At 69.6% G+C, this 115,343-nt stretch carries 79 protein-coding genes, 1 tRNA gene and 1 pseudogene (1 of these 81 only partly in view); 49 read left to right on the top strand and 32 right to left on the bottom strand.

What is annotated here, in order from left to right:
• Together G4D86_RS42845 and G4D86_RS42840 are read right to left on the bottom strand one after the other, a co-directional pair.
• Positions 1 to 230, bottom strand: the 5' end (the start) of a protein-coding gene (locus G4D86_RS42845) for a pirin family protein (protein WP_164000452.1). 466 nt of this gene lie to the left of the window's left edge; 230 of the gene's 696 nt are visible here — the first part of the coding sequence; the start codon lies at positions 228 to 230; its stop codon lies off the left edge, out of view.
• A gap of 141 nt (positions 231 to 371) precedes the next feature.
• The gene (locus G4D86_RS42840) at positions 372 to 1,259 is read right to left on the bottom strand and encodes a LysR family transcriptional regulator (RefSeq protein ID WP_164000450.1); all 888 of its coding nucleotides are present in this window, start codon (positions 1,257 to 1,259) and stop codon (positions 372 to 374) included.
• A 107-nt stretch (positions 1,260 to 1,366) separates the two neighbouring features.
• Between G4D86_RS42840 and folP the strand changes: the two genes are divergently transcribed.
• From folP to G4D86_RS42805, 7 genes are all read left to right on the top strand, one after another.
• Positions 1,367 to 2,590 carry a dihydropteroate synthase gene (gene folP / locus G4D86_RS42835; protein ID WP_164000448.1) on the top strand — a complete coding sequence of 408 codons (1,224 nt, stop codon included), beginning with the start codon at positions 1,367 to 1,369 and terminating at the stop codon, positions 2,588 to 2,590.
• A 297-nt stretch (positions 2,591 to 2,887) separates the two neighbouring features.
• Positions 2,888 to 4,282, top strand: coding sequence for a phosphoglucosamine mutase (gene glmM / locus G4D86_RS42830; RefSeq protein WP_164000446.1), 1,395 nt, complete (start codon positions 2,888 to 2,890; stop codon positions 4,280 to 4,282).
• 166 nt (positions 4,283 to 4,448) lie between these two features.
• A complete protein-coding gene (locus tag G4D86_RS42825) occupies positions 4,449 to 5,174 on the top strand; it encodes a pyridoxine 5'-phosphate synthase (RefSeq protein WP_164000444.1) in 726 nt (241 codons plus the stop codon).
• A gap of 6 nt (positions 5,175 to 5,180) precedes the next feature.
• Positions 5,181 to 5,561 carry a holo-ACP synthase gene (locus tag G4D86_RS42820; protein WP_164000442.1) on the top strand — a complete coding sequence of 127 codons (381 nt, stop codon included), beginning with the start codon at positions 5,181 to 5,183 and terminating at the stop codon, positions 5,559 to 5,561.
• A 3-nt stretch (positions 5,562 to 5,564) separates the two neighbouring features.
• A complete protein-coding gene (locus G4D86_RS42815; RefSeq protein WP_164000440.1) occupies positions 5,565 to 7,100 on the top strand; it encodes an NAD(P)H-hydrate dehydratase in 1,536 nt (511 codons plus the stop codon).
• Positions 7,097 to 7,585, top strand: a complete 489-nt coding sequence (tsaE, locus tag G4D86_RS42810; protein ID WP_205520295.1) for a tRNA (adenosine(37)-N6)-threonylcarbamoyltransferase complex ATPase subunit type 1 TsaE — start codon at positions 7,097 to 7,099, stop codon at positions 7,583 to 7,585. Before G4D86_RS42815 ends, tsaE begins: the two co-directional genes overlap by 4 nt.
• A 227-nt stretch (positions 7,586 to 7,812) precedes the next feature.
• Entirely contained in the window at positions 7,813 to 9,015 is a 1,203-nt protein-coding gene (locus tag G4D86_RS42805) for a nucleotide-binding protein (RefSeq protein WP_164000438.1), read from the top strand.
• 194 nt (positions 9,016 to 9,209) lie between these two features.
• Here G4D86_RS42805 and G4D86_RS42800 read toward each other — a convergent pair whose 3' ends face one another.
• From G4D86_RS42800 to G4D86_RS54030, 6 genes are all read right to left on the bottom strand, one after another.
• On the bottom strand, positions 9,210 to 10,418 hold the full coding sequence (locus G4D86_RS42800; protein WP_164000436.1) for a pentapeptide repeat-containing protein: 1,209 nt from the start codon (positions 10,416 to 10,418) through the stop codon (positions 9,210 to 9,212).
• A complete protein-coding gene (locus tag G4D86_RS42795; RefSeq protein ID WP_164000434.1) occupies positions 10,415 to 11,281 on the bottom strand; it encodes a class II glutamine amidotransferase in 867 nt (288 codons plus the stop codon). The genes G4D86_RS42800 and G4D86_RS42795 overlap by 4 nt, the downstream gene beginning before the upstream one ends.
• An 88-nt stretch (positions 11,282 to 11,369) precedes the next feature.
• Positions 11,370 to 12,635 carry an imidazolonepropionase gene (gene hutI, locus G4D86_RS42790; RefSeq protein WP_164000432.1) on the bottom strand — a complete coding sequence of 422 codons (1,266 nt, stop codon included), beginning with the start codon at positions 12,633 to 12,635 and terminating at the stop codon, positions 11,370 to 11,372.
• A 3-nt stretch (positions 12,636 to 12,638) separates the two neighbouring features.
• Positions 12,639 to 13,367 carry a hypothetical protein gene (locus tag G4D86_RS42785; protein ID WP_338050647.1) on the bottom strand — a complete coding sequence of 243 codons (729 nt, stop codon included), beginning with the start codon at positions 13,365 to 13,367 and terminating at the stop codon, positions 12,639 to 12,641.
• 23 nt (positions 13,368 to 13,390) lie between these two features.
• Positions 13,391 to 15,046 carry a urocanate hydratase gene (hutU, locus tag G4D86_RS42780; RefSeq protein WP_164000430.1) on the bottom strand — a complete coding sequence of 552 codons (1,656 nt, stop codon included), beginning with the start codon at positions 15,044 to 15,046 and terminating at the stop codon, positions 13,391 to 13,393.
• 165 nt (positions 15,047 to 15,211) lie between these two features.
• Entirely contained in the window at positions 15,212 to 16,519 is a 1,308-nt protein-coding gene (locus G4D86_RS54030; RefSeq protein ID WP_164000428.1) for a BON domain-containing protein, read from the bottom strand.
• Positions 16,520 to 16,820: 301 nt separating this feature from the next.
• Here G4D86_RS54030 and G4D86_RS42770 point away from each other — a divergent pair, with 301 nt between their 5' ends.
• Together G4D86_RS42770 and G4D86_RS42765 are read left to right on the top strand one after the other, a co-directional pair.
• On the top strand, positions 16,821 to 19,184 hold the full coding sequence (locus G4D86_RS42770; RefSeq protein ID WP_164000426.1) for an FdhF/YdeP family oxidoreductase: 2,364 nt from the start codon (positions 16,821 to 16,823) through the stop codon (positions 19,182 to 19,184).
• Between the two features lie 9 nt (positions 19,185 to 19,193).
• Complete coding sequence (locus G4D86_RS42765; protein WP_164000479.1) at positions 19,194 to 21,644, top strand: hypothetical protein; 2,451 nt, start codon at positions 19,194 to 19,196, stop codon at positions 21,642 to 21,644.
• Positions 21,645 to 21,686: 42 nt separating this feature from the next.
• Here the strand turns inward: G4D86_RS42765 and G4D86_RS42760 are convergent, their stop codons facing one another.
• Positions 21,687 to 22,592, bottom strand: a complete 906-nt coding sequence (locus G4D86_RS42760; RefSeq protein ID WP_164000424.1) for a LysR family transcriptional regulator — start codon at positions 22,590 to 22,592, stop codon at positions 21,687 to 21,689.
• A gap of 336 nt (positions 22,593 to 22,928) precedes the next feature.
• Between G4D86_RS42760 and G4D86_RS42755 the strand changes: the two genes are divergently transcribed.
• Entirely contained in the window at positions 22,929 to 23,279 is a 351-nt protein-coding gene (locus tag G4D86_RS42755; protein WP_164000422.1) for a cyclophilin-like fold protein, read from the top strand.
• A 127-nt stretch (positions 23,280 to 23,406) separates the two neighbouring features.
• Here G4D86_RS42755 and G4D86_RS42750 read toward each other — a convergent pair whose 3' ends face one another.
• A complete protein-coding gene (locus tag G4D86_RS42750) occupies positions 23,407 to 24,507 on the bottom strand; it encodes an alpha/beta hydrolase (RefSeq protein ID WP_240360798.1) in 1,101 nt (366 codons plus the stop codon).
• 129 nt (positions 24,508 to 24,636) lie between these two features.
• On the opposite strand from G4D86_RS42750, the gene G4D86_RS42745 reads away from it, so the two are divergent.
• Positions 24,637 to 26,037, top strand: coding sequence for an MFS transporter (locus G4D86_RS42745; RefSeq protein ID WP_240360797.1), 1,401 nt, complete (start codon positions 24,637 to 24,639; stop codon positions 26,035 to 26,037).
• A 28-nt stretch (positions 26,038 to 26,065) separates the two neighbouring features.
• On the opposite strand, the gene G4D86_RS54025 is transcribed toward G4D86_RS42745, so the two are convergent.
• Both G4D86_RS54025 and G4D86_RS42735 read right to left on the bottom strand, forming a co-directional pair.
• The gene (locus G4D86_RS54025; protein WP_164000418.1) at positions 26,066 to 26,980 is read right to left on the bottom strand and encodes a peptidoglycan-binding protein; all 915 of its coding nucleotides are present in this window, start codon (positions 26,978 to 26,980) and stop codon (positions 26,066 to 26,068) included.
• 113 nt (positions 26,981 to 27,093) lie between these two features.
• Complete coding sequence (locus tag G4D86_RS42735; RefSeq protein ID WP_164000416.1) at positions 27,094 to 28,809, bottom strand: SH3 domain-containing protein; 1,716 nt, start codon at positions 28,807 to 28,809, stop codon at positions 27,094 to 27,096.
• Positions 28,810 to 29,048: 239 nt separating this feature from the next.
• On the opposite strand from G4D86_RS42735, the gene G4D86_RS42730 reads away from it, so the two are divergent.
• Positions 29,049 to 29,777, top strand: a complete 729-nt coding sequence (locus G4D86_RS42730) for a BON domain-containing protein (protein ID WP_205520278.1) — start codon at positions 29,049 to 29,051, stop codon at positions 29,775 to 29,777.
• On the opposite strand, the gene G4D86_RS42725 is transcribed toward G4D86_RS42730, so the two are convergent.
• The 3 genes from G4D86_RS42725 to G4D86_RS42715 form a co-directional block, all read right to left on the bottom strand.
• Complete coding sequence (locus G4D86_RS42725) at positions 29,771 to 30,280, bottom strand: hypothetical protein (RefSeq protein WP_240360796.1); 510 nt, start codon at positions 30,278 to 30,280, stop codon at positions 29,771 to 29,773. The genes G4D86_RS42730 and G4D86_RS42725 overlap by 7 nt on opposite strands.
• A gap of 814 nt (positions 30,281 to 31,094) precedes the next feature.
• Entirely contained in the window at positions 31,095 to 34,829 is a 3,735-nt protein-coding gene (gene ileS, locus G4D86_RS42720) for an isoleucine--tRNA ligase (RefSeq protein ID WP_164000413.1), read from the bottom strand.
• A gap of 34 nt (positions 34,830 to 34,863) precedes the next feature.
• Entirely contained in the window at positions 34,864 to 36,255 is a 1,392-nt protein-coding gene (locus tag G4D86_RS42715) for an MBL fold metallo-hydrolase RNA specificity domain-containing protein (RefSeq protein ID WP_164000411.1), read from the bottom strand.
• Positions 36,256 to 36,288: 33 nt separating this feature from the next.
• Between G4D86_RS42715 and G4D86_RS42710 the strand changes: the two genes are divergently transcribed.
• Positions 36,289 to 37,668, top strand: a complete 1,380-nt coding sequence (locus tag G4D86_RS42710; RefSeq protein WP_164000408.1) for a sigma 54-interacting transcriptional regulator — start codon at positions 36,289 to 36,291, stop codon at positions 37,666 to 37,668.
• 18 nt (positions 37,669 to 37,686) lie between these two features.
• On the opposite strand, the gene G4D86_RS42705 is transcribed toward G4D86_RS42710, so the two are convergent.
• Entirely contained in the window at positions 37,687 to 38,700 is a 1,014-nt protein-coding gene (locus G4D86_RS42705; protein WP_164000406.1) for a zinc-binding alcohol dehydrogenase family protein, read from the bottom strand.
• Positions 38,701 to 38,817: 117 nt separating this feature from the next.
• Here G4D86_RS42705 and G4D86_RS42700 point away from each other — a divergent pair, with 117 nt between their 5' ends.
• Positions 38,818 to 39,702, top strand: coding sequence for a LysR substrate-binding domain-containing protein (locus tag G4D86_RS42700; protein WP_240360795.1), 885 nt, complete (start codon positions 38,818 to 38,820; stop codon positions 39,700 to 39,702).
• A gap of 44 nt (positions 39,703 to 39,746) precedes the next feature.
• Here G4D86_RS42700 and G4D86_RS42695 read toward each other — a convergent pair whose 3' ends face one another.
• The 4 genes from G4D86_RS42695 to G4D86_RS42680 all read right to left on the bottom strand — a co-directional run bounded on the left by G4D86_RS42695 (position 39,747) and on the right by G4D86_RS42680 (position 46,576).
• Positions 39,747 to 40,763: an alcohol dehydrogenase gene (locus G4D86_RS42695; protein ID WP_164000404.1), complete on the bottom strand. Its 1,017-nt coding sequence runs from the start codon at positions 40,761 to 40,763 to the stop codon at positions 39,747 to 39,749.
• Positions 40,764 to 40,921: 158 nt separating this feature from the next.
• On the bottom strand, positions 40,922 to 42,268 hold the full coding sequence (locus G4D86_RS42690) for a serine/threonine-protein kinase (RefSeq protein WP_164000402.1): 1,347 nt from the start codon (positions 42,266 to 42,268) through the stop codon (positions 40,922 to 40,924).
• A 51-nt stretch (positions 42,269 to 42,319) separates the two neighbouring features.
• Complete coding sequence (locus tag G4D86_RS42685) at positions 42,320 to 46,078, bottom strand: serine/threonine-protein kinase (RefSeq protein ID WP_240360794.1); 3,759 nt, start codon at positions 46,076 to 46,078, stop codon at positions 42,320 to 42,322.
• A gap of 225 nt (positions 46,079 to 46,303) precedes the next feature.
• A complete protein-coding gene (locus tag G4D86_RS42680) occupies positions 46,304 to 46,576 on the bottom strand; it encodes a helix-turn-helix domain-containing protein (RefSeq protein WP_240360793.1) in 273 nt (90 codons plus the stop codon).
• 236 nt (positions 46,577 to 46,812) lie between these two features.
• On the opposite strand from G4D86_RS42680, the gene G4D86_RS42675 reads away from it, so the two are divergent.
• From G4D86_RS42675 to G4D86_RS42650, 6 genes are all read left to right on the top strand, one after another.
• Positions 46,813 to 47,220, top strand: a complete 408-nt coding sequence (locus tag G4D86_RS42675; RefSeq protein WP_164000398.1) for a (deoxy)nucleoside triphosphate pyrophosphohydrolase — start codon at positions 46,813 to 46,815, stop codon at positions 47,218 to 47,220.
• A 25-nt stretch (positions 47,221 to 47,245) separates the two neighbouring features.
• Positions 47,246 to 48,157 (top strand): hypothetical protein, encoded by a 912-nt coding sequence (locus tag G4D86_RS42670; RefSeq protein ID WP_164000469.1) that lies wholly within the window; start codon positions 47,246 to 47,248, stop codon positions 48,155 to 48,157.
• 173 nt (positions 48,158 to 48,330) lie between these two features.
• On the top strand, positions 48,331 to 50,361 hold the full coding sequence (gene ftsH / locus G4D86_RS42665; RefSeq protein WP_164000396.1) for an ATP-dependent zinc metalloprotease FtsH: 2,031 nt from the start codon (positions 48,331 to 48,333) through the stop codon (positions 50,359 to 50,361).
• A 109-nt stretch (positions 50,362 to 50,470) separates the two neighbouring features.
• The gene (locus G4D86_RS42660; protein ID WP_164000393.1) at positions 50,471 to 50,716 is read left to right on the top strand and encodes an RNA polymerase sigma factor region1.1 domain-containing protein; all 246 of its coding nucleotides are present in this window, start codon (positions 50,471 to 50,473) and stop codon (positions 50,714 to 50,716) included.
• 101 nt (positions 50,717 to 50,817) lie between these two features.
• Positions 50,818 to 51,438, top strand: a complete 621-nt coding sequence (locus G4D86_RS42655; RefSeq protein ID WP_164000392.1) for a nucleotide exchange factor GrpE — start codon at positions 50,818 to 50,820, stop codon at positions 51,436 to 51,438.
• 61 nt (positions 51,439 to 51,499) lie between these two features.
• Positions 51,500 to 52,951, top strand: a complete 1,452-nt coding sequence (locus G4D86_RS42650; RefSeq protein WP_164000390.1) for a trypsin-like peptidase domain-containing protein — start codon at positions 51,500 to 51,502, stop codon at positions 52,949 to 52,951.
• 27 nt (positions 52,952 to 52,978) lie between these two features.
• On the opposite strand, the gene G4D86_RS42645 is transcribed toward G4D86_RS42650, so the two are convergent.
• A complete protein-coding gene (locus G4D86_RS42645) occupies positions 52,979 to 53,617 on the bottom strand; it encodes a DUF6066 family protein (RefSeq protein WP_164000388.1) in 639 nt (212 codons plus the stop codon).
• 185 nt (positions 53,618 to 53,802) lie between these two features.
• On the opposite strand from G4D86_RS42645, the gene G4D86_RS42640 reads away from it, so the two are divergent.
• Entirely contained in the window at positions 53,803 to 54,162 is a 360-nt protein-coding gene (locus G4D86_RS42640) for a PilZ domain-containing protein (protein WP_164000386.1), read from the top strand.
• A 152-nt stretch (positions 54,163 to 54,314) separates the two neighbouring features.
• On the opposite strand, the gene G4D86_RS42635 is transcribed toward G4D86_RS42640, so the two are convergent.
• A complete protein-coding gene (locus G4D86_RS42635; RefSeq protein WP_164000384.1) occupies positions 54,315 to 55,865 on the bottom strand; it encodes a Glu/Leu/Phe/Val family dehydrogenase in 1,551 nt (516 codons plus the stop codon).
• A gap of 318 nt (positions 55,866 to 56,183) precedes the next feature.
• Here G4D86_RS42635 and G4D86_RS42630 point away from each other — a divergent pair.
• Positions 56,184 to 56,259, top strand: a tRNA-Thr gene (locus G4D86_RS42630).
• 124 nt (positions 56,260 to 56,383) lie between these two features.
• Here G4D86_RS42630 and G4D86_RS42625 read toward each other — a convergent pair.
• The 3 genes from G4D86_RS42625 to G4D86_RS42615 all read right to left on the bottom strand — a co-directional run bounded on the left by G4D86_RS42625 (position 56,384) and on the right by G4D86_RS42615 (position 59,579).
• The gene (locus G4D86_RS42625) at positions 56,384 to 57,607 is read right to left on the bottom strand and encodes a hypothetical protein (RefSeq protein WP_164000382.1); all 1,224 of its coding nucleotides are present in this window, start codon (positions 57,605 to 57,607) and stop codon (positions 56,384 to 56,386) included.
• A 207-nt stretch (positions 57,608 to 57,814) separates the two neighbouring features.
• Positions 57,815 to 58,675, bottom strand: a complete 861-nt coding sequence (locus G4D86_RS42620) for an SDR family oxidoreductase (protein WP_164000380.1) — start codon at positions 58,673 to 58,675, stop codon at positions 57,815 to 57,817.
• A 4-nt stretch (positions 58,676 to 58,679) separates the two neighbouring features.
• The gene (locus G4D86_RS42615; protein WP_164000378.1) at positions 58,680 to 59,579 is read right to left on the bottom strand and encodes a LysR family transcriptional regulator; all 900 of its coding nucleotides are present in this window, start codon (positions 59,577 to 59,579) and stop codon (positions 58,680 to 58,682) included.
• A 142-nt stretch (positions 59,580 to 59,721) separates the two neighbouring features.
• Here G4D86_RS42615 and G4D86_RS42610 point away from each other — a divergent pair, with 142 nt between their 5' ends.
• From G4D86_RS42610 to G4D86_RS42505, 22 genes are all read left to right on the top strand, one after another.
• Entirely contained in the window at positions 59,722 to 60,558 is an 837-nt protein-coding gene (locus tag G4D86_RS42610; RefSeq protein WP_164000377.1) for an SDR family NAD(P)-dependent oxidoreductase, read from the top strand.
• A gap of 213 nt (positions 60,559 to 60,771) precedes the next feature.
• Positions 60,772 to 61,755, top strand: coding sequence for an aldo/keto reductase (locus G4D86_RS42605; protein WP_164000467.1), 984 nt, complete (start codon positions 60,772 to 60,774; stop codon positions 61,753 to 61,755).
• A 183-nt stretch (positions 61,756 to 61,938) separates the two neighbouring features.
• Complete coding sequence (locus G4D86_RS42600; RefSeq protein WP_164000375.1) at positions 61,939 to 63,873, top strand: phage tail sheath C-terminal domain-containing protein; 1,935 nt, start codon at positions 61,939 to 61,941, stop codon at positions 63,871 to 63,873.
• A 12-nt stretch (positions 63,874 to 63,885) separates the two neighbouring features.
• Positions 63,886 to 64,386 carry a hypothetical protein gene (locus G4D86_RS42595; RefSeq protein WP_164000372.1) on the top strand — a complete coding sequence of 167 codons (501 nt, stop codon included), beginning with the start codon at positions 63,886 to 63,888 and terminating at the stop codon, positions 64,384 to 64,386.
• Positions 64,387 to 64,424: 38 nt separating this feature from the next.
• Complete coding sequence (locus G4D86_RS42590) at positions 64,425 to 64,985, top strand: hypothetical protein (RefSeq protein ID WP_205520275.1); 561 nt, start codon at positions 64,425 to 64,427, stop codon at positions 64,983 to 64,985.
• 599 nt (positions 64,986 to 65,584) lie between these two features.
• Positions 65,585 to 66,130: a hypothetical protein gene (locus tag G4D86_RS42585; RefSeq protein ID WP_164000370.1), complete on the top strand. Its 546-nt coding sequence runs from the start codon at positions 65,585 to 65,587 to the stop codon at positions 66,128 to 66,130.
• Positions 66,130 to 66,726 carry a DNA circularization N-terminal domain-containing protein gene (locus G4D86_RS42580; protein ID WP_164000368.1) on the top strand — a complete coding sequence of 199 codons (597 nt, stop codon included), beginning with the start codon at positions 66,130 to 66,132 and terminating at the stop codon, positions 66,724 to 66,726. The genes G4D86_RS42585 and G4D86_RS42580 overlap by 1 nt, the downstream gene beginning before the upstream one ends.
• A 24-nt stretch (positions 66,727 to 66,750) precedes the next feature.
• Positions 66,751 to 70,167: a coiled-coil domain-containing protein gene (locus tag G4D86_RS42575; RefSeq protein WP_164000366.1), complete on the top strand. Its 3,417-nt coding sequence runs from the start codon at positions 66,751 to 66,753 to the stop codon at positions 70,165 to 70,167.
• A gap of 8 nt (positions 70,168 to 70,175) precedes the next feature.
• On the top strand, positions 70,176 to 72,398 hold the full coding sequence (locus G4D86_RS42570; protein WP_164000364.1) for a hypothetical protein: 2,223 nt from the start codon (positions 70,176 to 70,178) through the stop codon (positions 72,396 to 72,398).
• Positions 72,398 to 73,453: a hypothetical protein gene (locus G4D86_RS42565; RefSeq protein WP_164000362.1), complete on the top strand. Its 1,056-nt coding sequence runs from the start codon at positions 72,398 to 72,400 to the stop codon at positions 73,451 to 73,453. Before G4D86_RS42570 ends, G4D86_RS42565 begins: the two co-directional genes overlap by 1 nt.
• On the top strand, positions 73,450 to 74,142 hold the full coding sequence (locus G4D86_RS42560) for a hypothetical protein (protein ID WP_164000360.1): 693 nt from the start codon (positions 73,450 to 73,452) through the stop codon (positions 74,140 to 74,142). The genes G4D86_RS42565 and G4D86_RS42560 overlap by 4 nt, the downstream gene beginning before the upstream one ends.
• On the top strand, positions 74,142 to 74,576 hold the full coding sequence (locus G4D86_RS42555; RefSeq protein ID WP_164000358.1) for a hypothetical protein: 435 nt from the start codon (positions 74,142 to 74,144) through the stop codon (positions 74,574 to 74,576). The genes G4D86_RS42560 and G4D86_RS42555 overlap by 1 nt, the downstream gene beginning before the upstream one ends.
• Positions 74,576 to 75,325, top strand: coding sequence for a hypothetical protein (locus G4D86_RS42550; protein ID WP_164000356.1), 750 nt, complete (start codon positions 74,576 to 74,578; stop codon positions 75,323 to 75,325). The genes G4D86_RS42555 and G4D86_RS42550 overlap by 1 nt, the downstream gene beginning before the upstream one ends.
• A gap of 8 nt (positions 75,326 to 75,333) precedes the next feature.
• A complete protein-coding gene (locus G4D86_RS42545; RefSeq protein WP_164000353.1) occupies positions 75,334 to 75,774 on the top strand; it encodes a GPW/gp25 family protein in 441 nt (146 codons plus the stop codon).
• On the top strand, positions 75,771 to 77,744 hold the full coding sequence (locus G4D86_RS42540; RefSeq protein WP_164000351.1) for a baseplate J/gp47 family protein: 1,974 nt from the start codon (positions 75,771 to 75,773) through the stop codon (positions 77,742 to 77,744). The genes G4D86_RS42545 and G4D86_RS42540 overlap by 4 nt, the downstream gene beginning before the upstream one ends.
• 10 nt (positions 77,745 to 77,754) lie before the next feature.
• Entirely contained in the window at positions 77,755 to 79,053 is a 1,299-nt protein-coding gene (locus G4D86_RS42535; RefSeq protein WP_164000350.1) for a baseplate J/gp47 family protein, read from the top strand.
• A gap of 51 nt (positions 79,054 to 79,104) precedes the next feature.
• Positions 79,105 to 79,566, top strand: a complete 462-nt coding sequence (locus tag G4D86_RS42530; protein ID WP_164000348.1) for a hypothetical protein — start codon at positions 79,105 to 79,107, stop codon at positions 79,564 to 79,566.
• Positions 79,567 to 79,609: 43 nt separating this feature from the next.
• A complete protein-coding gene (locus G4D86_RS42525) occupies positions 79,610 to 80,782 on the top strand; it encodes a hypothetical protein (RefSeq protein ID WP_164000346.1) in 1,173 nt (390 codons plus the stop codon).
• Positions 80,783 to 80,797: 15 nt separating this feature from the next.
• The gene (locus G4D86_RS42520) at positions 80,798 to 81,325 is read left to right on the top strand and encodes a hypothetical protein (RefSeq protein WP_164000344.1); all 528 of its coding nucleotides are present in this window, start codon (positions 80,798 to 80,800) and stop codon (positions 81,323 to 81,325) included.
• On the top strand, positions 81,322 to 81,573 hold the full coding sequence (locus G4D86_RS42515; protein ID WP_205520272.1) for a hypothetical protein: 252 nt from the start codon (positions 81,322 to 81,324) through the stop codon (positions 81,571 to 81,573). The genes G4D86_RS42520 and G4D86_RS42515 overlap by 4 nt, the downstream gene beginning before the upstream one ends.
• A 9-nt stretch (positions 81,574 to 81,582) precedes the next feature.
• Positions 81,583 to 82,359: a hypothetical protein gene (locus G4D86_RS42510; protein ID WP_164000342.1), complete on the top strand. Its 777-nt coding sequence runs from the start codon at positions 81,583 to 81,585 to the stop codon at positions 82,357 to 82,359.
• A gap of 13 nt (positions 82,360 to 82,372) precedes the next feature.
• A complete protein-coding gene (locus tag G4D86_RS42505; RefSeq protein ID WP_164000340.1) occupies positions 82,373 to 87,424 on the top strand; it encodes a S8 family serine peptidase in 5,052 nt (1,683 codons plus the stop codon).
• 225 nt (positions 87,425 to 87,649) lie between these two features.
• On the opposite strand, the gene G4D86_RS42500 is transcribed toward G4D86_RS42505, so the two are convergent.
• From G4D86_RS42500 to G4D86_RS42485, 5 genes and pseudogenes are all read right to left on the bottom strand, one after another.
• The gene (locus G4D86_RS42500; protein ID WP_164000338.1) at positions 87,650 to 88,405 is read right to left on the bottom strand and encodes a DUF5953 family protein; all 756 of its coding nucleotides are present in this window, start codon (positions 88,403 to 88,405) and stop codon (positions 87,650 to 87,652) included.
• On the bottom strand, positions 88,402 to 89,013 hold the full coding sequence (locus tag G4D86_RS42495; RefSeq protein ID WP_338050646.1) for a DUF6310 domain-containing protein: 612 nt from the start codon (positions 89,011 to 89,013) through the stop codon (positions 88,402 to 88,404). Before G4D86_RS42495 ends, G4D86_RS42500 begins: the two co-directional genes overlap by 4 nt.
• Positions 89,014 to 89,608: 595 nt before the next feature.
• Positions 89,609 to 90,364: a hypothetical protein gene (locus G4D86_RS42490; RefSeq protein WP_164000335.1), complete on the bottom strand. Its 756-nt coding sequence runs from the start codon at positions 90,362 to 90,364 to the stop codon at positions 89,609 to 89,611.
• Between the two features lie 234 nt (positions 90,365 to 90,598).
• A pseudogene (locus tag G4D86_RS54020) lies at positions 90,599 to 90,748 on the bottom strand (DUF5953 family protein); the annotation flags it as partial.
• Between the two features lie 287 nt (positions 90,749 to 91,035).
• Positions 91,036 to 91,557 (bottom strand): hypothetical protein, encoded by a 522-nt coding sequence (locus tag G4D86_RS42485; RefSeq protein ID WP_164000333.1) that lies wholly within the window; start codon positions 91,555 to 91,557, stop codon positions 91,036 to 91,038.
• Positions 91,558 to 91,684: 127 nt separating this feature from the next.
• On the opposite strand from G4D86_RS42485, the gene G4D86_RS42480 reads away from it, so the two are divergent.
• From G4D86_RS42480 to G4D86_RS42460, 5 genes are all read left to right on the top strand, one after another.
• Complete coding sequence (locus G4D86_RS42480; protein ID WP_164000332.1) at positions 91,685 to 92,110, top strand: hypothetical protein; 426 nt, start codon at positions 91,685 to 91,687, stop codon at positions 92,108 to 92,110.
• 146 nt (positions 92,111 to 92,256) lie between these two features.
• Positions 92,257 to 93,609 (top strand): SitA5 family polymorphic toxin, encoded by a 1,353-nt coding sequence (gene sitA5 / locus G4D86_RS42475; protein WP_164000329.1) that lies wholly within the window; start codon positions 92,257 to 92,259, stop codon positions 93,607 to 93,609.
• Positions 93,606 to 93,959: a DUF2019 domain-containing protein gene (locus G4D86_RS42470; protein ID WP_164000327.1), complete on the top strand. Its 354-nt coding sequence runs from the start codon at positions 93,606 to 93,608 to the stop codon at positions 93,957 to 93,959. Before sitA5 ends, G4D86_RS42470 begins: the two co-directional genes overlap by 4 nt.
• A gap of 33 nt (positions 93,960 to 93,992) precedes the next feature.
• The gene (locus G4D86_RS42465) at positions 93,993 to 94,343 is read left to right on the top strand and encodes a DUF2019 domain-containing protein (protein ID WP_164000325.1); all 351 of its coding nucleotides are present in this window, start codon (positions 93,993 to 93,995) and stop codon (positions 94,341 to 94,343) included.
• Between the two features lie 81 nt (positions 94,344 to 94,424).
• Entirely contained in the window at positions 94,425 to 98,159 is a 3,735-nt protein-coding gene (locus G4D86_RS42460; protein ID WP_164000323.1) for a type I polyketide synthase, read from the top strand.
• A gap of 6 nt (positions 98,160 to 98,165) precedes the next feature.
• On the opposite strand, the gene G4D86_RS42455 is transcribed toward G4D86_RS42460, so the two are convergent.
• Both G4D86_RS42455 and G4D86_RS42450 read right to left on the bottom strand, forming a co-directional pair.
• A complete protein-coding gene (locus G4D86_RS42455) occupies positions 98,166 to 111,044 on the bottom strand; it encodes a non-ribosomal peptide synthetase (protein ID WP_164000322.1) in 12,879 nt (4,292 codons plus the stop codon).
• 66 nt (positions 111,045 to 111,110) lie between these two features.
• Positions 111,111 to 115,343 (bottom strand): amino acid adenylation domain-containing protein (locus G4D86_RS42450; RefSeq protein ID WP_164000320.1); only part of this gene is annotated, 4,233 nt, incomplete at its 5' end.

Genomic DNA, 115,343 nt, shown 5'->3' with positions numbered 1-115,343 from the left:
TCACGGTGGGCAATGGCCCCGCTGAGGGGGTAGGTGATGATTTCCATGTCGCGGTGGGGGTGCGTGTCGAAGCCCTCGCCGGAGGTGACACGGTCCTCGTTGATGACGCGCAGGGCGCGGAAGCCCATGTTGTTGGGGTCGTAGTAGCCGCCGAACGAGAAGGTGTGGTGGGAGTCCAGCCAACCGTGGTTCGCATGGCCGCGGGCTTCAGAAGGTCGAATGGTCATCATGGTGTGCTCCTTGTCTGCGGAAGGCGTTGGCCACCAGGGCCCGTCCGTCTTCGAGAAGGAAGATGCGACAGCGTCCCCCTCCCCACCAGACGAGGAGTTGGGAACCATCGTTCCACCTATTGGACGAACGTGGAGTTCGTCTCAAGCCACCGGGCGGACGGGCCAGCGCTCCCGCAGGAAGTCCACGAAGGCCGTCACCTTGGGCGAGTCGTGGCGGCTGCTCGGGTAGACGGCGTGCACCGGCACCGTGGCCGAGCTCCAGTCGGGGAGGATGCGCTTCAGGCGCCCGCTGGCAAGGTCCTCCGCGTAGTTGAGGTTGGGCAGGAGCGCGATGCCGCCGCCCGCCAGCGTCACCGCGCGCAGCATGTCGGGCTCATTCACCGCGAGCCGCGCCCGCACGGGCACTTCCACCGTCTTGCCGCCCGAGGATAGCGCCCAGGCGTTCCGCTCCAGCGCCGTGCCGAAGAGGATGCAGTCGTGCTTCTCCAGCTCCTTCGGGGCCTTGGGCGTGCCGCGTTGCTTCAGGTAGCCGGGGGCGGCGACGACGATGTTCTCGATGTTGCCGAGCCTGCGCGCGATGAGTGACGAGTCGGCGAGGCGTCCCGCGCGCACGGCCAGGTCGAAGCCCTCTTCCATCAGGTCCACCGCGCGCTCCGTGCACACCAGCTCGAGCTGCACCTGGGGGTGGCGCTGGAGGAACTCCGAGACGAGCGGCCCCAGGCAGCCGAAAGTGAGCGGCGTGGTGACGCGGAGCAGGCCGTGCGGCGCGGTCTGCAGGCGCGTGACGGCCAGCTCCGCCTGTTCGACTTCGGCGACGATGCGGGCGGCGTGCTCGTAGTAGGCCTGCCCCGCGTCGGTGAGGCGCAGCTTGCGCGACGTGCGGTGCAGCAATTGCGCGCCGATGCGCTCCTCCAAATCCGACACCTTCCGGCTGACGGTGGACTTGGGCATCCGCAGCAGGCGCGCCGCCGAGGTGAAGCTGCCGGCCTGCACCACCCGCGCGAAGACGAGGAGCTCGTTGAGGTCCATGGCTCCGCATCTAATGCCCGGCAGCCGTCGCTTCGGCGAGAAGTTCGGCGCCGGAGTCGCGGCGTGGGGGGTAGGGTGGAGCCCGTGCATTCAGGAGCCCGCTCCCGATGATTCGTGCCCGTCCGATTGCCGTCGAAAGCCCCGAGGACCTGCGGCTGGCCTTCCGGCGGATGGGGCTGCTCACGGCCGCCCATGAGAAGCTGCTGGCGAAGCTGCCCCACGTGCAGCTGCTGCTCACCGGGCTGACGGAGGACGCGGCCCGCTTCCTCCAGTCGCGCTCCGAGGCCACCACGAACTACCCCGCCTGGATACCTGGCGACGCCCAGGCGCGTCCGGGGACGGGCCTGCTCTCGGGGCGCAGGGAGCAGCTGGAGCGGCTGGTGGCGGCGGCGCGCGCGAGGGCGGCGGCCCTGCCGGAGCTGGCCTCCGCGCTGGAGCGCGCCCTGGAGGCGGACAGGCCCCCGGCGGCGCTGGAGCTGGGCGGGCGCACCTTCGCGTGGGGCTCGCGCACCTACGTCATGGGCGTCGTGAATGTGACGCCGGACAGCTTCTCCGACGGCGGCCGCTTCTTCGACCCGGAGGCCGCCATCGCCCACGGCGTGGCGCTGGCGGAGGCGGGTGCGGATCTGCTCGATGTGGGTGGAGAGTCCACCCGCCCGGGCGCCCAGGCGGTGGGCGCGGAGGAGGAGGTGGCGCGGGTGCTGCCCGTCATCCAGGGCCTGCGCGCGCGGACGTCGGTGCCCCTGTCGGTGGACACCACCAAGGCCGCGGTGGCGCGCGAGGCGCTGAAGGCGGGGGCGCACCTCATCAACGACATCACCGGCTTCCGCTCGGACCCGGAACTGCCCCGCGTGGTGGCCGAGGCGGGGGCGGCCTGCTGCCTCATGCACATCCAGGGCACTCCGGCCACCATGCAGCAGGCGCCGCGCTACGACGACCTGGTGGACGAGGTGCTGGCCTTCCTGGAGGCCGCGGTGGCGCGGGCGGTGGCGGCGGGCGTACCGCGCGGGCGCATCCTCCTGGACCCGGGCATCGGCTTCGGGAAGACGTTCGACCACAACCTCTTCCTGCTCCGCCGCCTGGGGGAGCTGCGCGTGCTGGGGCTGCCGCTGCTGGTGGGCACCAGCCGGAAGGCCTTCCTGGGGAAGCTTACGGGGGGCAAGCCGGCCGCCGAGCGGCTGGCGGCGACGCTGGGCTCCGTGGCCACGGTGGCTGCGCTGGGCGGCGCGGACGTGGTGCGGGTGCACGACGTGGCGGAGGCCCGGGACGCCCTGACGGTGGTGGACGCCATCCGGCAAGGAATGGAGGGCGGCCTGCTCTACAGCCGGTAATTTGGTGTGGCTTTCAGTCCTCGGGGTGTGGACTTCCGGGCACCACCGGACAGCAGTCAGGGAGGCACTGTACGGCGAACATCGCTCTCATGGGACTCGCGCCGTGAGGCATCCGGAACCCCACGATGGCGTTGGTACTGATTTCGCAACCTCCTTGAGGCTGATAAGCCTGCATGCCTGGGTGGTTGCCCAGGGAGCACCGGGTCCGTAGCTTCGGGCTCGTACAGAGGGCGGGGTATAAGCCCCGACGTCGAGAGGCCGGCGCAGGCCCGGCGTGGGAAAGGTGGAGCGGCACACATGGCGTACAGGATGAATATGCCTCCCAAGGAGGAGCGGGCGTCGCAGAAGCTGTTCGGTACGGACGGCGTGCGCGGCAAGGCGAACGTCTACCCGATGACGGCCGAGGTCGCGATGCAGCTCGGGCGTGCGCTCGCGTACCTCATCCGCAACGGGCCGCACCGGCACCGCGTCATCATCGGCAAGGACACGCGGCTGTCGGGCTACATGCTCGAGCAGGCGCTCGCCGCCGGCCTCATCTCCATGGGCGTGGACGTGGAGCTCGTGGGCCCGCTGCCGACGCCGGGCATCTCCAACCTCACCACCTCCATGCGGGCGGACGCGGGCGCGGTCATCTCCGCTTCCCACAACCCGTACGAGGACAACGGCATCAAGTTCTTCTGGCGCGACGGCTTCAAGCTGCCGGACGAGACCGAAGGCAAGATTGAAGACCTGGTGTCGAGCGGCTCCATCGACTCCATCCGCCCCACGGCCACGAAGATTGGCCGGGCGTTCCGCATGGAGGACGCGCGCGGCCGCTACATCGTCTACCTGAAGGCCACCTTCCCGCGTGAGCTCACCCTGGAGGGGATGACCATCGTCGTCGACTGCGCGAACGGCGCGGCCTACAAGACGGCGCCCGCGGTGCTCGAGGAGCTGGGCGCCAAGGTGATTACGCTCGGCGTGTCGCCGGACGGCAAGAACATCAACCACAAGTGCGGCGCGCTCTACCCGGAGAGCATGTCGCGCGCGGTGGTGAAGCACGGCGCCCACCTGGGCATCGCCCTGGACGGTGACGCCGACCGCCTCATCGTCGTGGACGAGAAGGGCAAGGTGGTGGACGGCGACGCCATCATGGCCATCTGCACGGGTGAGCTGGTGGCGCGCAAGCAGCTCAAGAAGAAGACGCTGGTGTCCACGGTGATGAGCAACATCGGCCTGGAGCGCGCGGTGGCGCGCTGGGGCGTGAAGGTGGCCCGCACCCGCGTGGGCGACCGCTACGTCGTCGATGAGATGCGCCGCAACGGCTACAACCTGGGCGGCGAGCAGAGCGGCCACCTCATCTTCCTGGACCACACCACCACCGGCGACGGCACCCTCGCGGCGCTGCAGCTGCTGGCCGTCATGTGCCGCCAGGGCAAGCCGCTGAGCGAGCTGGCCTCCATCTTCGAGCCCGTTCCCCAGACGCTGGTGAACGTGGTGGTGAAGCAGAAGAAGGAACTGGGCGAGCTGCCGGAGGTGATGAAGGCCATCAAGAGCGTGGAGCAGCGGCTGGGCAACGCCGGCCGCGTGCTGGTGCGCTTCTCCGGCACGGAGCCCAAGGTGCGCGTGCTCATCGAGGGCGAGGACGCCGCCCGCAACGAGGCGTACGCCAAGGAGATCGCCCAGGCGCTCTCCAAGTCACTCAACGGCTGAAGCCGCGACTCCGAGCCATTCCGGCTGAGCCGGAACTCCGAGCCATTCCGGCTGAGCCGGAATTCTGAGCGGTTGACTTCGGGACGCCGGCCGCGAAATGAAGGGCCGGCGCGCGTACCGGGGCCATCGACAATCCCGTGACCGCGCGCCAAGCGAGGTGCGGTCGATGGGACAGCGACTGGGTGTCAACGTGGACCACGTGGCGACGCTGCGTCAGGCGCGGCGCACCACGTACCCGGATCCGGTGACGGCGGCGGCCATGGCCGAGCTGGCCGGCGCGCAGCAGATCACCATCCACCTGCGCGAGGACCGGCGGCACATCCAGGACCGCGACCTGCGCATCCTCCGCGAGACGGTGCAGACGCTGCTCAATCTGGAGATGGCGGCCACCGCGGAGATGGTGAAGATCGCCTACGAGCACAAGCCGGACGTGGTGACGTTGGTGCCCGAGCGGCGCGAGGAGCTCACCACCGAGGGCGGCCTGGAAGTCGCGGGCCAGCGCGAGCACGTCGCGAAGATCATCAAGAACCTCAAGGACGGGGAGATTGTCGTCTCGCTGTTCATCGACCCGGACCTGGACCAGGTGCGCGCGTCGCACAAGGTGAACGCGGACCGCATCGAGCTGCACACGGGCCGCTACTGCGAGGCGCGCAACGAGAAGGAGCGCGCGCGGGAATTGGCGCGCATCGTGGACGCGGCCAAGGCGGGCACGAAGCTGGGCATGGGCGTGGCCGCGGGCCACGGGCTCAACTACGACAACGTGCAGGCCATTGCCCGCATCGCCGAAATCGACGAACTGAACATCGGCCACGCGATTGTCGCGCGCGCGGTGCTGGTGGGCTTCGAGCGGGCGGTGCGGGAGATGTTGGACCTGATGCGCAACCCGGGATAGCGCGGCATGGGAATCGTCGGCCTCGGTCTCGACATCTGCTCCATCTCCCGCATCCAGCGCATCATGGAGGGCCCGCGCGCGGAGGCCTTCCTGAACCGCGTGTACACGGAAGCCGAGCGGGCGCTGTGCGGCGGTCGGCACGACGCGGCCAGCGCGTACGCGGCGCGGTGGGCCGCGAAGGAAGCGCTGGTGAAGGCGCTGGGCGCGCCGCCGGGCATCCGATGGAAGGACATGGAGGTGCGGAGGGACGGCGGGCCGCCGTACTTCGCCCTCTCCGGCGTGGCGCGCGAGGTGATGGAGGCGCGGGGGCTGGAGGCCTTCCTCGCGCTGTCGCATGACGCCGGCGTGGCCGCGGCCACGGTGGTGCTCCAGAAGAAAGGGGAGTGAGCCATGTTGCGCGTCCTCACCGCAGCCCAGATGCGTGAAGCCGAGCAGGCCGCCGAAGCGCGTCACGGGATGCCCTCCGCGCTGCTGATGGAGAACGCGGGGCGCGGGCTCGCGGAGGTGGCCCGGAGCGTGGCCGGCCCGGACGGGCGCTTCACGGTGCTGTGCGGCCCGGGGAACAACGGCGGAGACGGGCTGGTGGCGGCGCGCTTCCTCCAGGAGGGTGGGGCTCGCGTCTCCGTGGCGCTGGTGGGCGACGCGGCGAAGCTGACGCCCGAGGCGAAGCGGAACCTGGAGGCGCTGAAGGGCTTCGGGGTGGTGCCTCGCGCGCTGGCGTCGCTGGCGGAGTCGGGGCACGGCGATGTGGTGGTGGACGCGCTGTTCGGCACGGGGCTGAGCCGTGCGCCGGCGGGGGAGTTCTCGGCGGCAATTGGCGCGATTGCGCGCTGGCGGCACGCGGGGGCGAAGGTGGTGGCGGCGGACGTGCCCTCGGGGTTGCAGAGCGACACGGGCGAGCCCTTCTCGCCGTGCGTGGAGGCGGATGTCACGGTGGCCTTCGGCTTCCTCAAGCCGGGGCAGGTGCTGGAGCCCGGGGCCTCGCTGTGCGGGCGCGTGCAGCGGGTGGACATCGGCATGGGCGGCGAGGCCGCGAAGGACCTGTCCGGCCCGAGGCTCTTCGTGGTGGAGGAGGCGGACGCGCGCGGCACGCTGCCGGTGCGCCGCGCGGACTCGCACAAGGGCACCTACGGGCACGTGCTGGTGGTGGCGGGGAGCCGGGGCAAGTCGGGCGCGGCGGCGCTGGTGGCGAAGGCGGCACTGCGCTCGGGCGCGGGGCTCGTCACGGTGGCGGCGCGCGGGGATGCGCTGGACACGATTCAGTCGCACTCGGCGGAAATCATGGGCACGCCCCTGGACGGCTCGGGGCCGCTGGGGATGAGTGACCTGGACGCGCTGCTGGCCGCGGCCGAGGGCAAGGATGCGCTCGTCATCGGGCCCGGCATTCCGCGCGGGCCGGAGACGGGGACGCTGATTGGCGAGCTGCTGTCACGGCTGGAGTTGCCCGCGGTGCTGGACGCGGATGCGCTCAACGCGGTGGCCACGGACTTGTCCGTGCTGCGGCGGGCGAAGGCGCCGGTGGTGCTCACGCCGCACCCGGGCGAGATGGCACGGCTGACGGGGAAGTCGACGAAGGAAGTCCAGTCGCGTCGGCTGGAGGTGGTGAAGCAACTGGCCACGGCGCTCGGGGTGACGGTGGTGCTGAAGGGCGACCGGACGCTGACGGCCCATCCGGATGGACGCGTGTTCATCAACACCACGGGGAACCCGGGCATGGCCACGGGCGGCTCGGGGGATGTGCTGTCAGGCATCACGGGTGCGCTGCTGGCGCAGGGCTTCCCGGTGCCGGAGGTGGTGTGGACGGCGGTGTACGCGCACGGGCTCGCGGGCGACCTGGTGGCGGCGCGGCGGGGGCAGCTCGGGTTGATTGCCGGAGACCTGGTGGAGCAGGGGCTCTGTGATTTGTGGGTCCGGTGGGGGCGATGAGCACCGCAACGCGTGTGAAGTCAGTGCGGATGTCGTCACCGGAGGAGACGCATGCCCTGGGCGTGCGGCTGGGCGGGCTGCTGCGGCCGGGGGACTTCGTGGGGTTGATTGGCGACCTGGGCGCGGGGAAGACGCACCTGGTGCGCGGCGTGGCCGAGGGCGCGGAGGTGCCTCGCTCGGAGGTGGCCAGCCCCACGTTTGCGATTGTGTATCCGTACTCGGGAAGGATTCCGCTGTACCACGCGGACCTGTACCGGCTGACGAGCTACGACGACCTGTACTCCACCGGCTTCCTGGACATGGTGGAGACCGGGGACGGTGCCTCGCTGGTGGAGTGGCTGGACCGGATTCCGGCCGCCGCGCCTCGTGAGCACCTGCGCGTGACGCTGAAGCATGGGAGCGGAGACGTGCGCGAGCTCACGGCGGAGGCGTTCGGTGAGCGGCCCGCGGAGCTGCTTGAGGCGTGGTTACTACCCAAATGCTAGCTCGTTCCTATCAACAGGATCACTGGGCTGATACTTCTAGTGGACGAACTAGATGAGAGTCGGCGGTATTTTTAGAGGAGGTGAGGCAATGCTGGCTTGCGATGCTTCGGAATGAAACGCTATCGGCCCGGTGCGATACTGATTGCAGATAGCTAGATGAGAAGCGGATCAAGGCAGGACTGATGCGCCCCTCGACCGAACTTACTGACACGTATTAGGCTAGGGCCATGGATGCCCCTGAGCCGAAACTGGACCTACTCAAGGCCGCTGAGCGCGCCCTCAATGAACTCGACCCTATTGTTGAGAGAATTCTCATTGACAGCCCTTGGTTCAAGCCCTTTGCGCCGCACGCTATAACTCCCGACTCGATCGGTGCCCACTTTTTGGACGTAGACGAAGCGTCGATCACCAAGGCCATTGATTCTCTCCTAAAGTCCGGATTGGTCTTGCCGAGCACCAACTCGATCATCAAGGCGGAGTACCGAGCATCGCCCTTAGGCCTGATTCTTCGTGAGCAGTTGATGCGAAAGCGCAAGCTTCGGCATCCTGCTCTTATTCATCAAAAGGACCATTCTCTCGAATCTCTTGTTGTTGCACTGTTGATGGTGCCGCTGATACGAAATCAAGTGATCAGTGGCGGCTTTCTGGCCGAATCCAATACAAAGACAGACTCGTACCTCTGCTTTTACCTTGATGCATTTTCAGCCGCCGACGTGCGCTCCGCTTGTAGTGGCTTATTGGCAAAAGGCCTCCTTGCCTGGGAAACAGGGCGGCCCTACATAAATGGAGAGCCGGTAACGGGGCGTGAGATTTCGCCACGGGGTCAGCGCGAGTACTACAATCGAATCGCGCGCGAACTTCAGCTTGAGCCGGGAAGATCGATCTTGGATAGGGTTGCAGATCAGCGCGAGCATCGCGAGCATATTGCCCTGTTTTGGATTTGGCAGGCGGACTACCCAATGTCGCGCAAACAAATAAATAAGGCACTGGAAGATGTTGCTCGCATTCTCAATGAAACGCTAGCGCTGAAGGCGCCGTTCATTGTGGCCTCTGCTGTTGATCCGGGGGGTGGTGCCGTTAGGATTGATAGTCAACTTTTCGAGAAGATTCGCGCAGCAGACTTCGTCATTGCGGATTTGACGCCGGTCGGCCGCCTCCATGGCCGACTGTTGCCCAATCCGAACGTCTTAATCGAGGTCGGATTTGCATTGGCGGCAAAAGATCCGGATCAGGTGATTCTCGTTGCTGCAAATCGAGATAAAAACGCCCTTCCCGGTGGCGAGGATGTCGCACACGAATACCCATTTGATATTGCGAATGTTCATCGAATTAACTACGAAAAGCCGGCAGACCTGAAGCGGCGATTAGTTGAGGAGTTTCGTGTCGCTTTGGGTAGACGAGGCCTGCTGGAGGAGCAGGGCAGTAATTGATTTGAACGTGGCCATGCTGGGGTGCGCCATCAAAAACAAGCCCCGCATTTGTGGTTCGCAACAATCCACATGCGTGGAATAGCCAGCGGGAGAGCTGAGCGGACGCTAGCTAATGGCGCTGGCGCATTTGACGCGGCGACTCTTCGCAACGTGCCGTTCGTGGGCGCCCTATGGAGTTGTTTACATCGCCGTTGTTATCGGCGGGCCATGACGACGCCATCACTTACACAGGGGCGGGACGTGAAGTGCCAGCCCACCTGGATGCGGGGGGCCACCAACTCGTGCAGACGCAGCAGCCAGCGATGGGCGTCTTCCACCGACCCTCGCCCGCCCACCGTGGGCAAGCAGGTGGCGGTGGTCCGCAGGTGGTGACCCCACACGAGGCAGGCTCGCACCTCGCTCATATGAGGGCTGCCGGACTCCAGTCGGGTCGGGCTGGCAGCCCTCATCCGGTCTCGCACATGTGACTCGAAGTCCGGGTCCCGCAGGAGCAGAGCCACCGTGAGCTGCGCAAGGACCGGGCTCCACACGTCCAGGCGGTTCCACAGCGCGGTCAGGGGGCTCGCGCCCGCTCCACCAAGCACCATGGCCACCGCCGCCAGCAGGTGAAGCCGCCAGTCCGACGCCTTCAACATCGCGCACAGCTCCGCATCCAGGTCGGAGCTGGCGTCCACGCCCGCCTCGATGTGCAGCAGGTCCTCCTGCGTCCTGAGCCCGAGCAGCGCCATGCTCCGACCGCGCATGCCACAAACGAGAATGAACGGCTCGATGAAGGACGGATAGCCCTGCCGCCGCGCCTCCGAGGCGAAGTCCCGGTAGCCGTAGGGATACACACGCGGCGGATCGAACCGGGCGCACGTGAGGAGCGCTTCCTCCAAGTCACACAGGAACAGGCTCGCATCCCGCAGGTCCGCGTTGCGCGAGTCCGCCTTGAACAGCGTCGCCCTGTCGAGTCGCGCATCGCGCAGGTGCGCGCGACGGAAGGAGCCTCGCGCCAGGTTGGAGGCCGTGAGCACCGCGCCCTCCAGGAACGCGTCGTTCCAGCACGTCTCCAGGGCCACGCATGCGGACAGATTCGCTCGCTCCAGCCGGGCCTGTCGCAGCGAGGCCCCCGACAGCGTCGCCAGCTCCAGCCGCGCGTCCTGAAGACCGCAGTCCTCCAGTTGAGCGCCGTCCAGCCGCGCCCTCACGAGGTCCGCTCCAGGGAACTCCTCTTGCGTCAGGTCGATGCCGCGCAGGTCGCCCAGGTTGTCACCCAGTGCCTCCGTGCCGGGGAACCCGGCCAGCACCTCGCGCCACGGGCCTCGCAGGCCCGACTCGATGAGCTGCTCGCGCCGGCGCTGACCGTCAGGGGTCTTCCAGCGCGCGGCAAGTGCCTCCGCGCGCGGGGATGCGTGACTCACGCCGCGTTGAGCGGAGCGCCCGGATTCACGGGCGGGAACAAGTCGCCCCCGGCCAGCTCCTGCACGCGCCAGCGGTGGAAGACGAGGCGCGCGTCCACGCCGATGACGTCATCCTCCTCCACCTGCGCCCAGTACGGCCCGCCGCACAGCGACTCGCTCGCGACGATGAACTGCGGCACCTGCGTGCCCACCTGCGGCAGCGTCGCCGTCCCCCCGCACGTCGGCCCCGTGGACACGAGGAGCGTGCGGTTGCGGCGCGAGGCCACCATCACCTCGCCATTGGTGACGAGGAAGTTCATCGCCGAGGGCCCACCCTCCACTCCGGGCCGGTCCGTGAGCGCCGCCACCAGCGACATCGTCTCCGCCACCGCGCGGGCCACGCCCTCCACGGGAGCCGAGTGCTCGAGCGAGTGCCGGGCCGCCAGGCGGGTGAGGAAGAGGTAGAAGCAGCGCTCGCTGTCCGTGGTGCCCTTGATGTGGCCGCGCAGGCTCGGGCTGATGAGCGCTTCCACGGCCGACCGGTGCTTCGCGAACTCGCGCAGCGTCCCGTTGTGGCCGAAGGACCAGCGGCCATGGTGGAAGGGGTGCGAGTTGCGCAGCTCCACCGCGCCCACCGACGCGAGGCGGATGTGCGCCACCACCGTGTGAGACGACACACGGCTGCTCACCCGCTCGAAGTCAGGGTCGCTGTGCGCGGGCCCCACACCGTGGGCCACCAGCGGCAGCGGCTCCGCGCCGTAGGCGGCGATGCCCCACCCATCCTTGTGCTCGCGCGACTGGATGAGGAGCGAGTTCTTCTCCGTCACCAGGGCGGGGTGGACTGCAGCGGGCGTCGATGAACGAAATCCAAAGAGTCGGCACATGGCTAGCGGCAGGTATTTATACAGCCCGGCCCCGACGAGAAGTTCTCGTGTCTCACCGGAATACGTCGCCTGTCATAGCGACGCCAATTCACGCGCAGGAATTCATCTCCTGCCGGACGACGACGCGCCCGGTTTTCACCACCACACGCGCGTGCCCTACCCCTAGATGGTAGGGCAGATGACGGTACGAGGCACAGTTGAAGACCACCAGGTCGCCTGGATCTCCCACTGCCAACCGTCCATGTGTTTGCAGCCCCAAGGAATGCGCGGCCCCGCGGGTGGCTGCCCAGTACGCCTCCGCGGCGCTCAGCCCGTTTTCGAGACACGCCAGGCCCAGCACCAAGGCCACGTTTTCACTCATGGCCGAGCCAGGATTTACGTTTGAACCCAAAGCAACGTTGATACCTGCGTCACGCAACCTGCGCCCGGGGGCATAGGGGCGCATGCGCAGGAACAGCGTGGAGGTGGGCACGAGTACGGCGGAGACATTCGCCTCGGCGAGCGCGCGCAGGCCCGAGTCCGTCACCTGTTCCAGGTGGTCGGCCGTCGCGGCTCCCAGCTCCGCCGCGAGCTCCGAGGCGCCACAGGCGGTGAGCTGGTCCGCGTGCAGGCGGGGCACCATGCCCAGCGCGCGGGCGGCGGTGAGGATGCGGCGGGCCTCGTCCACGGTGAAGGCGCTCTCCTCCGCGAACACGTCGCAGAAGCGCGCCAGCCCCTCGCTCGCCACGGCGGGGATGATTTCGTCGATGCACAGCCGGACGTAGTCCTCGCGCCGGCCGCGGTACTCCTCCGGAATCGCGTGCGCGCACAGCAGCGTGGGCACCAGCTCCACCGGCGTCAGCCCCGCCAGCCGGCGCACCACGCGCAGCATCTTCAGCTCGTTCTCCAGGTCGAGCCCGTAGCCGCTCTTCACCTCCGCCACCGTCACGCCGTGCGCCATCAGCCGGTGCAGGCGGGGCAGGGCGAGCTTCACCAGTTCGTCCTCGCTGGCGGCGCGCGTGGCGCGCACCGTGCTGACGATGCCGCCACCCGCCTTGGCGATCTCCAGGTACGTGGCGCCCTGGTTGCGCAGGTCGAACTCCGCGGAGCGCTCTCCGGCGAAGACGAGGTGCGTGTGCGGGTCCACGAAGCCGGGCCCCACGAAGCCGCCGCGTGCGTCCACGACTTCGGTGCCGCCATCCACCGCGCCCTCGGGCAGCTCGGACTCCGGCCCCACGTAGGCGACGCGGCCCGCGCGCAGGCCCACGCAGGCGCCGGGGCGTGGGGTGAGGGCCGTCTCGGCCTTCTCGCGGTGGGTGCCCTCCAGCGTGAGCACCTCGGAGGTGTTGCGGACCAGCAGCTCCAACGGACCCATGTGTCAGCGACCTCCGCGCACGCCCATGATGGGGACGTTCCAGCTCGCCCCCTCGTGAATCTTCGCCCGGCCGAAGCCGCCGGACAGCTCCACGTTGTCCAGCCAGCCCCAGGTGAAGCGCGCCGCCACCACGCCGCCGTAATACACGGCCGTGTCCGTCTGCCCGTGCGAGGCCATCCCCTGCCACGAGAAGAAGGGCACCAGCCCCAGCGACACGCCCTTCTCCGGCTGGAGCGTGAAGGCGCACGACGCCTCCGCGCCAAAGATGCTCCCGGGGCCGCCTCGCGTGTTGAGCCCGAAGTCCGTGGCCCCGCGCAGCGCCACCGCGGGAGCCAGGCCCAGCTGCTCCGAGCCCACGTAGTACGAGGCCCCCGCGTACAGGCCGTAGCCCGGAATGGGCAGCGGCAGGAAGAACTCGCCCTGGAGGCCGGTGTGCAGGTGCAGCCGCTCCGTCAGGGGCCACGTAATCGCCGCATCCAGCGCCATGCCCCACTGCTGCGTGGAGAAGCTGGCGTCGTCCCCACGGAACCGGTCCGACTCGTTGATGAACTGCTGAGAGCCGGCGGTGGGCGCGCTCAGCCGGGGGCCGGTGCGCACCCCCAATTGGGCGAGGTTCTTGTCCGGCGACCCGGGCCCCAGGCGCATCACCATGGGGCCCATCGCAGTGGGGGCACAACCCGCCAGCGCACCGAGCGCGGTGGCCAGCAGCAGGAGGAGGGACCTCGAGTGCATCCGGTGCATGGCGGGCTCCTGGCTCAGGTGGTGATGCCGGGAATTTTCACGCCGCGCTCTTTCGCCACCTCGATGGCCTCCGGGTAGCCCGCGTCCGCGTGGCGCAGCACGCCCATGCCGGGGTCGCTCGTCAGCACGCGCTCGATGCGGCGCGCGGCCTCGGGCGTGCCGTCCGCGACGATGACCTGGCCGGCGTGCAGCGAGTAGCCCATGCCCACGCCGCCGCCGTGGTGGAAGGACACCCACGAGGCGCCATTCACGGCGTTCACCAGCGCGTTGAGGATGGGCCAGTCCGCCACCGCGTCCGTGCCGTCCTTCATCGCCTCCGTCTCGCGGTTGGGCGACGCCACCGAGCCGCAGTCCAGATGGTCTCTGCCGATGACGATGGGGGCCTTCACCTCGCCCTTGCGCACCATCTCGTTGAAGGCGAGGCCCGCCTTCGCGCGCTCGCCGTAGCCGAGCCAGCAGATGCGCGCCGGCAGGCCCTGGAACGCGATGCGCTCGCCCGCCATGTCCAGCCAGCGCTGCAGCGAGGCCTTCTGGGGGAACAGCTCGCGCACCACGCGGTCCGTGCGGCGGATGTCCTCCGGGTCTCCGGAGAGCGCCACCCAGCGGAACGGGCCCATGCCCTCGCAGAAGAGCGGGCGGATGTACGCGGGGACGAAGCCGGGGAACTCGAAGGCGTTCGCCATGCCGCCCAGCTGCGCCTGGCCGCGCAGGTTGTTGCCGTAGTCGAACACATGACTGCCGGCGCGCTGGAAGTCGTTCATCGCCTCCACGTGCATGATCATCGACTCGCGGGCGCGGCGGACGTAGCCCTCCGGGTCTCTCTTGCGCAGCTCGGCGGCGGCCTCCAGGGACAGGTCCGTGGGGATGTAGCCGTTGAGCGGGTCATGCGCGCTCGTCTGGTCGGTGACGAGGTCCGGTTTGATTCCGCGGCGGTACAGCTCGCGGAACACCGAGGCCGCGTTGCCGATGACGGCGATGGAGCGGCCGATGCGCTTCTGCTGCGCGTCCTTCGCCAGCGCGAGCGCCTCGTCCAGGTCCTTGGCGACGACGTCCAGGTAGCGCGTCTCCACGCGGCGCTGGGCGCGGGTGGGGTCGATCTCCACGCCGAGGAACACGGCGTTGTTCATGGTGGCGGCCAGCGGCTGCGCGCCGCCCATTCCGCCCAGACCGCCGGAGAGCACGAGGCGCCCGGCCAGGTCCTCGCTGCCGAAGTGGAAGCGGCCGGCGGCGGCGAACGTCTCGTAGGTGCCCTGGAGGATGCCCTGCGTGCCGATGTAGATCCACGAGCCCGCGGTCATCTGGCCGTACATCATCAGGCCCTTCTTCTCCAGCTCGTTGAAGTGCTCCCAGTTGGCCCAGTGGCCCACGAGGTTGGAGTTGGCGATGAGCACGCGCGGCGCGTCCGGATGCGTGCGCATGACGCCCACGGGCTTGCCGGACTGGACGAGCAGCGTCTCCTCGTCACCCAGGCTCTGGAGGCTGGAGACGATGCGGTCGAAGGAAGGCCAGTCGCGGGCGGCCTTGCCGGTGCCGCCGTAGACGACGAGGTCCTCGGGACGCTCGGCGACGTCCGGGTCGAGGTTGTTCATCAACATCCGGAGCGCCGCCTCCTGGACCCAGCCCTTGCACGAGAGGGTGGAACCACGGGCGGCACGGATGACGCGGGACATGTACGAACTCCTGGGGTGTGGCTGACGGAAAGGCCCGGCACACTACCCGAACCCGCGCGGCGGGGGCACAGCGCGGTGAGGCCTCGTTGCCGGAGGTCTTCACCCACTCGGAACCACCCCGTCCCAGGAGGGGCGTCCTCCCGGGATGGTGCGCGGTGCGTCACCTCAGGAGTGCAGCTCGCGGTCGTCGCCCGTGTCGGCCCCGGGTTGCTGCACGGGCTCCTGCGAGGCCTGGCGGTGCAGGGCGCCCTCGGCCCGGTTGATGCGGATGTTGTTGGTGACCTCCTTCACGCCGAGTACCTCCTCGGCCAGGTCCTCGATGGCGCGCTTCTCGTCGCGGCTGCGCACCGTGCCGGACAGCGTCACGAGGCCGTCCTTCACCTTCACGTCCACGTCCTCGGCATCAATCCACCCCTGCATCAGCCGGTCGCAGAGGTCCGCGCGGATGCGGTCGTCCCCGCGCTGGTAGCTCTTCGGGCCGCGACCCGTCGACGTGGGCCGCGCGTGAGGCGTGGCGGAGCGCGAGGTGCCGCCCATGTAGCCGCCGTGGCCCATCTCATGGTCATCCCGGCGCGACGGGCTGGTGCCGTAGCCCATGCGGGGCGGTGCCATGTTCTCCACACCCGGACCATGGCCTCCGGGCTCGGTGCCGCCGAAGCGCGTGTCCTCCTCGGCCACGCGCTCGGCGCCACGCCTCATGGCGCGCTCGCTGTAGCCGAGGTCGCGGCCGAGGGGACGCCGTGACTCCCGAGGCTCCCGCGTGTCTTGGCCATACCGCCCGCGCTCCGGACCGCTTCGCCCCACGCTCCTTCCGTAGCGCGGGTAGTCGCGGCCGCCGCCCGCCTCTCCCGGCTCGCCCGCGTCGAGGCCGTAGCTCCCCGGGCTGTACCGGTCCGTGTCGCCTTGCAGGCTCGTGGAGCGGGTGCGGTCCCCATAGCGACGCGGACGCTCACGCTCCTCACGTTCTTCGTCCTGGAAGGCACGGTAGGTACCGCTCGGGCTGTAGCCCGGACGCCGGGCGATGCGCTCGGGGTCGAACTCGCGTGCGCGGCGGTCCACTTCACGGTCGCGGTTGAAGTCCCGGCCATACTCCTGCGCGCGGTCCAGCTCACGGGCCGCGCGGCCGAAGTCCCGGTCCATTTCGTACTCCCGCTGATCCCGGTCACCCTCCATGGAGCGGAAGCTCCGGTCCCATTCGAAGTCGCGGGAGGGGTCCGCGCGTCGGGCGTCCCGGTCCTGGTCGGGAACGTCGCGGCGGAAGCTCCGGCGCACGTTCTCGGCCATGTCCCGGGCATCGCGCTCGCTCACGCCCATCCGCTCGGGGCCTCGCTCGTAGCCGTGCTCGTCCCAGTCACGCTGGCGGTCCCGCTCATATTCCCCGCGCCGGCCCGCCTGGTACTCCTCCGCCTGCCCCCTGCGCAGCTCCCTGTCCTCCGGCCGCCGCCCCCGGTCGTCGTCACGTCTGCCGTTCATCGCGTCGCCTCCTTACGTGTCGCGTTCGCCTTGGCTCCGACTCCAGACGTTTTTGACCCTGAGTGGTCCCGGCAATGCGCCCCTGCCATGTCCGCAGCCCCGACAGGCATGCACCTCGCCGCACCGCGCTGGGGCCGTCTGGGAATGACTGGAGGGGTGCCTCTCACCGGCCGCACCCCGGGTATGGGCTTGGAGTCCTGGAGGAGGGTGGTGCCTCGGGCACTCGCCCGCGCCCCGGGAGGGGTAGACTCGCGCGCGCCACGGCCGGGCAGCCGGCCGTCGGGCGCCTGGAGGGCGTGTCATGGCGGATGGACATCGGAACGAGCAGGAGCCGCGAGAGGCCACGGGAGCGACGCTCGCCCCCGTGCCGCCGAGCGCCCAGCCGCCCGAGGAGCCGCTTCCTCCCCGCGTGGGCCCGATGTCCGAGGTGGCCGGCGGCCTTCCCGCCGTGGTCTCCACGATGAAGCACGCCTTTAGCGAGATGGGCCCGGTGCGAGGCACCCGGCTGCTGCTCAAGGTGAACCAGCAGCACGGCTTCGACTGCCCGGGCTGCGCGTGGCCGGACCCGGGGCACCGCTCGGTGGCGGAGTTCTGTGAGAACGGCGCGAAGGCCGTGGCGGAGGAGGGGACGACGGCGCGCGTGACGCCGGACTTCTTCCAGCAGTGGAGCGTGGCCGCGCTGTCCCAGCAGACGGACCACTGGCTGGGCAAGCAGGGGCGCCTCACGCACCCCATGGTGCTGCGCGAGGGCGCCACGCACTACACGCCCATCTCCTGGGACGACGCCTTCGCGCTGGTGGCCGAGGAGCTGAACGCGCTCGGCACTCCGGACGCGGCGTGCTTCTACACGTCCGGGCGCACGAGCAACGAGGCCGCGTTCCTCTACCAGCTCTTCGTGCGGCAGTTCGGCACCAACAACCTGCCGGACTGCTCGAACATGTGCCACGAGTCCAGCGGCACGGCGCTCTCGGAGACGGTGGGCATTGGCAAGGGCACCGTCACGCTGGAGGACTTCGACAAGGCCGACGCCATCTTCGTCATCGGCCAGAATCCGGGCACCAACCACCCGCGCATGCTGTCGTCGCTCCAGGCTGCCGCGCGCCGGGGCTGTGAAATCGTCAGCATCAACCCGCTGCCGGAGACGGGGCTCAACCGCTTCAAGCACCCGCAGGAGGTGCTGCACCTCTTCGGTTCCGGCACGGCCCTCAACACCCTGTTCCTCCAGGTGCGCATCAACGGCGACGTGGCCCTGTTGCAGGGACTGGGCAAGGCGCTGCTGGAGATGGAGGACGAGAAGCCGGGCACGGTGGTGGCGCGCGCGTTCATCGAGGAGAAGACGCTCGGGTTCGACGCGTGGGCGGCCGGGCTCCGCGCGGTGAAGTGGGAGGACGTGGTCGAGGGGAGCGGGGTGCCGCGCGAGCAGCTTGTCGCGGCGGCGGAGATCCTCGCGCGCTCGGAGCGCACCATCTACTGCTGGGCCATGGGGCTCACCCAGCACAAGAACGCGGTGGCCAACATCCAGGAGGTCGTCAACCTGGCGCTGCTGCGCGGGAGCATCGGCAAGCCCGGCGCGGGACTGTGCCCGGTGCGAGGCCACAGCAACGTGCAGGGCGACCGCACCATGGGCATCTGGGAGCGGCCGAAGGAAGCGTTCCTCGATGCGCTGTCGCGGGAGCTCGGCTTCGAGCCCCCGCGCCACCACGGCATGGACACGGTGGACACCCTCCGCGCCATGCACGACGGGCGGGTGAAGGTGTTCTTCGCGCTGGGCGGCAACTTCCTCTCCGCGACGCCGGACACGGAATTCACCGCCGAGGCACTGCGCCGCACGCGGCTCACCGCGCACGTGTCCACCAAGCTCAACCGCGCGCACCTGGTCCATGGGCGTCGGGCGCTCATTCTTCCGTGCCTGGGCCGCACCGAGCATGACGTGCAGGCGGGCGGCGCGCAGTTCGTCACCGTGGAGAACTCCATGGGCGTCGTCACCGCGTCGCGCGGCGCGGTGGCCCCGGCGTCGGAGCACCTGCTCAGCGAGCCCGCCATCGTCGCGAGGCTGGCGACGGCAGTGCTCGGGGAACGCTCGACGGTGCGGTGGTCCTGGCTGGCGGAGGACTATGACCGCGTGCGCGAGCTCATCTCCCGCGTCATTCCCGGCTTCGAGGACTTCAACCGGCGCGTGCGCGAGCCCGCGGGCTTCTCCCTGCCCAACGGCCCGCGCGAGGGCCGCTTCACCACGGCGACCGGCAAGGCGCATTTCACGGTGCACGAGCTGCCCCGGCTGGAGCTGGCACCCGGGCAGTTGCTGATGATGACGATTCGCACCCACGACCAGTTCAACACCACGGTGTACGGACTGGATGACCGCTACCGGGGCATCCGCAACGGGCGGCGCGTGGTGCTGCTGCACCCGGCGGACATCAAGGAACTGGGCCTGAAGGAAGGACAGGTGGTGGACCTGACCAGTCACTTCCAGGGTGAGACGCGCGTGGCGCTGCGGTTCCGGGTGGTGCCGTACAACATTCCCCGCCGGTGCGCGGCCACGTACTTCCCGGAGGCCAATGTGCTGGTCCCCGTGGACAGCTTCGCGGAGAAGAGCCGCACGCCCACGTCGAAGTCGGTGGTCATCACCCTGTCCCCGTCCGCGGACGCGGGGCCGGCCTCGTGAGGCGCCATGCTGCTTCCGTCCGCTGACACAGGCTGGCCGGAGTCGCTCCGGCCGCTCTACGAAGGGGTGACGGGGACGCCCGCAGCGGAGGCACTGTCCGCGTCCGCGCAGTGGCGCGAGTCCTTCGCGCAGTGGGTGCGCGGGGCCTCGCTGGAGGAGCGCACCCGGGCCGGGTCCGCGGCGTGGGCGCGGCTGGACGCTGGTGAGCGGACGCCCGCGGAGTTGCTGTTCCTGCTGTCGTCGTGCGGTGAGCTGCTGTGGCCGTACGAGGCTCCACCGTCCGGGCTGCTGCATCGCTTGCGGTGGCGGCAAGAGTCGGTGCTGGGCGCGCTGCAGGAGGCGGGAGATGCAGAGGGCGCGGCGCGGGTGCGGAAGGAGACGGATGCCGTCGTCTCCACCGTGCTCACGCGCTACCTGAAGCGGCATCCAGAGTCGCTGCTGTCGCTGGTCGGGGATACGCAGTGCACGTTCGACGGGCGGGCGCTGCGCTTCGAGCACTCGGTGGAGGTGGACCTCAAGCAGGTGCTCGGGCCCGGGGCGAAGTCGATTGGCCTGCTCGAACAGTTGCGGGCGCTGCTGCCCACGACTCCCGAGGAGGGACGGACGCGGCTGGCGGAGTTCATCCGCACGCGGGCCGCGCGCATTCCATGGCGCGAGGCCTCGGAGGTGCTGGCCGAGCGGCTGTTCACGCTGGCCACATCACCCGAGGGCCGCAGTGGAATGAGCGGCTTCCTGGCGTGTTACCCGAGCGGGCGCAAGGAGCCTGATTGGTGCGCTCGCGCGGGGCTGTTGCTGTCTCGGACGCTGGAGGTCGGCGGGCCGCCGGAGGTGGTGGAGAACCTCTGCGAGCTGCTGGCGCGCTTCGATGCGCCGCCCGTGGATGGCCTGCGCGGCGCGCTTGGCGCGCTGGTGGGCGGAGACTTCGAGTCCACGGCGAACCTGGAGCCCGTGCGCTTCGTGCTCGACCACTGCCACGCCACGCTGCGCAAGGGCGAGCCCGGCCTGGTGCTGGCGCTGCTGTGGCTGGAGGAACGGTTGTTCCGCGCGGCGGTGCGGCGGGGCCTGCCGGACGCCTTCGAGCGCCGGAGCCGCGTGAAGCTGAAGCCGTGGGCCTCGGAGTTCGACCATCTGTGTTGGCTGGCGGAGGAGTGTGCGGAGCTGTGGCCCCGGTTCGCTGTGGGTGGTGTGCGGCCCGGGATGGATGAGCTGGCGGCGTGGCGGCAGGAGGTGTCCGCGCGCATGGGGCGCAAGCCCGTGCTGCGCAAGGCGGCGATTGAGTTCTTCCTGTGGTGCGCGCCGGATGCGGCGTCGTCCGAGGCGGAGCTCACGGTGCTCGCGCTGGTGCGCACGGAGACGGACAAGCGGCTGGTTCGGAAGCTGAAGGAGCATCCGTCGTCGCGCGTGCGGTTCCGGGTGAGAACGCTGCAGGCGTGGTTGCAGGGGAGCGGGAAGGGTGGGGCGGCGTCTTCCGGGGAGCCTTCCGCGAGCCCGGGGCCGGCCACGCTGACCGAGGCGCTGCGGCATCTGCATGTGACGCGCGCCGTGCCGCTGGGTGGACGCACGTGGCTGCGGGACCGGGATTTGGAAGAGCTGTTGTTCGGCGCCATGTCACGCGTGGAGGCGGGGTTCGCCGCGCGCTACCCGGAGCGGTTCCGCGAGGACACGGCCGAGCTGGTCGCGGACCTGCTGGAGGGACTGCGCGTCGAGTTGAAGCGCGTGAAGGCGGACCTGTCCGCGATGCTGGCGCAAGGCCAGGCGGCTCCGCTGGAGCTGGGATTCACGGTGCGACGGATGCGCCCGGCACCGGATGGGGAAGTGGTAGCAATTGACGACGCCGTTCCTCTGTCCCTCGCGGAGGCGGACGATGGGACTGTTGTCCCGAGCGTGCCGGAGTTGGAGGTCCCTCCCATCACTGCACTTCAAAGCGAGCCCGTCGAGCTGGAGACGCCTGCCATTGCAGCGCCGCGTGGAGGGGGCCGAGCGGCGCGGGAGGCGACGCCGCCATCCATGCCGCGCCCGCCGGGCGTGGAAGTAGCTTTCATTCTCAAGGTGAACGTGGACGGCTTCATCCGCACGGAGCGGGTGGCCTTCGTGCAGGTGGTGAAGCTGGAGCAGCGAGGGGAAGGGCAGTGGCTGCAGGCGTTCCGGCTCGGGCGCGAGCACCTGGACGCGCTGTTGCTGCGGACCGATGCGGCGTTCTGCCTGTTCCTGACGCCTCCGTTTCCCCGGGCAGAATGCTGGATGGTGCCGGCACGGCTGGCGCGTGGCTTGACGGAGTCACACCGCTCCCTGTCCGGTGTCCCACGCGACGGTGTACAGCGGGTGGCCCGTTCGTTGTCGCAGTGGCTGGTGGGCGAGCTGCTGGGACTGTGGTCAGGCGATGAGCGTCCCGAAGTCCTGGCCCGGGCCAGGGCGGAGCAGGGGGGCCCGGACTTCGTCGTGGAATGGGTCCTCGGCTGAGGACGCCCTGACTGAAGGAGCTGTGTCTGCCCAAGCGCCTCGTCAGCCGGCTCTCGGGGCCAGTTCTTTGGCCGTCTCGATGAACAGGCGCAAGGGCCCCGAGCGCTGTGCCCGGCTGGGGAAGTAGAGGAAGAAGCCGGGCACGGTGGGCGCATACGCCTCGAGCACCGGGACGAGGCGGCCGGCGCGCAGCTCCTCCTGCACCGCCGGCTCGAAGGCATACGCCAGACCCAGCCCCTCGGCCGCCAGCCTGGCGCTGGTCAGCTCGTCGTTCGTGGTGATGCTGCCGCGTGCCGGGACGCGCCACGTCCTCCGCCCGCGCTCGAGCTCCCAGGCGTACGGGCTGCCGGTGGTCTGGGAGCGCAGGTTGATGCACTCGTGGCGCAGCAGGTCCTCGGGACGCTCGGGCGTGCCGTGGCTCGCGAGGTAGCTCGGCGCGCCCACGACGATGAAGCGGAATGCGTCCGTCAGACGCACCTGCACCATGTCACGCTCGATGGTTTCGCTCAGCCGCACGCCTGCGTCGTAGCCCTCCGCGACGATGTCGACGAGGCGATCCTCGACGACGACCTCCACCTCCACACGCGGGTGGCGCGTGCGGAAAGCGGGCAGCATGGGCGCGATGAGGAGGGAAACGGCTGACCGCGGGACGGACAGCCTCAGCCGTCCGACAACCTCGCCGGGCTGTGCCGACACACTCTGGAGCGCGGAAGACGCCTGGGCCAGGCCTGGGCCGGCCTCCTCCACGAGCCGCCGACCGGCGTCCGTCACGGCCACGCTGCGGGTGGTGCGGTTGAGCAGCACGACGCCCAGCTGCCTCTCGAGCTGTCGCACCGACTGGCTCACCGCAGCGGAGGAAACGCCGAGCTCGCGCGCCGCGCCGCGGAAGCTCTGGAGGCGCGCCACGACGAGAAACACGTGGAGCTGCGAGAAGAGGACCGTCTTCATGGCCTTGGTTCCTGCGAAACGCTGCTGTGTGGTTCGTCGAGGCTGCTCGGTGGGGAGTCGCGACTTGAGGGGAAGCAGCGTCCCACAATCAACTCCCACTTAACGGCCCGTTCGCTTTCCCGCGTCTGGTGCGCTCAGGGGCCCGGTGCCTACTCTTTTGGAGCGCCTCGTCGCCAGAGAGGCACCGCTGCGCCGCTCCGGTGGTCGACGTGGCCCCGACGGGTTGACCCCCCTTCGTCCACATCGAGGAAACCCATGATTCGACTCGCTGTTGTACTCGGGCTCATGGCGAGCCCAGCCCTGGCGCAGCAGCATGTGCGCACTGAGGGAAAGCCCATGAAGATTCGACTGACGGCCGGAGCGAAGGTCCTGACAGCCACGCTGCTCGACAACGCGACGGCGCGCGACTTCGCTGCCCTGCTGCCTCTGACGTTGGCCCTGACGGACTACGCGTCCACCGAGAAGGTCAGCGACCTGCCCAAGCGCCTGTCCACGAAAGGGGCCCCCTCGGGCTCCACCCCCTCGGCCGGGGACATCGCCTACTACGCGCCCTGGGGGAACCTGGCCATCTTCTACAAGGACTTCAGCCACTCGAGCGGGCTCATCAAGCTCGGCAGACTCGATGGCGACGTCGAGGCCCTGCGTGCGGCCGGGCCGATCGAGGTGAAGGTCGAGCTGGCGAAGTAGGCGGCGCGCGATGCATGCCGCAGGGCGCTGCGAGGAAGAGTGGGCACGGTGGGCGTGCGCGGTAGCGGAAGAGAGAAAGGCCGCGGATCCGAAGATCCGCGGCCTGACCTGGTGCTCCGCCGGGGCGCTACAGATTGCTCCGGAAGAACGTGGTCAGCTTGTCAAAGGGAATGAGGTTGACGCGATCGTAGAGGTCCACGTGACCCGCGCCAGGCACGATGACCAGTTCCTTGGGTTCACCGGCAAGCCGGTAGGCCTCGTCGCTGAACTCCCGGGAGTGAGCGTTCTCGCCCGCGATGAAGAGCATCGGACGAGGAGCGATCGTCTCGATGTCCGTGAACGGGTAGAAGTTCATGAATCGGGTGTTGCTGCTGAGTGTCGGATGCGTCGTGGTGTTCGGACGATGACCCCGCGCAGTGCGGTAGAAGTCGTAGAACTCGCGATCCATCGCAGTTGACGTGTCGGTCAGCTCCTCGGGCGTCCCGCTCGTATACCGGGTTTCACCACCCACGAACTCCACATCGCGCTGCAGCGCTGCCTCCTCGAGGAACTTCTTTCTCTGCCCGAGGGTCACCGAATGCCTGAGCCCGTTGCGGTTGGCAGCGCCCATGTCGTACATGCTGACTGTTGCGATGGCCTTCATGCGCGGGTCGATCTTGGCCGCACTGATGACGAAGCTCCCGCTGCCGCAAATCCCGATGGCGCCAATCCGCTCCCTGTCGACAAACGGCTGGGTGCGCAGGAAGTCCACCGCGGCGCTGAAGTCCTCAGCATAGATGTCCGGCGCAACGACGTTGCGAGGTTGGCCGTCACTCTCGCCCCAGAAAGACAGATCCAGGGAAATGGTGACGAATCCCTGCTCGGCCAGCTTCGTGGCGTACAGGTTCGCGCTCTGCTCCTTGACGGCCCCCATGGGATGTCCGACGACGATGGCCGGAATCCTTGCGCCGCGATTCAGGTCCTTGGGAGCGAACAGGTTCCCGACGACGTTCATTTTGTATTGGTTCTTGAAGACGACCTTCTGAACGGTGACCTTGTCGCTCGTGTAGAAATTGTCTGCACCGTTGGCCGTGTCCCCGGACGCGAGGCCCGGCGTTGGACGTGCCACCGATGCTGAGGCCGACGCGCAGGCCAGCAGTGTGGAGAATGAGCTGAGCAGAAGTCCCCAGAGCAGGGGACGTCGGTTGGCTGCGGGGAGCCGCTTCATCGTCATGGGTCTGTCGGTCATGACTTCATGTATGCGCTCGGCTTTGACCGCGAACCAGGCGTTGTCGGTTGATGGGCTGTTAAGCAGCGCTTGGCACTGCGAGGCCCTCGCGACCTGACGGAGGGCGCGAGGACCCATTGTCAACGAGCGATGAACGGCCCGTTCACAGTCCTGGTATCGCGCCGGGCCGAGCCGGGGCGTACCTCTGAGGGGACCTTCGGACCTCCGAGCCGCCTCGCAGGCAGCACCGGACGGCTCGACGAACACGGGGCGCGCCACCTGCGCACCCGTCTGCCGGAGAGATTCATGACCATCCAACTCAACGACGCAGCTGGGGCGCCGGCTCCGCGCTCCGCATCGTGGGGGGCCGTATTCGCGCTCACCCTGTGCGTTTCGACCCTCATCGCCTCCGAGTTCATGCCGGTAAGCCTGCTGACGCCCATCGCGTGCGACCTCCGGCTGAGCGAAGGCCGCGCGGGCCAGGCCATCGCGGTGTCCGGCCTCTTCGCCGTGCTGACGAGCCTCTGCATCGCGTCCGTGGCCAGGGCCGTCGACCGCCGGAAGCTGCTCCTCGGTCTCACCGGGGTGATGCTGGCCTCGGGCCTTGTCGTCGCCCTGGCGCCGAACTTCACCGTGCTCATCATCGGGCGTGCGCTCATCGGCGTCGTGGTTGGTGGCTTCTGGTCTCTGTCGGCGGCCACCGTCATGCGCCTGGTGCCCGAAAAGGACGTGCCGCGCGCGCTCGGCATGCTGAATGGCGGCAATGCGCTGGCCACCACCATCGCGGCGCCACTCGGCAGCTTCCTGGGGCAGTACATCGGGTGGCGCGGGGCGTTCTTCGCGGTCGTTCCTCTCGCGGCCATCACCTTCGTCTGGCAGTACGTCACATTGCCCCGGATGCCCACCGAGCGCGCCGCTCCGCCCCCGAGCACGATTGCCGTCCTTCGACGCCCACGGGCTCCGACGGGCATCCTGGCGGTCACCTTGCTCTTCATGGGCCAGTTCGCCCTGTTCACGTACCTGCGCCCCTTCCTGGAGACAGTCACAGGGGTCGGGGTGTCCACGCTCTCGTTGCTTCTGTTTGGCATGGGCGCCGCGGGGCTCCTGGGCACGTATCTGATTGGGTTCCTCGTGGCCAAACGGTTGTCCGCGGTGCTCGTCGCCGCGCCACTCGCGCTGGCGGCCATCGCGGTCGTCCTGGTCGTAGTCGGCCGGTCCCTTCCGGCCACAGCCCTGCTCCTCGGCGGCTGGGGGCTCATCGGCACGGCGGCGCCGGTTGCGTGGTGGACGTGGCTCAGCCGCACGCTGCCGCACGACGCGGAGGCTGGCGGCGGACTCATGGTCGCGGCCATCCAGCTCGCCATCACGGCTGGCGCTTCGCTTGGAGGTCAGCTGTTGGACCGCAGCGGCTACCCGAGCACGTTCCTGGCGAGTGCCGCGCTGCTCGGGGCAGCGGCACTCATGGCCTTCATGGCGTCGCGGCCCTCGAGGCTGCTTGCCGCGGCCTTGCCGCGCGGTGACGGCGCCGCTTCCGGCACCATCGCCCGCTGAAGAGGACTCCTCCACGCCGAGGCTTCGCCTACCGGCGGAACTCCCAGTGCCACGGCTCGGAAGGCACGGTGCGCGCAAAGCCATACTTGCTCGCGTTCGCCGCCAGCCAGCGGTACGTGGAGGTGCCGGTGCCGCCCACGTTGATGTCCACCGCGATGCCGCCCTGGTGGTTGGAGTAGCCAGGCTTCGCCGCGAGGTTGCCCGTGCCGTTCTGGTACGCGCGGTAGAGCGCCTGCTGCTCCGCCATGGTGCGGAAGCCGCTGTTCACCTTCAGGGTGATGCCCGCTGCCCTCGCATCCGCATACATGCGGTTGTACGCGGCCGCCGCATCCGAGCGCATCACCTTCCCGTTGGGAACGGAGGCGACGGTGATGTTGCGGGGCGTGCCATTCACATAGCCCGTGACGACCTTGCCGCCACCGCCCGGGCCCTGCGTCACGGGGCCCGACACCTTGATGCCCAGCTTGTCCCACGTCTTCGGGCCCACGACGCCGTCGGCCGTCAGGCCCTTCGCCCGCTGGAACGCCTTCACCGCAGACTCCGTCTTGGGACCGAAACTCCCGTCGGCCGTACCCGCATTGAAGCCCAGTGCATTGAGGCGCTTCTGCAGCGCGCGCACCGGCTCGCCCTTCGCGCCCTCGCGCAGCGTGGGGCCGGAGCCACCGGAGGACGCGGGCGGCTTGTTGAGCGCCGCCCACGTCTTCGGGCCCACGACGCCGTCAGCGGTGAGCCCACGGGCCCGCTGGAAGGACTTCACCGCGGCCTCCGTCTTCGGGCCGAACGCGCCGTCCGCGGCGCCGGGGTTGAAGCCCGCGGCCTTCAGCTTGTTCTGCAGCGTCACCACGGAGGCGCCCTTCGCGCCCTCACGGAGCGTGGGAGGAGCGGCGAGGGCCGCCGTCTGGCGGAGCGCGGTGGCGGAGGAGGCTCGGGCAATGGCGACCATGGGGGGCTGGTCCTTTCCCTGGAAGATGAGAGAACGCTCCTATTCTCTGAGGCTCCAAAGAAAAGTTTCCCGCGCCGCGTCAGAAAAGCGCGGAATTCAGGTCGCGATGCCCGTCACTCCGCCGGCGGCGTGGCGACGACCATGCCGTAGGCCTGGTTGAACCAGGACTCGCCCTTGTCGTTCTTGCCTCCGGTCTTGCTCCACGACTCCTTGAACTCGTCCCAGGAGTAGACCTCCTCACGGTTCTCGAAGGGGTTGTAGACGCGCACCATCCACTCGCCGTTGCCGGTCTGCTCCACCGCGCGCACGTTCACCCAGTGCGCCACCTGCTTCGTGCTGTCGTCAAAGTCGCGCAGCATGCCGCCCGCGCCCGTGGTGTCGATGTTCACCACCGCGGTGAGCAGCTTGCCCTCGGCCAATAGCCGCGCCATGTCCTGCGGCTGGGTGAACTGGCCCGCCGAGTACTCCGCCGTGAAGCCCGCGGCCTCGTACATCTTCATCAGGTCCCCGCCAGCGGTCGTCCCACGCCCCTTGAGCATGTTCTCACTCACGTCTCCATTGGAGTCCTTGAAGAGGGTGAGCGCCTGCTGCGGCGTCAGACCGAGTGAGGCCCCCACCGCCAGCGGACCGCACAGGTTGTAGTGCGTCTGGGGCCAGCCCTCGCCGAAGACCTTCTGCAGGTTGAAGTACTGCGCGGCGGAGCCCTCCTGCACGGCGTACCGGCTCCACTGGCCCTCCTGGCCCCGGCCCAGCAAGCTGTCAGCGCCGAGGAAGGGATTCTCCACGCGCACGCCGCCCTCGGGCACGCCGTTGAAGAGCAGGGCCGTCTGCTCACGGATGGCCGCCTGCCATTGCTCCTGGAAGATGGCCTGCCGGTCTTCGGGCGGCAGGTGGTTCCACGTCCGCGCGTCGATGGAGGGCGGCGGTGGGCCATTGACGTCGAAGTCCGGCTGCGGCCAGGCCTCGGCAACGGCCTTCTCCCGCTCCGCCTGGATGAGCTGCGCGCGGTTCTCCGGCGGCAGCGCGTTCCACACGGGGATGTCCATGTCAGGGGGCCGGGTGCCCTGCGCCAGCCACTCGGGGAAGCGCGGCGGCGGGGGCGGAGCAGGCGGCGGGGGCGGAGCAGTGGTGTCGGAAACCAGGTCCGCGCGCACCCAACCCTGGGTTCCATCCTGGAGTTGCACGTTCAGCCAGGTGCCGTCCTCGTTCTCGCCGAGCACCTGCAGCTTCTGTCCCGCGACGAGATTGGCCTCGATGGGCGTCTGCCCGGCGGAAGGGGCGTTGCGGAGATTGATTCCACCGCCCGGGGTCACCCAGTGCGGCTCGTCATCCGCCACCTTGCGGTTCGCCACGCCGGACAGCCCCAGCTGCCGGATGAGCGCGTCGCGCTTCTCCCCCGGAGGCGTGGAGAGCACCTGCTTCACCTGACCGGCCGGCACCGACATGGGCTGGCCGTAACGCGGGTGCAGGGCCTGCCACTGGCCCAGCGTCTCGTACCGCACCTCCGGGTGGTTGGGGTCCACCACGGAGCCATCCGGCCTGCGCACGAGCGCGTGGCCGACGCCGTCCTTCGAGTCGCTCATGAGGATGATGGAGTCCCAGGGCTGGGCCAGGCCCACCGCCTTCTCCAGACAGTTGGCACGGCCGTCGCCCAGTTGCTCCGTGCGCAGGGTGCTGGCCACCGTGAGGTTCGGCGGCTTCGCGCCTTCGAACGTGCTCACGTTCTTCGGAGGCACCTCCACTGGCTTCGGCGGCGGCGCGGCCGGGGCGGGCGTGGGCTCGCGGCGGGCGGACTGGAGCGGCGGCAGGGAGCGGAAGAACTGGATCATTGCTGGCGACCTCGGAACGGAAAACTTTCATCCAGTTGTCGCAGGGAGTCCGAAGTGGGGTGAATTAAACCGAGTTAAATCAGCGCCCCCCGTGAAGCCGTCGAGTGCGCTTCGGGCCCGTCCGCGCTGACCGAGGCCCCGGCCGCCTGTCGGCACGCCATCGTCCTCCGGCGGTCATCGCTACCTTTGGCGGGAGGGCCCGCGGACGGATGGGCCCGCTGACACCCAGGAGGTGGAGTGTGGCCACGCCCGAAGAGCTCACCCAAACGGTTCACGATGCGCTGAGCGGCGAGCCGCGCATCGACCTGCGGCGTCACCCCATCCGGCTCGGAGTCGAGTGGGGCGACCTCGTCATGGAGGGCGAGGTCGAGGACGTGGCCGCGAAGAAGCTGGCCCTCGAGCGGGCGGCCGCCGTGCCGGGCGTGGACCGGATCATCGACAAGCTCCGAGTACGGCCGGCCCGGCCGATGACGGATGGCGAGGTGCGCCAGCATGCCTGCGACGCGCTGCTCGGGGAGTCGGCGCTCCGGCACGTCGGCGTGCGCAGCCGGGACGGCTCGGAGGTGCGCGAGCTGCGCGTCGCGGCACCGGGCTCTCGGGGGGGCACCATCGAGGTCCGGGTCGAGGACGGGGTGGTGACGCTCGACGGGGATGTGGGCGGGCTGGGGACCAAGCGGCTGGCGGAGGTGCTCGCGTGGTGGATTCCCGGGTCGAGGGACGTGGTGAATGGCCTCGGCGTGGACCCGCGTGAGCAGGACAACGACGGTGAGATTGCCGAGGCCGTGCGCATCGCCCTGGAGAAGGCCCCCTTCGTGGAGGCGGGGAACATCCAGGTGGCCACGCGCAACAGCATCGTCACGCTGACGGGCGTGGTGCCGAGTCAGGAGCAGCGGCACATGGCCGAGATGGACGCTTGGTACGTCTGGGGCGTGGACCGGGTGGTCAACCAGGTCCGGGTGGTTCACTGACGAGGGGCGCTCGATGTCTCGTGAGGCCAACCTTTGGAGAATACCGAGCTGGCCGAACGGCGACTGATTCGCTGGTAGCGGGCATAGGCGTCTACGAGCGCGATGCGCAGGGCTGCTACCTCCGAGAGACTGTGCCGTGCAGCGACGGATGCCAACGCTTCGAGGAGGTAGGCCTCGGGCGCCATCAGGGTCCGGGTGAGCACGACCGGCTGAGCTCCGAGTGACTGCAGCACCGGTCCGAAGAACTGCTCGCTCATACAGGCCAGGACCGCAACAGGCCTTGGCGTGGCACCTGGGAGGGGCTGAATCCCGGGTGGGGGGCGGTCCATGAGCCGGTCATGTCCGGCCCAGACCACGAGGTCGGCCTGGCTCGCCCCCGCAGCGGCGCGCAGGAAGTCCTCCAGTGCGCTGTCAATCCGGTCTCCCGCATAGGCATGGAGCAGGAGCCGGACAGGCCGTTCGCCGTGGGTGGCAGCCCTCTCGATGACGAGCTCGCGCAGCACGGCGGAGTCCGCCGGGCCATCACGGCGGCTCCGTACCCGGAACCCGGGAGCCCGAGAGAGGAAGCGCTCTGCCCCGTAGGCCGCGCCCCAGTAGAGGTTCGCCTCCAGGGAGCGGGGATCGCCTGCGGGGCCGCGGCCACATGCAATCAAGGCGTTGTCGCACAACGGCACAAACACCTCTATCTCCACCGCCGCCGGCACGGGCGTCGCTGCGAGAAGGCTCAGCAAGAGGGTGGGCAGCAGGATGAACCTCCGGAATCGAGCTTCCGAGACGCTCGTCGCCCATGGACGGTTCCATGGGCCTGCCCAAAACCCGGTCGCGGCGTCACGCGTCCACCTTGCGCACATCGGCAACTGGTTCAGCCCAGGCGAGCCGACGTCGTCACGTCGTCTCGAGCCGCCAACGGAGGTTCGGAGGCACATGCCTGGACCGAAGGGCTTCGCGTGCAAGCTCTTCCAGACCCGCGAGCGTGTCTGCCTGTCTCGTCCAGTGCGGACCTCCGTGGCGAGTCACGCGTGCCTCCCAGGCATCTCCCACCGGATAGAGGAAGACACCGGCCTCTATCAGGAGAATGTCTTTGTCAGAGGCCGTCGGCACGGCCCGGGTGAACACGACAATCCCAGACGCTGCGAAGTATGGGGCCGCTCGAAAACGAAAGCCTTGAGCCTCCAAGCGTCGTCCCAGTTCCTCGAGCGCTTCCTGGGGCGAGGTGTTCATGGCGCGGTCGAGAACCTCATCAGGGGTTGCGGCACTGGCCCCTATTCCTGACACGCCGCGAGACAGGTGCCTCGCGGCGCGTCTGTTGCGTGGACTTCAGCCCCGCTCCACGCGGATGTGCGCGGGCAGGCCGTTGAGGATGACTTCCTCCTCGCTACCGGTGAGGCCCTCGGGACCGACGTGGATTTCAGCGGCCAGCGTCTCGCGGGAGATGAGCTCTCGCGCCTCGTCAGTCACCCGCTTCACGCGGGCGTCGCCGTCCACCCACAGCCGGATGCGGTCCGAATAGCCGAGCTCCATGTCCTTGCGCGCGCCCTGCACCCGGGCCAGCAGCTCGCGTACGAGGCCCTCGTCCACCAGCGCCTCCGTCAGCTCGGTGGCCAGCACCACCACGCCCACGCCCGCGCCCGCCGCCGCGTAACCCGGCGTGGCCTCCACCAGCGTCTCCAGCTCCTCCGCCGGAAACACCATGTCCTCGCCGGCCACGTTCATCGCCACCCGGCCGGTCCGCAGCAGCTCGCCGTGCAGCGCGCTCCCATCCCCCGTGTCGAACGCCTTGCGCACCGGCGCCAGCTTGGGCCCGAGCCGACCGCCCACCGCGCGCAGGTTGGGACGCACGCGGAAGCGCACCACGTCCGCCTCCTTGCTGCCCGGCTCCAGGAAGCGCACCTCGTGCACGTTCAGTTCGTCCGCGATGAGGTCGCGGTACACCGCCACGCGCTCCGTCAACTCCTTGCGCGCGAGGATGACGTCCGCGCGCGACAGCGGCTGGCGCACCTTCAGCTTGTTGTCGGTGCGCACCTTCAGGCCCAGTGACACCAACTCGCGCACCGCGCCCATCTCCGCCGCCAGCCCTTCGTCCATCAGGCTCGCGTCCACCTCCGGGAAGCGCGCGAGGTGCACGCTCTCCGGCTGCGACACCGGCCACGGCTTGCGCACCAGGTTGCCCCACAGCTCATCCGCGAAGAACGGGATGAAGGGCGCGGACAGCGCGGCGATGGTGGTGAGCGCCTCGTACAGCGTGAAGTACGCGTCCTGCTTGTCCTGCTCGAAGCCGGGAGCCCAGTAGCGCGGGCGGCCGCGGCGCACGTACCAGTTGGAGAGCGCGTCCACCAGCGCCACCAGCCGCTGGGCGGCGTCGTAGACCTGGTAGGTGTCCAGGGCCTTGGACACCTCGCGGAGGGTGAACTGCACCTCCGAGAGAATCCACCGGTCCAGCACCGAGCGCTCCTTCACCTCGCGCCAGCCCTGGCTCTTGCGCACGGCCAGCCACGGCGCCTCGGTGGCGTCCGCGTTGCCCGCCGCCGGGTTGAAGCCGTCGATGTTCGCGTAGATGGTGAAGAACGAGTAGACGTTGCGCAGCTTGACCTGGAAGTCCTTCTGCAACAGCCGCACGTTGGCCAGCGAGTGGCGCGTGTTGGACCACGAGGGACTCGCCGCGAAGAAGAACCAGCGGAACGCGTCCGCGCCGGGTGCGCGGGTGGAAGAGTCTCTCATCACGACGCGCTCGGAGGGCGCCAGTCGCGGCACCTCCACCGGCATGACGTCCGCTCCGCGCTTGGACGGCGCCACGCCGAGCGCCTGCAGCTCAGCAGGGGCGAGCAGGGCCACGCGGCGCTTGAGCTTCTTGTGCACCTTCAGCGTGACGTTGACGACGGTGTCCGCGCGGTCCGGGCGGAAGAGCTGCACCTTCGCGCCCTCCAGCAAATCCAGTCCCTCCAGGTCCTCGCGGGCGATGAGCGCCACGCCGGGCTCGCCGGGCATGCCGGCCTCCGCGGCGGTCAGCACCGCGAAGTCCATGCGCACCTCGTCGAGGATGATCTCCGGCGGGGTGTAGTTGCCCTTGGACTTGGACTCCTTCTTGCCGTCCTTGTCCGAGACGTGGCCGAGCACGATGCAGTTCTTGTACGGGTGCGGCCAGCCGCGCGGCGGCGTGAGGCCCATGCGCTTTTGCGTCTCCTCGTCGAAGACGAGCGTGCTCACCATCAGCAGCGAGTAGAACCAGCCGCGCGTCTGGTCGATGGCCTCGGAGATGAAGTCCGCGGGGAAGGTGCGGTTGAAGACCTCGCGCGAGCCCGGCGCGTGCGGGAAGCCCCACTGCGCGAAGGGCATGCAGCCCGAGTCGAACCACACGTCGACTACCTCGGGCACGCGTGCGAAGCGCCCCGAGCTGCCGGGCTTCTGGTACGTCACCTTGTCGATCCACGGCTTGTGGACGATGAGGTGCTCGGCGTTGGCCTCGTGCGGCTTGCCGGCGAGGAAGGCGCGCAGCTCCGCCTCCACCTCGGCCAGGTTGCTGCCCGGCTTCTCGCGCAGGGCCTGGAGTGAGGGGACGGCTTCCACCTCGCCCGTCTCCGAGTGAATCCACAGAGGCAGCGCCGTGCCCCAGTAGCGCTCGCGCGAGAGGGCCCAGTCGACGTTGTTGGCGAGGAAGTCGCCGAAGCGGCCTTCCTTGATGTGCTCGGGCACCCAGTTGACGGCGCGGTTGTTGGCGATGGCCTGGTCTTTGACGGACGTGGTGCGGATGTACCAGGCGGGCCGCGCGTACTGGATGAGCGGGTCGTTGTCCGCGCGCCAGCAGAAGGGGTACTCGTGCTTGTACTGCTCGGCGAGCAGCAGCAGCCCGCGCTCCTTGAGGTTGCGCTGGAGGTCCTTGTCCGCGTCCTTCACGAAGCGGCCGGCCACCAGGGGCACTTCCTCGACGAAGGTGCCGTCCGGCTTCACCGCGCAGAAGATCTCCAGCGCGTCCGGGTTGGCGAAGCGCGGCCTGTCCTTGCGGAACGTCTCATAGTCGTCCTCGCCGAAGGCCGGTGCGGTGTGGACGATGCCCGTGCCGCTGTCGAGCGTGACGTAGTCCGCGCCCACCACGCGCCACGCCAGCGCGTCCTTGCCACCGTCCTTGAGCGGCAGCTCGGTGTCCCCGGCGCGCTTGAAGTAGAGGTCGAAGGGCGGGGTGTAGCGCTTGCCCACCAGCGCGCTGCCCTTCTGTGTGGCCAGTACGGGCAGGTCCTTCTTGAGCTTCTTCGCCAGCTCCTCGCGCAGCGCGGCGGCGAGGATGAGCTTGCGGTCTCCCGCGTCCACGGTGACGTAGTCCACGGACGGGTTGACGGCCGCGTACATGTTGGACGGCAGCGTCCAGGGCGTGGTGGTCCAGATGAGGAGCGCAGTGTCCGGCGCGTCGCGCAGGGGGAAGGCGACGTAGACGCTGGGGTCGTCCACCGTCTTGTAGCCGAGACCCACCTCGGCGGCGCTCAGCGCGGTGCCGCCCTGCGGCCACCACCACACCACCTTGTGGCCCTGGTAGAGGAGGCCCTTGCGGAACAGCTCGGCGAGCGCCCACCACACGCTCTCCACGAAGCTGCGGTGGTAGGTGACGTAGGCCGTCTTGAGGTCGACCCAGAAGCCGATGCGCTCGGTGAGGCGCTCCCACTCGGTGGTGTAGCGGAAGACGGACTCGATGCAGCGCTCGGTGAAGGGCTCCACGCCGTAGCGCTCGATTTCCGCCTTGCCGTGGATGCGGAGCTCCTTTTCGACCTCCACCTCCACGGGCAATCCGTGGGTGTCCCAGCCGGCCTTGCGGGGGACGTAGTGCCCACGCATGGTCTGGTAGCGGGGGAACAGGTCCTTGATGACGCGGGTGAGGACGTGCCCGTTGTGGGGCAGGCCGTTGGCGGTGGGCGGCCCCTCGTAGAAGACGAAGCTGGGGGCGCCCTCGCGGCCCTCGAGGGTGCGCTCGAAGATGCGGCGCTCCTTCCAGAAGGACAGGATGCGGCGCTCGTCGGCGGGGAAGTCGAGGTCGGTGGAGACCGTGGAGAAGAGGGGCTGAGCCATGGCGCGCGGAAGATAGCACCGGGCTCACGGCGCACTACGCAACCAATTCCAGCTCCACCTTCTCCAGGTACCCCGGCACGTACGCCTTCCAACCCTTCGCTCGTACCCGCTGGCGCAGGGCCTCCAGGGCGTCTGGCTCGCCGTGCACCAGCAGCGTCTGTCGGGGAGGCGACTCGAAGCCCTCCATCCAGCGCATCGTCTCCGTCCAGTCCGCGTGCGCGGAGAAGCCGCTCACCGTCTGTATCTCCGCCGCCACCGGCACCATCTGCCCGTGGATGCGGACCTCCTTCTCCCCGTCCAGCATCCGCCGCCCGCGCGAGCCCACCGACTGGTAGCCCACGAACAGCACCGTGTTGCGCGGGTCCGGCAGCCGGTGCTTCAGGTGGTGCAGCACGCGTCCGCCCGTGGCCATGCCCGATGCGGAGATGATGATCGCCGGCCCCTCGTGCATGTTCAGTCGCTTGCTCTCGTTGGGCGACGTCACGAACTTCGTGCGCCGCGTGGCCAGCGGGGACGCTCCGCGCTCCACCAGCGACTTCATCACCAGGTCGTGCTCCTCCGGGTGTGCCAGGTAGATGGGCGTCGCGTCACATGCCATCGGGGAGTCCACGAACACGTCCACCACGGGGATGCGCTTCTCATCCTCCAGCTGGCGCAGGTGGTAGAGCAGCTCCTGCGTCCGTCCAATCGCGAAGGCCGGAATCAACACCACGCCGCCTCGGTCGAAGGCGCCCTTCACCGCGTCGCACAGCGCCTCCATCGGCTTCGTCTCGCGGTGCTGCCTGTCTCCGTAGGTGCTCTCCACCACCAGCGTCGTCGCTGATGCCACGCTCTGCGGGTCTCTCAGGATGGGCGCCTGGTAGCGCCCCAAATCGCCACTGAACACCACCCGCTGTCGCGTGCTCTTCAGGTCGAACACGCACACCGCCGAGCCCAGGATGTGGCCCGCCCGGTAGAAGGTGAGGGTGATGCCGGGAAGGATTTCCTTCGGCCGCTCGTAGCCGAACGTCTCAATCAGTCCCACCGCCCGCTCCGCGTCCGACACCGTGTACAGCGGCAGCGCGGGCCGGTGCTTGGAGAAGCCCTCCTTGTTCGCGTAGCGCGCCTCCTCCTCGTGCAGGTGTGCCGAGTCCGGCAGCAGCAGCGCCGCCAAATCCCGCGTCCCCGAGGTGGAATACACGGGGCCGTCGTAGCCCTCGCGCACCACCCTGGGCAGGCCGCCCGTGTGGTCGATGTGAGCGTGCGTCAGGACGATGGCGTCCAGGCTGGAGGGCGGGAGAGGGAGCGGCTGCCAGTTCCGCTGGCGGAGCTCCTTCTGTCCCTGGAACAGCCCACAGTCCACGAGCACCTTCCTGCCGTCGTGCTCGAGGAGGAACTTGGAGCCGGTCACCGTGCCGGCGGCACCGAGGAAGTGGAGGGAGGCCATGCGCTTACTCTAGCGTGATAACGTGCGGCGCCCATGAGCATCTCCGAGCGACCGCCGGGCGCGGGCCGTCCACCCGAGGGCCCCGAGGACGTCCAGCAGACACGGCCTGTCGGCGAGGGCCGACCGGGTTTCTCCGGCGCCGTCCGCCGCTTCCGCTTCACCCTCCTCGAGGGGCCCCAGCCGGGCCTCGTCAAGGACTCCAACGCGGACACCTTCTCCATCGGCTCGCACGCGCTCAATGACCTCGTGCTCGAAGAGCCCACCGTGTCGCGCTTCCACTGCGAGGTGAAGATCGACCGCGACGGCGCCCGCGTGCGGGACCTCGACAGTCGCAACGGCACGGTGCTCGACGGCGTCCACGTGCGCGAGGCCTACCTGCGCGGCGGCAGCGTGCTCCGCCTGGGCCGCGTCAGCGTGCGCTTCGACTTCAGCTCCGAGAGCAACCGGCTCCTCATCTCCGAGCGCACCACCTTCGGTGAACTGGTGGGGCACTCCGCGGTGACGCGCGCCAGCTTCGCCCTCATGGAGCGCGCCGCGGCCAGCGACGCCACCGTGCTGCTGGAGGGCGAGACGGGCACCGGCAAGAGCCGCGCGGCCCTCGCCATCCACCGCGCGAGCGCCCGCGCGTCGGGGCCGTTCCTCACCGTGGACTGCGGCGCCATCCCCGGCAACCTCCTGGAGAGCGAGCTGTTCGGCCACGAGAAGGGCTCGTTCACCGGCGCGCTCCAGCGCCGCGTGGGGGCCTTCGAGGAGGCGGACGGCGGCACCATCTTCCTGGACGAGATTGGCGAGCTGCCCGCCGAGCTGCAGCCCAAGCTCTTGCGCGTGCTGGAGGACCGGGAGATTCGCCGGCTCGGCTCCAACACGTACCAGCCCGTCAACGTGCGCGTCATCGCCGCCACGCACCGGGATTTGCGTGCCGAGGTGAATGCAGGCCGCTTCCGGCCGGACCTCTTCTTCCGGCTCGCCGTGGTGCGCATCCTCATCCCCGCGCTGCGCGAGCGCCCCGAGGACATCCCCTACATCGCGCAGCGCATCCTCGCGACCTTCGGCGCGGACGCCGCCCAGGTGGAGTCACTGAGCACACCCGAGTTCATCGCGCTGCTCCAGCACGCGGCGTGGCCCGGCAACGTGCGTGAGCTGCGCAACCACCTGGAGCGCTGCCTCGTCTTCCAGGACGCCATGTCGCCCGCCACCGAGGACGTCAGTCCCCAGGGCGTGCTGCGCAGCATGGTGGACCCGAAGCAGCCCTACGCCGAGGCCCGCCGCCGCGCCCTGGAGGCGTTCGAGCGAGAGTACCTGGACGCGCTCCTCAAGCTTCACGGTGGCAAGGTGTCCCAGGCCGCCACCGCCGCGGACATGGACCGCGTGTACCTGTACCGGCTGCTGCGCCGGCATGGGCTGCGGACCTGAGCCGCATACCGAGCGTGGTCAGAAGCCGCTGAGGACGACCTTGCCCAGCGTGCGGCTGCTCTCCACCTGCGCATGCGCGCGCTTGAGGTTGGCCGCGTTGATGGGGCCCAGGTCGGCCTTCATCGTGGTGCGGAGGACTCCGGCGTCCACCAGGTCCGCCACCTCGTTGAGCAGGTGGTGCTGGGCAATCATGTCCGGCGTCTCGAAGCGCGCTCGGGTGAACATGAACTCCCAGTGCAGCGAGGCGCTCTTGGGCTTCAGCTTCGAAATCGGCAGCGGCTTCGCCGGGTCGTCGATGAGCGCCAGCGCCCCCTGAGGCGCGAGCGCTTCGACGATGGCGTCGAAGTGCTGCTCGGTGTGGGTGAGCCCGAGCACGTACTCCACGCCGCGCGGGGCCACGGCCTTCACCTGCTCCACCCACGGCTTCGAGTGGTCGATGACGTGGTGGGCTCCGAGCTCACGGACCCAGTCCTGCGTCTCCGGCCGCGAGGCGGAGGCCAGCACCGTCAGGCCCGTCAGACGCCGCGCGAGCTGGATGGCAATGGAGCCCACGCCGCCCGCGCCTCCGAGGATGAGCACCGAACCCGCCTGGGTGGGCTTGCCCCGGCGGATGCCGAGCCGGTCGAAGAGCAGCTCCCAGGCGGTGATGCTGGTGAGCGGGAGCGCGGCGGCCTGGGCGAACGTCAGCGACTTCGGCTTGCGGCCGACGATGCGCTCGTCCACCAGGTGCTGCTGCGCGTTGGCGCCGGGCCGGTCCAGCGAGCCGGCGTAGAAGACAGCGTCACCCGGCTTGAACAGCGTGGCGTCCGGGCCCACCGCGAGCACCGTCCCCGCCGCGTCCCAGCCGAGCACCTTGTCCTGGCCCTTCGGGTCCGCTCCGGCGCGGACCTTCACGTCCACCGGATTCACGGAGATGGCCTCGACGCGCACCAGCAGGTCCCGGCCCGTGGGCTTCGGCGTGGGAAGCTCGATGTCGATGAGGCTCTCGGCGTGCTCGATGGGAAGCGGCTGGCGGTAGGCAATGGCTCTCATGGGATTCTCCTCGGGGGAAGCGGTGGCTGGCTCCGTTCGAGGGGAAGAATGCGGCCTCCATGTGATATCGGCCATTGATAGTTGACATCATCGAAATAAGCGCTGCATATCCAGTGCATGCGCTACACCGACCTGGACATGGAGCTGCTGCGGGCCTTCGTCACGGTGGTCGACGCGGGCGGGTTCACCGCGGCGGGGGCTCGGCTCGGGCGGACGCAGGCGGCCGTGAGCATCCGCATCAAGCGGCTGGAGGACCTGCTGGAGCGGCAGGTCTTCGACCGGAGCAGTCGCGCGCCGCTGCTCACCCGGGATGGGGAGCTGCTGCTGAGCTACGCGCGGCAGATCCTCAAGCTGAACGACGAGACGGTGCAGCGCTTCATCGAGCCGGACAGCGAGGGTGAGGTGCGGCTCGGAGTGGCGGAGTACTTCGTGCCGCAGCACCTGCCCGTCGTCCTGTCCCGCTTCACGCAGGCGTATCCCCGGGTCCATATCGAGGTGAAGGTCGGGTTGAACGAGAACCTGTCCGCGCTGCTCCAGCAGGGGTTGCTCGACATGGTCATCTGTCGGCGCGACGACCCGCGACAGGGGGGCAGGGTGGTGCGCCGGGAGCGACTGCGGTGGGCGGCCACGCATGACTTCCGAGCCGATGCGGCTTCGGCGCTTCCCGTCTGCTCGCTGCCGCCGCCGTGCATCTTCCGCTCACGGGGGCTCGCGGCCCTGGACTCCATTGGCCGCTCCTGGCGCGTCATCTACACGAGCGAGAGCGTGATGGGCGTCATCGCCGCGGCGCAGGCGGGACTGGGCGCCGCCATCCTTCCCGAGAGCGCCATGACGGGAGGACTCAGGCCCCTCACCGTCGAGGAGGGCTTCCCGGACCTCGGAGAGATTGAGCTGGCCATCTTCGGAGAGGAGCGCGCGGAGCGGAAGCGGCTGTTCTCCACGCTCGTGCGCTTCATCGAGGAGAGCCTGCGCCCGCTCGATGCGCCCCGTCTCGTCGGGTGAGCGCGGGGGAAGGGGCGCACCCCATTCCCCCTCGCGCGTGGCGCTCAGCGCATCTTGAGCACCACCCGGAAGCGGGCGTGGTTGCTCATCATGCGCTCGTAGGCCTCGGCGGCGCGCTCGAGGGGGAACACCTCGTTGCGTGAGCGCACGTCGGCGAGCTTGCTGAAGGCCAGGGTGTCCTGCGAGTCCTGGGGGATGCCGCTCGGCCAGCCCTGCACGCGCTGGCGCTTCAGGAGCAGCTGCAGCCCGCTGACCGGGATGGGCTCGCTGCCCGCGCCCAGTATCAGCAGCGTGCCGTTGCGCCCCAGGCCGCCAAGCAGTTCGCCCGCGAGGCTGCTGCTCGACGCCGTCACCATGATGACGCGCGCCCCGCCGAGCTTCTGGAGGGCCTCGGCCACCGGGCCTTTCTCCGTGTCGATGTATTCGTGTGCGCCGAGCTCGAGGGCAAGCTGCCGTTTGTCCCCGCCGCGCGAGATGGCGACGGTGCGGTAGCCGAGCTTGCGGGCGTACTGGATGCCCAGGTGGCCGAGCCCGCCGATGCCCTGCACCGCGACTAGGTCTCCCGGCCGCACGTTCATGTTGCGCAGGGAGTTGAACGTGGTGACGCCCGCGCAGAGCAGGGGCGCGGCGTCCTCCGAGCTCATTCCCTCGGGCACGCGGGCGAGCGCGTCCTGGGGGGCCACCATGTACTCGGCGTAGCCGCCGTCGTAGCTGATGCCACACACCTGCTGCACCACGCAGGTGACGAAGTCACCGACGCGGCAGGCGTCGCACTGGCCACAGTGGCCGCCGTGCCAGCCCACGCCCACGTGCTGGCCCTCCTTCCAGGCGGTCACCCCGGGGCCCACCCGGTCGATGCGTCCCACCACTTCATGGCCCGGCACCCTCGGGTACTGGATGGGCATCCAGCCTTCCTTGGTGATGGCATCACTGTGACAGATGCCACACGCCTCCACCGCGAGGCGGACCTGCCCCGGGCCGGGCTCGGGCACGTCCCGCTCGACGATTTCAAACGGGGCCCGGGCCTGCCGCACCTGAACCGCCTTCATCTTCCTGGCCATCGCGTCTCCTGTGGGTGTGTGGGACGCGAGTGAATATGGGCAGGGCCGTGGCGCGCGGATGAGGATGCCGGGGTGGGGACCGGGCAGGAGGGCGGATGCTGCCCCTGTGCGTTGCGTTCGGCGGCACGAGCGTCTGGCCGCGCAGGCCGCTACCAGGCTCAGCGGCGCAGGGCGCTGTCGGTCCACGTCACCGTTCCGGGCGCGCCTCCCATGGTCCAGAGGTCCAATCGCAGCAGGTCACCACCGGCGAGCCTGGGCCGACCCTGGGCGTCTCGCGTGACTTCGCCCGGCGCCGTGTGCGCGTAGACGCAGACGTGGGCCCTGGAGCCAGCCAGCTCGCACGCCCGGGTGAGGACCTCCTCCGCGAGCACCCGTGCCGAGTCCAGGGCGTGGCTCCGAGTCTGTGCCTCTTCGGGGAGCGCGTGCCAGGCGAGCAGGACGTTGCCGCCGTCCACCGCGAACATCCATCCCGCCGCCTCCAGCGCGTCACGGGCCGCATCCAGCGCCGCTTCCTTCGCGTCGAAGTCCTCGTCCGTGAGCTCCTCGTGGGACTCGGGGAAACGCACGTCCACGTAGAGGCCCGCGGCCCACGGCGGGGATGTGCCAGGAGCCAGCGCCGCGCGCAGGGCTTCGAGGAACGCGGGCACGTCAGACCAGCGGTCCTCGGGGCACTTCGCGAGACAGCGCTGCACCACGGCCTCCAGCACGGGAGGCGCCTGCACCCGCTCGCCCAGGCGCGGGGGCGGGGCGTGCAGGTGCTGCTCCTCCACCTCCACCGCGCTCGTGCCCTCGAAGGGGAGCCGTCCGGTGAGGAGCTGGTAGAGCAGGACTCCGAGCGCATACAGGTCCGTGCGCGCATCCACGGCCTGTCCGCGAATCTGCTCCGGTGCCATCGCCACCGGGGTGCCCAGCACGGCGCCCGCGCTCGTCAGGCCACTGAGTCCCTCGGGGGCCTGGACGCGCGCGATGCCGAAGTCCACGAGCTTCACCGTGAAGCCCTCCACGCGCGGGAGGACCATCACGTTCTGCGCCTTGAGGTCGCGGTGCAGCACGCCCCGGCCGTGCGCGAAGTGCAGCGCTCCGCCCAGTTCCTCCATCACCGTGAGCGCCTCGGCGGCGGAGAAGGGGCCCCTCTGCGCGAGCCACTGGTCCACGCTCTGTCCCTCCAGCCACTCCATGGCGAGCCACGGCCGGCCATCGCGCAGCTCGCCGTACTCCAGCACCTCCACGATGTGCGGATGGCGGAGCGCCTGCAGCGTGTCCGCTTCCTGCTTGAAGCGGCGGAGCACTTCGCTCACGTGGTTGTACTGCTCACGCACCACCTTCAGCGCGGCGGGTGCGCGGGTGGAGAGGTGGCTGGCGCGGTAGAGCCACGCGGTGACGCCGGGATGGACGCGGGCCTCCACCACCCAGGGGCCCACCAGCGCTCCGGGCTCCAGCTCGTCGCCGTAGAGGGACAGCTCCGCTCCGGGCGCTGCGTCGTCACGTGGGGGTGCTGCGGCCATGGACCCTCCGGCTGCGCGTTGTCACCCTCGTGCTAGCACGGGCCGGGCTGCTCAGGAGGGCCCACGTGCTTCCTTCACGAGCGCTCGCACCCGCTCCGTCCAGAGGGGCGCTTCGTGCGCCGTGGCTTCGACTTCCTGCACGCGGGCCAGGACTGTCGCGTCGTCTCCGGCGGCCCTCGCCGCTCGCGCCGCCCAGACGAGAATCTCCAGGCGCTCGTCGGGGGTGGCCTGCTGCCGCGCCGCTTCCACCAGCGCGGCCCATTCCGGCGCGGCGTAGGAATGCGTGCCCTGGGCTTCGTGCACCACGCGGCGGACCACCGACAACATCAGCCGGTCCGCGGGCAGCAGCCGCGTTTGTGTGGAGGGCTCGTCCAGCCACGTGAGCTGGCGCGAGGCCTCCGGCAGGTCGCCCAGCTCGCAGCACAGTCGTGCCACGAGCAGCGCGTCCTGCGCCATGGAGGCAGGGAAGAAGCGCTGGCTGAGCACTCCCGCGCGGCGGGCCAGGGGGAGCGCTTCCGCGGCCCGCCCCTGGTAGCCGAGCAGCAACGACAGGTTGAAGGCCGAGGTCCGCTCTATCTGCACGTTGCCCAGCTCGCGCCCCAGCAACACGGCGCGCTCCAGGTCCGTCCGGGCGCCCTCCACGTCACGGCGTTGCACGTGCAACACCATCCGGTTGTTGAGCGCCACACCCAGGTGCAGGGTGTCCCCTGTCGATTCGCAGAGCGCGATGGCTTCCTCGAAGCGCCTCGCCGCGTCCTCCAGGTGCCCCGTCCACGCCAACATCGCGCCGAGCATGGACAGCGCAATCGCCTCCGTCTCCGCGTCGCCTCCGGCCCTCGCGGCGTCCACGGCCCGCTCCAGCGGGGGCACCGCGCCCGTGATGTCCTCCCGCCTCACGACGACGCGCGCCTGGGCCAGCGCATGGCGCGCGGCCAGCTCCGGCGGCACGGTATCCCCCAGGCAACGCAGGGCCTGCTCCAACAGCGCAGTGGACCCGTCCGGGTCGTCCTGCCAGTCGAGCGCGGTGGCCTCTTCCAGCAGCAGGTCCGCCTCGCGCACCACGTCTCCGCGGGCCTCCGCCAGCGCTCGCGCGGCGCGCAGGTCCGCCAGGGCATCGTCGATGCGCTGCAGCCGGTAGCGCACGCGTCCGCGTCCGGACAGCAACTCCATCCGGACTGCGTCGTCCCCGCGTGGCAGCAGGTCCAGCGCGGCGGAATAGTGGCGCTCCGCCTCCAGCAACCGGTGCGCGCGGCGACCGGACTCGGCCAGCATGCGATGGAGCGCGAGCGCCTGGGGCTCGTCTCCCGCGGCCTCGGCCAGTCGTGCCCTGCGCGCGGCGGGCGCATCCGGCAGGGCCCTCAGCGCCGCCGCGCAGACGCGCTGCCGCAGGGACGTGGGCAGCAGCGCACCGAAGGCGTCGCGCAGGGTGGAGTGCTCGAAGCGCCAGCGCCGGGGCCCGCGCGGCTCCAGCATGCCCGCGCGCGTCAGCCGCTCCAGGGCGACGCCCGGGTCCAGGGACAGGTCCAGCGCGTCGTCCGCCTCCAGGTGCGCGAGCGTCGCGGACAGCTCCTCCAGCCGCACCTCGTCGCCCAGCAGCGCCGCCACCTGGAGCAGGGAGCGCAGTCCGGAGGGCAGGGCCGCGAGGCTCCGCTCCGCGAGCCGCTCGTCCGGGCGCGGGCTGTCCGAGGCCAGACCGTGCAGCGCGTCCGCCGCCAGGTAGTTGCCACCGCCCGCCTGCGCGCGGATGGCTCCGGCCGCGCGCAGCGCCCGCACCGTCTCCAACATGCGCAGCGGTGAGCCGCCACACCGGTCCACCAGCTCGCGCAGGACGCCCTCGGCCAGCAGGTCCACGGGCTTCAGGAGCTGACGCAGCAGCTCGCGGGCCGCGTCTTCCCGGAGCGGAGGCAGCTCCCGCTGCGCCGAGTCCCGCGCGCGCTCACCGAGGTACGGACGCAGGCCCAGCAGCCGGTGCCGACCGGCGAGCACCACGCAGAGCGAAGCGTGGATGCCGGCAAGCGTGGCCAGCTCCAGCGCATCGAGCGCGGTCGGGTCCAGCGTGTGGGCGTCATCCACGAGCACCACGAGCGGCCGCGCCGCCGCGAGCCGCCACAGCCGTGAGGCCAGGGCCCGGGCGATGAGCTGCCTTCGCGCGGCGGGATGCGAGGTGGGCCCGGAGCTCTCGAGGAGGTGGCGCACCGCCTCGTCGGGAGGCGTGGATGCCGGCAACCCAAGCACGGTGGTGATGAGGTTGCGCAGGCCACTCTCGCTGGCGCTGCCCTCGTCCGGCTGGGCCTCCACGAAGAGGACGGACACGCTCGGGGTACCGCGCAGCTCCCGGTGCCACTCCGCGAGCAGGCGCGTCTTGCCCAGCCCTTCCTCACCCAGCAGCGTGCGCAGGGCCGGAGCGCCGCTAGCGCGGACTCGCGCGAGCCCCTCTCGAAGCCAGGCCAGCTCCGCCTCGCGGCCCAGCGTGACGTCGATGGTGGGCAGCACCACCTCGGGCGCCAGCGTGCGGCCTGGCTCGGCATCGCCCAGGTGGACGCGGGCCTCCTCGGTGAGCGCGGGCTGCGCGACAGCGCCGGGCGGCGGGGGAGCAGGCCACCACCGCTCGAGACGCTCCAGCGCGGCGCCGCCCACCGTCACCCTGCCCGCACGCTCGCGGATGCGCAGGGGCGCGCTGTGGATGACACGCTCCGCGCCGGACGGAAGCACCGAGGCCAGGGCCTCGGCGGACTTGAGCGCCGCGCGCAGCCCCACCTCCACCGTGCCCGCATGGGGGAAGGCGAAGACGGCCAGTCCGGCCTCCACCCGCGCCAGCTCCGCGCCGAACGCCGCGAGCTGCGAGAGCATGGCCGGGACGTCCATCGACGTCTTCACCCCGAGCAGCGCTACCTCCCGCGGACCCTGGGGCGCGCGGGGCGCCTCCGTGCCGTCTCGCGAAGACGAAGACACGGCAGCGGAGGGCACCACGGTCCGCCCCGCCGTGTCCGCCAGCACGCGCCGCAGGTCCGCCGCCAGCGCCGCCGCGCTTGGGAATCGCTCCTCCGGGTCCTTCGCCAGCAGCCGCTGCACGAGGACCTCGACGGGCGCGGGCACCGGCCAGGGCGCCAGCTCCCTCAGCGCGGGCGGCCGGCGCGACACGTGCGCCTGCAGCACGGCCGCCGAGTCACCGACGAACGGCGGCCGTCCGCACAGCAGCTCGAAGAAGACGACTCCCAGGCTGTACAGGTCCGCCCGCGCGTCGATGCTCCGGGCGTCGCGGCACTGCTCGGGCGCCATGTACTCGTGGGTGCCCAGGCGCTGGCCGGTGCGCGTCAGGGTGACGGCGGGCGCCATGGCGTCCTCGGTGGCGCCCAGGCGCGCCAGGCCGAAGTCCAGGAGCACGGCCCGAGCCTCGGCGAGCATCACGTTCTCCGGCTTGAGGTCCCGGTGCACGACGGCCGCGGTGTGCATGTGCCCCACGGCCTCCGCCAGCGCGACCATGAGGGGGGCGGCCTCGGCCCAGGGCAGCGCCCCGGGGCCGGGCAGTTCCGCCAGCCTGCGCGCGAGCGTGAGCCCGTCGATGCGCTCCATCACCACCAGCGGCTCGCCCGCGCGTGTCGTCCCCTGGCCCAGCAGCTGGGGCGCGGCGGGCGGACCGATGCGGCGCAGCGCCTCCACCTCGCGCTCCAGCCGCTCGCTCGCCAGGGGCTCCAGCACCTTGAGGGCCACCTCGCGCCCGTCCTCCGCCCGGAGCGCGGAGAAGACGCGACCGAAGCCGCCACGTCCCAGGGGGGCTCCCACGGTGTAGCCCGTCACTTCCGGGGGCACGGCCGGGGCCGCCGGCGGACGCGGCTCGGCCGAGGGGTGGAGGGGGCAGCGCTCCGCCACACGGCGGTGACAGGTGGGACAGCGCATTCGGATCGAGAACGCCTGACCCGGGAAATCATCGCCGGTCAGCCGCGTGGACGGAAGGAGACCCTGCGTCCAGACCTCGCGGCCACCGGGAAGGGGCGAGGAAGGCTCGGAGACGGCTCGGAGGCCCTCCCGGGACACTCAGTCCGACATCTCCGGCAGGTCGGGCAGCGTGTCCGGGTCCAGCTTGAGGATGACGCACAGCCGCGTCAGCGTGGAAATGGTGGGCACCATGACCCCCCGCTCCACCCGGGCGAGGACCTCCACGGGAATCTCCAGACGCTCGGCGACCTCCTCCATGCCGAGCCCCGCCTGCTGGCGGGCGGCCTTCAGTGCCGCTCCGAGCACCTCGGCCTTTTCCCTCCGACTCGTGTTCATGGCCCCGAGCATGACGCCATCCGGTCCGTCCGTCATCCAATTCACCACATGGACGGTACCCGACGCATGGCCTCGAACACTGGCTCCGGGCCCGGGGGCCCCCGCGCAAGCCACCCTCCCGTCCCCGGCAAGTGTGCGGCCCGGCTGGGAGGGACTGGCCACCCCGTCAGGTCGTGCGCACGGTGGCGGTAGGGGGCTGTGGCATTGGCGCCAGGGGCTGTGTTAGGTCGCCCCTCCCCGGTATCCCCCTGGGCAGGAGACAGGAGAAGCGAATGGCCCGTCGCCACGTCCGCGTCGTCGGTGCAATGCTCCAGAACGACGGGGGGCGCTACCTCATCACCCAGCGCCCTCCCAAAGCTTCGCTGCCCCTGCTGTGGGAGTTCCCCGGCGGCCGGGTGGAGGAGGGCGAGGACGACGCCACCGCGCTCGCCCGCGAGATTCAGGAGGAGATGGGCGTGGCCGTGCACGTGCTCGAGCAGGCCATGCACACCCGCCACGAGTACCCGACCTACGACATCGACTTCCGCGTCTTCCACTGCCGGATGGCCGAGCCCGAGGGCAACATCCGCCACCTGCGCGTGCACGACCACCGCTGGGTGACGCTGGAGGAGATGTCCGGCTACCGCTTCCCGGACGCGGACGCCAAGACGCTGGCGAAGCTGCTCGACCTGGACTCCTGACGTGTCGGCCCGACTGGCCCTCGTCATGGCCCTGCTCGGGGGCCTGCTCGCCGCCTGCTCGCGCTCCAAGCCCGTTCCGCCCGGGGACACCGCTCCGGATGCCGGCTCCCAGGTGCCCGCGGTCGGCGTGCCCGGCTGCACGCTCTACGGCGAGCCCCGCCAGACGGGCACCGTGCCGGACGTGCTGCCCGAGCTGTCCGGCCTGGCCGCCAGCCAGCGCCACCCCGGCGCCTTCTGGGCGCACAACGACTCCGGCAATGCCTTCGAGGCGTTCGCCATCGACGAGAAGGGCGCCGTCCGCGCGCGGCTGACGCTCACCGGCGCCGACCCCCGCGACGTCGAGGACGTGGCGGTGGGCCCCTGCGCCCCCGGGGACCCGCGCCCGTGCGTCTTCCTGGCGGACATCGGCGACAACTTCGAGCGCCGGGACGTCCTGCGCATCTACCGCTTCGCGGAGCCCGAGGCGCTCGCTGACGCCACCGTGCCCGTGGAGGTGCTCTCCTTCTCGTACCCCGACGGCTCGCACGACGCGGAGTCGCTCATCCTGGACGCGCGCTCCGGGCGGCTGGCCGTCATCACCAAGACGCGCGAATCGCTGGGTGACGTCTTCGCCCTGGACGGAGCCCGGCCGGGCGCGACGGTGACCGCGACGAAGCTCGGCACGCTGGAGGTGCCGGAGGGGTTGGACCGCTCCACCACCGCCGCGTCGCTCCACCCGTCCGGCCAGCGTCTGCTGCTGCGCACGTACACCCGGGTGTGGGAGGTGCGACAGCCGGACGCCGCCCGCCTGGAAGACCTCCTGAAAGGGCAGGTGGTCGAAGTGCCGGGTGCAAGCCAGCCTCAGGCGGAGGCCATTACGTTTCTACAGGACGGCAACGGCTACCTGCTGGGCACGGAGTTCACCAGTCAACCCCTGTGGCTCACGGGATGTCGCTGATCTGGCGCAAGGGTCGGCACTGCCCGTGAAGCCCGCTTGCCGGGTTGACGGTATGGCGACGGTGAACATCTTTGGCCACAGCCAGGGTGCCCCCACATGGGCAAGGTGTCCCTGTGAGTGGGAGGGGGAGGGCGAGCGTGCCGACGATGAAGCCACAGGATTTGCCGCCGGGTATGGGCCCGCGCGGAAAGAAGACGGACAAGCCAACACCGACACCGGGGAAGGGCTTCAGGTTCGGCTCACCTCTGGGCTACATCTTGTTGCTGGTCCTGGGCTTCCTGCTGTTCCGCAACGTCTTCCAGGACGCGGGCGTGCGGCGAGTGAGCTACAGCCAGTTCCGAGATGCGGTGGAGGCGGGCAACTTCAGCCGCGTCCAGATTTCCAATGAGTGGGTGAAGGGTTTCCTCAAGGACACGGCGCAGCCGCCTCCGTCCTCGACGGGAGACCGCGCGCTGCGCAGCGAGCCCAGCGCGCTGCCGTGGATGGCGTACCGCGTCCCCGGTGACGAGGGGCTCGTCCCGCTGCTGGAGCAGAAGGGCATCCAGTTCGAGGCGGTGCCGCAGTCCGGGCTCGGCGAGGCGCTATGGATATGGCTCCTACCGTTGGGCCTCTTCGTCTTCTTCTGGAGCTTCATGATGCGGAGGATGGCCGGTGGCATGGGCCAGGGTCCGCAGAGCGTCATGAGCTTCGGGAAGACGCGCGCCAAGGTGCAGGCCGAGGCGGACACCGGCGTGGGCTTCAAGGACGTGGCCGGCGTCGACGAGGCGGTGGACGAGCTGCGCGAAATCGTCGAGTTCCTCAAGACGCCGGAGAAGTTCCGACGCCTGGGCGGACGCATCCCCAAGGGCGTGCTGCTCGTGGGCCCTCCGGGCACGGGCAAGACGCTGCTGGCGCGCGCGGTGGCGGGTGAAGCGGGCGTGCCCTTCTTCAGCCTCTCCGGCTCCGAGTTCGTGGAGATGTTCGTCGGCGTGGGCGCCGCCCGCGTGAGAGACCTCTTCGCGCAGGCCACGGCGAAGGCGCCGTGCATCATCTTCATCGACGAGCTGGACGCCATCGGCAAGAGCCGCAACGCGGGCGTCGCCGGTGGCCACGACGAGCGCGAGCAGACGCTCAACCAGCTGCTGGCGGAGATGGACGGCTTCGACAGCCGCGCGGGGCTCATCATCCTCGCGGCCACCAACCGGCCTGAAATCCTGGACAGCGCGCTGATGCGCCCGGGTCGCTTCGACCGGCAGGTGCTGGTGGACCGGCCGGACAAGCGGGGCCGCGAGCGCGTGCTCGAAATCCACTCGCGCGGCGTGAAGCTGGGACCGGACGTGGACCTCAAGTCCATCGCCTCGCGCACGCCGGGCTTCGCCGGCGCGGACCTGGCCAACGTGGTCAACGAGGCCGCGCTGCTGGCCGCGCGCCGCAACCGCGACGCGGTGATGCGGGCGGACTTCGAGGAGGCGATTGAACGCGTGGTGGCGGGCCTGGAGAAGAAGAACCGCCGCATGAACGAGCGCGAGAAGGAAATCGTCGCGCACCACGAGGCGGGCCACGCGGTGGTGGGCTGGATGATGCCGTACGCCGAGCGGGTGACGAAGGTGTCCATCATCCCCCGCGGCCTCGCGGCGCTGGGCTACACCATGTCGCTGCCGCTGGAGGACCGCTACCTCATGTCGCTGGAGGAGCTGCGGGACAAGATGGCGGGGATGATGGGGGGCCGCGCGGCGGAGGAGATCTTCATCGGAGAGATTTCCACCGGCGCCTCCAACGACATCCGCCAGGCCACGGAGATGGCCCGGATGATGGTCCGCGACTACGGCATGAGCTCGCTGGGCCCCGTCGCGCTGAGCGCCGACCACGGGCCGGGCTTCCTGCGCTCCGCCGGTGTGCCCGAGGTGCGCAGCTACTCGGAGCAGACAGCGCGGATGATTGACGAGGAGGTCCGCAAGCTCGTCAGCGAGGCGCTGGACCGGGCGCGGGAGACGCTCACCCTCCACAAGGACAAGGTGCAGGCCGTGGCGGCCCGGCTGCTGGCCACCGAGGTCATCGAGGAGGACGCGATGGCCGCCATCCTCGGTCCCAAGGTGGTGGCCCAGCGCGGCCTGCTGCACCCGGAGGCGCGTCAGGTCATCTCGGCGCACCCCGTGGGAGTGGGGGAGCACGACGAGCAGACGCCGCCCACGCAGCACGCCACCAAGGCGCCCCTGGATTCATAACGGGACGCCTGGGCGCCTGCCCTGCTGCCGTCCATTCGCCCACCGACGCCGCAGCGGCCTGCGGTGTCCGGTGGGCGAAATTATCTTGAGCGCTAAAGGAGGCGTCGCCGTGGAGAACAGGATCGGCAAGAGCTACGTGGCCCGGAAGACCCTTTTCGCGAAGGGGCTGAAGGATGGACGGCTCACGGTTCAGGAGATCGAGGAGGCGCTGCCTCCGGGGACCCTGACGGCGGCGGAGCGGTGGCTCCTCTACTACTCGCTGCGCGCGGCGCAGGTGGAGATCATCGACGAAGTCACGGGACAGGTGGACCACGGCTTCATGGCCGAGTCCCCCGCCGCACCGCAGGAGCATTAGCGCTCTTCGCGCCGTTGACAGGTGCGCGCTCGCGGTTACGTTCCGGGGAATCCAACCCAACCGCGCACGCGCGCACCTCCCATCGCCTCAGGTTCTTCGACATGGACGGCAACTCCCGCAGCGACGCAACCCCCGAAGCCCAGCAGGCCCAGACCGCCAACGGCGGGGCGCCCGGCCCGGCCTCCGAGGAGGCCACCGCGCAGCAGCCGCCTGAGCCCGCCGCTCCGAAGGCCGACCCGGAGAAGGAGCGGCTGCTGGCGGAGCTGGACGGCACCCGGAAGAAGTACGACCAGCTCGCCCGCGCCTACCAGGACGTCAATCGGGACCGCGAGGAGTTCAAGCAGCGGCTCACCCGCGAGCGCGACCGGATGCTGGACGTGGAGCGCGGCAACGTGGCCACCACGCTGCTGGAGGCCATCGACGAGCTCGACAGGTGCCTGGCGGTGAGCGGCCAGGACGTGTCCCCCCTGGCCCAGGGCGTGCGGATGATTCGCGACGCGCTGCTGACCAAGGTGCAGGGCACCGGAATCGAGCGCATCCAGGTGGTGGGGCAGCGGTTCGACCCCAACGTGGCCGAGGCCTCGGACATGGAAATCACCACCACCCCGGACGAGGACCAGCGCGTCATCTCCGAGGTGCGCGCGGGCTACCGGCTGAAGGACCGCATCATCCGCCCCGCCCGGGTCAAGGTGGCGAAGTACGTGGCCCCGGCCCAGGCCTGAGGGCCAAAGGCGTTCCAGCCCGGGAAGGGAGCGACCGGGGCCGCTGTTGGCCCCGATCGCCATGGCCCGCCGTATAAGCTGCCCCTCCGTGCTCTCCCGACTGCTTCCCGTCTTCCTCGTGCTGGCGCTCGCCCCCATGGCGCGTGCCGACGAGGGTCCGCTCGACTCATGGCTCCAGGCGCGGGTGCGCGAGCACACCGCCTGGTTCGCCGCCCAGGCCGCCGGGGAGAGTCGCTCCGGTGCCCTGGAGCTGTGGCGGGAGCGCGCACCGGGCGACAAGGTGCTTCCCGACTTCGTGCCCCCCACGTCGCTGGCCCCGCTGATCCGCGCGGTGGAGGCGGGCGTGGTCAACATCACCACCGTGGCCCTGCGGGAGAGCGGGCTCGGAGGGATGAAGAAGGCCACCGGCTCCGGCTTCGTGCTGACGCCGGACGGCCTGGTCGTCACCAACAACCACGTGGTGGCCGGGGCGCGGCAGATTGCCGTCCGCCTGTCGGACGGCCGCGAGTTCGCCGCCGAGGTGGTGGGCCGCGACGCCTCCACGGACGTGGCGCTGCTGCGGCTGAGCGGCGCCGGCCTGGGCAACCTCCCGGCCGTCTACCTCGGTGACTCGGACAAGCTGGAGGTGGGGGACTGGGTGGTGGCCATCGGCAACCCGTTCGGCCTGGACCACTCGGTGGCGCACGGGATGATCTCCGCCAAGGAGCGCGTGCTGGGCGTGGGCCAGTTCGACGACTTCATCCAGACGGACGCCCTCATCAACCCCGGCAACTCCGGCGGCCCCCTCTTCAACATGAAGGGCGAGGTGGTGGGCGTGACGACGGCCATCATCAGCCAGGGACAGGGCATCGGCTTCGCGGTGCCCATCAACCTGGTGAAGGATTTGCTGCCCAACCTCCGGGAGAACGGGAAGCTGGAGCGCGGCTGGCTGGGCGTGGTCATCACCGACGACGGCGGCAAGGGCGAGCGGCGCGCCCCGGTGGTGAAGGACGTCTACAAGGACAGCCCGGCCGCGGCCGCCGGCATCCGCCCCGGCGACAGGCTGGCGGCCGTGAATGGGCGCGCGATTGCCTCCTACCTGCAGCTGTTGCGCAAGGTGGCGCTGCTGGCGCCCGGCACCGAGGCGCGGCTGACGCTGCAGCGCGAGGGCGTGACGCGGGAGGTGTCCGTGCGGCTCATCGTCCGGCCGGCACAGGAGGCCACCGAGGGGCTCATCCAGCGGACCTCCAGCGAGCAGGACGTGGGGCTGGCGCTGCGAGATCTCACGCCGGAGGTGGCGGCGCCGCTGGGCGAGGAGGCCTGGTCCGGGGCGCTGGTGTCCACCGTCACGCCGCGCAGCCCGGCGGACGAGGCGGGCCTGCGCGCGGGCGACGTGGTGACGGAGGTGAATCGCCGCAGGGTGAAGGACGCGGCCGGGGTGCGCGCGGCGCTCGCGAAGGGCAGCGCCGGGGCCAGCATCCTGCTGCGGGTGAAGCGGGGCGACGCGCTCCAGTACGTGGCCATCGCCCGGTGAGGCGGGGAGGGCTGCCGCCCTCCGAGGCTACTTCCCGGCGTTGGCGTCCTTGCCGTTGAGCCACAGGCCCATCTGTCCGCCGGTGCGGCCCTCGGTGACGAGGATGCCTTCGATGCGGGCGGTGACGCCGAAGTTCTTCCCGCCGCCCTTCTTGGGCAGGCTCCACACGCCCTGCGGGGTGAAGACCACCTGCGCGCGCATGCCGCGCATGGAGAACATGCGGGAGAACATCTGCCCGTTCCACCCCTCCGGCAGGGTGCCGGTGACGGTGAGGTAGGGCAGCAGGGGGTTGCCGTTGGCGTCCGTCTTCTTCGGCGTGCCGTGGGTGAGGGCGTAGCGGCCGGCCGGGAAGAACGGGGTGATGTTGATGGTGTACTCCCCCGTGGTCGGCGAGTAGGGGCCCGGGGACAGCATGGTGGCGTCGTCCTCGGTGATGATCAGGTACAGCCGCTTGCCCTGGTACTTCTTGCGGAACGCCTCCGCCTGCGACTTGCACTGCGGGTCCACGAAGGCCCCCTCGCACGCGCCGACGTACTTCTCCAGGAAGGCCCCCAGCCCGCCCAGCGGCTCGGACTCGTCACGCAGCTTCGCGAAGCGCGAGTCCACGTCGGCCAGGGCCAGCGCGGGCAGGAGGAGGGAAACGGCGGCGGCGAGGAAGCGGCTCACGTGAGGGGACTCCAGGGAAAACGAGGGGTTTCAGTCTCCATGCTGCCACCGCGCCGTCCCCCGGGCACTCCTCTTTCAGTGGGTGGGGAGGGGTGGATATAGGTGGATATAGGTGAAGAACTTGCCTACATGTGGCTACCATGTAGTTTGCGCCTGTCACCACCTGTTCCGGGAGGTAGCCCCCAGTGTTCGAGCGTCCCCAAGAGCGCCGCACCCACCTTCGCTTCGACAAGGTCTTCACCGTGTACCTCACCACCCAGGACGGGATGATGCGGGGGGTGGGCCGCAACATCAGTGCGCGGGGCATGTTCGTGGAGGTTCGCGACTCGGTGGGCCTGGGCGAGAAGCTCAAAGTCACCTTCGCGGGCGAGGACGGCACCGAGATGACGTGCCTGTGCGAGGTCCGCTACCAGGTGGCCCTGGCCTTCGGGCGCAAGGACGGGCGCGAGGGCAGCAGCCGCGGGGTGGGGCTGCGCATCGTGGCCTACGAGACGCAGGACGACGCGCCGCTGCTCCTGGTGGACCGCGAGCGCGTGATGCACTGACGCCCGCACCCAGGCCCGTGAAGGGCTTGACGGCCCGTCGCTCCCGGAACCGCGGGGGCCGTGGAGCCAGTCTTTACAGGCCTGAAAGCGACAAGGGCACGTCCTCCGCAGGGGTGGACGTGCCCTTCGTCTTTGCTACGGCAGCGGGACGACTACTGCGAGAAGCCCTCGAGGAGGTAGTGGGCCTCGATGCGCTTGAGCGCCAGGATCATGGCGGCGCAGCGGGTGTCCACCGGCTCGCCGATGCAGTACTGGCGGCTGTCATGCATCTCCGTCTTGCGCGGCTGGTTGCGCGAGATGTCGCGGATGATGCGGTAGTTGCGCTTCATGGCGCGCTCGAGGCGCTGATCCACCTCGGCCTCGCTCCAGCGCTCCATGCGCTTGTTCTGGATCCACTCGTAGTAGCTCACCGTCACACCGCCGGCGTTGGCGATGATGTCGGGGATCATCTCGATGCCGCGCTTCTGGAGGACGCGGTCGGCCTCGGGGGTGGTGGGGCCGTTGGCGCCCTCGGCGATGAGCTTCACCTTGAGGCGCTCGGCGACGTCCGCGGTGATTTCGCCACCCAGCGCGGCGGGGATGCAGATGTCGGCCTGGACCTCCCAGAGGTCCTTCTTCTCGATCTTCTGGGCGCCGGGGAAGCCGAGCACGCTGCGCTTGAGATTCTTGGGGTCGGCCACGTAGGCGGCCAGCGCGTTCACGTCGATGCCGTCGCCGTTGTAGATGGTGCCGTCGGCGTCGTTCACCGCCAGGAGGCGGGCGCCCGCGCTGGCGAGGATGAGGGCGGCGTGGCTGCCCACGTTGCCGAAGCCCTGGAGGGTGAACGTCTTGCCCTTCACGGACTCGCCGCGGTCGGCGTAGTAGTCCTCGATGCAGAAGGCGACGCCCTGGCCGGTGGCCTTGCCGCGGCCCTCGGAGCCACCGATGCGCACGTCCTTGCCGGTGACGATGCCGCGCAGGTTGTGGCGCTCGCGCTCACCGTCGGAGAACTGGCGGTACAGCAGCGCCATGATGTCCGGGTTGGTGCCCACGTCCGGAGCCGGGATGTCGATGTTCGGCCCGATGAGGCTCTTGAGCCGGTACATGAAGCGCAGGGTGATGGCCTCGATCTCCTCCCGGCCGTACTCGCGCGGGTCGATCTGGATGCCGCCCTTGCCACCGCCGAACGGAACCTCGCTGATGGCCGTCTTCCAGGTCATCTCCGCGGCGAGGGCCTTGAACAGGTCCAGGGAGACTTCGCGGTGGTAGCGGAGGCCGCCCTTGTAGGGGCCGCGGGCCTGGTTGTGCTGGACGCGGTAGGCCTTGAAGCGCTGCGACTCGCCGGGGACCAACTGGTACACCTTGCCGTCCGGCAGGCGCAGGTGGCCCTGGCGGATGGCCACGTCGGAGCCGAGGAGGGCGCGGCCGTTGAGGATGATGTTGCCGTTGGCCAGCAGCTCCAGGCCTTCCTTGTTGCGCACCTGCGTCTCGGGCAGGTCGGCGAAGGACTTCGCGCGGTCGGCGGCGAGCGGGACGAGGCGGTCCTTCAGCTTGGCCGTGACGTAGAAGATGTGCTCGTAGTCGGGCTCCTCGAGCTCGAGACGGACGCGCTTGTCCAGCTTGATGAGGTCCGCAGCCCGATGGAAGATCTCCATCGCCTCCGTGTAGACGGTGCGCTTGGGCGAGGGGGCCGGGGCGCGCATGAAGTTCTCTTCGCTGGCCATGACGGGAAACGCTCCTTGTGGGCCCCACCGGTAGGTGGCGAGGCACGCGGGGATGGCGGCCCTTATGTGCACAGCCGCCATGAGCTTTCAACCGCGCGGAGCGCTGCCTCTTCCTGCGGAATGTGGAGAGATGACGGGCACTTATGGCAACGCGCTGTGTCACCGGGGTCGGACGCGGTGTGTCATGGCTGTCACGGTGGGCAAGCGGCGGATCCAGGGAACGCCGGGCGGGTGGGGGAGCAAAAGAGCAGGACTGATCATTTGCCCTTGCCGGCCCAGAAACCCCATGGTACTTCGCGCCCCACTTTCGTTCGTTTCGCCGACATAGCTCAGTTGGTAGAGCAACTGATTCGTAATCAGTAGGTCTCCGGTTCAAATCCGGATGTCGGCTCCAGAACAGAAAAAGGCCGGTTGCCCTCGGGGCAGCCGGCCTTTTTCGTTTCCGGGCCCTGTTGGAGACCGGTGCCCGGCGCCCCAGCAGAGGCGAACGCAGCTCCGCCAGAGCTACATGGCGAGCGTCACTTCGTTCGCAGGAACCAGAGGTTCGTCTTCGACGACGGCAGCAACACGAAGCCCTTCAGCGCCGGTACGTAGCGAAATCGGCCTTGCACCCCCGCCGAGCTCGACACGGCAGGAGCGCCGGTCACTTCCTTGATCCGGATCGTCCATGACCCTGAGTCGACCGGCGTCACCGCATAGACGCGCTCTGGAATCGGAGTGAGCTTCGCCCCCGCCCAGCTCCCGCCCGCGTAGAACAAGAACTCGTCGTTGAGCGGGTCGTAGTCCATCCCGGCGTACATCGGTTGGTCGGCCTTCAACTGCTCCAGGGCCGCATTGCTCGTGAAGGTCACACTCAGCTGCGATTTGCCATCGACTGGGACGCGCGAGGCCGAGAGTCCAGTGTCGTAGCCCTGGCCGTCACCCCATTGCAGGGTGAAGAGCTGTCGGCGCTTCGAGTCGTACGCGCCTGGGAACCGGACCAGGTCGGCCGTGCGGGTGGTGATGGGCTTGGACCACTTCTTCGCCACGGGCTCGTACCGCTCGAATGCGGTGGTCCACACGTTGCCGTCGCCGTCGCGCACGAACCCATACCCATCCGTCGCCAGCGGATGAACCCCCTCGCCGTCCCAGGTGTTGGTGTTGAGGTCGAACCCATCGTTCGTGTTGACGTCCCAGGCCGAGGGATACGTGTACCGCGGTCGCACTCGCAGGACGCGATCGGCCGTCGGCGAATAGAGCGTCGACTGGTAGGTGTGCATCGAGGCGGGTTGGCCATCGGCGTTGTAACCGACGTTGTTTCCGGCCACCGGTGATGCGGCCTTTCGCACCACCCACACGGGCGCATCGACGTCGATGCGAATGGAGACGGTGCGATTGTCGGCGCTGTCGCCATGTCCGCCAGCGGCAGCGACGATGAGCTCGCTCGTGCTGTCCTTGATGGCCATGCCACTGTAGGCATCCACCGGCGCACCGCCCGCCCCACTGGTGCCGGGAACTTCCACCCATTGATTGACCGCGGCGCCCGTCAACCAGGCAGGCACGCTCCCATCGCTGGGTGGGCCGGCATCAAAGGTCCCGGCGTCCCTGCCCGCCCCGGCGTCAGACGTCGAGCCGGCGTCGGACGTTGGACCCGCATCGCTCACTGGCCCGGCGTCTTCTGGGTCACTGCCTCCGGCCCCGCCGGAGCAACCGCACAGCGCGAGCGCCAGGACAGCAGTGGACATCACGAGATGGCGAAACATGAGACCTGGTTCGTTCAGTGACATGTCGGTGAGTACAGGTGACGTTGCCCTGCGGACTCGGGGCAACTTCAGACTACCAGCCGGAAACGGTGGACGTCGTAGTTCGCCATCAGCAGTGGGGGAAAGGAACAATTGACTCCACACCCTCTTCGAAGCCCATGCGGCCCGAGCCCCGGAGGCACTGGCCGCGTGGCACGAGGGCCAGGGTCAGGCCACGAGCACGCGCTTCACCATCGCCTCGGAGCGCTCGTACAGCTCGCGCGCGAGCGCGGCGTCCTGTGCCAGGCGGCTCGGCGACTGCTCTCGGCGGTCGTCGTAGTAGCGGCCGGAAACGTTCTCCAGCTCCGGGGCGGTGGCGCAGTACAGCGAGGTGCGCGCGCCCTCCTCGTTGGAGAGCATGAAGAGCTTCATCACCGGGCGGATGGGCCAGGGTGCCTCGCGCCAGATGTCGGACGCCACCACGCCGGGGTGCAGGGAGTAGGTCGTCACCCCGGTGCCTGCCAGCCGCCGCGCCAGCTCGGCCGCGTGCAGCACGTTCATCAGCTTGCTCACCCCGTACATCCGCAGCCGTTCCTTCACGCTTCGCGTGGGCCGCTCGAGCATGGCCCAGTCGATGCCGCGCGCCTGCTGGTGCGCGCGGCTCGCCACGTTGACGATGCGTGCCCGCTTCGCCTCCTGAAGCCGGGGGAGCAGCAGGGAGGTGAGGAGAAACGGCCCCAGGTGGTTCGTCCCGAACGTCACCTCGAAGCCGTCCTGCGTCAGCCCGGGCGTCGCGGCGATGCCCGCGTTGTTGATGAGCACGTCGAGGGGCCGGCCGGTGGCGAGGAAGCGCTCGGCGGACTCCTTCACCGCGCGCAGCGAGGCGAGGTCCAGCGCGAGGAACTCCAGGTCCGCGCCCGGGTGCTTGCGGCGGATGTCCTCGAGAACGGGCAGGGTGCGCTCGGCCGAGCGCGAGGCCATCACCACCGCGGCCCCGCGCGAGGCGAGCGCCTCCGCCGTGGCCCGCCCGATGCCCGAGTTGGCTCCGGTGACGAGGAACGTCCTGCCCTTCAGGTCCTGCTCCGCCATGGACTCACTCCTTGGGTTTGTAGCGAAGCGCTCCAATGAGCGCAGCCAGTGCGGGAGGCGTCTGCCGCCGACTGGGGTGATAGAGGTAGTAGCCGGGGAAGGTCGGGCACCACTTCTCCAGAATCCGCGTGAGCCGCCCGGCCTCGATATCCGCCGCCACCAGATCCTCATAGATGAACGCGAGACCCTGGCCCGCCAGGGCTGCCTCTCGGATCAGGTCGGTGTTGTTGAACACGAGGGGACCCTCGACGCGAACCTCGAGGGGCCGCCCCTTCTGTTCGAAGTCCCAGGCATAGAGCCCGCCTGTCTTGACGTGCCGGTAGTTGATGCAGCGCTGGCCTGAGAGCTCGCGGGGCGTCCGGGGCACCGGATGGTTGGCGAAATACGATGGGGCTCCGACGACGGCCATCCGGATGTCCGGCCCGATGCGCACCGCGATCATGTCCTTCTCGACGATGTCGCCAAAGCGGATGCCGGCGTCGAGGCGGTCCGCGACGATGTCGGTCAGGTTGTCATCGACGAGCATCTCCACCCGGATATCGGGATGGGACGCAAGGAAGCCCGGCAGGGACGGCATCACGACGGACGAGACCGCATGCTTTGTCGCGGTGATGCGGACGGTGCCGGACGCCTTCCCGCGCAGGGCGCCGACCGCGTCCACCCCCGAGGAGATCTCCTCCAGGGCGGGGCGCAGGGAGCGCAGCAGCGTCTCGCCCGCTTCGGTCGTCGACACCGAGCGCGTGGTCCGCGACAGGAGCCGCACCCCGAGCCGCTCCTCCAGGGCCTTCATGGCGTGACTCAACGCCGACTGGGACATGCCGAGCTCGGCCGCCGCGCGGGTGAAGCTGCCCTGCTCCGCGACGACAGCGAAGGCAGCGAGATCGTACAGGTCGTCTCGTTTCATTCATGCACCGTGTGCATAAGCCCAAGCGAATTATAGCGGCTGGTCGCAATCAGGACCCAGGGCTATCTGATGGTCACCGACCCGGAGCGGACCGCACACCGGCGCCCGCCGAGGCTCCATCCACCCCGAAAAAGGAGCTGTCATGAGCAACAAGAAGGTCTGGTTCATCACTGGAGCCAGCCGCGGCATGGGCATCGATTTCGCCAAGGCCGCCCTGGCGGCCGGCCACGCGGTTGTGGCCTCGGGCCGGGACAGCGACCGCGTGGCCAAGGCCCTGGGTCGGTCGAGCGACCTGCTGGCCGTCAAGCTGGACGTCACCCGTCGCGCCGATGCCGAGGCGGCGGTGCGGGCCGCTGTCGACCGGTTCGGCCGCATCGACGTGCTGGTCAACAATGCCGCCAGCTTCTACGCGGGCTACTTCGAGGAGCTGACGCCGGAGCAGATGGAGCGGCAGCTGGCGACGAGCCTCATCGGCCCGATGAACGTCACCCGCGCTGTCCTGCCGGTAATGCGCAAGCAGCGCTCGGGACACATCATCTCGATCTCCTCGACAGCGGGCCTCTCGGGCTTCGAGTTCGGTACTGCCTACGCCGCGTCGAAGTTCGGCCTGGAGGGCTGGATGGAGTCGCTGCACGCCGAGGTCGCGCCGTTTGGCATTGCGACCACCATCGTCAACCCGGGGTTCTTCCGCACGGAGCTCCTCACGGAGCAATCGACGAATTACGCCGAGCCGTCCGTCAAGGACTACGACGAGCGCAGAGCGCCACTGCTCGAGTTCTGGAAGGCCCAGAACGGCAAGCAATCCGGCGACCCGGCGAAGCTCGCGCGAGCGCTCATCACCATTGCGAGCCAGGAGTCACCGCCGCGCCGCTTCATCGCCGGCGCCGATGCCATTGCCACGGCGGAGCAGAGGGTCGCCGAGCTGAAGGCGCAGCTCGAGGCGTTCCGCGCCCTGTCGACCTCGCTGGCGTTTGATTGAGAATTCAAGGAGCGATTGATGAAACAGAAAAAGCAAGCAACTGGAACGAACACCCAGGATCGCCCAGCCCTCGGTCGCCGCGACTTCCTGGCTCATACCGCCCTCATCGGAGCAGGGTTGTCCCTCGGGCCCTTGGCGTGCGCCATGTCATCGGAGCAGTCCAAGAGAATCAACAGCGAGAGCAACAAGGGGCTGCGTAGCGGAGAAAGCAAGATGAAGACACGAAAGCTCGGAAGCCTGGAGGTCTCGGAGCTGGGAGCCGGGTGTATGAGTATCAGCGCCAACTACGGGCCCCCCGCGGACAGGAACCAGGGCATCCAGGTCCTTCGTGCAGCCCATGAAAAGGGCGTCACGTTCTTTGATACAGCCGAAGTCTACGGCCCCTATACGAACGAGGAGCTCGTCGGAGAAGCGCTCGCGCCTGTTCGCGACAATGTGGCTATCGCCACCAAGTTCGGTTTCAACCTTGAAGCAGGCGGTCTCAATAGCCGGCCGGAGCACATCAAGAAGGCGGTTGAGGGCTCACTCAAGCGCCTCAGGACCGACCGCATCGACCTCTACTACCAGCACCGGGTGGACCCCAAGGTGCCCATCGAAGATGTGGCGGGTGCGATCAAGGAGCTGATCGCCGAGGGAAAGGTCCTGCACTTCGGTCTGTCCGAGGCGAGCGCGAGAACCATCCGCCGAGCGCATGCGGTCCAGCCGGTGACCGCAATCCAGACCGAGTACTCGCTCATGGAAAGGGATCCAGAAAGGAACGGCGTCCTCATCGCGTGTGAGGAGCTGGGAATCGGCTTCGTCCCATGGGGTCCAGTTGGAATGGGTTATCTGACTGGGAAGATCGACGCTGGCACGAGACTCGACCCGAAAACAGATCTTCGCTCCGGGTTCACGCGCTTCAGCCCTGAAAACCTGGCCGCCAATGCTCCGGTCGTCGAGCTGCTCAGGCGAGTCGCAGAAAAGAAGGGCGCAACGCCTGCTCAGATTGCACTGGCCTGGCTGTTGGCGCAGAAGCCCTGGATCGTTCCGATTCCGGGTACGCGCAACCCGGATCACCTCGCGGAGAACCTGGGGGCAATCCAGGTTCAGCTGACACCCGCGGATCTTCGTGAGATCGAAACTGCCTTCTCCAAGATTACAGTGCAGGGTGGGCGGATGAATGAAATGCAGATGGAGGTCGTCGACCCAACGGAGTGACCGGTCGTTGGGCCCGCACCGCCGCCGACGCGGTGCGCCGAAGCGAATTGCACTGATCCCTTTGCCTATCCTCGGACAGTCGCTCTAGATTCACGATCAGTGAATCCTGCCAACCCCGCTCCGCGCTGCTGAGTGGCGAGGAGAGGGGGCGCGCAGGGAGCCGTGACCGAATAGGAGGCAGGGATGCCCGAAATGATCATTCCGGGGACCTATATCGACGTACGGGCCGAGGGGTTGATATCCGCCGGGCGCATCGCCACCGGCATCGTCGGCGTCGTGGGGACGGCCAGCGCCGGTCCCGTGGGAGTCCCGGTCACCCTCTCGGGCTTCGCCAATGCCCGCGAGGTCTTCGGGCTCCCGGACGACTTCGACAAACCGGTGGATGGGGCGAATCCCCTCTCACTCACCCGCGCGCTGCAGCACATCTACGCGAACGGGGCCTCCACCGTCATCGGCGTGCGGGTGGCGAAGAGCACCTCCAAGGCCGCGAGCTTCGCGGTGCGAGACAACGCGGACCACACCGTGGCAGTGCTGACCGCGCTCTCGCCCGGCACCTGGGGCAACGAGATTCACGTCGACGTCTCCGAGTCCAAGGCGCCGTGCCGCATCGTCGGGGAGAAGCAGACGTCCTCCTTCGCGGCGCTTCGCTACCACACGGTGAAGCCCAGTCCGGAGAACCGCCTCCAGGTGACTCGAGGAGACACCCGGCGGGTAGACACCTTCGACGTCGTCTACCGGTTCATCGCCCGGGACGAGGAGGTCGTCGCCAACGGTTCGAATGCCTTCCTCCTCGCCAACCCCAAGGTCGCCAACGTGCCGGCGGTCAACGAGTTCAAGGTGGTGGACGGCTCCGGGAAGACGGTGCGGACGTACGGCTCGGGCGCCATCCTCTACGGCGCCGGGGCGCCGCCCGCGGCGGGCGAGGTTCGCGTCAACACCTCCACCGGCGAGCTCACCTTCGAGGCCTCGCAGGTGCCGTCCGCCGGCCAGAAGGTCATCGCCACCTACGGCGTGGAGCATGCCGCCCCGCAGCCCGGCGAGGTGCTCATCACCGTGTGGAACGGCGACCTGGACTTCCACGCCGGCGATGCGCCCAACGCCGCCAACGGGGACGTGCTCACCGCCAGCTACCTGGTGGAGGCGGAGGACGCCGTTCTCGTGACGCTGGTGTCCGGCACGTCCAAGGAAGCCTACGTCGTCTGCGACGGCCGCCTCCTGGCGCAGCAGCTCGCCACGTCCGCGCTGGTGCGGGGCACCGCGGATGCCACCTACGGCGGCAACAAGCCCGCCACGGGGGTGAGCGCCTGGTTCGGTACCGGGACCAACACCCGGGGCGCCAACGGCGCGGACGCGGGTGAGGACGAGTTCCGGGCTGGCCTCGAGGCCATCTCCAACATGCTCGTCAACATCGTGGTGCTCGCGGGCCAGGACGCCGAGGACATGGGCTCGGTCCTGGTGGGCCACCTCAAGGAGACGGCGGAGACCGACCACGAGCGCATCGGTGTCATCGGCGCCAAGGGCAACACGGTGGCCGAGTTCCTGGGCCACTCGATGGCCGAGGACCGGGTCATCCTCGTCGCTCCGGGCATGCGCTACCCGGATGGCAGGACGCTGCCTCCCGCGTATACGGCCGCGGCCGTGGCGGGGCTCGTGTCGTCCCTGTCCGTGCAGACCAGCCTGACGAACAAGAGCGTGAACATCCCCGGCCTGGCCGTGGACGTGAATCGCGGGCAGCAGGAGCAGCTCATCAAGCAGAACGTGCTGACCGTGGTCCGCAAGGAAGGGCTGCGGGTGCTCAAGGGGTTGACCACGCAGGGCGAGGGACAGCCGTTCTCCTCCATCCCCATCCGCCGCATCGTCGACTACGCGAAGTACGGCGTCCGCTCGGCTTCCAACCCGTACATCGGCAAGCTCAACAACTCGCGGGTGCGGTCGGCGCTCAGGGCCACGCTGGATGCCTTCCTCACCCGCATGGTGGAGGACGAGGCGCTCACCGGCTACGAGCTCGAGGTCACCGCTACCCGCGCCCAGGAGATCGCCGGAGAGGTCAGCGTCACCATGACCATCCAGCCGACCTTCAGCATCGACTACATCCGCGTGACCATGACGCTGAAGTAAGCGAGGACACCCATGCCCAATGACGTGTTTCGTGCCACTGACGCGGTCCTGGTGCTCGGAGTGGAGGACACCTCGACGCCCGAGGGTGAGGTCGCCGAGGCCCTGGTCTCCGAATACGACCTCAGCAACGTGGTGGGGCGCCTGACGAACGTCTCCATCAGCGTCACCAGCAACGTGCGCCCCTTCTTCGAGATTGGCCGGCGCTATCCCACGCACCTGCGGCCCGGCATCGTCCAGGTGTCCGGCACCGCCGAGCGTGGCCACGTGAATGGAGCGCTGCTCCGGCTCCTGCTCGGGGACGGCGCGGCGAGCCCGCCCTCGTCGCCGAACTTCGTGCAGCCCTCGTTCAACATCATCTCCACGCTCAAGGACCCGGCCCGGCCCACCCAGCAGTCCCGGGTCACCATCTTCGGGGTGCGGTTCGACAGCTGGAACTACGCCATCCCCAGTGACTCCTTCGTGATGGAGAAGGTGACCTTCCAGGCCCTGCGCGTGGCCTTCGAGGAGAGCTAGCGCTCTTCACGGGAGAGGTGACGGGAGTGAGAAACCCGATGCATGCAACCCCGGGGGAGAGCCCTGGGGGCAATGGGGCCGCGGCGGACGGAGGGCTGCTGTCCGCCCATGACCTGCTGGCTGGCAGCGCGCTCGTCCACGAGGTGGCGATTCCCGCCCAGGTGCTGAGGCCGGGAAGCGCCGCGGAGCCGGGCAGGGCGGGTGGGCACGTGAAGCTGCGGCCCCTGCGCATCGCCACGCTCGCCCTCATCCTGAAGGCCTCGCGCGAGGAGCCCTCCCTGGTGCCCCTCCTGATGGTCAAGGAGTCGCTGGTGGAGCCCGCGCTCCAGCTGGAGCAGATCCGCCAGTTGCACGCGGGGCTCGTGCACTTCCTGGTGGCGCGCATCAACCTCATCTCGGGCCTGGACACGGACGGGGACGGGGCGCAGAGCGTCGCCTCCTCGCCGCTCGGACAGTCGCACCTCCTGTTGGCCCGGCACTTCGGGTGGACACCGCAGCAGGTCGCGGAGCTGACGCCGGGACAGGTGGCGGTGTACCTCGCTGGCATCGAGCGGCTGCTCGCGCTGGATGCGGCCCGCGAGCGGGGGGGCCGGGAGTGACGCTGGAGCGGCAGACGGAGAAGGTCCTCCGGGTGGCGGAAGCACTGTTCCGCCAGCCCCTCGGGTCCGCGTTCCCTCTGCCAGGGGAGTTCGCCGACTGGGACCTCCACGCGCGGCTGGAGCGCGTCCTGTCGCGAGCGCTTCAGGGCGGCGCGGCCCCCGCCGAGGCTGTGCCTCCATCCGAGCCGTTACCCGAGGGACGGAGCGCGCCCGGCGCACCACGCACCGACCTCCGGAGCACCGCGAGCCCGTTCGCGCGGGCTCGACCCTCGGAGCCTGTCGCGGCCTCCACTGTCGCGGAGGGGCCGCGAGCGCCGGACGCACCACGCTTCGACTTCGGGGACACCGCGAGTCCGTACTCGCGGGGTCGACCCTCGGAGCCTGTCGCGGCGTCCGCCGGGCTCTACGAGGCGTCGATGCTCCAGGTGCCGGAGCCCACGGGCATGGAGTCCCACGCGACGCACCTGGGCGCTTCGCCGGGGTCCTCCGGAGAGGGGAGCGGCTGGCCACGAGGGAATCCGGCACTGCGAGGGTCGCCGGAGTCCGGAGTCCGAGCGCGTGCGTCCGCACCGTCCACGAACTTTCCGGAGCGCGGGACGGTGGCTGGAAGTCTCGGCTTCCCCTCCGTGCCGGTGTACCGCCCGCAAGCTCCAACGGTTGACGCGCTGGTGGAGAAGGCGCGTCCGCTCACGCTCACTCCAGTCGCGTCGGCGATGGCTTCCACGCGCCCGCCGCCTGCGGAGCGCGCCGTCTTCGAGGAGGGCCCCGCGCCCATGAGGGACGGAGCGGCTTCGGGCTCGCGGTCCGTCCGCATGGTCTCGACACCGGCCGAGCTGGCGGCGCTGCTGCGCTCTCACGTCGAAGCTCCCGAAGCCCTGCCTCCGAGGCTACCAGGCCGCGACGCGGCTCCCGAGGCGCCGGTCTTCGCGGGCCCCAGTCCAGTTCACGCGAGCCCCGCTGCTCCCATGGTGCACGTCCCCGAGCCGGTCTCCCTGCCGGAGGTGTCCTTCACGGGGCCGGCCCGTGAGACAGGGGCGGGCGGTGCGGCGGAGGAGCTGCTGCTGGACAAGCTGCTCGACAGGTTCCAGGACCGGCTGAGGGAGGAGTCGATCCGGCGCTTCGGGCTCACCGGGGGAGACCTCTGATGGCGCTCGAACTGGCGGGGATTCCCCTCGACAAGCTCATCAAGGTGGAGGTGCGCGAGCGCGCCCGCTTCGTCCGACACAGCGTGCCCGGGCTCAGCGGCGAGCTGACCCAGGACCTCGGGCGGCCCGGCGTGGCCGTGGCCTTCCAGGGCATCTTCCTGGGCGCGGAGGCCGCCGACAGGCTCAAGGAGCTGCGGGACAAGTACCTGGCCCGCGAGCCGGTGGACTTCCTGTGCGAGGCCATCGGCGAGGGGTACTTCACGCAGGTCGTCATCGAGGGCCTTCAGGTGGTGCAGCGGGCGGGCTTCGTCGACCAGTTCGACTATGCCTGCGAGGTGGCGGAGTACGTACCCCCACCGCCGCCCGCGGTCTCCAGTCCGCTCGGGGACCTCGACGCCAGCATCCTCGATGAGGCCGCCGGGATGATGGACGACGTGCAGAACGCCATCGGCCAGGTCGCCGACCTGGCGAACCTCCTCGCTGGAGCCTCCGACTACGGCAACCCCACCACGCGGCTGCCGGGGATGCTCACGTCCTTCACCGAAGCGGCAGGTCCCGCCACCACGACGCTGAGCTCCATTGCAGGGCTTCTCTGAGCTGGGGAGCGAGGGAGTCCCGGGATGAGCGCCACAGCCAATGTACCGACGCTGGAGGGGGCGAGCACCGCCAGCCTGAACGTTGGCAATGGGCTGAGCGGCTTCCTCAACGTGCTGGGCTCCCTGAGCTCGGGCCCCTCGTCGCCGCTGGCAGGCGTCACCTCGGCCATGGAGGGGCTCGAGACCACCCTGCAGATCGACGTCTCCGGAATCTCGGAGCGCCTGCCCGAGGCGCTCACCACCATCCGCAACGCGCTCCCCGCGGACAGCCTGCGGTACGTGGAGGAAATCGAGCAGGCCTACAGCGAGCTGATGCGGTTCCTGCAGGACAGCGACGTGGTGAAGCAGATCCAGGCCGGCTCCAGCCTGGAGCAGACCGCCATGGCGCTGGTCGGGGACCTGCTGGGCCTGTTCCAGACGCGCCTGGGTGACCTCGCCGCGAACCTGATTGGCGCTGAGGAGCTGACGCGGGTCCGCGAGGCCCTCCAGCTCATCGACGACCTGCGCACGAACTACGCCGGCAACGCCGCGGAGCTGCTGCCGTTCCTCAGCCGCAACCTCATTGGCGTGGCGCCGGACCTGCTCCAGGACGTGACGGCGCACGTGAGCTCGGCGCTCGCCGTCGTGGCGCCTCTGTCCGACGCCAACCTGGCCACGGCGGTGAACCCGGCCCGGGCGGCCATCGCCGCGGCGTTCCAGGAGGTGGCCCAGGCCATCAAGGACTTCGACCCGGCCAACGTGGCCCTGTATGGCGCGCTGGAGCTGAAGCTCCAGGGCCTGCGCACCGCGTTCGACTCGGGCTTCGATACGCTGGAAGACTTCTACGCGGCCCTCCAGACGGTGGTGGAGAGCCACGCCTGGGACACCGTCTTCACCACGTACCGGGACCTCCTCGACGCGCTGCCGCTCGACGCGCTCCCCACGGTCGACGACGCGGTGGACCAGCTCGCCGAGGTGCTGAACGAGTTCCTGGCGCGGCTGACGATGGTGTTCTCGCCGGAGGACCTCGCGGCGCGCATCACCCGGCTGTCCACCAGCATCCAGGAGAGCTTCGCCCAGTCGCCGCTGGGGCAGGCCCGGAGCATCCTGCTCGGGTTCATCGACAGGATCCGCCAGGCCATCGAGCAGGTGCCCACCGAGCAGGTGCAGGCCGCGGTGGAGGCCATGCTCGTGCGCGTCAAGCAGGAGCTGGACGACCTGGGCATCACCTCCATCCGCACCTCCATCGAGGAGGCGTTCCAGGACGCCCAGAAGTTCATCGACGACAATCTCGACTCCGGGCTGCTCACCCAGGTGCAGCAGGGCCTGGCGGATGTGCTCCGGCAGCTCGAGCAGATTCCCTTCGCCGAGGTGGGCCAGGAACTCACGACGGCCATCGAGTCCGCCGGGTCGGTGATTCAGGAGCTGGAGGACAGCCTCGCGGATGGCCTCGAGGAGATTCGCTCGCTCCTCGCCCGGCTGGACGAGCTGAGCTTCAAGCCGGTCGCCGACGAGGTCATCGAGGAGATAGGCACCCTCAAGACGAAGCTGCAGTCCATCCGCCCCGACGCCCTCTCCGACGCGGAGAAGCTCGCCATCCAGGCCGGCCTCGCGCTGCTGCGCGCCATCGACCTGGAGGGGATGATCAACACCCAGCTCAAGAACGGGTTCGCCGAGCTGGGCAATGAGCTCAAGGGGCTCATCAACCAGATCCTCGCCGCCTGGCAGGACTTCCGCCGCAGGCTCGGGAACTTCGACCCGGAGTCGGTGATGGGGCCGCTGGGCTCCCTCCTGGACCAGGTCACCGGGGCCGTGCAGAAGCTCAACGGCGCGACGCTGCTGGCGCCCCTCTACGAGCTCGTCGACAACCTGAAGGCCCGCCTCGCCACGCTCTCGCCGGGCTTGCTGCTGAGGGTGCTCCGCGAGCCCTATGCGCAGATGATGGCCGTGGTGGAGCGCGTCAACCCGGATGTCTGGGTGGCGCCCCTGCGGACGCTGTACGCCGAGATCGACAAGCTGCTCGGGTACGTGGACATCCGGCCCCTCCTCGACACGTTGGAGGAGAAGGAGAAGGAGCTCTTCGCGCAGGCACGCCAGGCCATCATCGACGGACTCGATAGCGTGAACCTGCCCGCGCCGCTCGACACCTTCTACGCCACGCTCAAGACCATCACGCTCGCCCTGACCGATGCCCTGTTCGGAGACCCGGAAGAGGGCATCCGCCAGGTCCAGGTCAGCGTCCAGAACAGCATCAAGCTGAGCACGCTGTTCCAGCCGCTGGACCTCGTCTTCGACCGGCTGCTCCAGGCCCTGGACGGTGTGCCACGCAACGACCTGGTCTCGGTCATGGAGGGACTGCGCACGGGGCTCGGCCTGGCGATGCATGCCATCGACCCCCGCAACGTGCTGCGCCAGCTTCGCGAAGGGCAGGGTACGCTCGCGGAGCTGTCCCCGGTGCGGGCCGCGGCGGGCATCCCGTTCCTCCCGGGGCTGCGTGCCTCCCTGGTGGCGAGACTCGAGCTCGCCCCGCCCGGCAACCAGGACGCGGCGGTCTCGCTCCTGGCGCGCTTCGACCTCGTGGTCCAGCCGGTGCGCATCGACGTGGAGTCCTCGCGGCTCCGGCAGCTCCAGGCGTCGCACGAGAGCCTGGTCAACGCCCTGCGCCTCAAGATCAACTCGCTGGAGGCGACTGGCGCGGAGGCCTCGTACACCCGGCTCGATGCGAACCTCGGCAGGCTCCTGCCCGCGTTCCTGCGGCAGCGCGAGCCGCTCACCTACGAGCAGCTTCGCGCAGGGCTCGCGACGCTGCGGCCCTCGGAGAAGGCCCGCCGGCTGGATGCGACGCTCGAGCTCTTCCTGGCCCGGCTCAAGCCCATGGAGAGCGCCATCACCCCGGCCATCAATGGGTTCTTCACGATGATCAAGGACACGGCCTTGATCATCCACCCGGCCATGCTCAAGGACGCGGTCTCCGGCGTCTACGACACCGTGCAGGCGAAGTTCCACGTCCTGGACCCGGATGAGCTGGCGCAGTCGCTGCGGGAGAACATCTACGAGCCCCTGCTCGACCCGCTCGCGGCGCTCGACCCGGCCACGCTGGAGGCGCAGCTCGACGGCCTGTACCAGGGCGTCCTCACCTCGCTGACGGGCAAGGTGAAGGGCTTCATCGACCAGGTGAAGGGCGCGGTCGACCAGGTCCTCGGGCAGATACGCCAGGCTGTCGCCGCGGTGCTCGGCACCCTGAGGGCGGAGATCGGCGTCATCCTCAAGAAGCTGGAGGACCTGCTCGAGAACCTCGACAGCCTGGTGGTCGATGACCTGTTCGGGCGGCTCCTGCGCGTCATCGACAACCTGGAGACCAGCTTCAACGAGGAGCTGGACCGGGTGCAGCACGAGTTCGACGCGATGTTGAACGCCATTCCCCTCGGCGCGTCCGGGGGCTCGGCCTCGGTGGGCCTGTGAGGACGCACATGGGCGGACCCACCGCATCGACAGCCGCGCACCTGGAGCAGGAGGGCCTCGCGCGCATCGAGGCCTGGCAGGCCGCCGCCTCGGCCGGACGGCAGGTCTCCGCCGAGGACGGCCTGGTGAGGGAGGTGCGCGAGGGCGGGGCGCTGTCCCGCTACACCTGGCTCGCCAACGGAGAGCTGGCCTCCATCACCGAGCCCGATGGCACGCGGTGGCACTACGGCTACGGCCCCGACGGGCGGCTGCTGACGGTCACCCGCAACGGAGAGCCGTGGGCCGAGTACCGCTATGACGAGGCGGGGCGGCTCGTCGAGGTGATCCGTCCCGACGGTCCACGGCGCCACGTCTACGACGCGCAGGGACGGCTCCTGCGCACGCTGCGCGGAGACGCCGCCGCCTTCGCCTACCAGTACGACGCGCGGGGTCGGGTCTCCCTGGCCCGGAGCGACCGCGAGGAGACCCGCTTCACCCATGACGAGCGCGGCCATGTCACCCGCCTCGAACAGGTGGTGGAGGAGGTCGCCCTGACGGTGGAGCAGGACTTCGACAGCCAGGGCCGCCTCGCGCGGCTGCGCTTCGCCCCCTGGGATGTCTCCATCACCTACGCCTGGGATGAGCGCGGCCGCCCGCGCTCCCTCGCGTGGGGCGGAGAGGTCCTGGCCCGGTTCGGGTACGCGGACGAGGAGAAGCACTGCTGGCGCGAGACGGCGGATGGGCTGCGTGAGGAGACGTGGCACGACACGCGCGATGGGCGGCCCGTGCGCAAGCACCTGCGCCGGGGCGCGGAGGTGCTCTGGCGGAAGGAGCTGGCCTACGACGCGGGGTTCCGGCTCGTGAAGGACGGTGAGCGGACCTACGGCTACGACGAGCTCGGCCGGTTGGTGGAGGCGGAGGAGGGAAGCCGGCACTGGCGCTTCCAGTACGACGCCATGGACGAGCTCGTGGGCGAGGAGGGCGGTGGAGGCAAGCCGCTGGAGCTGGACGTGGACGCGACCGGCAAGGTGCGTCGCGTGCGCCGCGCGTCCACGGAGCGCGTCTACCGCTACAACCAGGCGGGAGAGGCACTCGCGGTCCTGGAGAACGGCCACCGCCTCGCGCAGTGCATGTACGACCACAAGGGACGGCTCGCGCTCAAGCGCACGGACGCGGGCGTCGAGCGGTACCTGTACGGGCCCGACGACGCGCTGCTCGCCATCACCGATGCAGCGGGTGCCCCGCGCTGGCTCTTCCTGCGGATGCCCACCGGCCTCGTCGGAGCCATCGACTTCCGCACCCGCGCCGAGGGCGAGCCCGTCTTCTTCCACGGCGACGGACGCGGCAGCCTGGTCTTCGCCGGTGCGATGGACGGCACGGTGGAGGGCCCGTTCTCCTGCGACCCGTTCGGAGTGCCGCTGGGCCGGCCCACCCGGCTGCCGTACCTCCACCGCGAGCGCGTCTACCACGCCGACCTCGGCCTCTACTGGATGAGCTGCCGCTGGTACGACCCGGCGCTGCGCCGCTTCCTCACCGAGGACAGCTACACGGGCGCTCCCGACGACGAGCGCCTCGTGAGTCCCTTCTGCCTGGCGCAGCACCAGCGGATGACGCGCGCCCAGATTCTGGGCGAGTGGCTCAAGCAGCCTCGCGTGCGCAACCGCCACGCCTGGTGCTGCAACGACCCGGTGAATCGCTTCGACCCGAACGGGCACTGGAGCTTCGGCGGGGTGCTGCTGTCGCTCCTCGGCGCCATCTGGACGCTGCCCAACACGCTGTTCGGACTCGCGGTGGAAATCACCTGTCTGGTGGGCGAGGTGGTGCGCTGGCTCGTCTGGCTCTTCAGCTTCGGCAACGTGAGCTGGCAGACGCCGGGCATCGACGTGGCGTCATCGGGGCGCCTCAACGCCTTCGCGCTGGTCTTCACCGGCGGCTGGCTCGGTTCCTTCCGGAGCCTGCTCGGCGTCACCTTCGGCAACGTCTTCTTCGTGAACAAGGACTGGAAGACGCATCCGGCCTACGTGGCCCTGCCAGCCAACGTCTCACCTCCGGCCTATGGGGGAACCGTCACCATTCCCAAGGATGACACCCTCTACGAGCACGAGTTGCGGCACGTGAATCAGTACTCGTGGTTCGGCCCCTTCTTCCACCTCGGGATGCCGGCCTTCGGCTTCTACGAGTGGGACCTCATCTTCAATGGCTACCAGAACGCCTGGACCGAGAGGAACGCCAGGGACTACTCGGGATTCTGATGGCCGGCCACTCTCCACACTTCTCCCTCACGCTCGGGAGCCTGCGTTCGGACACGGACAGCCCGGCTGGCGGGCCGTCCTATTTCGCCGTGGACCGCAGCCTGGAGCTCCCCGCCGACGGGCTGCGCGTCGTGCTCGCGGAGCGTGGTGAGGTCGTGCCCGGAGACGTGGCGGAGCTGGAGCTCGGTGACGAGGACGGGCTGGAGCGCGTGTTCACCGGCACCGTGGTGGAGGTCCGCCCGCATGCGGCGGGCGTGGAAGTGTTCGCCGCGGGCACGGTCCTCGCGTTGCTCGAGCTGCGGGCCTCGTCGTACTACCAGGAGCAGACCGCGGGCGACATCGCGCGAGACCTCATCGGGAAGGCAGGGCTCGACGCGGGCGACATCTCCGACGGCGTGTCCCTGCCGCGCTTCGCCGTGGAGCGGCGGCGCAGTGCCTGGCCCCAGCTCAAGCGGCTCGCGGAGCGCCTGGGCTTCGACGTCTTCTCGGACCGGGAGGGGAAGATCCACTTCCGCGGGTTGGGCGAGGCCGCGAACCTTGGCTCTGGCGGGCTCGTCGGAGCAGCGGCGGGCGCGGCGGGCGCAGTGAGCGCGCTCGCGGGAGGAGGCGGAGCGCTGGCCTTCGGCAAGCACCTCATCGCCACGGTCGGCAGCTCGCGGCCGGCGCTGGAGCGCAAGGTCGTGGTGGGCGGCGAGAGCCCCATGTCCGGCCAGGGCGAGGACAAGAGCTTCTGGCTGACGGCCAAGGACACGGACTTCGAGGACTCCGCGGGGGACGGCGAGGAGACGCTCGTGCTGGACCCGGTGGCGCGCACGAAGGACCTGGCGGGACGGTTCGCCGCCGGCTACCTCACGGGGCTTCGCCGCACGCGGCGGGAGCAGCGGGTGACGCTCCTCGGACAGGCGGCCCTGGACCTGGGCGCCCCGCTGGAGACGGTGGACGCACCGGAGGCGCTCCTCAACGCCAAGGGCTTCGTGAAGGCACTGCGGCACCGCTTCGGAGGAGGCATCGGCTTCCTGACCGAGGCCACCCTCTGCGTGGAGGGCGACGAATGAACGAGCTCATCTCGCTCATGCGCCGCGTGGTGCGCGAGGAGCTGGCGGCCCGTCGTGGGCCCCTGCTCGCCACGGTGACGGCCGTGTATGCGCACGAGGAGAAGGACGACGCCCGGAACTACGAGGCCGACGTGCGCCTCAAGCACGAGGGGCTCGACCTGCAGAAGGTGCCGATGTCCGTCACCCACGTGGGCGTGGCCGTCCCGCCGAGGGTGGGGGACCTGGTGCTCGTGCAGTTCCTCGACATGGACCTGCAGCAGCCGCTCATCACCGGCCGCTTCTACCATGAGGAGGAGCGGGCGCCGCTCTTCAAGGAGGACGAGCTCCTCTTCGAGCACCGCCTCGCGGACGGCAAGCTCAACCACCTGCGCTTCGCCGCCGACGGCACCATCTACGTGCAGCGCGAGGTGACGAAGCCCGAGGACAACAGCGAGTTCAAGGCGGGCATCAAGATCGACCCCGAGGGCAACATCGAGCTGAAGACCGGGGACAAGGTGGTCATCACCCTGAAGGCAGGGGAGATCGACATCAAGTCCGACGGGCAGCCCATCAAGATCACCTGCGACGAGCTGACCGTCGACGGAAAGCTGAAGGTGACGGGGGAGACGCAGCTCAAGGACAAGCTGAAGGTGGGGACCGGCATGGGTACCACCATCGACGGCAACAAGATTACGGGAGGGTCCGTCTGATGGCCGACCTGGTCCTGGAAGGAGTCCTCAACCTGGAGGGCCTGCTCACCCTCGAAGGGTCCTCGGGCGGCAAGGTGAAGGTCGGCTCCAACGAGGTGCTGGTGGAGGTGTTGCCCTCGGGCCCGCCCCAGTGCAGCTCGGCGTCGCCGGTCATCCTGCCGCCTCCTCCCGCGCCACCGACACAGCCCCAGCCCACGGTGTGGATCGTCAACAGCTTCAACAAGACGGTGAAGGCGGGCACCCAGGCCATCGTCGCCCAGGGGATGGCCATGCAGGGGATGACGGGCGCGCCCCTGTGGCCGGGCATGGTGCTGCCGAGCACGGGCAACCCCACCGTCACCATCAACAACATCCCCATCAACGTCGTGAACGACAAGGCCGCCATCTTCCCCTCCGGGGGCATGGCGACCTTCAACTCCAGCGGGCAGATGTGATGGCGGACCTCGTGCTCCACATCCTGCAGCCCGCCAACGGCGCGAAGCTCGCCGGCACGGGGAACGTGCGCCTCCAGGCACAGCTCGGGGCGGGGAGCGCCGCGGGGCTCTTCTTCAAGTGGTACTCCACCCTCAACGCGGCGGCGACCCAGGACCACCCGGAGCTGAACGTGGCCGACCACTCCGCCGCGAAGCTCGACTGGACCACGCCCCTCGACGTGGGAACGCACGTCATCACCCTGGCGGCAGCCGACCGCGACGGCAACGACCTGGCCTCCATCAAGGCGGTCACCCGGTCGGCCTTCGCGGGCGGGGCCCCGGCCAGCCCCGAGCCCTGCGTCATCCACCGGCTCCAGGCCACCCTGAAGACGCCCGCGAACGATGGCGACAGCCTGAGCAAGGCGTCGGCCCCGCTCGAGGCACTGGCGCCTTCCCGGTGGGGCAAGAAGCATCCGACGCTGCCCGGGGCCTACGTGATGGACCCGGACTACCACGCGGTCAACGGCCTCCGTTACCGCTTCCGCTTTGCGCCCGCCGGGCCTCCGGACGCGTCGAAGACGGCGGAGGTGATTCCCGCGGCGAGCGCGCTGACATTCTTCATCGGCTCGGACGACAAGCCCTATGTGCGCTGGAGCGGCGCGCTGCCGGGAAACCTGGGGACGGGGGCCTATGTCCTCACGCTGTACGTGGAGAGCCTGGACGGGTCGGTGGGCCACAACGTGAGTCGCAACGTCACCCTCACCGCATAGGAGCAAGCATGCCGGCTGGACGCGAGAGACTCTTCGGCAACGACCTGCTCCTCCGGGAGTACGCGGAGGGGCTCGACCTGTCCCAGTTGCAGGAGCGCGGCCCCGGCGGGGACCTGGCCCTGGCGCGCGGCAACACCAACATCATCCAGGCGCTCACGCTGCGCCTGCGGGTGCGCAAGGGCGAGCTGGCCCCGCTGGGCTGGCCGGCCTACGGCTCTCGCCTGCACGAGCTCATCGGTGAGCCCAACGTGCCGCGCACCCACCTCAAGCTCCAGGCCTTTGCCCGGCAGGCCATCGAGATGGACCCTCGCGTCCTCAAGGTCGAGTCGGTCCGGACGGTGAACCTCCCGGGTGAGCGGGACACGGTCCGCCTGATGCTGGACATCCAGCTCATCGACGCGCCCAGCCCGCTCAACCTGGTCTTCGACCTGTCGCTGGAGAAGCCATGACCGAGATTGGCCATCCCTTTTCCAAGCCCTTCCAGGAGCTCATCGACTCGCTGGAGGAGAGCGTCCGCGAGGGCGTCGAGCAGCCGACCCAGCTCGACCTCCTGTTCCGCAAGGACACGCCGTCCTACGAGCTCAAGGGGCCGGTCCACGACGTCTCCCGCGTCACCGGCCTGCGGCGCAAGCAGTTCGTCGTCTTCGAGCGCAACGTCCACTACCGCTACGCGAGCGGGCGCCTGCTCTGGAACGCCCCCGCCAACCCGGCGGATCCGGACTGGTACCCGGACGACAACAGCCGCGTCCTCGTGGAGTACACCTACCGGGATCTGCCCTCGGGCATCACCGACTTCAACGCGGGCAGCGTCGCCGGCACGCTGGTGCGGGCGGTGGCGCGCGAGCTGAAGTTTCTCTACGAGCAGATGGACCAGGCGTACCGCCGGGCCTTCATCGACATCGCCCAGGGCGTGGCGCTGGACAACGTGGTGGCCCTGCTCGGCATCGTCCGCAACCAGGCCCTGCCCGCCACGGGCTTCGTGACGTTCTTCCTGAAGAAGCCGCCGAAGACGGGGACGAAGGTCGTCATCTCCCCGAAGACGCGCGTGGCCGACACCCAGGGGCGGCTCTTCGTGGTGACGGAGGGCGGCTTCATCGAGTCCTCCCTGGAAGAGATCCGCACCCAGACGGGCGGCGTGCTCAAGACGGCGAATCGCATCGGTGTCCTCACCCACGTGCGGGTGAAGGGGACGACCACCAACCTCCCCACGAAGCCCACGGCGATGGGCAAGGACTTCGGCGCCGACGAGCGCACCATCACGCTCAACGGCGTCTCCCCTGTGGGCGACCTGGTGGTGACGTACCAGCCGAAGAGCGTGACCCTGCCCGTCACGGCGCTGGAGCCGGGCCGGGAAGGCAACGTGGGCTCGGGCAGCATCACCGTCATGCCCACGCCTCCCAGGGGCGTCGACGGCGGCGTCACCAACGAGGAGCCGCTCATCGGCGGAGAGGCGGCCGAGGCCGACGACCAGCTCCGCGAGCGCGCCAAGCACGCCCTGGAGCGCGCGGGGAATGCCACGCTCAACGCCATCAAGTACTCCATCCTCGAGGTGGACGGGGTGGAGGGCGTGGAGGTGAGGGACCACGCCACGGACGAGTCCATTCCGCTCGGAGAAGTGCGGGTGCGCTACTCGGGCGGCGACGAGGCGACGCTCGTCAAGGCCATCGACGAGACGCGGGCCGCCGGCATCCTGGTGCGCGTGGAGGCCATCACCTCCGTGTTCCTGTCCGGCAAGGTGTATGTCATCCCCGACGCGGGCCTGGCCGCGGACTCGCTGGACGCGCTGAAGCGCGCCGTCGTGGCGGCGCTCCGGGCGCTGGGCATTGGCGAGGCGGCCTACGTGCGGCGCCTCACCGCGCTGGCCTACCAGGTGGCGGGAATCGCCGACGTGGCGGAGGCCCAGCTCGACTTCGCGAAGAAGAAGCCGGGCGAGGCGCTCCCCTCGGAGACGGGGCAGGTCGTCGACCCCTTCGTGGTGAAGTCGAGCGAGCTCATCCGGCCCGACGAGAGCAACCTCGCCGTCATCGCGCTCGACGGCCTCAAGGCCACGGGCGTCTACGTGCCGGCGCAGAACCGGACGGACCTCACGCTGAGCGTGGTGAAGGGGGACGGCACGGCGGTGCGCTTCCGCTCCTTCAAGCTCAACGTCGTCGTGGTGCTGCGGGCCCGGCTGAAGACAGCCCCGGACCAGCCGGCCCAGCGCATCTGCCAGGTGGAGAAGCAGGTCACCTTCACCAGCTCGGCCGACACGGTGGTGGTCTCCATTACGAACAGCGACATCAAGGACGCGCCCGGCCACCCGGGGTTCCGCCTGGGGGCGGATGGACATGATCCGCACGTGGAGTTCCAGGTCAGCTCCACCGCGTACCCGACGCTGAAGCCCGGCCTCGCGCCAGTGGACATCACGGGAATCTCCTGAGGAGGGCACGGTGTCGTTCAAGACCGACAGACTCGCCGCGCTCTTCCCGGACGCCTATTCCGCGCGGGAAGGCGCCTCGTCGCTCCGGCGGTTGCTGGACGCCATCGGCCACGAGCTCATGGGCGCGGACGAGTCCGTCAAGGCGCTGCTGAAGTCCCACTGGGTGAACTACGCCCAGGACGACGCGCTCGACGGCCTGGCGGCCACGTTCGGCGTGCAGCGCCGCAGGCTGGCCGACGGCACGCTGGAGCCGGACGACGCCTTCCGCCGCCGCCTCAAGGCGGTGGTGCCGTACTTCACGGGTGGAGGCACGGTGAAGGCCGTGGCCGGGGCGGTGCGCTCGGCCCTGGGACTGCCCTTCGACCTGGAGCTGTTCCGCCGCGAAATCACCCCCGCCGGAAGTGATTCCAACGACGAGGTCGCCGCGCTCATCCAGGCCCTGGAGGGACTGGTCCGGGTGCAGGAGTTCTCCCCGAAGCCCGAGAGCATGCTCTCGGAGCCGGTGACGCGCGTCGCGGACACCAGCGAGGTCACCGTGGAGGTGGCCTTCTCCAGCATCACCCAGGTCTACCCGCGCATCGAGTGGACCTTCACGAAGGGCGGCGGACGCTACCTCACGCTGCGGCGCCTGGACTCCGGCGAGGGCCTCAAGTCGAAGGCCGCCCTGAAGATGAACCCCGGTGAGACGCTCGTGCTCACCGCCAGCCCCAGCGGCGCGCTCGCCGCGTCCGTGGGCACCACCGACGTGAGCAGTCTGTTCACCGCGTGGGATGGCACGTCCGCGCCCCGCCTGCCGCCGCTCCCCGGTGAGACGACGCATTGGAAGTTCACCTCCCGGGCCGGCACCTACGACCTCTCCGGGTTCGACGACACCGAGGGCTACGACTCGCCCGACTTCTCCGTGCGCATCCAGTGGACGCGCTACCAGCACCTCACCTTCGACGTCATCGTCCCGTACTTCATCAAGCGGGCGGTGGAGGACATCCAGCGGCAGACCGGCTACCAGGGCCAGCTCTTCCTCTTCGAGGGCCTGCCCCTGGAGGTCATCCAGCGAGTCGTGGACCAGACCCGCGCCGCGGGCGTGAAGGGCATGGTCCACTTCTCCCTCAACTTCCTGGAGGACCACGCGGCCCAGGAACAACTGAGCGGCCTGCTCCAGCACCGCTACCAGGAGACGCACGACGCCAGCGAGGCCGTGAGCGTCGGCTCGTTGAGCACGGCCGTCGAAGACCAGAACATGCGCGAGGCCTTCGCCATCGGCGGGGTCTTCAACGTTTCCACTTTCGACACCAGCTTTGGCTTCGAATAGCCAGACATCCAAGGAGCTCGCATGCAGGAGAGCATGGAGATGAAGGGACAGATGACAATCTCCCTGACCGACGCGGAGGGGAGGGTGGTCTACGAGCGGACCCACCAGAACCGCATCGTCAAGGCCGGGCGGAGGCTGGTGGCCCAGCTCTTCGGGGGCATCACCTCGGGGACGCCGCCGTCCAAGGTGACGCACATGGGCGTGGGCACGGGTGCCACCGCCGCGGATGACGAGCAATTGGACCTGGTGACGCCGCGTGCGCCGCGCAACCCGATTACCAGTGTCACCTACAGCGAGGTGGTGGAGTCGAGCCCCTCGGGGCCGGTGAAGCGCGTGAAGGCGTCGCTGCAGACCATCTTCGACTTCAACGAGGCCAACGGCACCGACCCACTCCGGGAGGCGGGCATCTTCACGGCGGTCACCGGGGGCACCATGTACAACCGCGTGGTGTTCGATGCGGTGACCAAGAGCAACAACTTCAAGCTCACCCTCATCTGGGACATCGTCTTCTAAGGGCGAAAACACCCACGGACTCGCGAGCAGGAGGCACACGAACATGCCCTTTGTCCCAGACCAACCGTTTCCCAAGGCGACCGGCAATCCCATCCGGTCCAAGGACTGGAATGACCTGGTGTACGAGTCGCAGCGGCTCGACACCGCCAAGGTGAACAAGGTCGGCGACGCGATGACGGGTCCCCTGACCATCCAGGCCGCGCTGAACCAGGCCGCCCTGGGGGTGGGGACCGCGTCGCCCGCCGCCCGGCTGCACGTGGTGGACGGCGCCAACCCCACGACGCTGCGCGTGCAGAGCACGGCGAGCAACAGCAAGGCCCGCCTGGAATTGTGGAGCGACCCGCAGGGCAGCGGCACCGAGTGGCGGCCGGGCTACCTGGAGTCGTTCGATGTCGGCGGCTTCACCGGCGGGCTGTCCTTCATGACCAATGGCGCCGGAGCCGCCAACCGCACCGGCTCTGTCGAGGCCCTGCGGTTGGTGAATGGCAAGGCCGGCTTCGGGGTGACCGACCCGGGCTACCGCATCGACGTGGGCGACCGCATCCGCCTGCGGGCGGGGCCCAGTGGCAGCGCGGGGCTGTGGCTCTATGAGGGCAACGAGGACAAGGCCTTCATCGGGATGAACGGGAGCTTCGTGGGCCTGTGGGGCAACAAGGGGGCCGGTTGGGCATTCAACATGGACGTGGCCACCGGGAACGTGGGCCTCGGGACGAACCCCGTTGGCGTCGCCGGGTACCCCCTCTCGATCAAGGGCAACGTCGGGGTCAATGGGCGCGTCAGGGACAGCAAGTTCCGGCTCGAGGCGGTGGCGAACAACCCTGTTTCCATCTCCAACGCCAGTGGGACCGGGGGGATCTGGAACAACGTGCCCGGCATGAACCTCAGCATCCTTGTGCCGGACGGGGCGACCTTCCTCGTGCGGTTCCAGATGGGAGGGCTCCAGGCCTATGGCGGCAACATCCCCCATGCACGAGGCGAGTTCAGGCTGCTGCTGGACGGAGTCGTGCAAGCCTATACGCTGCACGAGTACCACGCGAACGGCTGGGAACTCCGGGAAGTCTCCCTGGAGCGCCTCCTGTATCTGTCGTCGGGCAGCACCCACACCCTCGTCGTGCAGTGGGCCACCCACAGTCCCGAGGCCACGCCCGCCAATCCAGTGAGCCTGCAAGGGTGCTGGTTCAACGACTATCGCCACCTCATGGCCATCGAGCTCTAGCAGGAGGAGTGGACCGTGTTCGTCATTCGAGACAAGAAATCCAAAGCCATCCTCCACATGTGGCAGTCGGTGCCGGGGGAACGCCGCAAGCCGGAAGAGCTGCTGCCTGACTTCGACGCGAAGACGATGGAGTTCGGGCGCACGGATGCGCTCTCCGTCCCCGCCAACTTCGACATCGAGAACGGCGACATCAAGCCCCTGGCACCACCCGAGCCCGAAGTGGCCGCCGCGCCCGCGCCCAGCCTGGCCCAGGTGAAGGAGGCCACCCTCGCGGAGTTCTCCCGCCTCTCCTTCGAGCTGCGCAAGAAGCTCATCCCCGAGCACGAGCTCCAGAACGCCGCGCTGGGCGTCTATGACGACAAGCGGACCCAGGCCATCCGCGACACCGTCAAGGCCTTCCGGGACGAGTACAAGCGCCTGGAGGCCGTGGTGAAGAAGGCGAGGTCCATCAAGGAGGTCCAGGCGCTCGAGCCCGACTTCCCGACCCAGGTGGCGGCGGCCGTGAGCAGCGCATCCCGGAAGGGCGAAAAGGAGAAGCGATGATGAAGGAGCGACTGAGCCTCCGCCTCGACGAGCTGCGGGCGGAGTACGAGAAGGGGAAGACGACGCTCGAGGAGCTGGAGGCCAAGGTCTTCAGCGTGCGTTCCACCATGCTGCGCATCAGCGGCGCCATCCAGGTGCTGGAGGAGGAGCTGGGGCGGGGGAGCGCGGAGCCTGTCAACGGGAAGGGGCACGTGGAGCCCGTGGACGGGAAGGCCCCCGACGCTCACACGCTGCGGGTGCCCGCCTGAGCTGGCGCCATGCTGCTCTCCCTTCAAACCGCCTTCGTCGAGCTGCTGAAGACGTCCTTCCCGGACCTCTTCGGCGGGACACCCGCGCACGTCCAGGTGAAGTTCCAGAACCCTACCTGGACGCTGGATGCGTCCTCCGCCGACCCCACGGCGGGTGAGCCTGGCCAGGACGACGCCACGGACCTCCTCGCCTTCGACCCGGCACAGCCGGCCGGTCCGTACACGCTCTCCCGTCCGCCCTATCCCGGCCCGAAGCGTGTGTACCTGAGGGCCGCGGACGGCGGGCGCCAGACGCTCGGCCCCGCGGAGGTGCAGTGGGACGGCGACAACCCGCGGTCCTTCACGCTCCAGCCGAAGCCCACCCGCGTGCTGACGGGCTTCAACCGGGTGGAGGTCCTGTACGGCGTCACCGCCGTCTTCACGCAGCTCAAGAGCCACCACCAGCTGCCCGTGCTCCTGAGCGGCACGGACGACGCGGAATTGGAGCGCGCGGAGGCGCTGACCCTGGCGGCCTTCGCGCTCAACCGCGAGGCGGTGATGGCGGCGGGCGCCTTCTCCCACGCCGGCGGTGACTACACGGCGGTGGGCACCCTCAAGGGTCTCAAGCTGCTCAAGGGGGCGGCGACCCCCGGCTCGTCACGCGAGTTCCTCCTCGACGCCGACGTCGAGCTGAAGGTCAGCCGCGCGCTGGCCGAGGACGAGGGCCGGCCCATCCTGCACATCGTCTCACCGGGGAAGCCCCCCGGAGCGCGCAAGGTGGACATCGACATCGACGTCGAATCCTGAAGGGAGTTCTCCCATGGCTCGCCTCCAAGCCTCCGTCTCGCTGGACCCCTTCCGCGCGCCCGAGCAGCTCGCCTTCCTGCGCGAGCGCGTGGAGGTGCTGCAGGAGTCGGGCTTGTTTCTCTGGGTGTCGCTGGAGGAGGGCCAGGTCGACACGCTGATTGCCCAGGGCCTGCAGGTGATTCCGCGGCCGGAGGCCTCCGTCGTGGAGCTGCCCGCGCTCGCCTTCAATCCGGAGTCCGAGCCGCCCGAGCTGCCCGCGGCGCTGCGGGCCGAGGAGCCCTCGGGAGAGGCGAGCGGGGACTACCTGGTGATGTTCCGGGCCCCCATCGACAAGCCCTGGCTCCAGGAGATTGCCACCCTGGGGGGCGAGTTCCTCCAGGCCCTGCCGAGCCAGTCCGCCGTGTTCCGCTTCACGCGGCAGGAGGCGGAGGCGGTGAGGGCGCTGGCCTTCGTGGCCTACGTGGGGCCCTTCCATCCCGCGTATGCCGTCAGCCCCGACCTCACCGGCACGGAGGAGCCCTTCACGGCCACATCGCTGCGGAACATGCAGGTGACGCTGCCTCCGGAGGAGCCGGACGGAAACCTGCTGCTGCGCTTCTTCGACGGGGTCAACCCCGAGTCCTACCGGGAGGCAGTGGAGGCGGCCGGGGCCACCATCGTGGCCGACACCGCGCACGGCTTCCGCGTGAGGGCGCCGCCGGAACGTGCCAATGACATCCTCCGGGTCCCCGGGCTCTTCGCCGTCCAACCGCCGACGACCACCGAGTTGGTGAACAACAACGGGGGCGTGATTCTGGGCACCAACCAGGTGCGCCAGGTCGGCACGGTGAACTTCCTGGTGAACCTCAACGGAGTCGGCGAGGTCGCCGGCATGGTGGACTCGGGCTGCGACGTGGGCAACCTGGCCGGGGCGATACCGCCCTTCGTGGGCGCGGTGATGACGCCCTTCCACACCGACCTGCGGACGAACGTCCGGCTCGTCCGCAACAGCGCGAACCCGCAGAACGTCGCGGGCGTGGCCCCCGACGCCTCGCCTCACGGGACGCACGTCGCGGGGACCATCTGTGGCGACGGGACGAGCTCCGCGGGGCAGGCGAGGGGCATGGCGCCGTCGGCCTCGCTGGTCGCCCTGGGGCCGCTGCCGGCGAACTTCGAACCGCCCTTCGAGTTCGCCTTCCAGAACGGCGCTCGGATCATCAACAACTCGTGGGGGAGCTCCTTCAGCGTCGGCGTGAACAACAATCGCTACATCCCGACCCACGGCTTCGCGCTCGACCGCTGGTGCTTCGACCACCCCGACGTCCTCCTCGTGTTCGCGGCGGGGAATGACGAGACGGACGTCGCGGGAGGCGGCAACGGGACGCTGGACGCCAACAACCTCAAGCTGGAGGCCACGGCGAAGAACGTCCTCACGGTGGGCGCCTCGGAGAACCTGCGGAACAACGGCGGGTGGCGCGACAGCTACCGGACGTTCTTCGGTCCCCGGTACAACAACGCGGCGTTCAACGTGAGCGCGGGCGGGGCGCCGGGGGCCTTCTCGTTCTCGGACAACCACAACGAGGTGGCGCTGTTCAGCTCGCGCGGCACGATTCGCACCAACACCCTGGTCAACACCCAGCGCGTGAAGCCGGACATCGTGGCCATTGGCACCAACGTGCTCTCGCTGCGCTCGCAGTGGGTGGCCCCGCCTCCGGCGCTGCCCGTGGTGCCACCGCCCATCTCGGCGGCCTTCTGGAACACGAACTTCGACAGCATGCTGCCCGCGGGGTTCAACCGGAACCTGTACCAGATCTTCTCGGGGACCAGCATGGCCACCCCGATGACGACGGGCTCCGCCATCCTGGTGCGGCAGTACTACCGCACCCGCTTCGCCCAGCTGCGCCGGCCCGTCCTGCTCGAGGGCGTCGCCATTCCCGCGGCCGCGCCCCTGCCTACGTTCACCGCCCATCCCTCCAGTGCGCCCCATGTGGACGGGCTCGTCTTCGCCTGGGTGACGGCGGCCCTGCCGGCCGGGCAGAAGAACGTCCTGGCGATGCGGCTGAGCCGCGCGCTCGCTCCGCTCGATGCCGCACCCGTTCACCTCCAGGACAACGTGGGGGACCATGCCGCCCCCAAGGTCGCCACCCGCGGCGAGCGGACGTACCTGCTCCACCGCCATGGCGACAACACGATGCGCCTGTCCTGCTACGGCCGCACGTTGGCGCTCGAGGCGGGCTTCGGGACGAATGGCGTGGTCACCCTGGCCCCCAACGCCCGCCCCGACGACAACGTCCTGCCCGACCTGCTGGTGGTGGGCGAGCACGTGTGCTGCGCCTATCCGGCGACGGGCGGCAACGGCTACTTCTTCCAGCGCTTCCGCGCCGACACGGGGGCCGCCGTGGACGGCGCGCCCGTCAGCTTCCTCTTCAACACCAACACGGGGCCGCACCGCTCTGTGGCGCATGCGGGCACTCGCTACACGGTGTGCGGCGTGGCGCACCCTGGGAACTACCAGCTCCAGACGCGCCAGTTGGGGGATGACGGAGCGCTCGTGGGGGCGGGACCCACCACGCTGGTGGACCAGGTGCAGGAGATACGTGAGCCCTGTCTCATCTGGAACGAGCGCCTCCGTGTCCATGTCGTGGTGTGGGTCGACGCACGCACCGTTCCCGGTGGGGAGATCTACCTGCTCTTCGTCGACGCGAATGGCGCGGCCATCCGGGCGCCACGGCTGGTCATGTCCGTTCCCGCGGCCAATCACATCCGCCGGCCGCGACTGCTCGTCCATCCGGAGGTGGGGCACGTCCTGCTGTGGGAGGACGACTCTCAGAACGCCCACTACGACCTCTACGTTGCGCTGCTGGACGAGACGGGCCAGGTCGACGGGCGCCTCCCGGCCGATGCGAATGACCCGCTCTCCCGGAAGCTCATCCGCATCTCGGATACGCCGGAGGACACGGCGGGCTTCGCGGCCCTCGCCGATGCGCGAGGGCTGTCATTGGTCTTCCAGAGTCCGGATGAAATCAACTCCGACCGGCTGGGGGCGTATGCGCTCAACCTGACTCCGGCGGCGGCATTCGAGGCACAGGAAGACCCCTCCTCGCCGCTGCTCCGGAGCGGCCGCTACACGAAGGTCGACCTGCTGAGCCATGGTGATGCCAATCTCATGGCGCTCTCGGCAGAGTGGACCGGCGGCGCCTGGTACCTCCTGCGCCTCGCGCCCGCTGGGGGAGGCGTGACGGAGCTCCAGTGGGTGCGGCTCAATCCCGACGGACTGGTGGATGCAACCTATGGCGTCAATGGTGTCCGCTCGGCGCCGGTGACGCTCTTGATGACGTCGTGCCAGCTCCTCTGGACGGGCAGTGGCCTCGTCACGGCGGGGAACGACCTCCTGGGCGGACTCATCGTCCATCGCCACGACGACCAGGGGGCGCCCGTCGCCGGCTTTGGTGCGGGCGGTGCCGTGTCGCTCCAGGACACCGCCACCTTCCATGACCATGTGATTCCGCAGGTGGGCTGGGATGCAGGGAGCTCGCAGGTCCAGGTGGCCTACGGGACGACGCAGGCCGGTGTGCTCCAGCTGCGCTACCAGCGCCTCAACAATGCGGGCGTACGGGTGGGCGCTCCGGTGAACCTGACGGCGGCCACGGGTGTGGCGCCTCACAACTGGTTCCAGTTCGTTCCGAGTGAGAATCGCTCCATCGCGCTCTACCACCGCGTGAATGGCGCGGTGACGCGCGTGCACTGCCGGCGCTTCCTGAACACCGGCGCGCCGAGCGGTGGCGAGCTGGACGTGAGCGCCGTGGCGGGAGAGGCCATCAACGCGGTGCTGGCGCGGCGGCCGACGCTCGTGAACTCGCCGAGCCGGGAGTACGGCGCGGTCTGGCAGTACCGCGCCAACAACGCCGCGCGCTGGGAGCTTCGCTTCAGCCGCCTGGACCGGCTGGGCCAGCCGATGGGCAACCCGCCCGCGCCGCCCGCGCCCGCGCTTCCTCCGCCGCCCCTGGTGGTCGCGGATGTTCCTGTCATCGCCGCGGGCCCTGACTGGCCCGCGGACCGGGAGGCGGTGGAGCCCCAGCTCGTCTCCACTTATACCCACTGGCCCTGGTCCAATCCTCCGGCCGTGGTGGCCGGAGTCACCAGCCTGCCGGACTGGAGTCCCTCGTATGGGCTCGCGTGGATTGGCGTGCTCCCGGATGGCTCGCGGGTGCTGTTCTTCACGGTGCTCGATGAGAATGGCCGCCGGGCGATGCTTCCCCAGCCGCCCCCGGTGGGCCCGGGCTCCCTCACGGCACCGGCGCCCGCGCCGCTCTTGCAGCTCACGGGCGCCACCTCGCGCGTGAGGAACTTCAAGCTCGTCTGGAACGGCCGCGTCTTCCTCCTGTACTGGGCGGAGGAGGAGGGCGGGCAACTGAAGCACCGGTGCACGGCCGTCAACCGCCACGCCAACACGCTGGCGTATGAGCTTCCCAGCGCGGCGCTGCTGCGGGCCACGTTGGTGAACGGCGCCACCAACATGAGCGCGGTTTCATTGCCGGATGCGGCGAACGGGTATGGCTGGGGACGGGTGAACCTGCGGCAGACCCTGGCGCCGACGCCTCCCGTCACGCTGCAGGTGCGCGACGACTGCACCCTCGGCCCCCGGCGGAGCGTGACGTACCGGTTCAACCTGCCGGCGGGGACGGCGCTGCTGAGGGTGACGCTGAACTGGACCGACCCGCCGGGCGCCCGCGTCGTCAACCCGCTGCACCTCACCGTGCGAGCCCCCGCCGTGGGACCGAACCCGAGGCCGGAGTACCGCGGCAACCTGTGGGACACGGTGGCGGGGCGGAGGCACCTCAGTCGCCCCGTGGCCAGCCCGCCCGTGGCCGCGGACAACCACGAGAACATCCAGACCTTCAAGCAGGTCGTCATCGCGAATCCGCCACCCGGCGCGTACGACGTCGAGGTCTCCGTGGGCTCCTTCCCCGCGGACCCGTTCAATCAGCAGAACCTGCAGGCCTTCGCCCTGGTGTTCGCCGGGACGGGGCCCGAGGTGACCTTCAACCAGCCGGTGGCGAACGTGCAGGGGGCGGCGGTGTATTAGGAACGGCTGCGCGCGACGGTGTGCTTCACACCTTTCGTCATGCCGAGCGGGATTCGTGGGGGGCGATGTTCAGCTCGCGCACCACGCGGGCATGAGTCTGCTTTTCGTCCACCAGACCCGAGCACTTCCAATCCTCCCGAGACGGCACCCTGGCATCGCCTGCGCCCGCGCAGCGCCCCCCTTCCCTACGGCTGGGAGTTGGCCCCGCGCCCCGGCGCGGAGGGGTCAAAGTGCAGCGCGACCGCCGATCTCCGGGAAGCGCTCATAGGCCCGCAGGAGTGCATCCAGGTGGGCGGGGTTGTCCAGGTCAAGCGGTGCGTCCGTGAGCTGCACGACCCACCCACCCGATGCCGTGCGCCGCGACCGTGAAAGCAGGTCCGTGTCCCGAGCCAGGTCCGGGAACCCGATGGCGCGTGCGGCAGCGGAAGACCAATAGTTCAGCCACCCGAGGTAATAGGGAATCTCGGGCGAGCGGATGTGCTCGAAGAGCTTCAGGGCGGGCAACCCTCGGCGCGGGGCCGGCGGCCCTTGCAGCGTGGGTGCTGTCTGATACGCAATATCCACCGCAGCGTCGTCTGGCGTCGCCTCCCCCCATAACGCACGTGCCCCTTCCGCCACGCCCTCAAGCACAGCCGCCGCTGACGCGATCACGGGCTCGTCCAGCGGCAGTTTTGCGTGCACCTCAAACTGGTCTTGACCGCCAGGGCTGAAGAGTCCTGATCTTTCACTCCCCCAAACCGTCACGGGGTAACTCTGGTCCCCGTTGCACACGATCGGGAATCCTCCGTCCTCAATCTTTTCCAGCAGCCACGCATCACGCTGAGGCAATGCGATAGGACGCCCGCCATTAGAGGGCCTCCATTCCAGCCGCAGACCAGGAAGCGCCTTCTCCATTCCATGAACGCTATCGAGCGTGCGGCGGTCGTTGCCCACAAGCGCAGGCGCGTAGACGATGATGCCGATTCTTTTTCGTGTAGTCATCGTTTGCACCCCGTGACAACGACCTTGAGGCTCCGGTCCTCCCGTAGCAGCGCGTCTTTGTGCGCTTGGGTGCTCACCCCAATGACGAAACCATATCCACAGGCCGCGGCGGCTTTTCGCTCCTTTCGCAATTGCTTGAGTTCCTTCTCGATCTCCCGGCCCCGGATATAATCATTGTACGTGTCAAATTGATGGGTCTTGATCTCCCATAGCACACGCACGCCGATTTGCAGCGCATCGAAGAGTTCACCGCCCACGAGCACGTCCATGCCGGGATAACGGTTAGGCGGGAACCTGTCGGCACACTCGTTATGAGGGTCATCTTCGCCCGCGTGCGGCACCGGGACGGGCCTGCACTCGGGACGGCGCTCGCGCTCCAGCGGCTCAGTCGACACCGGGGGGAACCAGTCCTGCCCCGATGGTTCCGGATCGGGCTTTCGATTCGCTGAGGGCTCCTGCGGGGCGGACTTCGTTTGGGTAGCGGGTTCTACCTCTTCCGTGCTGATCCCTCTCAACTCATACGCATCTAGCGCTTCCTTGATGACGACTCCCACCACCACCACGCCAAGGACAATCACCGTGCCCGCAACGATCTCGGGAGCAGCCAAGACACAGAGGCCGATTCCCAAGGCAGCCGCGCCCGCCGAGGCAACGGCACACCTTCCCGTCCGGTCGTTGAACCGGACCCGGTCATGGTTGAGGGCTGCAAAGCACCGCTCCGCTAGCACGGGCCAAGGCTGGGACGTCTCACGGACAGCGCACCGCCCCCCGTCAGTCCACGGCAGCGTCGCCGCTCGCTGGAGGTTGACGATCCTCGGGTTCCGGGACGCGCGCTCTCTTGGGCTCGGTGCCGACGTGGCGCACGCCGAGAGGAAGAGCAGGAGTGCGGCGCAGGCGCGGAGTCGCATTACTTCGTCCCTTCCGTCGAGCCAGCGAGCTGCGGGGTCAAGGCTGGCCGCATGTGGAGTATGCTAGCAGTCGAGAATAGATGGGATCTCCGGAAAGTGCCGAGGCATGGCAGCATGGTCCGGAGCGCACCAGCGGCCCGATGAAACTCGGGCGCGGTGGGACATGGTAGGGAGCCTGCGCAGCTTCACAGGAACCCGCCCGATGGGGGCTCGGAGCGCTCCGGGACGGGCGGCGGCGCAAGCCGCAGAGCAGCGGCATCAGGGCAGCCCGCCAGCGGTCATGAGGCGCCCACGCTTACTTGCTGCTCGCTTCCGCGTACAACACGAACCCATCGACGGGCATGGGTGCATGGGGGAGGAGCGTCTCCACGAGAAAGAGGTTGTCGCAGTGCTTGGCGTTCGGCCCGCCAAATACAGTATTGATGGCCGGCTCCACGCACTCTTCAGTGGGAAGGAACGCGCTGCCAGCTTGAGCGAGCCTGCGAACGATGTGCGCAGGATGAACCCGCCACTCATGGCTCTCGGGGTCGATTCGGGTGCCTGGCTGGCCGAGCCATCGCACGAGAGCCGCCCGCTGTGACTCACGAAGCTTGTCGAAGTCCGTCTGGGGGGACGCGCGGGGGCTATAGAGACATCCGGTAACACGCGCCTCCGGCATGGCCGACTCTGCCCATGCGGCCACTGCTGATGGATCGATGATACGAAATCGTGTCTCCAAACGCTCCATCGGCGGTTCGCTGTTCCAATAGCGCGTTATCTCCTGACCGACGAACCCCGAGAGCTCGACGCGCCCACCGGCATCCACCTCCATCAGGAACTCTGGGGTGGAGTCATAGATGTTGTACTGAAAGGCGGGCACGCCCAGACGTGAGGAAAGGCGTGCGAGCAGCGGCGGAGTTCCCTGCATCAGGAGTTCGAAGGGTGCGGTGCGCAGGACGGTCCACCCGGGGGCGCCGTGGAAACCCGCCAATCCCCAGCGCGGCACCTCGTCACCCAGCCCGTGCTGCATGCGATCGTACCGTTCCGGGGTGCGCGGCTCGGGTGTTGTCAATCGCCGTCCCCCTCCACCAACAAGCGTGAGAGTTCTCTCTCTACCCGGGCTATATCCGCACACTGAATGAAGGCTACGTTCAGCCACGTTCCCATGGAGGATGAGCCTGCCACTTGAGGCAATGACGGTCGACTGGAAGTCCGGAGATCCTCCGCGGATTGAACGATGCGCGGACGCTCGCCCGCGTCGCGAACCGGAGGCGTCAAGGCGACGAGCGACGGAGATCTCCAGAAAGCGCGCATAGGCCCGCAGGAGCGCGGCCAGGTGGTCGGGGTTGTCCAGGTCGCGAGGTGCGCCCGTGAGTTCCACGACCACTCCCGTCGCCGTGCGCCGTGAAAGTAGTTCGGCGTCGTGTGCGTGCTCCGGACGATCCCGATCACCGATTCCGGAGCAAGCCGATCAGTCGTTCCGGGACAAGCCGATCACCGATTCCGGACCCAGGCGACATCTTCCCTGACACAGGGCGCTGCGTTCTTGCTCCGCTACCGCACTGCTGAAGCCAAGCCGTATTGGAGGAAACAACAAAGGGAGAAGGGCTCATCGCCTTTGGGGGCCCAACAGACGCTGAGAGGGTGGGAAGAGGGCACCTGGGCCCTCGACCCGGATTCGTAGCAGCTCCACTCCCTGCTGAAACCATGGAGGGAGCGGAGCCTTGGCTGGCGCCGCAGTCCCTACCACTTCTCCACGGACGTCACGGTGAGCGGGTACGTGGGGCCGACGAAGTTGCCGTCCGACGTGCACGGGCGCTGCGTGACGTCCGAGAGGTTCGCCGCGTAGTAGCCCCAGGTGGAGCCGTTGCCCTTCTCGTAGAACTCGGTGCCGTTGGGGAGGACCACCTTCCAGACGTAGTCGAAGTGCTCGTACCACTTCGGCGAGCTGCGGTTCGAGATGTTGCTCCTCACCGTGATGCTCCACGTCCAGGGCGCCGACGCGGAGACCGCGAGCGTCTGCGTGTTGTCCCAGTCGAACGGGACGAAGTTGTCGAGCCCGCCCCAACCGTGGATGAGATACACGGAGGTGCCCCAGGGCAGGGTGTAGTTCCGGTAGGACAGATTCAGCTCCGCCTCGTAGGAGCTGGCGTAGACGCAGGAGTGGAGCACCACGCGCCCCTGCACCCACTGCTCTGACGCCATCGCGGACGAGGACACGAAGAAGAGGAGGAGGGCGAGCCCGTTTCGAGAGAACACAGTCATGGAAAAACTCCGGGGAGAGGGAAGTACGACCGTCGTCTCTACCACGACTTTCCGACAAGTCCGCTTGGCTCTGCTCGCGCGGAATGCTTGTTTCAGGGCTTCCCCTCACCTGGAAAGGGCCTCATCCATGCGGAACTTCCTCGCGGTGTCCGTCTCCCTGTTCTCGCTCACGTTGCTGGGTCCGGTGGCCTGTGGCGGCACGACTCCCGAGCAGACCCCGGAGATTGCGGAGCAGAAGCAGGGCCTCAACGCGACGGGCACCGGCTGCAGCGCCGATTCGGAGTGTGCGTCCGGGCTGTGCTGGACCGAGTCGGACTCGTATCCCCTCTACAACCCGTATTGGATCCGCGCCGACAGCTGCACCGAGGAGTGTGGCGGGGAGACGGACCATGCGTCCTGCCAGGCTCTCGCCGCGGACCTGAACGCTCCGTATCCCAACTCGGCGCGCTGCATCCCGGCCCGGGGCGTCTACGACAACTACCCCTACGACGACATCTTCTACGTCTGCGACCTCATCCCCGCCGGCCTGGGCCAGGTCCACTGGGTGGAGTAGTCCTTCGCCACGAAGCGCACGAGCCGCATGCTCGATGCACTCTCCGATTCGGCTCCCGGCTGCGCGTCCCGCGCGCCGGGGCGCCGTACTCGCGGGTGCTACTGGTGTGCGTAGGATGCGCCGGGCGTTTGGGACTGGAGCTTCGTATGCGGCTGCCGTGGCTGATGCTTTCCCTGGTGTGGGCGCTGGTGGGGTGCAGCGGCGCCACGAGGGTCGTCCGGCTCGACACAGGCCGTGGCTCGCCCGTCGTCCATATTCCCCGCTCGGAAGGGGGCACCGAGCCGATAGTGCTCGATGGCGACGAAGTGAAAGAGGCCGTGGCACGGTGGGCTCGAGCTGTTCGCCCATCTCAGCGTCCCCAGGAGGCCGCCCGGCGCCTGTTCGAGGTGGACTCGCGGAGCGGCTCGTATTTCTTCGACGTGAGGAGCCGGCGGCTCACCCCACTGGGGCCTGGCGAGACGCTTGCCGCCGAGCTTCCCCAGTCCGAGGTCGAGCTGACGCGCGCCTACCTGCGCTGGTGTGAGCGGACCGGGCGCAGGGGTGATTGCCTGGGGCTGCTGAAGGAGGGCCCGGCCGTCACGGGGGACGCGCGCTTCACCCTGGCCCTGGCGCTGGCGAAGGGAGCGGTGCTGGACGAGCTGTGGGCGGCCGTGAAGGACATGGCCAACCCGGAGGCCCTGGTGCAGGCGGCTCTATGGACGGCGGGCACCTATGCGCTGCTCTGGACGGTGCCCGAGCCGGCAACCAAGGGCGTGGCGGCGGTGTTGACGGTGGCACTCATCGCCTACGTGGGGGTGGACACCTTCTGGGGGCTCATCCAGGGCTTCCGGCAGTTGATGGCTGAGTCTGAGCGGGCCGTGACGTTCGATGAATTGCGTGACGCGGGAGAGCGCTTCGGGAAGGTGATGGGCCGGAACGCGGCGCGGGCCTTCATGATGCTGGCGACGGCGGCCATCGGCAGCACGGGGGCGACGCTGGGCGCGAAGCTGCCGGGGCTGCCCGGGGTGGCTCAGGCCGCGGTGAGGGTCGAGGCACAGGCGGGTGTGGCGTACGCCGCAGTGGGCCAGGTCGAGACGGTTGCCGTGGCCGCAGAAGGGTTTGTCATCGGCCTCGCCCCGGGTGCTGTGGCCATGTCATCCAGGGGCACGCGCGGAGGCGGGGGCGCATCGGCGGGATACCGGGAGTGGCAGACGCACGGTGGCCTCTATAAGGGCAGGGGCAGTGCGGGTAAAGGCAAGCAATGGCACCACATTGTCGAGCAGACGGAGGGAAATGTTCGCCAGTTTGGTCCCGAGGCCATTCACAATACAGAGAACGTCGTCGCTCTGGACAAGATTCTGCACGACCTGGTGAGTGCATTCTACTCATCCAAGAAGCCACGGATAACGAATTCATTCACGCTGACTGTGCGTGAGTGGCTCAGCACACAGCCCTACCAGACTCAGCGTGATTTCGGACTTCAGGCTATTGAGAACATCAAGAATGGGATCTGGCAATGACGCTCGACCAACTTGTGGAGGAGTTCGCAACGAACGTGACTGCGCAGACCGAGGCCATCTTCCGCGGAGATGCCAGGACTGGAAATAAACACGCAGATCGATACATGGCGGCATTCGAAAAGCTGCGTGCCCACGGCGATGAAGGGCGAGAAGCGCTATGCGTCCTTCTGAAACACCCAAGCGTGGATGTGAGAACAATGGCTGCCGCGTTCTTGCTCCGCTATCGGACCGCGGAGGCCAAGGCGGTGCTGGAGGAGGCTGCGCGGGGAAAGGGGTTGGTTGCGTTCGAGTGTCAATACACACTCAAGGGGTGGGAGGAGGGGACCTGGGCCCTCGACCCGGATTCGTAGCAGTTCCACTCCCTGCTGGAGCTACGGAGGGTGATGACACTGGAGGACCTTGTCAGAGAGTTTGCCGAGAACGTCGCGGCGCAAACGGAGGCGATTTTCCAGGTAGGCGCAGACCCCGAAGACACGCACGGAGAGCGATACATCGCAGCGTTCCAGGAACTTCGCGCTCGCGGCGACAAAGGAAGAGAAGCGCTATGCGTTCTTCTCAAGCATCCGAAGGTGGATGTGAGAACAACAGCTGCTGCGTTCTTGCTCCGCTACCGCACTGCTGAAGCCAAGGCCGTCTTGGAGGAAGTCGCAAAGGGAGAAGGGCTCATCGCCTTTGGAGCCCAACAGACGCTGAGGGGGTGGGAGGAGGGGACCTGGGCACTCGACCCGGAGTAGCCTTGAGGGTTGCTGTGACGCACCGGATTGTCGCACTCCGGGTGTCACAGGCCGCGGCGGGAGTCGTGGCACCATGCGCGCATGGACGACTCGAACGACTCCATGGCCATTGCCGTCGTGGGCCTGGGCCTGCGCTTCCCCGGTGCATCGGAGGAGCGCCGCTTCTGGAACAACCTGGCCTCGGGCGTGGAGTCCATCACCCACCTCGATACCGCTCAGCGCGCGAAGGCGGGGATGCCCACGGAGCCGGAGTGGGTGGCTGCAGCCGGCGTGCTCGAGGGCGCCGAGCTGTTCGATGCCGCCTTCTTCGGCTTCTCCCCGGGCGAGGCGGAGCAGTTGGACCCGCAGCACCGCCTCTTCCTCGAGTGCGCGTGGTCCGCCCTGGAGTCGGCGGGACACCCGCCTCGGGGCTCGCCGCTGCGCGCGGGCGTCTATGCCGCGTCCACGTTCAGCACCTACTTCCTGTCGAGCCTGCTGCCTCGGGCGGGACGCGACGCGGCCCGCCTGAGCGACAGCCTCTTCTCCACGGGCCTCGACTTCGTCGCGACGCGCGTCTCCTATGAGCTGGACCTCACCGGCCCGGCACTCACCGTGCAGACGGCCTGCTCCTCGTCGCTGGTGGCGGTCCACCTCGCGGTGCAGGCGCTGCTGGCGGGCGAGTGCGACCTGGCGCTCGCGGGCGGCACCTCCGTGCGCGTGCCGCAAATCTCGGCCTACCGCTTCCAGGAGGGCTCCATCCTCGCGCCCGATGGCCACTGCCGCCCGTTCGACGCGCGGGGCGCGGGCACGGTGGCGGGGAACGGCGTGGGCGTCGTCGTCCTCAAGCGGCTCGCGGATGCGCTCGCGGACAGGGACCCCATCCGCGCCGTCATCCTCGGCACCGCCATCAACAACGACGGTGGCGGAAAGTCGGGCTTCAGCGCGCCTTCCGTGGACGGCCAGGTCGCCGTCCTCAACGACGCGCTGTCCATGGCCGGCGTGGCTCCAGGGGACATCTCCTATGTCGAGGCCCATGGCACCGCCACGCCGCTGGGAGACCCCGTGGAGGTGGCCGCGCTCCAGGAGGTGTTCCGCGGCGCCGCGCCCGGCAGCATCGGCCTGGGGGCCGTGAAGTCCAACCTCGGGCACCTCGACGCCGCGGCGGGCGTGGCCGGGCTCATCAAGACGGTGCTGGCGCTGGAGAACCGCCTCCTTCCGCCCACCGTGCACTTCACCTCGCCCAACCCGCTGCTGGGGCTGGAGGGCAGCCCGCTGTACGTGGTCGCGCGGCCCACGCCCTGGCTCGGACCGGCGCCGCTCCGCGCTGGCGTCAGCGCCTTCGGCATCGGCGGCACCAATGCCCATGCAGTGCTGCAGGAGGCGCCGCCCGTCCCACACGACGAGCCCCGGCGCGGCGAAGAATTGCTCCTGCTGTCCGCGAAGTCCGAGGCCGCGCTGGAGCGGATGACGGCGGAGCTCGCCGAGCACCTGCGCTCGGGCCGCGAGCCGCTGGCGGATGTGGCCCATACGCTCCAGGTCGGACGCGCGCGCTTTCCCTGGCGGCGCTTCGTCACCTGCGGCCGGGAGGAGGACGCGGCGGCGCTGCTGGGCGGAAGTGAGCCGGGGCGGGTGCGCACCGTGCTCGACGCGGCCGAGCGGCGCGGGGCGGCCTTCCTCTTCCCCGGCGGTGGCTCGCAGCACGTCAACATGGGCGCGGAGTTGATGCGCGAGCCCGTCTACCGCGCGGCCATCGACCGGTGCGCCGAGCTGCTGCGGGGCCCGCTCGGAGGCGACCTGCGCGAGGTGATGTTCGCCGTGCCCGAGCGCTTCGATGCCGCGAGCCGGGAGCTGGCCCGCCCGCTGTGGACGCAGCCGGCGCTCTTCGCCTGCGACTGGGCCCTGGCCGAGTTGTGGCGCTCCTGGGGCGTGCAGCCGGAGGCGATGCTGGGGCACTCGCTGGGTGAGTACGTGGCCGCCTGCGTGGCGGGCGTCTTCACGCTGGAGGAGGCCCTGGAGCTCGTCGCGGCGCGGGGGCGGCTGGCGGAGGGCATGCCTCCGGGGGCCATGGTGTCCGTGCTGGCGCCGGTGGCGGAGGTGGAGCCGCTGCTGGGCCCGGAGCTGTCCGTCTCAGCCGTCAACGGGCCCGCGACGTGTGTCATCGCCGGGCCGCCCGGTGCCGTCGAGTCCTTCGAGCAGGCGCTCGCGGCACGCGGCCTGGAGTTCCGGCGGGTGCGCTATCCGCGGGCCATGCACTCGTCGATGCTGGACCCCTACCTCGCGGACTTCGCGCGGGTGGTGCGGCGCGTGACGCCGCGGCCGCCGACGCTGCCCGTGGTGTCGAGCGTCACCGGGCGCTGGCTGGAGGCGCGCGAGGCGACCGACCCCGAATACTGGGTGCGCCACCTGCGGGAGACGGTGCGCTTCTCCGACGCGCTGGAGTGCCTGCTGTCCTCCGGGGACAAGGCCCTCATCGAGGTGGGGGCGGGTTCCATCCTCTCGTCGCTCGCGCGGCAGCACCCGGCGCGGACGTCGCAGCCGGTGATTGCCTCGCTGCCGGGAAGCTCCGAGCGGAAGACGAGCCCCCTGCACGCGCTGGGCGAGGCCTGGCAGGCGGGGGTGCCCATCGACTGGGAGGGCTTCCGCGCCGGGGAGCGCCGTCGGCGGGTGGTGCTGCCGACGTACAGCTTCGACCGGGAGCGGTACTGGCTGGAGCCCGTCGACTCCTCGGCAAGCACCGTCCGCGTCGAGCCGCCGCCACCTCGCGAGCCCCGCCACGTGTCGCGGCGCGCGGGACCGGCGGCGCTACCGCGCAACGAGATGGAGCGGGCGCTGGCGGGCTCGTTCCAGGAGTTGTTCCGTCTCGAGGAGGTCGGCATCCACGACGACTTCTTCGCGCTGGGGGGCGACTCGCTGCTGGCGCTGCGGCTGACCGCGTGGATTTCGGACCGGTTCGGCGTGCGTCTGGCGCTGAAAGAGGTGCTGGAGGCGCCCACGGTGGCCACGCTGGCCCTTCGGCTCGGAAGGGCCGAAGGGGCCGCGCCCGTGGCGAGGACGGGCCCTTCATGCCTCGTGCGGCTCCAGGAGGGCACGCGCGGGACGCCGCTCTTCTTTGTGCACGCGGCCGGAGGAGAGGCGCTCTTCTACCGCGAGCTGGCGCGGAGCATCGGTCCGTCGCGGCCGGCGTATGGGTTCCAGGCGGTGGGGCTGGAGGGCGCGCCGTGCCACACCTCGGTGGAACAGATGGCGGCGCACTACCTGGAGGCGCTCCGCACAGTGTGGCCTGCCGGGCCCTACCTGCTCGTCGGCGCGTCCTTCGGCGGCAGCATCATCTTCGAGATGGCGCGCAGGCTGACCGCCGAGGGCCACGCGGTGCCGCTGTGCGCGATGCTCGACGCGCCCGGCCCGGGGGCCTTCCCCGAGCCGTTCGAGGATGACGCCGAGGCGCTGGCGTACCTGGCGGGCATCTGGGTGGACGTGCCAGCGGAACGGCTGCGCGGCCTGACTCCTGACGCCCGGCTCCAGCACATCATGGACGCGTCGGCGCGCGCGGGCGTCCAGGCCTTCGCCACCGTCGAGCAGGGCCGGTGGTGGTTCGCGGTGTGGAAGGCCAACCTGGAGGCGATGCTCCGCTACACGGCGCCGCGCTGGGACGGCGAGGTGCAGTTCTTCCGCGCCGCCGAGCGGCTCCCTCGCATGCCGGCGTTCATGGAGCAGGCCTGGACCGAGCGCTGCACGGTGCTGCGACTGGAGGTCGTCCCCGGCAATCACGAGAGCATGCTGCGACCGCCGCACGCGCAAGGCCTGGGCGCGCGGCTGGCGCGCCTGCTCCCCGACTGAAGGGACTCACGAACCCGAGCGCCCCCGACGCTGCTGCGCCATCCGGCGCAGGTTCTCCCGCCGGCTGTCTCCCGAGGGGCTCGCCGCAGGCGGTGGAGCCGGGGGCCCGCCATCACCGGAGAGGTGCGCGGCCTGGGCACGCACCGTGGCGTGGCGGAGCAACTCCAGCAGCGGCACCCTGCGCCCCACCAGTGCCTCCACCTTCACGTGCACGGACTGGAGCAGCAGGGAGGTGCCGCCGACGTCGAAGAAGTTGTCGGCCGCACCCACCCGCTCCAGCCGCAGCACGTTCGCCCAGATGGCGGCGAGCGCCTGCTCCAGGCCCTCGCGTGGCGCAGTGAAGGTGCCTTCGGCCTCGGAGCGCTGGGGGGCCGGCAGCGCGCGCCGGTCCGGCTTGCCGTTGGTCGTGAGGGGGATGGCCTCCAGCGGGACGAAGAGGGCGGGCACCATGTGCTCGGGCAGGGTGCGGCGCAGGAAGGTGCGCAGCGCGTCGGTGGTGGCAGGCTCGCCCGGGGCGGGAACCCAATACGCCACCAGGTGTTTGCCGCCGGGACCGTCCTCGCGCACCACCACCACGGCGTCCTTCACGGCCGGGTGGGCGAGGAGCGCCGCCTCGATTTCGCCCAGCTCGATGCGGAACCCACGCAGCTTCACCTGGGTGTCGTTCCGTCCCCCGAACTCGAGATTGCCATCCGGCAGCCAGCGCACCCGGTCACCCGTGCGGTACATCCGGGCACCCGGGGCCGCATCGAGCGGGTCTGGCAGGAAGCGCTCGGCGGTGAGGTCCGGGCGGTCCAGGTAGCCGCGCCCCACGCAGCGCCCGCCGAGGTACAGCTCGCCCCAGACGCCTTGAGGCACCGGCCGCAGCGAGCCGTCCAGCACGTACCCCCGCACGTTGGCCAGGAGCCGGCCGATGGGGGGTAGCATGCCCTCCGTGCCGTGCGAGGCCACCGCGCCCGTGGTGGCAATCACCGTGCACTCCGTGGGCCCGTAGGCATTCACCAGCGTCGCCGGGAAGCGCGGGCCGGGGCGGCGGTGGAGCCGGTCGCCTCCGGTAAAGAGCACCCGGAGCCGCAGTCCCTCCGGCCACGCCTCGTCCAGCACCGCCTCCGCCATGGGCGTGGGCAACAGGCCCAGGGTGATGCCCTCGTCGGCAATCCACTGCACGAGCCGCCGGAGCTCGACGCGCATTTCCTCCGAAGGCAGGTGCACGCTGGCTCCCGCCGTCAGCGGTGCCCACATGTCGAGCACCGTGGTGTCGAAGGCCAGGCCCGCCGCCACCATGCTCCGGTCCTCGCACGTCACCGCATGGGCCTCGTGGTACCAGCGCAACAGGTTGTCCACCGTCTGGTGGGTCACCGCCACGCCCTTGGGCCGGCCGGTGCTGCCGGAGGTGTAGATGACGTACGCGAGGTTCTCCGCGAGCACCTCCGTGCGCGGCGCGTGCGCGGGCTGGACATCCAGCGCGGGCTCCGCGTCGAGGCAGAGCGTGCTCACGTCGACACCGCGCATCGCCGGGACGAGGGACTGCTGCGTCACCACCGCGAGGGCTCCGCTGTCCCGCACGAGCTGGCGCAGCCGCTCCTCCGGGTACGTCGGGTCCAGGGGCATGTAGACGCCCCCGGCCTTGAGGATGCCGAGCGCCGCCACGACGTAGTCGACCGAGCGCTCCATCAGCACGGCCACCACCCGCTCCGGCCCCACGCCCCGTGCACGCAGGAGCCAGGCGAGCTGGTTGGCGCGAGCGTCCAGCGCACCGTACGTCATGGTCCGGCCCGGGCTCGACACCGCGAGCGCCTCCGGGTGGCTGCGCGCGTGGGCTTCGAAGCGTGTGTGGAGGCCGGCGTCGCGCGGCCAGTCCACGCGGGGGCCGTTCCACTCCACGAGCAACTGGTGCCGCTCGGCCTCGCTCAGCAGGGGCAGCTCGCGCACGGGCTGGCCGGCATCGGCCACCGCGGCCTCCAGCACCGCGCGCAGGTACCCGGCGAGCCGGGCCACCGTGGCCGCATCGAACAGGTCCGTGTTGTATTCGAAGGCGCCATCCAGGCCCGACGGCGTCTCCCACAGCACGAGCGAGAGGTCATGGCGGGACACCCGGCTGTCCGCGTCCACGATTCGCTCTGTCAGTCCGGGGAGTTCCAGCGCCAGGGTGGCCGTGCTCTGCAGGGTGAACATCACCTGGAACAGCGGCGAGCGGCTCACGTCCCGGGGCGGCTTGAGCGCTTCCACGAGCCGCTCGAAGGGCACGTCCTGGTGGGCGTACGCGCCCAGCGCCGCCTCCCGCACCTGTTGCAACAGCGAGCGGAAGGGCGCCTCGGGTGCCACTCTCGCGCGCAGCACCAGCGTGTTGACGAAGAAGCCGATGAGGCCCTCCACCTCCTGGCGGTTGCGGCCGGCGATGGGCGAGCCGACGACGATGTCCTCCTGGCCGGTGTAGCGCGACAGCAGGGCCTGGTAGCCCGCCAGCAGCGTCATGAAGAGGGTGGTGCCCTCGCGCTGGCCGAGCTGGCGGAGTCCCTCGGCCAGTGGCGAGGGCAGGTGGAGCGAATGGATGGCCCCGCGGAAGGTCTGCACCGGGGGGCGTGGCCTGTCGGTGGGAAGCTCCAGGGAGGTGGGCACACCGGCGAGCTGCTTCCGCCAGTAGTCGAGCTGCGCCTCCAGCGCGTCGTCCCGCAGCCACTGGCGCTGCCACACCGCGAAGTCCGCGTACTGCACCGGCAGCGCCGGCAGAGAGGGGGGCCGCCCGGCGACGGCGGACGCATACAGCTCTCGCAGCTCGCGCAGGAGCACTCCCAGCGACCAACCATCCGAGATGATGTGGTGCATGTTGAGCACCAGCACCTGCTCGGCGTCGCCGAGGCGCAGCAGCACCAGTCGCAGCAGGGGGCCCGTGGTGAGGTCGAAGGGACGGCGCGCCTCTTCCTCCACCCGCCGCCGTGACTCCTCCTCACGCGCGTCCTCCGGCAGCGCGCGCAGGTCTACGAACTCCAGCGGCACCTGCGACTCGGGGGCGATGCGTTGGACGGCGCCGTGTTCGTCCTGGCGGAAGACGGTTCGCAGGGATTCGTGACGCTGGACCAGGGCGTGGATGGCGCGCTCCAGCGCTGGTGTATCGAGCACCCCCTCCAGCCTCAGCGCCAGGGGGACGTTGTAGACGGGGCTGCCCGGCTCCATCCGGTCGATGAACCACAGTCGCTGCTGGGCGAAGGACAGCGGCAGGGGGCCGTCCCTCGGCGTGGGCACGAGCGGCGGGACGTGCCGTACCTGCCCCATGCCGACGAGAGCCTCCAGGCGCCTCGCGAGCTCGGCCACGGTGAGGGCCTCGAACAGCGTGCGCACCGGCACTTCCACCTGGAGCGCCTGCCGCAGTCGCGAGACGACCTGGGTGGCCAGCAGTGAGTGGCCGCCCAGCTCGAAGAAGTTGTCCTGCGCGCCTATGCGGGACTGGCCCAGCAGCTGCTGCCAGATGGAGGCGACCCGCTCCTCCATGGGCGTGCGCGGCGGTACGAAGTCTTCGCGCGGGCCGTCCAGGTCCGGAGTCGGCAGCGCCTTGCGGTCCACCTTGCCACTCGGCGTCAGCGGCAGCGCGTCCAGGTGTACCCACGCGGAGGGCACCATGTACTCGGGCAGCCGCTCCTTGAGGAACGCCTTCAGTGTTCCCGTATCAGGACGCTGACCCTCGATGCCGAGGACCCACGCCACCAGACTCTTCCGGCTCGCCCCGTCCTCGCGCGCGGCGACGACGCAGTCGCGCACGGCGGGGTGCTTGGCCAGAGTGGCCTCGATTTCGCCCAGCTCGATGCGGAAGCCGCGCACCTTCACCTGGGTGTCGCGGCGCCCGAGGAATTCAATGGCCCCGTCGGCGCGGTAGCGAGCCTGGTCGCCCGTGCGGTACATGCGCGCTCCGGGCCGGGTGCCGAACGGGTCCGGGATGAAGCGCTCCACGGTGAGGTCCGGCCGTCCCCAGTAGCCGCGAGCCACCTGAAGGCCGCCGATGTACAGCTCGCCGGGCACACCTACGGGGACGGGCTGCAGGTGCGAGTCGAGCAGGTGGATGCTCGCGTTGGCGATGGGCGTGCCGATGAGGGGCAGGTCGGGCCACGGCGCCGGGTCGCCGGAGAGGACGCAGAGGGTGGCGAGGTGCGTCTCCGTCGGACCGTACTGGTTGTGCAGCACCGCGCCGGGCAGCCGCTTCATCAGCAGGCGCAGGGCTGGGGTGATGCGCAGTTGCTCACCTGCGGTGATGATTTCCTTGAGGTGACGGGGCACCAGGCCGTCCTGCTCGGACACCTCGGCGAGGTTCTGCAGGGCGACGAACGGAAGGAACATTCGTTCCACGCCGCGGGCGTCCATCAACTCCAGGAGGGCGTGAGCGTCGCGGCGGACGTCCTCGGAGATGAGCACCAGCTCACCGCCGCCGGCCCAGGTAGCGAGCATCTCCTGGAAGGAGACGTCGAAGCTGAAGGCGGAGAACTGGAGGGTGCGGCCTGAGGGGACGGAGGAACTCTGCCGCTGGAAGTGGATGAGGTTGGCGAGAGAGGCGTGGTGCATGGCGACGCCCTTGGGGGCGCCGGTGGAGCCAGAGGTGAAGATGACGTACGTGAGCGACTCGGGCCCCGCGGTGGGCACCGGGTCCACGTCAGACTCGTGAGCGAAGGCGTTGGCGTCGTCGAGGATGAGGGTGGTGGCGGTATGGGACGGCAGCACGAGCTGGAGGTGGCGCTGGGTGAGCAGCACGCGCGCGCCGGACACCTCGAGCATGGCGGCGAGGCGCTCAGCGGGGTAGGCGGGGTCCAGGGGGACGTAGGCGCCGCCGGCCTTGAGGGTGGCGAGGACGGCGAGGGGGAGGTGGAGCGAGCGGTCCACGCAGATGGCGACGCGCTCGTCGGGCCCGACGCCGAGCGCACGCAGGTGGTGGGCGAGTTGGTTGGCGCGGCGGTTCAGCTCACCGTACGTGAGGCGCGAGTCCCCGAAGCTGGCGGCGATGGCGTCGGGGGTGCGCGCGGCGGAGGCCTCGAAGAGGGCGTGCACGGTGCGCAGGGCGGGGTATGAGACTGCCGTGTCGTTCCACTCGCGCAGCACCTGGTGCCGCTCGACGTCCGTCAGCAGGAGGAGTGAGGCCAGCTTCTGCTCCGGCCGCGCGAGGACGCCTTCCAGCAGGCGCGAGTAGTGCCCCGCCATGCGCGCCACCGTCGCCTCGTCGAAGAGGTCGGTGTTGTATTCCCAGAGGCTCGTCCATCCGGCTGGCGTCTCCCGGACGAAGAGGGTGAGGTCGAACTTCGCCATGCCCGGCTCGAAGGCGAATTCCTCCACGGCCACGCCGGGCAGCTCCCACGCGGCGAAGCCTTGCTGGAAGACGAACATCACCTGGAACAGCGGCGTGCGGCTCACGTCGCGCACGAGCACGAGCGCGTCCACCAGTTTCTCGAAAGGCATGTCCTGGTGCGCGTAGGCACCAAGGCTCGCCTCTCGCACGCGACCCAGCAGCTCGCGGAAGCTGGCGTCGCCGGACGCCTTCACGCGGATGGCCAGCGTGTTGGTGAAGAAACCGATGAGGCCCTCTACCTCGCGGTGGTTGCGGCCGGCGATGGGCGTGCCGACGACGATGTCGGGCTGCCCGCTGTAGCGCGAGAGCAGCGCGTGGAAGCCCGCCATGAGGAGCATGAAGGGCGTGACGCCCGCCTCGCGGCTCAACTCCTGGACGGCGCCGGGCAGCTCGGCGGGAAGGCGCTGGTGGAACTGGGCCCCGCGGAAGGTCTGCACCGGAGGGCGCGGCTTGTCGGTGGGCAGCTCCAGTACGGGCGGAGCCCCGGAGAGCTGGTCCTTCCACCAGGCACGCTGCGCCTCCAGCACGTCGCCTCGCAGCCAGTCTCGCTGCCAGTGCGCGAAGTCCGCGTACTGCACTGGAAGCGCCGGGAGCGTGGCCTCCTCACCGCGCACGTGCGCGGCGTAGAGCGCCTTCAGCTCCCGCGTCAGCACGTCCGACGACCAGAAGTCGCAGACGATGTGGTGCATGACGAGCAGCAGCACATGCTCATCGGTCGACGCGCGCAGCACCGTGGCCCGCACGAGTGGCCCGTGCTCCAGATCGAACGGGAGGCGCACCTCCGCCTCCGCCCGCTGGCGGATGGCCGCGTCCGACGCACTCTCCAGGGACTCCACGGTGAAGGGCAGCTCCGGACGGTGGGAGATGCGCTGCACGGGCTGGCCGTCCACCTCGATGAACGTCGTCCTCAGTGCCTCGTGACGCTGCATGAGGTCCGCGAGGCTCCGCTCCAGCGCGGTGACATCCAGTTGCCCCTTCAGCCGCAGGAAGAAGGGAACGTTGTACGAGAAGCCTCCGGCGTCCAGCCGCGCGAGGAACCACAGTCTCTGCTGCGCAAAGGACAACGGCAGCGCGGCGTCGCGAGACACCGGAACGAGGGGTGGCGGAGGAGGCCCCGCGTCGTCGCGAGCGGACTCGATGCGGCGCGCCAGCTCCGCGACGGTGGGCGCCTCGAAGAGCACGCGCACCGGCAGCTCGCGCTGGAGCACCTCGCGCAAGCGCGACACCACCTGCGTGGCCAGCAGCGAGTGGCCACCCAGCTCGAAGAAGTTGTCGTGCGCGCCCACGCGCCGCACTCCGAGCAGCGGCGCCCAGATGTTCGCCACCACCTCCTCCAGGCCCGCGCGCGGCGCGACGTAGCCCTCGCGTCCCGCTTCCTCCTGGGGCGCGGGCAGCGCCTTGCGGTCCACCTTGCCACTCGGCGTCAGCGGCAGCGCATCCAGGAGCACGAAGGCGGAGGGCACCATGTACTCAGGCAGCGTGGCCTTGAGCTCCGAGCGGAGCACCGAGGGACGGACCTCCGCACCCGCCTCCGGCACCACGTAGGCGGCGAGCCGCTTGTCCCCGGGCGTGGGCTCGCGCACCACCACCGCCACGTCGCGCACGCCTGCCAGCCTTCGCAGCGCGGACTCCACCTCGCCCATCTCGATGCGGAAGCCGCGCAGCTTCACCTGGTCATCGGCGCGGCCCACGTACTCCAGATTTCCATCCGGGCGCTGCCGCACCAGGTCTCCCGTGCGGTACAGCCGCGCGCCCGGCTCGGTGCTGAAGGGGGCCGGCACGAAGCGCTCGGCCGTGAGGTCCGGCCGGCCCAGGTAGCCGTGCGCGAGGACGTCACCGCCGAGGTACAGCTCACCCGGCACTCCCATGGGCACCGGCTGCTGATACCCATCCAGCACGCAGGCGCGGACTCCAGGCGTCGGCCGACCGATGGGGACGGAGCCCCAGCCCAGCTCCGCCTCGGGCACCGGGTCCAGGTCTCCCAACACGCTGATGACTGTCGTCTCCGTGGGGCCGTACTCGTTGGTCAGTCGCACTCGCGAAGGAGCCGCCCGCCGCCACTGGAGCACTTGCGAGGCGGGCACCTTCTCGCCACCCGTGGCCACCAGGCGCACGCTGTCGGGCAGGCGTGCCGAGCCACTGACGAGCGCGGACGTCAGCGTCCCCCAGAAGGCCGTGGGCAGGTAGAGCAGGGTGATGCCCCATGCTTCGCACCGCGCGCAGAAGGTGGCCGGGTCCAGCATCGCCTCGGTGCGCAGCACCACCCTGGCTCCGGTGAGCAGTGCCGGAAAGATCTCCTCCACGCTCTGGTCGAAGCTGAGCGTGGAGAACTGCAGCACCTGGTCCTCGGGCGTCAGGCCATAGATGCAGGCGTTGCCCAGCGCATAGCTCACCAGCGCGCGATGCGGCGTCATCACCGCCTTGGGCCGGCCCGTCGAGCCAGACGTGTAGATGAGGTACGCGAGCGACTCGGAGGGGACTGCCTGGCTGGGGTTCTCCTCCGACTCCCTCGCCAGCGCGGCGTCTACTTCGAGCACCTCGACGTCCAGGGCGCCCACCCGCTCCAGCAATTCGGCGCGCGTGACGAGCAGCCGGGTGCCCGAGTCGGACAGCATGTACTCCAGGCGCTCGCGCGGGTACTCCGGGTCCAGCGGGAGATAGGCCGCCCCCGCCTTCAGCACGCCCAGCAGGGCCACCAGCGCCTCGCACGAGCGCTCCAGCAGCACGCCCACGAAGCTCCCGGTCCGCACGCCCCGCCGCACGAGGTGATGCGCGAGCTGATTCGCCCGGGCATTCAGCTCGCGATAGGTGAGCTGCGCACCTTCGGAGACCACCGCTACCGCGTCCGGCGCACGCTCTACCTGGGCCTCGAAGAGCCGGTGGGTACGCGGCTCCGCTGGCACCTCCGCTCCGCCCCAGCTCCACCCCACCCATGTCTGGCGTCGCTCCGCCTCCGTCAGCAGCGGCAGCGTCGGCAGTCGTTGCTCCGGGTCGGCGACGGCCCCCTCCAGCAGCCGCACATAGTGCGTCGCCATCCGGGCCACCGTCGCCTCGTTGAAGAGGTCGGTGTTGTACTCCCAGAAGCTCACCCAGCCTTCCGCCGTCTCGCGGACGAAGAGGGTGATGTCGAAGCTGGCCACCCCGGGGTCGACGTCCAGCAGCTTCAGGGAAACTCCGGGCAGCTCCACCGCGGACGAGGGCACGTTCTGCTGCGCGAACATCACCTGGAAGACCGGGGCGCGGCTCAGGTCGCGCGCCGGCTGGAGCACATCCACCAGCTTCTCGAAGGGCAGGTCCTGGTGGGCATAGGCCCCCAGGCACACCTCGCGCACCTGGCGCAGCAGCTGTCGGAACCCCAGCTCGCCGGAGACATTCACGCGCAGGGCCAGCGTGTTGACGAAGAAGCCGATGAGCCCCTCCACCTCGCGCTGCGTGCGGCCCGCGATGGGCGAGCCCACCACGATGTCCGGCTGCCCGCTGTAGCGAGACAGCAGCACCTGGAAGCCTGCCAGCAGCGCCATGAAGAGCGTCACGCCCTCCTGCTGGCTCAGTCCGCGCAACCGCTGTGTCATCCCTGGCGGCAGGGGCACCCGCAGCATGGCGCCCCGGCTGGTCTGCACTGGGGGACGGGGCCTGTCGGTGGGCAGCTCCAGGGCGGGCGGTGCGCCAGCCATCTGCTCGCGCCAGTAGCCCAGCTGCGCCTCCAGCACCTCACCCCGCAGCCATTCCCGTTGCCAGCACGCATGGTCCGCGGCCTGCACCGGCAGTGCCGGAAGCGAGGGCGCCATGTCGCGAGAGAAGGCCCGGTAGTGGGCCTCCAGCTCCCGCACCAGCACTCCTACCGACCAGCCGTCGCAGACGATGTGGTGCATCACGACGAGCAGCACGTGCTCGTCCACCGCGAGGCGCAGCAGCTTCGCCCGGACGAGCGGGCCGGTCCGCAGGTCGAAGGGGCGCTGGGCCTCCTCCTGGGCCCGCTTCGCGAGCGTGGCCTGTCGCGTGTCGTCAGTCAGCTCCGCCACGTCTTCCACCAACAGCCGCAACACAGGCTCCGGTGCGATGCACTGCACAGGCTGGCCGTCCACCTCCGCGAAGGTGGTCCTGAGCGCCTCGTGGCGCTGGACGATGGCGCGCAGGCCTCGCTCCAGCACGGCCACGTCGAGCCGCCCGGTGAGCCGCGCGAAGAAGGGCACGTTGTAGGTGAAGGCGCCGGGGGTGAGCTGCTCGATGAACCACAGGCGCTGCTGGCCGAAGGACAGCGGCAGGGAGCCTATCCTCGGTGCGGGCACCAGCGGGGGTGGCCGCCATTCCCGCGCGTCCTCGCCCAGGGACTGGAGCCGCTCGGCGAGCTTCGCGACGGTGGGCGCCTCGAACAGCGCGCGCACGGGCAGCTCCACGCCGAGCACCGCGCGCAGGCGCGACACCACCTGGGTGGCGAGCAGCGAGTGGCCGCCGAGCTCGAAGAAGTTGTCATGCGCCCCCACGCGGGACTGGCCCAGCACGAGCGCCCAGCTCTCGGCCACCCACTGCTCCATCGCGGTGCGGGGCGGCACATGCTCCCTGGCGCTCTCGTCGAGGTCCGGGACGGGCAGGGCCTTGCGGTCCACCTTGCCATTGGGAGTGAGGGGCAGCGCCGGCAGCGCTACGAAGGCCGAGGGCACCATGTACTCGGGCAGCTTTGCCTGCGCATGCGCGCGCAGCTCCGCCATCGCGGGCGCCTCGCCATGGGGGACGAAGTACGCGACGAGCCGCTTGCCGCCGGGCCCGTCCTCGCGCGCCACCACCACCGCTTCGCGCACACCGGGGTGGCGCAGCAGGACGGACTCCACCTCGCCGGGCTCGATGCGGAAGCCGCGCAGCTTCACCTGTCCGTCCAGCCGGCCCGAGAATTCGAGGCGCCCGTCCGGCAGCCACCGCGCCCTGTCTCCGGTGCGGTAGAGCCGGGCCCCGGGCTGCGCACTGAAAGGGTGCGGAATGAAGCGCTCCGCCGTCAGCTCCGGGCGGCCGAGGTAGCCCCACGCCAGCCCGTCCCCGCCCGTGTACAGCTCGCCCCAGACGCCCACGGGCACCAGCTGCAGTGCCGTGTCCAGCAGGTACACCTGCGTGTTGGCGATGGGCCGGCCGATGGACACCGTGGGACCCACCTGCCGCGGCTCCGTCATCGGGTTGCAGCAGGTGAAGGTGGTGTTCTCCGTGGGGCCGTACCCGTTGACGAGCAACCCACCCTGGGAGAGCCGCGCCCGCACGGCGGTGGGGGAAAGCACGTCGCCGCCGGCCAGCACCTGCCGCACGCCCGACAGGGCCTCCGGCTGCGAGGCCATCATCTGCTCGAAGAGCGCGGCCGTGAGCCACAGCGTGGTGACGCCGTGCCGCACCAGCGCGCGGCCCAGCTCCTCCAGCGAGGGCGCGTGCTCGGGGAAGAGCACCAGCTTCGCGCCGTTGAGCAGTGCGCCCCACAGCTCGAAGGTGGAGGCGTCGAAGGAGATGGGGGCGAGCTGCAGGAGGACTTCGCGCGGCGACAGCTCCACGAAGCGCGAGCCCTTCACCAGGCGCACCACGCCCCGGTGCGGAATGCCCACGGCCTTGGGCCGTCCCGTCGAGCCCGACGTGTACATGACGTACGCGAGCCCGTCGGCGGGCATCGGCTCGCCGTCCATATCCTCGTCACGCTCCTCCACGCTGGACGCCTTCACGGGCTCCAGGGGCACGACGTCCACGCGAAGGTCCGGGGGAAGACGGGAGAGGAGCGCGGGCTGCACCAGCAGCACCTGGAGGCCCGAGTCCTCCACCATGAAGGCCAGACGCTCGCCGGGGTAGGCGCTGTCGAGCGGCACGTACGCGCCACCTGCCTTGAGGATGGCGAGCGTGGCCACCACCAGCTCCAGCGAACGTCCCGCGCACAGTCCGACGCGAGTACCGGCCAACACGCCGCGACGCCGCAGCTGCCGGGCGAGCTGGTTGGCCCGCCCGTTCAGCTCGGCGTACGTCAGCCGCGCATCCTCGGACTCCACCGCCACGGCGTCCGGGGTGCGCGCCACCTGCGCCTCGAAGAGGGCGGTGATGCTCGCCTCACGCGGATACTCCGTCCGCGTGTCGTTCCACTCGACCCGCAGCTGGTGGCGCTCGTCCTCGGAGAGCAGCGGCAGCTCCGCGAGGCGCAGCTCCGGCCGCGCCACCGCCGCCTCCAGCAGCCTCGCGAAGTGCGCCGCCATGCGGGCGATGGTGGCTTCGTCGAAGAGGGCGGTGTCGTACTCCCACAGGCCCACCAGCCCCTGCTCCGTGTCGCGCACGAAGAGCGTCAGGTCGAACTTCGACACGCCGGGCTCGAAGCCAGGCTCCTCGGCAGTCACACCCGGCAGCCGCAGCTCCGCGCAGGGCGCGCCCTGGAGGACGAAGGAGACCTGGAACAGCGGCGTGCGGCTCGCGTCTCTCGCCGCGCCGGTGCCGTCCACGAGCAGCTCCAGCGGCGCTTCCGGATGGGCATAGGCCCCCAGGCACAGCTGCCGCACCCGGCGCAGCAGCTCGCGAAAGGTCCACGCGCCGGACGACGCCACCCGCAGCGGCAGCGTGGTGGTGAAGAGGCCGACGAGCCCTTCCACCGCGCGCGGGCTCCGCCCGGAGCTGGGCGAGCCCACGACGGTGTCCCACTGCCCGCTGTAGCGCGCGAGCAGGACATGAAAGCCCGTCAACAGCGTCATGAAGAGGGTGACGCCCTCGCGGCGGCCCAGCGCGCGCACCTGCTGGGAGAGCTCGGCGGACAGCGGCACCGGGAGGACCGCGCCCCGGAAGGACTTCACCGGCGGCCGGGGCCTGTCGGTGGGCAGCTCGAGCGCGGGCGGCGCACCGGCGAGCTGCTCCTTCCACCAGGCCACGGCCGGCGCGAGGGCCTCATCCGTCAGCCAGTCCCGCTGCCAGATGGCGTAGTCCGCGTAACGCACCGGCAGCTCCGGCAGGGCAGGGGGCGCGCCGGTGGAGAGCGCCCGGTACAGCTCCGTCAGCTCGCGCTCCAGCACGCTGAAGGACCAGCCGTCGCAGACGATGTGGTGCATCACGACGAGCAGCACGTGCTCGTCGCGAGACACGCGCAGCAGCCGCGCCCGCAGCAGCGGCCCACGCTCCAGGTCGAAGGGGCGCCGCGCCTCGTCGTCGGCGCGCTGGCGGACCGCCGCATCGCGCGCGTCCCCGGCCAGCGACTCCAGGTCCTCCACCGGCAGCGCCACCTCCAGCTCCGGCGCGACGCGCTGCACGGGATGGCCCTGCACCTCCGCGAAGGTGGTGCGCAGCGCGTCGTGCCGCCGGACCACTTCCGCCAGGGCGCGCCGGAGCACGTCCACGTCGAGCGGGCCCTTCAGCCGCGCGAAGAACGGCGCGTTGTACGCATGGCCTCCCGCATCGAGCCGCGCGAGGAACCACATGCGCTGCTGGGCCAGGGACAGCGGCGCTTCGCCCTGCGTCGATGCCGGGACGAGCGGTGGGGGCCGGCGGGCTCGCGCCGTGCTCGCGACGGACTGCCGGTCATCCTTCACGTCCTGCGACGCTGGGTGTGTGTTCTCGGGCATTTGGAAATCAAGAATCTACCAAATGGCCCGAAGGAACCGCCTTGCTCGCTTTCCGCTGGAGTCCCTTCAGCCCACACGTCCCACCTTGCCACCGTGCTCGATGGCGGCCCGTGCTTCTTCCAGGCGTTCCTTGAGCCCGGCCGCCAGCGTCTCCACCAGGGGCCGCGTCAACATGGAGTAGTGGTCCCCGGGCACCTCGTGCACTGCGAGTCCCCCCGGGGTTCGCGACGTCCAGCCGTGGTCCCAGCGTGACTCGCGGGCCACGAAGAGGGTGACGGGCCCCTCGTACGGCGGCGGCTCGTAGGCCCACGCCGCGCGGAGGTTGCCCTCGAAGACGCGGCGCAGCGCCGGGTACGGGAAGGCCTGGCTTGCGTCCTCCAGGGTCCGGAGTCTCTCCTCGGGCGACTTCCCCTCCAGCGCGGGCATGGGCTGTCCCGCCGCGCGCAGCAGGTCCTCGAAGAACAACTCCCGCAGCGCCGACTCCGGCAGCTCCGAAGCCTTGGGGCCTTCACCGCGGAGGTCCGCCGAGGTGTCGAGGAGCGCGAGCAGCGCCACCTCCTCGCCCTCGCGTCGGAGCTGGCACGCCATCTCGAAGGCGATGGCGCCGCCCATGGACCAACCGCCGAGCAGATAGGGCCCGTGGGGCTGCACGGCGCGTACGGCCGTCACGTACAGCGCGGCCATGGCGGGGATGGACTCCGGCAGCACCTCGTCCCCGTCGAGCCCGCGTGCCTGGAGCCCGTAGAAGGGCTGCTCCGGGCCCAACCGCCTTGCCAGCTCCGCGTACGGCAGCACGCTGCCGCCCACCGGGTGGACGCAGAAGAAGGGACGCCGGCCGTCTCCGGCCTGCAGCTCCACCAGCGGGGACCAGGGCCCCGCGTCCTCGTGCAGCAGCTTCGCCAGGTGCTCCACCGTCGGGTTCTGGAACAGCGCCGTCACCGGCAGCGGCCGCCCCAGCTTCGCCCGGATGGCGGACTGGAGGCGCAGCGTCAGCAGCGAGTGCCCGCCCAGCTCGAAGAAGTTGTCGCGCACGCCCACCGGCTGCACGCCGAGCACTTCCTCCCAGATGCGCACGAGCCGCAGCTCCAGCGGTGTGCGCGGGCCGATGAAGGCGCGGGACGCCTCGCGGCTTCCCTCCGGCACCGGCAGTGCCTTGCGGTCCACCTTGCCACTGGGCGTCAGCGGGAAGGCGTCCAGCGGCACCCAGAGGCCGGGCACCATGTACTCGGGCAGCCGTTCCTTGAGGAAGGCACGCAGTACGCTGGCCTCGGGGCGCTGGCCCTCGGTGGCGATGAACCACGCCAGCAGTCGCTTCTGGCCGGTGCCGTCATCCCGCGCGTCGACGATGCAGTCGCGCACGGCGGGATGCTTCGCCAGCGCCGCCTCGATTTCGCCCAGCTCGATGCGGAAGCCACGCACCTTCACCTGCGAGTCGCCGCGCCCGAGGAACTCCAGCTCGCCTTCCGCGCGGTGACGGGCCTGGTCACCTGTCCGGTACAGCCGCGCTCCGGGCTCCGTGCTGAACGGGTCCGGCAGGAAGCGCTCCGCCGTGAGCTCGGGCCGGCCGAGGTAGCCGCGGCCCACCTGGACGCCGCCGACGTACAGCTCGCCCGACACGCCCATGGGTACGGGCCGCAGGTGCTCATCCAGCAGGTAGATGCGGGTGTTGCTCAGCGGCCACCCGATGGACGGCAGGTCCGGCCACGTCTCCGGGTCTCCCTTCAGCGTGAGGGACGTGACGGCGTGGGCCTCGGACGGGCCGTAGTGGTTGTGCAGCACGCCGCCCAGCCGCTGCATCAAGCGCCGCAGGGCCGGCGTCATCCGGAGTTGCTCGCCCGCCACCATGATTTCCTTCAGCCGCGAGGGCACCAGCCCCTCCCGGTCCGCGACCTCCGCCAGCCCTTGCAGCGCAACGAAGGGCAGGAAGAGCCGCTCGATTCCGCCACGCTCCAGCAACCCCAGCAGTGCGTGTGCATCCCGGCGGACCTCCTCCGTGAGCAGCACCAGTTCCCCGCCCGCGGCCCAGGTGGAGAACATCTCCTGGAAGGACACGTCGAAGCTCAGCGCCGAGAACTGGAGCGTCCGGCCACCCGGTGCCACCGAGTCGCGCAGCTGCCAGTGCAGCAGGTTGACCAGGGCGCCATGGTGCAGCGCCACGCCCTTGGGCAGTCCCGTGGAGCCCGAGGTGAAGATGACGTACGTGAGCGACTCCGGCCCCGCGGTGGGCGCCGGGTTCGTGTCGCGCTCACGGGCGAGAGTCTCCCCCTCCAGGTCGAGAAGCAGAGGGGTGGCCTGTCCGGAGGGAAGCGCGTCGCGCAGGGCGTGCTGGGTGATGAGCAGCTTCGCGCCGGAGGTCCGAAGCATCAGGGCCAGGCGCTCTGCGGGGTAGGCGGGGTCCAGCGGGACGTAGGCGCCGCCGGCCTTCAACGTGCCCAGCACCGCCACGGGCAGGTCGAGCGAGCGCTGGACGCAGACGCCCACCAGTGTGTCCGTCCCCACGCCCCGCGAGCGCAGGTGGTGCGCGAGCTGGTTGGCGCGGCGGTTCAGCTCGCCGTACGTCAGGTGCGCGTCGCCGAAGCGGACGGCGATGGCGTCGGGCGTGCGCGCGGCGGTGGCCTCGAAGAATGAGTGCACCGTGGGCACGAACGGGTAGGGCACCGTCGAGCCCGCCCAGTCGACGAGCGGTTGCTGCTCGGCCTCCGCCAGCAGGGGCACGGTGGAGAGCTTCCGCTCCGGCCGCGCGAGGACGCCTTCCAGCAGGCGCGTGTAGTGCCCTGCCATGCGCGCCACCGTCGCCTCGTCGAAGAGGTCGGTGTTGTACTCCCAGAGGCTCGTCCACCCGGCTGGCGTCTCGCGGACGAAGAGGGTGAGATCGAACTTCGCCATGCCCGGCTCGAAGGCGAATTCCTCCACGGCCACGCCGGGCAGCTCCCACGCGGCGGAGCCCTGCTGGAAGACGAACATCACCTGGAACAGCGGCGTGCGGCTCACGTCGCGTACGGGCACGAGCGCGTCCACGAGCTGCTCGAAGGGCATGTCCTGGTGCGCGTAGGCGCCGAGGCTCGCCTCTCGCACGCGGCCCAGCAGCTCGCGGAAGCTGGCGTCGCCGGAAGCCTTCACGCGGATGGCCAGGGTGTTGGTGAAGAAGCCGATGAGGCTCTCCACCTCGCGGCGGTTGCGGCCGGCGATGGGCGTGCCCACGACGATGTCGGGCTGACCGCTATGGCGCGCCAGGAGCGCGTGGAAGCCCGCCATGAGGAGCATGAAGGGCGTGACGCCCGCCTCGCGGCTCAACTCCTGGACGGCGCCGGGCAGCTCGGCGGGAAGGCGCTGGTGGAACTGGGCCCCGCGGAAGGTCTGTACCGGAGGACGCGGCTTGTCGGTGGGCAGCTCCAGCACAGGCGGAGCGCCCGAGAGCTGTTCCTTCCACCAGGCACGCTGGGCCTCCAGCACGTCGCCCCGCAGCCAGTCTCGCTGCCAGTGCGCGAAGTCCGCGTACTGCACCGGCAGCGCGGGGAGCGTGGTCTCCTCACCGCGCACGTGCGCCGCGTAGAGCGCCTTCAGCTCCCGCGCGAGCACGTCCGACGACCAGAAGTCGCAGACGATGTGGTGCATGACGAGCAGCAGCACGTGCTCTTCCGAGGAGACACGCAGCACCGTGGCCCGCACGAGTGGCCCGTGCTCCAGGTCGAACGGGAGGCGCACCTCCGCCTCCGCACGCTGGCGGATGGCCGCGTCCGACGCACCCTCCAGGGACTCCACTGTGAAGGGCAGCTCGGCGCGAGGAGAGATGCGCTGCACGGGCTCGCCGTTCACCTCGATGAACGTCGTCCTCAGCGCCTCGTGACGCTGCACGAGGTCCGTCAGTGCACGCTCCAGAGAGGTGACGTCCAGTTGCCCCTTCAGCCGCAGGAAGAAGGGGACGTTGTACGAGAAGCCCCCAGCGTCCAGTCGCGCGAGGAACCACAGCCGCTGCTGCGCGAAGGACAGGGGTAGCGCGGCGTCGCGAGACACCGGAACGAGGGGTGGCGGCGGAGGCCCCGCGTCGTCGCGAGCGGACTCGATGCGGCGCGCCAGCTCCGCGACGGTAGGCGCCTCGAAGAGCACGCGCACCGGCAGCTCGCGCTGGAGCACCTCGCGCAAGCGTGACACCACCTGCGTGGCCAGCAGCGAGTGGCCACCCAGCTCGAAGAAGTTGTCGTGCGCGCCCACGCGCCGCACTCCGAGCAGCGGCGCCCAGATGTTCGCCACCACCTCCTCCAGGCCCGCGCGCGGCGCGACGTAGCCCTCGCGTCCCGC

Origin of the sequence: Pyxidicoccus caerfyrddinensis, assembly GCF_010894405.1 — a bacterium.
Taxonomy (GTDB): Bacteria; Myxococcota; Myxococcia; order Myxococcales; family Myxococcaceae; genus Myxococcus; species Myxococcus caerfyrddinensis.
Note: the sequence above shows the minus strand (reverse complement) of the source record. Positions and strands in the feature narration are given on the sequence as shown.

Excerpts from the sequence above, each read along its gene's own strand:
- G4D86_RS42605 (WP_164000467.1), top strand. The coding sequence starts at position 60,772 with ATGAAGACACGAAAGCTCGGAAGCCTGGAGGTCTCGGAGCTGGGAGCC.
- G4D86_RS42625 (WP_164000382.1), bottom strand. The coding sequence starts at position 57,607 with ATGTTTCGCCATCTCGTGATGTCCACTGCTGTCCTGGCGCTCGCGCTG.
- G4D86_RS42650 (WP_164000390.1), top strand. The coding sequence starts at position 51,500 with ATGGCCCGCCGTATAAGCTGCCCCTCCGTGCTCTCCCGACTGCTTCCC.
- folP (WP_164000448.1), top strand. The coding sequence starts at position 1,367 with ATGATTCGTGCCCGTCCGATTGCCGTCGAAAGCCCCGAGGACCTGCGG.
- hutI (WP_164000432.1), bottom strand. The coding sequence starts at position 12,635 with ATGGGTCCGTTGGAGCTGCTGGTCCGCAACACCTCCGAGGTGCTCACG.
- G4D86_RS42530 (WP_164000348.1), top strand. The coding sequence starts at position 79,105 with ATGACAATCTCCCTGACCGACGCGGAGGGGAGGGTGGTCTACGAGCGG.
- G4D86_RS42710 (WP_164000408.1), top strand. The coding sequence starts at position 36,289 with ATGAGCATCTCCGAGCGACCGCCGGGCGCGGGCCGTCCACCCGAGGGC.
- G4D86_RS42485 (WP_164000333.1), bottom strand. The coding sequence starts at position 91,557 with ATGACTGTGTTCTCTCGAAACGGGCTCGCCCTCCTCCTCTTCTTCGTG.
- G4D86_RS42700 (WP_240360795.1), top strand. The coding sequence starts at position 38,818 with ATGCGCTACACCGACCTGGACATGGAGCTGCTGCGGGCCTTCGTCACG.
- G4D86_RS42575 (WP_164000366.1), top strand. The coding sequence starts at position 66,751 with ATGAGCGCCACAGCCAATGTACCGACGCTGGAGGGGGCGAGCACCGCC.
- tsaE (WP_205520295.1), top strand. The coding sequence starts at position 7,097 with ATGAGCACCGCAACGCGTGTGAAGTCAGTGCGGATGTCGTCACCGGAG.
- G4D86_RS42655 (WP_164000392.1), top strand. The coding sequence starts at position 50,818 with ATGGACGGCAACTCCCGCAGCGACGCAACCCCCGAAGCCCAGCAGGCC.
- G4D86_RS42455 (WP_164000322.1), bottom strand. The coding sequence starts at position 111,044 with ATGCCCGAGAACACACACCCAGCGTCGCAGGACGTGAAGGATGACCGG.
- G4D86_RS42715 (WP_164000411.1), bottom strand. The coding sequence starts at position 36,255 with ATGGCCTCCCTCCACTTCCTCGGTGCCGCCGGCACGGTGACCGGCTCC.
- G4D86_RS42595 (WP_164000372.1), top strand. The coding sequence starts at position 63,886 with ATGCCCAATGACGTGTTTCGTGCCACTGACGCGGTCCTGGTGCTCGGA.
- G4D86_RS42555 (WP_164000358.1), top strand. The coding sequence starts at position 74,142 with ATGGCCGACCTGGTCCTGGAAGGAGTCCTCAACCTGGAGGGCCTGCTC.
- G4D86_RS42565 (WP_164000362.1), top strand. The coding sequence starts at position 72,398 with ATGGCCGGCCACTCTCCACACTTCTCCCTCACGCTCGGGAGCCTGCGT.
- G4D86_RS42805 (WP_164000438.1), top strand. The coding sequence starts at position 7,813 with ATGGATGCCCCTGAGCCGAAACTGGACCTACTCAAGGCCGCTGAGCGC.
- G4D86_RS42460 (WP_164000323.1), top strand. The coding sequence starts at position 94,425 with ATGGACGACTCGAACGACTCCATGGCCATTGCCGTCGTGGGCCTGGGC.
- G4D86_RS42510 (WP_164000342.1), top strand. The coding sequence starts at position 81,583 with ATGCTGCTCTCCCTTCAAACCGCCTTCGTCGAGCTGCTGAAGACGTCC.
- G4D86_RS42600 (WP_164000375.1), top strand. The coding sequence starts at position 61,939 with ATGCCCGAAATGATCATTCCGGGGACCTATATCGACGTACGGGCCGAG.
- G4D86_RS42705 (WP_164000406.1), bottom strand. The coding sequence starts at position 38,700 with ATGAGAGCCATTGCCTACCGCCAGCCGCTTCCCATCGAGCACGCCGAG.
- G4D86_RS42540 (WP_164000351.1), top strand. The coding sequence starts at position 75,771 with ATGACCGAGATTGGCCATCCCTTTTCCAAGCCCTTCCAGGAGCTCATC.
- G4D86_RS42560 (WP_164000360.1), top strand. The coding sequence starts at position 73,450 with ATGAACGAGCTCATCTCGCTCATGCGCCGCGTGGTGCGCGAGGAGCTG.
- G4D86_RS42500 (WP_164000338.1), bottom strand. The coding sequence starts at position 88,405 with ATGACTACACGAAAAAGAATCGGCATCATCGTCTACGCGCCTGCGCTT.
- G4D86_RS42675 (WP_164000398.1), top strand. The coding sequence starts at position 46,813 with ATGGCCCGTCGCCACGTCCGCGTCGTCGGTGCAATGCTCCAGAACGAC.
- G4D86_RS42550 (WP_164000356.1), top strand. The coding sequence starts at position 74,576 with ATGGCGGACCTCGTGCTCCACATCCTGCAGCCCGCCAACGGCGCGAAG.
- G4D86_RS42525 (WP_164000346.1), top strand. The coding sequence starts at position 79,610 with ATGCCCTTTGTCCCAGACCAACCGTTTCCCAAGGCGACCGGCAATCCC.
- sitA5 (WP_164000329.1), top strand. The coding sequence starts at position 92,257 with ATGCGGCTGCCGTGGCTGATGCTTTCCCTGGTGTGGGCGCTGGTGGGG.
- G4D86_RS42515 (WP_205520272.1), top strand. The coding sequence starts at position 81,322 with ATGATGAAGGAGCGACTGAGCCTCCGCCTCGACGAGCTGCGGGCGGAG.
- G4D86_RS42785 (WP_338050647.1), bottom strand. The coding sequence starts at position 13,367 with ATGCACTCGAGGTCCCTCCTCCTGCTGCTGGCCACCGCGCTCGGTGCG.
- G4D86_RS54025 (WP_164000418.1), bottom strand. The coding sequence starts at position 26,980 with ATGGTCGCCATTGCCCGAGCCTCCTCCGCCACCGCGCTCCGCCAGACG.
- glmM (WP_164000446.1), top strand. The coding sequence starts at position 2,888 with ATGGCGTACAGGATGAATATGCCTCCCAAGGAGGAGCGGGCGTCGCAG.
- G4D86_RS42615 (WP_164000378.1), bottom strand. The coding sequence starts at position 59,579 with ATGAAACGAGACGACCTGTACGATCTCGCTGCCTTCGCTGTCGTCGCG.
- G4D86_RS42820 (WP_164000442.1), top strand. The coding sequence starts at position 5,181 with ATGGGAATCGTCGGCCTCGGTCTCGACATCTGCTCCATCTCCCGCATC.
- G4D86_RS42695 (WP_164000404.1), bottom strand. The coding sequence starts at position 40,763 with ATGGCCAGGAAGATGAAGGCGGTTCAGGTGCGGCAGGCCCGGGCCCCG.
- G4D86_RS42825 (WP_164000444.1), top strand. The coding sequence starts at position 4,449 with ATGGGACAGCGACTGGGTGTCAACGTGGACCACGTGGCGACGCTGCGT.
- G4D86_RS42590 (WP_205520275.1), top strand. The coding sequence starts at position 64,425 with ATGCATGCAACCCCGGGGGAGAGCCCTGGGGGCAATGGGGCCGCGGCG.
- G4D86_RS42815 (WP_164000440.1), top strand. The coding sequence starts at position 5,565 with ATGTTGCGCGTCCTCACCGCAGCCCAGATGCGTGAAGCCGAGCAGGCC.
- ftsH (WP_164000396.1), top strand. The coding sequence starts at position 48,331 with ATGGGCCCGCGCGGAAAGAAGACGGACAAGCCAACACCGACACCGGGG.
- hutU (WP_164000430.1), bottom strand. The coding sequence starts at position 15,046 with ATGTCCCGCGTCATCCGTGCCGCCCGTGGTTCCACCCTCTCGTGCAAG.
- G4D86_RS42770 (WP_164000426.1), top strand. The coding sequence starts at position 16,821 with ATGGCGGATGGACATCGGAACGAGCAGGAGCCGCGAGAGGCCACGGGA.
- G4D86_RS42570 (WP_164000364.1), top strand. The coding sequence starts at position 70,176 with ATGGGCGGACCCACCGCATCGACAGCCGCGCACCTGGAGCAGGAGGGC.
- G4D86_RS42635 (WP_164000384.1), bottom strand. The coding sequence starts at position 55,865 with ATGGCCAGCGAAGAGAACTTCATGCGCGCCCCGGCCCCCTCGCCCAAG.
- ileS (WP_164000413.1), bottom strand. The coding sequence starts at position 34,829 with ATGGCTCAGCCCCTCTTCTCCACGGTCTCCACCGACCTCGACTTCCCC.
- G4D86_RS42620 (WP_164000380.1), bottom strand. The coding sequence starts at position 58,675 with ATGGCGGAGCAGGACCTGAAGGGCAGGACGTTCCTCGTCACCGGAGCC.
- G4D86_RS42580 (WP_164000368.1), top strand. The coding sequence starts at position 66,130 with ATGGCGCTCGAACTGGCGGGGATTCCCCTCGACAAGCTCATCAAGGTG.
- G4D86_RS42795 (WP_164000434.1), bottom strand. The coding sequence starts at position 11,281 with ATGTGCCGACTCTTTGGATTTCGTTCATCGACGCCCGCTGCAGTCCAC.
- G4D86_RS42755 (WP_164000422.1), top strand. The coding sequence starts at position 22,929 with ATGAAGATTCGACTGACGGCCGGAGCGAAGGTCCTGACAGCCACGCTG.
- G4D86_RS42545 (WP_164000353.1), top strand. The coding sequence starts at position 75,334 with ATGCCGGCTGGACGCGAGAGACTCTTCGGCAACGACCTGCTCCTCCGG.
- G4D86_RS42610 (WP_164000377.1), top strand. The coding sequence starts at position 59,722 with ATGAGCAACAAGAAGGTCTGGTTCATCACTGGAGCCAGCCGCGGCATG.
- G4D86_RS42480 (WP_164000332.1), top strand. The coding sequence starts at position 91,685 with ATGCGGAACTTCCTCGCGGTGTCCGTCTCCCTGTTCTCGCTCACGTTG.
- G4D86_RS42465 (WP_164000325.1), top strand. The coding sequence starts at position 93,993 with ATGACACTGGAGGACCTTGTCAGAGAGTTTGCCGAGAACGTCGCGGCG.
- G4D86_RS42750 (WP_240360798.1), bottom strand. The coding sequence starts at position 24,507 with ATGACCGACAGACCCATGACGATGAAGCGGCTCCCCGCAGCCAACCGA.
- G4D86_RS42840 (WP_164000450.1), bottom strand. The coding sequence starts at position 1,259 with ATGGACCTCAACGAGCTCCTCGTCTTCGCGCGGGTGGTGCAGGCCGGC.
- G4D86_RS54030 (WP_164000428.1), bottom strand. The coding sequence starts at position 16,519 with ATGAACGGCAGACGTGACGACGACCGGGGGCGGCGGCCGGAGGACAGG.
- G4D86_RS42735 (WP_164000416.1), bottom strand. The coding sequence starts at position 28,809 with ATGATCCAGTTCTTCCGCTCCCTGCCGCCGCTCCAGTCCGCCCGCCGC.
- G4D86_RS42670 (WP_164000469.1), top strand. The coding sequence starts at position 47,246 with ATGGCCCTGCTCGGGGGCCTGCTCGCCGCCTGCTCGCGCTCCAAGCCC.
- G4D86_RS42690 (WP_164000402.1), bottom strand. The coding sequence starts at position 42,268 with ATGGCCGCAGCACCCCCACGTGACGACGCAGCGCCCGGAGCGGAGCTG.
- G4D86_RS42505 (WP_164000340.1), top strand. The coding sequence starts at position 82,373 with ATGGCTCGCCTCCAAGCCTCCGTCTCGCTGGACCCCTTCCGCGCGCCC.
- G4D86_RS42745 (WP_240360797.1), top strand. The coding sequence starts at position 24,637 with ATGAACGGCCCGTTCACAGTCCTGGTATCGCGCCGGGCCGAGCCGGGG.
- G4D86_RS42760 (WP_164000424.1), bottom strand. The coding sequence starts at position 22,592 with ATGAAGACGGTCCTCTTCTCGCAGCTCCACGTGTTTCTCGTCGTGGCG.
- G4D86_RS42680 (WP_240360793.1), bottom strand. The coding sequence starts at position 46,576 with ATGACGGACGGACCGGATGGCGTCATGCTCGGGGCCATGAACACGAGT.
- G4D86_RS42470 (WP_164000327.1), top strand. The coding sequence starts at position 93,606 with ATGACGCTCGACCAACTTGTGGAGGAGTTCGCAACGAACGTGACTGCG.